General features: G+C 64.0%; 98 protein-coding genes, 1 tRNA gene, 1 rRNA gene, 2 pseudogenes and 1 riboswitch (2 of these 103 only partly in view). Of the genes and pseudogenes, 50 read left to right on the forward strand and 52 right to left on the reverse strand.

The window, feature by feature from the left end; all coding sequences use genetic code 11:
* A protein-coding gene (locus DESUT3_RS04230) for a serine protein kinase PrkA (protein WP_221251213.1) crosses the window boundary here: on the forward strand, nt 1-901 show its end. The gene continues 1,385 nt to the left of window position 1, outside the view; only the last 901 of its 2,286 coding nucleotides appear in the window; its start codon lies beyond the left edge, outside the window; it ends in the stop codon at nt 899-901.
* 72 nt (nt 902-973) lie between these two features.
* Entirely contained in the window at nt 974-1,153 is a 180-nt protein-coding gene (locus DESUT3_RS04235; protein WP_221251214.1) for a hypothetical protein, read from the forward strand.
* Nucleotides 1,154-1,228: 75 nt separating this feature from the next.
* Here the strand turns inward: DESUT3_RS04235 and DESUT3_RS04240 are convergent, their stop codons facing one another.
* Nucleotides 1,229-1,951, reverse strand: a complete 723-nt coding sequence (locus DESUT3_RS04240; protein ID WP_221251215.1) for a C40 family peptidase — start codon at nt 1,949-1,951, stop codon at nt 1,229-1,231.
* A 198-nt stretch (nt 1,952-2,149) separates the two neighbouring features.
* Here DESUT3_RS04240 and DESUT3_RS04245 point away from each other — a divergent pair, with 198 nt between their 5' ends.
* The 5 genes from DESUT3_RS04245 (at nt 2,150) to DESUT3_RS04265 (ending at nt 5,511) form a co-directional block, all read left to right on the forward strand.
* Nucleotides 2,150-3,844 (forward strand): mechanosensitive ion channel family protein, encoded by a 1,695-nt coding sequence (locus DESUT3_RS04245; RefSeq protein ID WP_221251216.1) that lies wholly within the window; start codon nt 2,150-2,152, stop codon nt 3,842-3,844.
* Nucleotides 3,844-4,221: a DUF423 domain-containing protein gene (locus tag DESUT3_RS04250; RefSeq protein WP_221251217.1), complete on the forward strand. Its 378-nt coding sequence runs from the start codon at nt 3,844-3,846 to the stop codon at nt 4,219-4,221. The genes DESUT3_RS04245 and DESUT3_RS04250 overlap by 1 nt, the downstream gene beginning before the upstream one ends.
* A gap of 23 nt (nt 4,222-4,244) precedes the next feature.
* Nucleotides 4,245-4,688 (forward strand): hotdog fold thioesterase, encoded by a 444-nt coding sequence (locus DESUT3_RS04255; RefSeq protein WP_221251218.1) that lies wholly within the window; start codon nt 4,245-4,247, stop codon nt 4,686-4,688.
* 271 nt (nt 4,689-4,959) lie between these two features.
* The gene (locus DESUT3_RS04260) at nt 4,960-5,205 is read left to right on the forward strand and encodes a DNA-binding protein (protein ID WP_221251219.1); all 246 of its coding nucleotides are present in this window, start codon (nt 4,960-4,962) and stop codon (nt 5,203-5,205) included.
* Between the two features lie 15 nt (nt 5,206-5,220).
* Nucleotides 5,221-5,511, forward strand: a complete 291-nt coding sequence (locus DESUT3_RS04265) for a hypothetical protein (protein WP_221251220.1) — start codon at nt 5,221-5,223, stop codon at nt 5,509-5,511.
* Between the two features lie 26 nt (nt 5,512-5,537).
* On the opposite strand, the gene DESUT3_RS04270 is transcribed toward DESUT3_RS04265, so the two are convergent.
* The 6 genes from DESUT3_RS04270 to DESUT3_RS04295 all read right to left on the reverse strand — a co-directional run bounded on the left by DESUT3_RS04270 (nt 5,538) and on the right by DESUT3_RS04295 (nt 9,455).
* A complete protein-coding gene (locus DESUT3_RS04270; RefSeq protein WP_221251221.1) occupies nt 5,538-5,861 on the reverse strand; it encodes an AzlD domain-containing protein in 324 nt (107 codons plus the stop codon).
* Entirely contained in the window at nt 5,858-6,577 is a 720-nt protein-coding gene (locus DESUT3_RS04275) for an AzlC family ABC transporter permease (RefSeq protein ID WP_221251222.1), read from the reverse strand. Before DESUT3_RS04275 ends, DESUT3_RS04270 begins: the two co-directional genes overlap by 4 nt.
* 145 nt (nt 6,578-6,722) lie before the next feature.
* The gene (locus tag DESUT3_RS04280; protein WP_221251223.1) at nt 6,723-7,457 is read right to left on the reverse strand and encodes an amino acid ABC transporter ATP-binding protein; all 735 of its coding nucleotides are present in this window, start codon (nt 7,455-7,457) and stop codon (nt 6,723-6,725) included.
* A complete protein-coding gene (locus DESUT3_RS04285) occupies nt 7,450-8,409 on the reverse strand; it encodes an amino acid ABC transporter permease (protein WP_225911622.1) in 960 nt (319 codons plus the stop codon). The genes DESUT3_RS04280 and DESUT3_RS04285 overlap by 8 nt, the downstream gene beginning before the upstream one ends.
* Before the next feature lie 23 nt (nt 8,410-8,432).
* Complete coding sequence (locus DESUT3_RS04290; RefSeq protein ID WP_221251224.1) at nt 8,433-9,227, reverse strand: transporter substrate-binding domain-containing protein; 795 nt, start codon at nt 9,225-9,227, stop codon at nt 8,433-8,435.
* 72 nt (nt 9,228-9,299) lie between these two features.
* Nucleotides 9,300-9,455, reverse strand: coding sequence for a hypothetical protein (locus DESUT3_RS04295; RefSeq protein WP_221251225.1), 156 nt, complete (start codon nt 9,453-9,455; stop codon nt 9,300-9,302).
* Between the two features lie 483 nt (nt 9,456-9,938).
* Between DESUT3_RS04295 and DESUT3_RS04300 the strand changes: the two genes are divergently transcribed.
* From DESUT3_RS04300 to DESUT3_RS21100, 6 genes are all read left to right on the forward strand, one after another.
* Nucleotides 9,939-11,060: a branched-chain amino acid ABC transporter substrate-binding protein gene (locus DESUT3_RS04300; RefSeq protein WP_221251226.1), complete on the forward strand. Its 1,122-nt coding sequence runs from the start codon at nt 9,939-9,941 to the stop codon at nt 11,058-11,060.
* Between the two features lie 163 nt (nt 11,061-11,223).
* Nucleotides 11,224-12,126 carry a branched-chain amino acid ABC transporter permease gene (locus DESUT3_RS04305; protein WP_221251227.1) on the forward strand — a complete coding sequence of 301 codons (903 nt, stop codon included), beginning with the start codon at nt 11,224-11,226 and terminating at the stop codon, nt 12,124-12,126.
* 45 nt (nt 12,127-12,171) lie between these two features.
* Nucleotides 12,172-13,395, forward strand: a complete 1,224-nt coding sequence (locus DESUT3_RS04310; RefSeq protein WP_221252469.1) for an ABC transporter permease subunit — start codon at nt 12,172-12,174, stop codon at nt 13,393-13,395.
* 3 nt (nt 13,396-13,398) lie between these two features.
* Entirely contained in the window at nt 13,399-14,187 is a 789-nt protein-coding gene (locus DESUT3_RS04315) for an ABC transporter ATP-binding protein (RefSeq protein ID WP_221251228.1), read from the forward strand.
* Nucleotides 14,180-14,887 carry an ABC transporter ATP-binding protein gene (locus tag DESUT3_RS04320; protein ID WP_221251229.1) on the forward strand — a complete coding sequence of 236 codons (708 nt, stop codon included), beginning with the start codon at nt 14,180-14,182 and terminating at the stop codon, nt 14,885-14,887. The genes DESUT3_RS04315 and DESUT3_RS04320 overlap by 8 nt, the downstream gene beginning before the upstream one ends.
* Before the next feature lie 167 nt (nt 14,888-15,054).
* Nucleotides 15,055-17,301 carry a HAMP domain-containing sensor histidine kinase gene (locus DESUT3_RS21100; RefSeq protein ID WP_221251230.1) on the forward strand — a complete coding sequence of 749 codons (2,247 nt, stop codon included), beginning with the start codon at nt 15,055-15,057 and terminating at the stop codon, nt 17,299-17,301.
* 61 nt (nt 17,302-17,362) lie between these two features.
* On the opposite strand, the gene nikR is transcribed toward DESUT3_RS21100, so the two are convergent.
* Nucleotides 17,363-17,782: a nickel-responsive transcriptional regulator NikR gene (gene nikR / locus DESUT3_RS04330; protein WP_221251231.1), complete on the reverse strand. Its 420-nt coding sequence runs from the start codon at nt 17,780-17,782 to the stop codon at nt 17,363-17,365.
* 286 nt (nt 17,783-18,068) lie between these two features.
* Between nikR and DESUT3_RS04335 the strand changes: the two genes are divergently transcribed.
* The 3 genes and pseudogenes from DESUT3_RS04335 (at nt 18,069) to DESUT3_RS04345 (ending at nt 20,999) form a co-directional block, all read left to right on the forward strand.
* A complete protein-coding gene (locus DESUT3_RS04335) occupies nt 18,069-20,057 on the forward strand; it encodes a ribonucleoside triphosphate reductase (RefSeq protein ID WP_221251232.1) in 1,989 nt (662 codons plus the stop codon).
* 105 nt (nt 20,058-20,162) lie between these two features.
* Nucleotides 20,163-20,294: pseudogene (gene nrdD / locus DESUT3_RS04340) on the forward strand (anaerobic ribonucleoside-triphosphate reductase); the annotation flags it as partial.
* Between the two features lie 3 nt (nt 20,295-20,297).
* The gene (locus DESUT3_RS04345; RefSeq protein WP_221251234.1) at nt 20,298-20,999 is read left to right on the forward strand and encodes an anaerobic ribonucleoside-triphosphate reductase activating protein; all 702 of its coding nucleotides are present in this window, start codon (nt 20,298-20,300) and stop codon (nt 20,997-20,999) included.
* 168 nt (nt 21,000-21,167) lie between these two features.
* Here DESUT3_RS04345 and DESUT3_RS04350 read toward each other — a convergent pair whose 3' ends face one another.
* The 6 genes from DESUT3_RS04350 to DESUT3_RS04375 form a co-directional block, all read right to left on the reverse strand.
* Nucleotides 21,168-22,667 (reverse strand): S8 family peptidase, encoded by a 1,500-nt coding sequence (locus DESUT3_RS04350; protein WP_221251235.1) that lies wholly within the window; start codon nt 22,665-22,667, stop codon nt 21,168-21,170.
* Nucleotides 22,668-22,863: 196 nt separating this feature from the next.
* Nucleotides 22,864-24,765, reverse strand: coding sequence for an IPT/TIG domain-containing protein (locus DESUT3_RS04355; protein ID WP_221251236.1), 1,902 nt, complete (start codon nt 24,763-24,765; stop codon nt 22,864-22,866).
* A gap of 277 nt (nt 24,766-25,042) precedes the next feature.
* A riboswitch (cyclic di-GMP riboswitch) is annotated at nt 25,043-25,117 on the reverse strand.
* Between the two features lie 250 nt (nt 25,118-25,367).
* A complete protein-coding gene (locus tag DESUT3_RS04360; protein ID WP_221251237.1) occupies nt 25,368-26,393 on the reverse strand; it encodes a peptidylprolyl isomerase in 1,026 nt (341 codons plus the stop codon).
* Between the two features lie 377 nt (nt 26,394-26,770).
* Nucleotides 26,771-27,391 carry a putative metallopeptidase gene (locus DESUT3_RS04365; protein WP_221251238.1) on the reverse strand — a complete coding sequence of 207 codons (621 nt, stop codon included), beginning with the start codon at nt 27,389-27,391 and terminating at the stop codon, nt 26,771-26,773.
* 26 nt (nt 27,392-27,417) lie between these two features.
* The gene (locus DESUT3_RS04370) at nt 27,418-27,675 is read right to left on the reverse strand and encodes a cytochrome c (protein WP_225911624.1); all 258 of its coding nucleotides are present in this window, start codon (nt 27,673-27,675) and stop codon (nt 27,418-27,420) included.
* A gap of 63 nt (nt 27,676-27,738) precedes the next feature.
* Complete coding sequence (locus DESUT3_RS04375) at nt 27,739-28,071, reverse strand: hypothetical protein (protein ID WP_221251239.1); 333 nt, start codon at nt 28,069-28,071, stop codon at nt 27,739-27,741.
* A gap of 188 nt (nt 28,072-28,259) precedes the next feature.
* Between DESUT3_RS04375 and murI the strand changes: the two genes are divergently transcribed.
* The 9 genes from murI (at nt 28,260) to DESUT3_RS04420 (ending at nt 38,677) form a co-directional block, all read left to right on the forward strand.
* The gene (murI, locus tag DESUT3_RS04380) at nt 28,260-29,057 is read left to right on the forward strand and encodes a glutamate racemase (protein WP_221251240.1); all 798 of its coding nucleotides are present in this window, start codon (nt 28,260-28,262) and stop codon (nt 29,055-29,057) included.
* A 7-nt stretch (nt 29,058-29,064) separates the two neighbouring features.
* On the forward strand, nt 29,065-29,715 hold the full coding sequence (locus tag DESUT3_RS04385; protein WP_221251241.1) for a GerMN domain-containing protein: 651 nt from the start codon (nt 29,065-29,067) through the stop codon (nt 29,713-29,715).
* Nucleotides 29,715-32,123, forward strand: coding sequence for a homocysteine S-methyltransferase family protein (locus DESUT3_RS04390; RefSeq protein ID WP_221251242.1), 2,409 nt, complete (start codon nt 29,715-29,717; stop codon nt 32,121-32,123). The genes DESUT3_RS04385 and DESUT3_RS04390 overlap by 1 nt, the downstream gene beginning before the upstream one ends.
* A gap of 140 nt (nt 32,124-32,263) precedes the next feature.
* Entirely contained in the window at nt 32,264-32,800 is a 537-nt protein-coding gene (locus DESUT3_RS04395; RefSeq protein ID WP_221251243.1) for a hypothetical protein, read from the forward strand.
* A gap of 94 nt (nt 32,801-32,894) precedes the next feature.
* Nucleotides 32,895-33,722: a transketolase gene (locus tag DESUT3_RS04400; RefSeq protein WP_221251244.1), complete on the forward strand. Its 828-nt coding sequence runs from the start codon at nt 32,895-32,897 to the stop codon at nt 33,720-33,722.
* A gap of 128 nt (nt 33,723-33,850) precedes the next feature.
* A complete protein-coding gene (locus DESUT3_RS04405; protein WP_221251245.1) occupies nt 33,851-34,792 on the forward strand; it encodes a transketolase family protein in 942 nt (313 codons plus the stop codon).
* Nucleotides 34,793-34,828: 36 nt separating this feature from the next.
* Nucleotides 34,829-36,331, forward strand: a complete 1,503-nt coding sequence (locus tag DESUT3_RS04410) for a sensor histidine kinase (protein WP_221251246.1) — start codon at nt 34,829-34,831, stop codon at nt 36,329-36,331.
* Nucleotides 36,318-37,688 (forward strand): sigma-54-dependent transcriptional regulator, encoded by a 1,371-nt coding sequence (locus DESUT3_RS04415; protein WP_221251247.1) that lies wholly within the window; start codon nt 36,318-36,320, stop codon nt 37,686-37,688. Before DESUT3_RS04410 ends, DESUT3_RS04415 begins: the two co-directional genes overlap by 14 nt.
* A 191-nt stretch (nt 37,689-37,879) precedes the next feature.
* Entirely contained in the window at nt 37,880-38,677 is a 798-nt protein-coding gene (locus tag DESUT3_RS04420; protein ID WP_221251248.1) for an alpha/beta fold hydrolase, read from the forward strand.
* A gap of 86 nt (nt 38,678-38,763) precedes the next feature.
* Here the strand turns inward: DESUT3_RS04420 and DESUT3_RS04425 are convergent, their stop codons facing one another.
* Together DESUT3_RS04425 and DESUT3_RS04430 are read right to left on the reverse strand one after the other, a co-directional pair.
* Nucleotides 38,764-39,282: a type 1 glutamine amidotransferase domain-containing protein gene (locus tag DESUT3_RS04425; RefSeq protein WP_221251249.1), complete on the reverse strand. Its 519-nt coding sequence runs from the start codon at nt 39,280-39,282 to the stop codon at nt 38,764-38,766.
* A gap of 28 nt (nt 39,283-39,310) precedes the next feature.
* Nucleotides 39,311-40,030 carry an MBL fold metallo-hydrolase gene (locus tag DESUT3_RS04430; RefSeq protein ID WP_221251250.1) on the reverse strand — a complete coding sequence of 240 codons (720 nt, stop codon included), beginning with the start codon at nt 40,028-40,030 and terminating at the stop codon, nt 39,311-39,313.
* On the opposite strand from DESUT3_RS04430, the gene DESUT3_RS04435 reads away from it, so the two are divergent.
* From DESUT3_RS04435 to DESUT3_RS04445, 3 genes are all read left to right on the forward strand, one after another.
* Nucleotides 39,935-40,159, forward strand: coding sequence for a hypothetical protein (locus tag DESUT3_RS04435; protein ID WP_221252614.1), 225 nt, complete (start codon nt 39,935-39,937; stop codon nt 40,157-40,159). The two genes, DESUT3_RS04430 and DESUT3_RS04435, sit on opposite strands and share 96 nt — an antisense overlap.
* Before the next feature lie 440 nt (nt 40,160-40,599).
* Entirely contained in the window at nt 40,600-42,579 is a 1,980-nt protein-coding gene (locus tag DESUT3_RS04440; protein WP_221251251.1) for a cytochrome-c peroxidase, read from the forward strand.
* Nucleotides 42,580-42,859: 280 nt separating this feature from the next.
* Nucleotides 42,860-44,414, forward strand: a 16S ribosomal RNA gene (locus DESUT3_RS04445).
* 179 nt (nt 44,415-44,593) lie between these two features.
* On the opposite strand, the gene DESUT3_RS04450 is transcribed toward DESUT3_RS04445, so the two are convergent.
* The 9 genes from DESUT3_RS04450 to corA form a co-directional block, all read right to left on the reverse strand.
* Nucleotides 44,594-44,956, reverse strand: a complete 363-nt coding sequence (locus DESUT3_RS04450; protein ID WP_221251252.1) for a response regulator transcription factor — start codon at nt 44,954-44,956, stop codon at nt 44,594-44,596.
* Between the two features lie 32 nt (nt 44,957-44,988).
* A complete protein-coding gene (locus DESUT3_RS04455) occupies nt 44,989-46,428 on the reverse strand; it encodes a PAS domain-containing sensor histidine kinase (protein ID WP_221251253.1) in 1,440 nt (479 codons plus the stop codon).
* Between the two features lie 40 nt (nt 46,429-46,468).
* Nucleotides 46,469-47,980 (reverse strand): circadian clock protein KaiC, encoded by a 1,512-nt coding sequence (gene kaiC, locus DESUT3_RS04460; RefSeq protein WP_221251254.1) that lies wholly within the window; start codon nt 47,978-47,980, stop codon nt 46,469-46,471.
* A gap of 23 nt (nt 47,981-48,003) precedes the next feature.
* Entirely contained in the window at nt 48,004-48,282 is a 279-nt protein-coding gene (locus DESUT3_RS04465) for a circadian clock KaiB family protein (protein WP_225911625.1), read from the reverse strand.
* A 13-nt stretch (nt 48,283-48,295) separates the two neighbouring features.
* A complete protein-coding gene (locus DESUT3_RS04470; RefSeq protein ID WP_221251256.1) occupies nt 48,296-49,174 on the reverse strand; it encodes a PAS domain S-box protein in 879 nt (292 codons plus the stop codon).
* A gap of 117 nt (nt 49,175-49,291) precedes the next feature.
* Entirely contained in the window at nt 49,292-50,758 is a 1,467-nt protein-coding gene (locus tag DESUT3_RS04475) for a deoxyribodipyrimidine photolyase (RefSeq protein ID WP_221251257.1), read from the reverse strand.
* A gap of 259 nt (nt 50,759-51,017) precedes the next feature.
* A complete protein-coding gene (locus tag DESUT3_RS04480; RefSeq protein WP_221251258.1) occupies nt 51,018-51,839 on the reverse strand; it encodes a mechanosensitive ion channel family protein in 822 nt (273 codons plus the stop codon).
* A gap of 11 nt (nt 51,840-51,850) precedes the next feature.
* Nucleotides 51,851-54,094 carry an ATP-binding protein gene (locus DESUT3_RS04485; RefSeq protein WP_221251259.1) on the reverse strand — a complete coding sequence of 748 codons (2,244 nt, stop codon included), beginning with the start codon at nt 54,092-54,094 and terminating at the stop codon, nt 51,851-51,853.
* Nucleotides 54,095-54,117: 23 nt separating this feature from the next.
* Nucleotides 54,118-55,191: a magnesium/cobalt transporter CorA gene (gene corA / locus DESUT3_RS04490; RefSeq protein ID WP_221251260.1), complete on the reverse strand. Its 1,074-nt coding sequence runs from the start codon at nt 55,189-55,191 to the stop codon at nt 54,118-54,120.
* A 128-nt stretch (nt 55,192-55,319) separates the two neighbouring features.
* On the opposite strand from corA, the gene DESUT3_RS04495 reads away from it, so the two are divergent.
* On the forward strand, nt 55,320-56,270 hold the full coding sequence (locus DESUT3_RS04495; protein WP_221251261.1) for a YbgA family protein: 951 nt from the start codon (nt 55,320-55,322) through the stop codon (nt 56,268-56,270).
* A 54-nt stretch (nt 56,271-56,324) separates the two neighbouring features.
* Nucleotides 56,325-57,557 carry a M48 family metallopeptidase gene (locus DESUT3_RS04500; RefSeq protein WP_221251262.1) on the forward strand — a complete coding sequence of 411 codons (1,233 nt, stop codon included), beginning with the start codon at nt 56,325-56,327 and terminating at the stop codon, nt 57,555-57,557.
* 52 nt (nt 57,558-57,609) lie between these two features.
* Here DESUT3_RS04500 and DESUT3_RS04505 read toward each other — a convergent pair whose 3' ends face one another.
* Nucleotides 57,610-58,455 (reverse strand): hypothetical protein, encoded by an 846-nt coding sequence (locus tag DESUT3_RS04505; RefSeq protein WP_221251263.1) that lies wholly within the window; start codon nt 58,453-58,455, stop codon nt 57,610-57,612.
* Between the two features lie 308 nt (nt 58,456-58,763).
* On the opposite strand from DESUT3_RS04505, the gene DESUT3_RS04510 reads away from it, so the two are divergent.
* The 4 genes from DESUT3_RS04510 (at nt 58,764) to DESUT3_RS04525 (ending at nt 61,554) form a co-directional block, all read left to right on the forward strand.
* Complete coding sequence (locus DESUT3_RS04510) at nt 58,764-59,510, forward strand: FKBP-type peptidyl-prolyl cis-trans isomerase (RefSeq protein WP_221251264.1); 747 nt, start codon at nt 58,764-58,766, stop codon at nt 59,508-59,510.
* Between the two features lie 123 nt (nt 59,511-59,633).
* Complete coding sequence (locus tag DESUT3_RS04515; protein WP_221251265.1) at nt 59,634-60,062, forward strand: FKBP-type peptidyl-prolyl cis-trans isomerase; 429 nt, start codon at nt 59,634-59,636, stop codon at nt 60,060-60,062.
* A 158-nt stretch (nt 60,063-60,220) separates the two neighbouring features.
* On the forward strand, nt 60,221-60,955 hold the full coding sequence (locus tag DESUT3_RS04520; protein ID WP_221251266.1) for a response regulator: 735 nt from the start codon (nt 60,221-60,223) through the stop codon (nt 60,953-60,955).
* A 2-nt stretch (nt 60,956-60,957) separates the two neighbouring features.
* Nucleotides 60,958-61,554: a DUF924 family protein gene (locus DESUT3_RS04525; RefSeq protein ID WP_221251267.1), complete on the forward strand. Its 597-nt coding sequence runs from the start codon at nt 60,958-60,960 to the stop codon at nt 61,552-61,554.
* On the opposite strand, the gene DESUT3_RS04530 is transcribed toward DESUT3_RS04525, so the two are convergent.
* Complete coding sequence (locus DESUT3_RS04530) at nt 61,543-61,986, reverse strand: gamma-glutamylcyclotransferase family protein (RefSeq protein WP_221251268.1); 444 nt, start codon at nt 61,984-61,986, stop codon at nt 61,543-61,545. The genes DESUT3_RS04525 and DESUT3_RS04530 overlap by 12 nt on opposite strands.
* A 120-nt stretch (nt 61,987-62,106) precedes the next feature.
* Here DESUT3_RS04530 and ercA point away from each other — a divergent pair, with 120 nt between their 5' ends.
* The 3 genes from ercA to DESUT3_RS04545 are packed head-to-tail and all read left to right on the forward strand — an operon-like array spanning nt 62,107 to nt 66,339.
* Nucleotides 62,107-63,267: an alcohol dehydrogenase-like regulatory protein ErcA gene (gene ercA, locus DESUT3_RS04535; protein ID WP_221251269.1), complete on the forward strand. Its 1,161-nt coding sequence runs from the start codon at nt 62,107-62,109 to the stop codon at nt 63,265-63,267.
* A complete protein-coding gene (locus DESUT3_RS04540; protein WP_221251270.1) occupies nt 63,251-65,971 on the forward strand; it encodes a PAS domain S-box protein in 2,721 nt (906 codons plus the stop codon). Before ercA ends, DESUT3_RS04540 begins: the two co-directional genes overlap by 17 nt.
* Nucleotides 65,968-66,339: a response regulator gene (locus DESUT3_RS04545; protein ID WP_221251271.1), complete on the forward strand. Its 372-nt coding sequence runs from the start codon at nt 65,968-65,970 to the stop codon at nt 66,337-66,339. Before DESUT3_RS04540 ends, DESUT3_RS04545 begins: the two co-directional genes overlap by 4 nt.
* Before the next feature lie 75 nt (nt 66,340-66,414).
* Here the strand turns inward: DESUT3_RS04545 and DESUT3_RS04550 are convergent, their stop codons facing one another.
* The 3 genes from DESUT3_RS04550 to DESUT3_RS04560 all read right to left on the reverse strand — a co-directional run bounded on the left by DESUT3_RS04550 (nt 66,415) and on the right by DESUT3_RS04560 (nt 69,011).
* A complete protein-coding gene (locus DESUT3_RS04550; protein WP_221251272.1) occupies nt 66,415-66,795 on the reverse strand; it encodes a desulfoferrodoxin in 381 nt (126 codons plus the stop codon).
* Nucleotides 66,796-67,115: 320 nt separating this feature from the next.
* Nucleotides 67,116-67,388, reverse strand: coding sequence for a cytochrome c3 family protein (locus tag DESUT3_RS04555; protein WP_221251273.1), 273 nt, complete (start codon nt 67,386-67,388; stop codon nt 67,116-67,118).
* Between the two features lie 168 nt (nt 67,389-67,556).
* Complete coding sequence (locus DESUT3_RS04560; RefSeq protein ID WP_221251274.1) at nt 67,557-69,011, reverse strand: putative nucleotidyltransferase substrate binding domain-containing protein; 1,455 nt, start codon at nt 69,009-69,011, stop codon at nt 67,557-67,559.
* 574 nt (nt 69,012-69,585) lie between these two features.
* Between DESUT3_RS04560 and DESUT3_RS04565 the strand changes: the two genes are divergently transcribed.
* From DESUT3_RS04565 to DESUT3_RS04595, 7 genes are all read left to right on the forward strand, one after another.
* Nucleotides 69,586-69,846 carry a DUF4212 domain-containing protein gene (locus DESUT3_RS04565; RefSeq protein WP_221251275.1) on the forward strand — a complete coding sequence of 87 codons (261 nt, stop codon included), beginning with the start codon at nt 69,586-69,588 and terminating at the stop codon, nt 69,844-69,846.
* A 31-nt stretch (nt 69,847-69,877) separates the two neighbouring features.
* On the forward strand, nt 69,878-71,626 hold the full coding sequence (locus DESUT3_RS04570; protein ID WP_221251276.1) for a sodium:solute symporter family protein: 1,749 nt from the start codon (nt 69,878-69,880) through the stop codon (nt 71,624-71,626).
* A 199-nt stretch (nt 71,627-71,825) separates the two neighbouring features.
* Entirely contained in the window at nt 71,826-72,245 is a 420-nt protein-coding gene (locus DESUT3_RS04575; RefSeq protein WP_221251277.1) for a hypothetical protein, read from the forward strand.
* A 215-nt stretch (nt 72,246-72,460) separates the two neighbouring features.
* Nucleotides 72,461-74,014 carry an acyl-CoA carboxylase subunit beta gene (locus DESUT3_RS04580; RefSeq protein WP_221251278.1) on the forward strand — a complete coding sequence of 518 codons (1,554 nt, stop codon included), beginning with the start codon at nt 72,461-72,463 and terminating at the stop codon, nt 74,012-74,014.
* Between the two features lie 71 nt (nt 74,015-74,085).
* Nucleotides 74,086-74,265, forward strand: a complete 180-nt coding sequence (locus DESUT3_RS04585; protein ID WP_221251279.1) for a hypothetical protein — start codon at nt 74,086-74,088, stop codon at nt 74,263-74,265.
* 23 nt (nt 74,266-74,288) lie between these two features.
* Nucleotides 74,289-76,247: a pyruvate carboxylase subunit B gene (locus tag DESUT3_RS04590; protein ID WP_221251280.1), complete on the forward strand. Its 1,959-nt coding sequence runs from the start codon at nt 74,289-74,291 to the stop codon at nt 76,245-76,247.
* Nucleotides 76,248-76,301: 54 nt separating this feature from the next.
* Nucleotides 76,302-77,603 carry an L-lactate MFS transporter gene (locus DESUT3_RS04595; RefSeq protein ID WP_221251281.1) on the forward strand — a complete coding sequence of 434 codons (1,302 nt, stop codon included), beginning with the start codon at nt 76,302-76,304 and terminating at the stop codon, nt 77,601-77,603.
* A 165-nt stretch (nt 77,604-77,768) separates the two neighbouring features.
* On the opposite strand, the gene DESUT3_RS04600 is transcribed toward DESUT3_RS04595, so the two are convergent.
* Nucleotides 77,769-77,844 (reverse strand) — tRNA-Thr (locus tag DESUT3_RS04600).
* A 226-nt stretch (nt 77,845-78,070) separates the two neighbouring features.
* On the opposite strand from DESUT3_RS04600, the gene DESUT3_RS04605 reads away from it, so the two are divergent.
* Nucleotides 78,071-78,757 carry a PKD domain-containing protein gene (locus tag DESUT3_RS04605; RefSeq protein WP_221251282.1) on the forward strand — a complete coding sequence of 229 codons (687 nt, stop codon included), beginning with the start codon at nt 78,071-78,073 and terminating at the stop codon, nt 78,755-78,757.
* Nucleotides 78,758-78,861: 104 nt separating this feature from the next.
* On the opposite strand, the gene queF is transcribed toward DESUT3_RS04605, so the two are convergent.
* The 8 genes from queF to DESUT3_RS04645 all read right to left on the reverse strand — a co-directional run bounded on the left by queF (nt 78,862) and on the right by DESUT3_RS04645 (nt 88,421).
* Nucleotides 78,862-79,701: an NADPH-dependent 7-cyano-7-deazaguanine reductase QueF gene (gene queF, locus DESUT3_RS04610; protein ID WP_225911626.1), complete on the reverse strand. Its 840-nt coding sequence runs from the start codon at nt 79,699-79,701 to the stop codon at nt 78,862-78,864.
* A 41-nt stretch (nt 79,702-79,742) separates the two neighbouring features.
* Nucleotides 79,743-80,711, reverse strand: a complete 969-nt coding sequence (locus DESUT3_RS04615; RefSeq protein ID WP_221251283.1) for a tetratricopeptide repeat protein — start codon at nt 80,709-80,711, stop codon at nt 79,743-79,745.
* Nucleotides 80,708-81,760: an MlaD family protein gene (locus tag DESUT3_RS04620; protein WP_221251284.1), complete on the reverse strand. Its 1,053-nt coding sequence runs from the start codon at nt 81,758-81,760 to the stop codon at nt 80,708-80,710. The genes DESUT3_RS04615 and DESUT3_RS04620 overlap by 4 nt, the downstream gene beginning before the upstream one ends.
* Nucleotides 81,757-82,476 (reverse strand): ATP-binding cassette domain-containing protein, encoded by a 720-nt coding sequence (locus DESUT3_RS04625; protein ID WP_221251285.1) that lies wholly within the window; start codon nt 82,474-82,476, stop codon nt 81,757-81,759. Before DESUT3_RS04625 ends, DESUT3_RS04620 begins: the two co-directional genes overlap by 4 nt.
* Nucleotides 82,477-82,539: 63 nt before the next feature.
* A complete protein-coding gene (locus DESUT3_RS04630) occupies nt 82,540-83,328 on the reverse strand; it encodes an MlaE family ABC transporter permease (protein ID WP_221251286.1) in 789 nt (262 codons plus the stop codon).
* Nucleotides 83,325-84,389 (reverse strand): adenylate/guanylate cyclase domain-containing protein, encoded by a 1,065-nt coding sequence (locus DESUT3_RS04635; protein WP_221251287.1) that lies wholly within the window; start codon nt 84,387-84,389, stop codon nt 83,325-83,327. Before DESUT3_RS04635 ends, DESUT3_RS04630 begins: the two co-directional genes overlap by 4 nt.
* Nucleotides 84,390-84,396: 7 nt before the next feature.
* Nucleotides 84,397-84,735, reverse strand: a complete 339-nt coding sequence (locus tag DESUT3_RS04640) for an Hpt domain-containing protein (protein WP_221251288.1) — start codon at nt 84,733-84,735, stop codon at nt 84,397-84,399.
* A complete protein-coding gene (locus DESUT3_RS04645) occupies nt 84,732-88,421 on the reverse strand; it encodes a CHASE domain-containing protein (protein WP_221251289.1) in 3,690 nt (1,229 codons plus the stop codon). The genes DESUT3_RS04640 and DESUT3_RS04645 overlap by 4 nt, the downstream gene beginning before the upstream one ends.
* A gap of 189 nt (nt 88,422-88,610) precedes the next feature.
* On the opposite strand from DESUT3_RS04645, the gene DESUT3_RS04650 reads away from it, so the two are divergent.
* On the forward strand, nt 88,611-89,210 hold the full coding sequence (locus DESUT3_RS04650) for a DNA-3-methyladenine glycosylase I (protein ID WP_221251290.1): 600 nt from the start codon (nt 88,611-88,613) through the stop codon (nt 89,208-89,210).
* A gap of 207 nt (nt 89,211-89,417) precedes the next feature.
* Here DESUT3_RS04650 and DESUT3_RS04655 read toward each other — a convergent pair whose 3' ends face one another.
* Nucleotides 89,418-90,815 (reverse strand): GTPase/DUF3482 domain-containing protein, encoded by a 1,398-nt coding sequence (locus DESUT3_RS04655; RefSeq protein WP_221251291.1) that lies wholly within the window; start codon nt 90,813-90,815, stop codon nt 89,418-89,420.
* Nucleotides 90,815-92,341, reverse strand: a complete 1,527-nt coding sequence (locus DESUT3_RS04660) for a DUF2868 domain-containing protein (protein ID WP_221251292.1) — start codon at nt 92,339-92,341, stop codon at nt 90,815-90,817. The genes DESUT3_RS04655 and DESUT3_RS04660 overlap by 1 nt, the downstream gene beginning before the upstream one ends.
* Before the next feature lie 180 nt (nt 92,342-92,521).
* Here DESUT3_RS04660 and DESUT3_RS04665 point away from each other — a divergent pair, with 180 nt between their 5' ends.
* Complete coding sequence (locus DESUT3_RS04665; RefSeq protein WP_221251293.1) at nt 92,522-93,415, forward strand: ATP-binding protein; 894 nt, start codon at nt 92,522-92,524, stop codon at nt 93,413-93,415.
* A 91-nt stretch (nt 93,416-93,506) separates the two neighbouring features.
* Here DESUT3_RS04665 and DESUT3_RS04670 read toward each other — a convergent pair whose 3' ends face one another.
* The 5 genes from DESUT3_RS04670 to DESUT3_RS04690 form a co-directional block, all read right to left on the reverse strand.
* Entirely contained in the window at nt 93,507-94,400 is an 894-nt protein-coding gene (locus DESUT3_RS04670; protein WP_221251294.1) for a phosphate/phosphite/phosphonate ABC transporter substrate-binding protein, read from the reverse strand.
* Nucleotides 94,397-96,907 carry a putative bifunctional diguanylate cyclase/phosphodiesterase gene (locus DESUT3_RS04675; protein WP_221251295.1) on the reverse strand — a complete coding sequence of 837 codons (2,511 nt, stop codon included), beginning with the start codon at nt 96,905-96,907 and terminating at the stop codon, nt 94,397-94,399. The genes DESUT3_RS04670 and DESUT3_RS04675 overlap by 4 nt, the downstream gene beginning before the upstream one ends.
* A gap of 315 nt (nt 96,908-97,222) precedes the next feature.
* Nucleotides 97,223-98,275, reverse strand: coding sequence for an ABC transporter ATP-binding protein (locus tag DESUT3_RS04680; RefSeq protein WP_221251296.1), 1,053 nt, complete (start codon nt 98,273-98,275; stop codon nt 97,223-97,225).
* A gap of 117 nt (nt 98,276-98,392) precedes the next feature.
* The gene (locus DESUT3_RS04685) at nt 98,393-100,075 is read right to left on the reverse strand and encodes an ABC transporter permease (RefSeq protein ID WP_221251297.1); all 1,683 of its coding nucleotides are present in this window, start codon (nt 100,073-100,075) and stop codon (nt 98,393-98,395) included.
* Nucleotides 100,076-100,225: 150 nt separating this feature from the next.
* Entirely contained in the window at nt 100,226-101,239 is a 1,014-nt protein-coding gene (locus DESUT3_RS04690) for an extracellular solute-binding protein (RefSeq protein ID WP_225911627.1), read from the reverse strand.
* A 209-nt stretch (nt 101,240-101,448) separates the two neighbouring features.
* On the opposite strand from DESUT3_RS04690, the gene DESUT3_RS04695 reads away from it, so the two are divergent.
* On the forward strand, nt 101,449-102,387 hold the full coding sequence (locus DESUT3_RS04695; protein WP_221251298.1) for a nucleoside recognition domain-containing protein: 939 nt from the start codon (nt 101,449-101,451) through the stop codon (nt 102,385-102,387).
* A 66-nt stretch (nt 102,388-102,453) separates the two neighbouring features.
* Here DESUT3_RS04695 and DESUT3_RS04700 read toward each other — a convergent pair whose 3' ends face one another.
* Entirely contained in the window at nt 102,454-102,792 is a 339-nt protein-coding gene (locus tag DESUT3_RS04700) for a 4a-hydroxytetrahydrobiopterin dehydratase (protein ID WP_221251299.1), read from the reverse strand.
* A gap of 271 nt (nt 102,793-103,063) precedes the next feature.
* On the opposite strand from DESUT3_RS04700, the gene DESUT3_RS04705 reads away from it, so the two are divergent.
* On the forward strand, nt 103,064-105,154 hold the full coding sequence (locus DESUT3_RS04705; protein WP_221251300.1) for a sensor domain-containing protein: 2,091 nt from the start codon (nt 103,064-103,066) through the stop codon (nt 105,152-105,154).
* Nucleotides 105,155-105,387: 233 nt separating this feature from the next.
* Here DESUT3_RS04705 and DESUT3_RS04715 read toward each other — a convergent pair.
* From DESUT3_RS04715 to pgi, 3 genes and pseudogenes are all read right to left on the reverse strand, one after another.
* Nucleotides 105,388-106,568 (reverse strand): annotated as a pseudogene (locus tag DESUT3_RS04715) (aminotransferase class V-fold PLP-dependent enzyme).
* Nucleotides 106,568-108,676, reverse strand: coding sequence for a 5-histidylcysteine sulfoxide synthase (ovoA, locus tag DESUT3_RS04720; RefSeq protein ID WP_221251303.1), 2,109 nt, complete (start codon nt 108,674-108,676; stop codon nt 106,568-106,570). The pseudogene DESUT3_RS04715 and the gene ovoA overlap by 1 nt, the downstream one beginning before the upstream one ends.
* 60 nt (nt 108,677-108,736) lie before the next feature.
* Nucleotides 108,737-110,377, reverse strand: a complete 1,641-nt coding sequence (gene pgi / locus DESUT3_RS04725; protein WP_221251304.1) for a glucose-6-phosphate isomerase — start codon at nt 110,375-110,377, stop codon at nt 108,737-108,739.
* Nucleotides 110,378-110,592: 215 nt separating this feature from the next.
* On the opposite strand from pgi, the gene DESUT3_RS04730 reads away from it, so the two are divergent.
* Nucleotides 110,593-111,834 (forward strand): hypothetical protein, encoded by a 1,242-nt coding sequence (locus DESUT3_RS04730; RefSeq protein WP_221251305.1) that lies wholly within the window; start codon nt 110,593-110,595, stop codon nt 111,832-111,834.
* Between the two features lie 28 nt (nt 111,835-111,862).
* On the opposite strand, the gene DESUT3_RS04735 is transcribed toward DESUT3_RS04730, so the two are convergent.
* Both DESUT3_RS04735 and DESUT3_RS04740 read right to left on the reverse strand, forming a co-directional pair.
* A complete protein-coding gene (locus DESUT3_RS04735; RefSeq protein WP_221251306.1) occupies nt 111,863-112,684 on the reverse strand; it encodes a DUF3014 domain-containing protein in 822 nt (273 codons plus the stop codon).
* Between the two features lie 174 nt (nt 112,685-112,858).
* Nucleotides 112,859-113,196 carry the 3' end of a spermidine synthase gene (locus tag DESUT3_RS04740; RefSeq protein ID WP_221251307.1) on the reverse strand. Its footprint extends 376 nt past the window's final position, so only the last 338 of its 714 coding nucleotides appear in the window; its start codon lies off the right edge, out of view — the gene reads right to left on this strand; its stop codon occupies nt 112,859-112,861.

Below are 113,196 nucleotides of genomic sequence, written 5' to 3' on the forward strand. Positions count from 1 at the left end.
CCCCGAGAAGTACCGGCTTTACTGCGACGAGAACCTGCAGCTGCTGAAGATGGAGATCTACACCGGCTTCATCCCCCGCTGGCTCAGCGAGGAGGACGTCAAGCGGCTGACCGCCAAGCGCCGCCGGCGCATCATCGGCGAATCGGAGAAGGAAGGGGGGCACGGGCTCACCGGCCGTGACTCGATCAAGCTGTTCAACGATTTCTTCTCCACCTACGCGCGCCCCGGCGAACTGATCAACATGTCGATCCTCGGCAGCTTTTTCACCAAGCGCCACCCCGAGGTGGCGGAGATGCTTCCCAGGGGGTTTCTCGACTCGCTGCTGCGCATGTACAACTATTCGGTGCTGCAGGAGGTCAAGGAGTCGCTCTACTACTACAACGAGGACCAGATCGCCCGGGACATCTCCAATTACCTCTTCGCCATCAATTTCGAAGCGGGTTCGGTGGAGACCTGCCGCTACACCGGAGAGCGGCTGGAGATCAGCGAGGAGTTCTTCGGCTCCATCGAGCGGCGCATTCTCGGACCCGACACCGATGCCGCGCGCCGCCTGAGTTTTCGCAAGGCCACCCAGAAGGAGTACACCTCGCAGACCCTGACCCAGGAGATCATGGCGGCCGGTCGGCCCATCACCGAAACCGGCCTGTTCGGTGCGCTTCGGGAGCGCTACGTGCACAACCTCAAGGAAAAAGTCCTCGACCCCTTCCTGGAAAACGAAAACTTCCGACGGGCGATCAAGGATTATGGCCGCGAGGATTTCAAAACCTACGACAAACGCATCCGGGCCGATGTCAGCTTCCTGATCCGCAACCTCTGCAGCCGGTACCGCTACACCGAGAACGGCGCCCGGGATGTGTGCATGTACGTGATCGACAACGACCTGGCCCGCCAGTTTTCGTGAAAACCGGCCCCGGGTTGACATCCATCGGAAATCATTTATCTTTTTAGGAAAATAAGACCGGGAGGTTTTCTTATGAGCAAGCAGAACGAATGCCCCGAGCCCGAAGCACATCACCTGCACATGTGCCAGCTCAAGGCCAAGGAGATGCACAAGGACATTGAAAAACTGGTGGACAAGCCCACGGTGGTCTGCGCCAATTGCGGTTTCCGGGCCAACAAGCCGGAAAATCTCTGCCGGCCCAAACCGATCTGAGCGAACCCGGCGCCGAAACGAAACAGGCGGCCCTCCAGCAGGGCCGCCTGTTCTGCATGTGTGCCGCAGAGTCGATCAGCGCAGGCGTCCCGCCCCGACCAGGTGTCGGCTCCAGTAAGGCTCCTCGAGGCTGGAGATGCTCACCCGCTTGCCCCGCGAGGGGGCGTGGACGAAACGATCCTCGCCGACGAAGATGCCGACGTGGGAGATCCTGCGCCGATAGATGCGGAAAAACACCAGGTCGCCGGGCTGCAGTTCGGTCATGTCCACCTTGTCGGCAATCTTGTAGAGCTCCTGGCTGGAACGGGGTACATCCAGACCGATCTGGCTGTAGGCGTAATGAACCAGCCCGCTGCAGTCGAAGCCTTTCGGGCTGGAGCCGCCGGATGCGTAGGGGGCACCCATCTGTTCCAGGGCGGCCTGCATCACCTGCAGGCCGGTGTCGTCGAGGATCTTGCCGATGAGCTCTTCCGGCGAAGGCTCGAGGGAAAATTCGGGATACAGCGGCGGCGGCTCGATCTGCAGGGGATCGCCGGAATCTTCCTGGTTTGCAACGGATGGTTCCAGCAGGCGGACGGTGCGGCGGGGAGGGGTGGCAGGGATCTGCAGGGGGGGCTTCCAGGCCTCGGGCGCCAGCCCCGGCAAGGCCCAGTCCGGCATTGTCCATGCGGGCAGGTTTCGGGCCTCCGGCGGGGGGCTCTGCAGCACGGGCGCGGCGCAGCCCGAGGCCAGCAGGCTTGCCGCCAGCAGCAGAGCCAGAAAATGCAGAAACGCAGACTGAGACGATGCTGCTGTCATGATCCCACCGGGAAATAATAGTGTCGCTGCGGCCTGCGGGGCGGCAGGGGGGGATTATACTCCGGTTCCCTTATGCCGGGGAACCAAAATCGTCAAGCCCCGGCGGAGGGCGTCTCTCCCCGGGGCGAGGGTGAGGATTTCCGCTATACTTTTGCGGTAGGCAGGTACGTTGGGCGCCTCGCCCGAGGAGGAATTCCCATGGAGCTACTGGCCGGATTGCAGGGCATCTACCGGGACCTTGCGGTAATCGGCGGGGAAATCCTGCTGCTGCTGGGCGGCTTTGTCGCGACCATGCTGCTGGCGCGGCTGGTGTTTCGCTGGCTGGGGTCCGTGCCGGCCCTGGAAAACCACCGGCCGCGGCTGGTCCGGCTGCAGCGCCTGGTGCGCGCCGTGTTGCTGCTGATGTTGCTGATTCTGTGCCTTGCGGTCGGCGGCTTCAACGGCTACCTGATCAGCCAGAAGGTCGACGTCTTCGCCTATACCCGCGGCTGGATCGCCAAAATCCCCCCCGATTTCTGGCCTCAGCTGGGGCTGGGGTTGGCGAAGATCTTCGCCCTGGTGGTCTCGGCCTGTTTCGTGCTGCACTGGCTGCGCCGCCTGATGGGAATGCTCGAGGCGCGGGCCAAGGGTTACGAGCAGGTTCAAGCCAACGACGAGAGCATCACGGCTTTTTTTGCCAGCCTGACCCGCATCCTGGGCAACGTGACCTGGCTTGGGGTCTTTATCCTTTCGGCGGGGTTTCTGGACCTTCCCGGGCCCGTGGTCGGGGTTCTGTGGATCATCCTGCGGATCTACCTGATCGTCGCCATCGGCCTGCTGGTGGTGAAAACGGTGGCGGCAGTGGTCGAGAGCCTCGACGCGCTGAGCAAAAAGTACTGGTACCGGGAGAACTACCTGGGGTGGTACGAGCGGCTGAGCACGCTGGTCCCCCTGCTGCGGCGCTGTCTGGAATACGTCATCTACGTGTTCGTCGCCACCGGGGTGCTGCTGCAGGTCGAGTTCATCGCCCACCTGGCCACCATCGGACCAAGGGTCGTCAAGGCCATCGGCATCGTGTTTCTCAGCAAGGTGGTGGTGGCCATCTGCAACCTGCTGGTGGACAGGGCCCTCGGCCCCCGGGAAGACCTGGAAGAGGCGGAGCGCAAACGGCGCCTGACGGTCAACCCGATCTTCAAGAGCCTGCTGGAATACGGGGTCTATTTCATCGCCTTCGTGCTGATACTGAAGGCCTTCGATCTCAATCCGCTGCCGATCCTGGCCGGGGCGGGGATTGTCGGGGTGGTGGTGGGCCTGGGGGCCCAGCCGCTGATCAACGACATCGTCTCGGGGTTCTTCGTGCTTTTCGAAAACCTGTTCCTGGTAGGGGATTATGTCGAAACCGGAGAGGCGCGGGGGACGGTGGAGGCGATCCACATGCGCACCACCAGGATACGGGATCCCGACGGCCAGGTGCACATCCTGCGCAACGGCCAGCTCGGCTCGGTCATCAACTACTCCAAGGATTACACCCATGCGGTGGTCGAGGTGGGTGTCGCCTACGAATCGGATCTCGACCGGGTCTACCGGGTGCTCGCGGAAACCGGCCAGCGGCTCATGGCGGAGAATGAATTTGTGCTTTCCCCCACCGAGGTGAAGGGGCTCAAGGAGTTCGGGGAGTCCGAGCTGCTGATCCGCACCGTCACCCGGGTCAAGCCGGGTCATCATCGCGATGTGGCTTTCCAGCTGCGCAAGATGATCAAGGAGGATTTCGACCGCGCCGGGATTGAAATCCCCTTTGCCCGCCGGGTATTGATTTTCCGTAACGAGGCGTCCCAGGATACAGCTGCGGCGGATTCGGCGCAGCCCCTCCCGGGTCTGGGCGTGCAGGCCGGTTCCGCGAAAGGGAAGGACTGATGATCAAGCTGTTCGTCGCCATCGGCGCCGGCAATGCCTTTCTGGCCGTGGCCCTCGGCGCCTTCGGCGCCCATATTCTCAAGGCCAGGCTGGCTGCGGACATGTTCGCCATCTGGCAGACCGCGGTGCAGTACCACCTGCCCCATGCCGTCGGCCTGGTCGTGGTAGGCATTCTGATCCACCTGCTGCCGGGAAACGCCATGCTGAACTGGGCCGGTTGGCTGCTGGTGGTCGGTATGCTGCTGTTTTCCGGCAGCCTCTATCTGCTGGCGCTGAGCGGGCTGCGCTGGCTCGGCGCGATAACCCCCCTGGGCGGGGTTGCCCTGCTGGGGGCCTGGGCTGCGCTGGTCGGCGCCGTCCTGGGGGCAAAGTATTGAAATTATTGCAGGAGGTATGAACTATGGCCATCTGGTTCCACGAAGTCACCCTCGACGAGGTCAATCGCCTGGGCCGGGGGAACATGATCGAACACCTGGGGATGGAGTTCTACGAGATCGGCCCGGATTTCCTCAAGGCGAAGATGCCGGTCGATCATCGCACCCGCCAGCCCGAGGGGCTTCTGCACGGTGGCGCCTCGGTGGCCCTCGCCGAGACCCTCGGCAGCTATGCGGCAAATCTGGTGGTCGACCCCGAAAAGTACTATTGCGTCGGCCAGGAGATCAACGCCAACCATGTTCGGGGTTTGCGCCAGGGGTGGGTCTTCGGCGCGACCAGGCCGCTGCACCTGGGGCGCCGCTCGCAGATCTGGGAGATCCAGATCGAGGACGAGCAGGAGCGACTGGTGTGCGTGTCGCGGCTGACCATGGCGGTGGTAGAGCTCAAATCCCTGCGCACCGGCGCCTGAGCGGCTGCCCGGTTCCTGGGCAACCCTGCCCAAATCGGTGCCATCAACCAGCTTCCGGCAGCGGTTTTTTCTTTTTAATGATTTATAAAAACTTGAAATTCCAGGTGGTTGAGTGCAGGGGGCCGGGCTGGCATACTCTCTGCTATTCCTAGACAGGCAAAGGGCACAAGGGTGTGCCCCCACGAGCGACGAAGCCCGCAGAAACCAGCGTCTGCGGGCTTTTTATGTTCCGGACAGGACGCCGGGCCCCGGCGGAAAGGATCGGCTACCGATGAGTGAACCCAAAGAGGATGTAGAGGTAAGTCTGGAAGAGGCTGCGGCGGTGCTGCAGACCACCAAGTTGAATGTTCTGATGCATCTGAAACGCAAGCTGCTCGAGGGGACCGAACTTGACGGCAACTGGCGCATCTCCCGCTCCAGCCTCGAGGCGCTCAAGCTCAAGACCGCCAGCGAAGGCAAGGCGGTGGTCTGTCGCTCGCACTGCTCCTCGGCCGGGGGGTGCGGCGGCTGCAAATAAGCAAGGAGAAACAGCATGGACGTGGTCATCAAACCATCGGATCTGTATTTCAAGTACCCAAAAAACAAGGAGAACCTGGATATTCCCAAGTTCGCCGGGAAGCCGGACAAGGCCCCCTTCGACCGGGACGATCTCTACGAGGTGATCCCCATGTTCGAGGCGGTGCTCAGCGAAGTCGGCACCAACGACGGCAGGCACCTGCAGTTTCTGGAGGAATTCCTGACCTACAACGTGCCGAGCTTCGTCAAGACTCGCGAGGAGATCTTCGACTGCCTGGTGGAGAGCCTGCGCGAAATTCTCGATTGACGGCGGCTGGGCAGGGGGGGGCGCCCCTACAGGTACTTCCCCGCCAGCCAGTAGAGCAGCATCCCGACCAGGGCGGTGCCGCCCAGGGAGCGGGTCTTGAGGGCAAACAGAAAGGTGGGGACGGCGACCAGCAGTTCGGGTCTGGCGAAACTCAGCGAGCGTGGCTCGCCGGCGGCGAACAGGGTCGGGGCGACCAGGGCGCTGAGCAGCGCCACGGGGATCAAGCCGAGCCAGTCGATCAGCCACTGCGGGAGCTTGCGCTGGGACAGGGCGAACAGCGGCAGCCAGCGGGGGATGTAGGTGACCGCCCCCATGGCCAGAAGCAACAGCAGGTATTCCCGGAAGTTCATGCCTTGCTCCCCCTGCGGCGTCGGCGCAGCAGGTAGCCGACCGTGGCTGCGGCCACCGAAGCGACCACCACGTAGGAATCCCCCGGTACCCACAGGTACCAGGTCACCGAGAACACCCCAGCGATCAGCGCGGTAAGAATATAGATGCGCCCCTGCAGCTGGAAGACCAGCAGGCACAGGAACATGGCCACCAGGGCGTAGTCGATGCCGAAGGCTCCCGGGGGGATGAAGGCCCCGACCAGGGCGCCGGTCACCGTGGCGAAAACCCAGGTGAGGTTGGCCGCGTGGTTGACCACCAGGGCCCGCCAGCGGTCCCAGTCGCCCTGGCGGAAGCGGGTCATGTTGACGGCGAAACTCTCGTCGGTGATGCCGTAGGCGAACAGGGAGAGAAAGCCGCGGTGGACCCGGGCCAGGTAGACCGCCATCGCCGAACTCATCAGGAAATGCCGGAAGTTGACCACGAAGGTGGTGGTGACGATGGCGCCGAAGGAGGATCCGGCGGCGATCATCGCTACGGCGATGAACTGGGCGCTGCCGGCGAAGACCAGCACCGACATCAGCCCGATCTGCAGCGGCCCCAGCCCCGCCTTCTGGCCGAGCACCCCCAGGGCCAGGCCGATGGGAAAGTATCCCAGGCAGATCGGCCAGGCGGCGCACAAGCCCTCGCGGAGTTTTTGGCCTTTGCTGTGGTTGGTTTTTTCCGGGTGGGCGTTCAAGGTAGTCCTCGGGCGCAGTCGCTTTTGATCCGACGGATCGGTCCGATCAGTCGGATCTCAGGCAGGAAAAGCCTAATCTTAGCAGGCTAGAAACAAAAAAGGGACGCCCGTTTTGGGCGTCCCGATTTTTTTTCGAGGGTTCGGCTCAGAGCACCTGGTTGAGAAACGCCTTGGTGCGCTCCTCCCTGGGCGAGGAGAAGATCTGCTCGGGAGTCCCCTCCTCGACGATCTTGCCCTGGTCCATGAAAATGACCCGGTCGGCCACTTCGCGGGCAAAGCCCATCTCGTGGGTCACCACCACCATGGTCATCCCTTCCTTGGCCAGCTGCTTCATGACGTCGAGCACCTCGCCGACCATCTCCGGGTCAAGGGCGCTGGTCGGTTCGTCGAAAAGCATGATCTTGGGGTCCATGGCCAGCGCCCGGGCGATGGCCACGCGCTGTTGCTGGCCGCCGGAGAGCCGCGAGGGGTATTCGCTCTCCTTCTCGGCGATGCCGACCTTCTTCAGCAGGGCCCGGGCCTTGGTCTGCGCTTCGGCGTTCTTGCGCCCGCGCACCACCTGCTGGGCCAGGGTGATGTTCTGCAGTACTGTCTTGTGCGGGAAGAGGTTGAACTGCTGGAACACCATGCCGACCTCGCGGCGCACCTTGTTGAGATCGGTCTTGCGGTCGGCGAGATCAACCCCGTCGATGACGATATGCCCCGAATCGAAGGTTTCGAGGCCGTTGAGGCAGCGCAGGTAGGTCGATTTGCCCGAGCCCGACGGGCCGATGATGACTACCACCTCGCCCTTCTTCACGTGGGTGCTGACCCCGTCCACGGCCCGCACCACCTGGCCGCGTCCGGTAAAGATTTTGACGACGTCCTGAGTCTTAATCACTGATCGCGAGCCTCCGTTCCATCCAGCCGATCAGCTGGGAAAGCGCAAACGTCATCACCAGGTAGAGCCCCGCCACGGTGAACCAGATTTCGAAGGTGGCGAAGGTGGAGGTGATGACCTCCCGGCCGCTCTTGGTCAGGTCGGTGATGGCGATGACCGAAACCAGCGAGGAGTCCTTGATCAGGCTGATGAACTGGCCGGCCAGCGGCGGCAGGGTGCGCTTGAAGGCCTGGGGCAGGATGATGTGGATCATCGCCTGGGGTACGGTCATCCCCAGGGAGCGGGCCGCTTCGGTCTGGCCGCGGGGGATCGACTGGATGCCGGCGCGGATGATCTCGGCGACGTAGGCCCCGGAGAAAATCGCCAGGGCCCCGATTCCGGCGACCATCCGGCTCAGGTCGAGCACGGTGCCGAGAAAGAAGTAGAAAATGAAGATCTGCACCAGCAGCGGCGTACCGCGGATCAGCTCGATGTAGGTGATGGCCAGCCCCTTGAGGGCCTCGTTCTTCGAGATCCGGCAAAGGCCGGTCACCAGGCCGAGAATCATCCCGAGGATCCCGGAAACGAAGGAGATCCAGAGGGTGGTCCACAAACCTGTGGTCAGCGGGCCGGCCTTCCAGGTGAAGGACGCGCCGAGGTTGTCTCCCTCGAAGAGCAGGTCACCCTCGTCGACCCGCAGGCTCTCGGCGGCGACGGTGACCTTGCGCGATTCGCCGTTGTCGCCGGTGATGGCGATGACGGCGTCTCCGCCCTTGGTGGTAATGCCGGCTACCTGGCCGTCGAAGGGGACCTTGTGCAGCTGTTCGGCGTGGTAGAGGAAGTACTGCGGCACCCGGTTCCAGCGCCAGGTATAGTCGATTTTTTTGGTCGCCCCCCAAAGAGCGGCGACCATCCCCAGGAGGATGGCCGCCAGCAGAAGCTTGGAGGTCAGGGACCTGCTTTTCGGCTTCACTTGGTCGTTCCTTTGTCCTTGCCTTACTGAAGTTCCTTCAACCAGGCGGTGTCCTTGAACCACTTTTCGTAGATCTTGTCGTAGGTGCCGTCGTTCTTGGACTGGTTGAGGAAGTTGTTCAGCCAGTTGATGAAATCGTAGTCGCCCTTGCGCACGGCCCAGGCCAGGGGCTCATAGGTGAAGGGCTGATCGAGAAATACCAGTTTGCCTTCACCACGCTGGGCCATGGCGGTGGCGCAGTAGGGCAGGTCGTAGACGAAGGCGTCGGCCTTGCCGTTGACCAGTTCCATGACCCCTTCCTGCTCGGTCTCGAAGGAGATGTAAGTGGCCTTGGGAATCATCCGCTTGACCGCCTGTTCGCCGGTGGTGCCGAGCTTGGAGACAACCTTGTACTTGGCGTCATTGAGGTCTTTGTAGGATTTGATCTGACCGGCCAGGTCCTTGCGCACCAGGATGGTCTGGCCGACGACGATGTACGGGTCGGCGAAATTCACCTTGAGGTTGCGCTCCTGGGTGACGGTCATGCCGCTCATGATGATATCGAACTTCTTGGTGAGCAAGGCGGGGATGATGCCGTCCCAGGCGGTGCTGACCAGCTCAAGCTCGACGCCCATGGCCTTGGCCATGCGCTTGGCCATGTCCACGTCGAAGCCGATGATTTCGCCTTTCTGGTTGGTCAACTCGAAGGGCATGTAGGCCGGCTCCAGGCCGACCCGGAGCTTGCCGCGCTCGAGGATCTCGTCGAGGCTGCCGGCCAGGGCCGCGCCTGGCAGGACCAGGGCCAGGATCAGGGCAAACGCTGTGGTAAGTCGTTTCATGATTTCCTCCCTTTCAACAAAGTGCAGGTTAGGTCGGCCGGCTGCCCCGGCCGCGGATAAGGACGGGAGTCCTCAATAGGATTTTCCCTCGTCGAGAAGTTCCTGAATCATCATGGGGATCGAGCAGTCGGGGCATTTGGGCAGATCTTCCCGGGGGAGGTAGACGATCTCGGTGTACTTGCAGCGAGGGCAGACGACTTGGATTGGCTCTTTTTTGCCGCGTTCCATGCGGGCCTCCGGAAAGATTGGATCCTCGGGGTATGAAGCTTTCAAACGGATTTTAATCCCGAGCAAACCTTATACCACAGTCAATCTCCCTTGGACAACAGGTAAAAAGGTTAAACCAAACAGGGAAACCGGGCAAGCCAGAAATGCAAAAAGTCCCAGGGCTTTCGCCGTTTCGCGGCGAGGGCTTTCCGCTGGCGGCGGGGCATCGTTTTCAGCCTGTGGGCCCTGCGGGGTAAATCAGCGAAGCCTGCTGCGGCGGCCGCTGGAACTCCGGCGGGGACTGTGGCCTGAGGCGGCCGAATCGGGCCGAAAATGGCCGCTCCGGGCGGATCGCGCAGGGCCGCCCGGAGGATTTTCCAGGGCCGGCATAAAAAATCTTTTGGGCTTGACGCCAGCAGGCTCGTAAACTATATATTACAGAATGATTTTCAGGTAGATGTCAGACTTTGTACGGTTTTTTAATCCTTTTGTTGGAGGAGATCGATGAAGCACTTTCGTTTCCGCAAACTGATGCTGGCAGCGGTCCTGGCCGCCGCCGTTCCCTCCCTCGGACTGGCCGCCGATACGCTCAAGATCGGCGTTGCCGGCCCGCATACCGGCGACCTGGCTCCCTACGGGATCCCGACCAAGGAAGCCGCCGAGATGGTGGCCGCCGATTTCAACGCCAAGGGCGGGGTGCTCGGCAAGCAGGTCGAGCTCGTTTCCCTTGACGATCAATGCAAACCGGAAATCGCCACCAACGTCGCCACCAAGCTGGTTTCCGAAGGGGTGAAAGTGGTCATCGGCCACGTCTGCTCCGGCGCGACCAAGGCGGCCCTGGGCATTTACCAGGAAGCCGGCGTCATCACCGTGTCGCCCTCGGCGACCAACCCGCCCCTGACCCAGAGCGGCGAATACAAGAACTTCTACCGCACCATCGCCCCCGACGATATGCAGGGCAAGCTGGCGGCCACCTTCGCCACCGACAAGCTCGGCGCGAAAAAGATCGCCATCATCCATGACAAAGGTGACTACGGCAAGGGCTTCGCCGACTTCGCCCAGCAGTTCGTCGAGCAGGGCGGCAAGGCCAAGATCGTGATGTACGAGGGGATCACCCCCGGCGCCATGGACTACTCGGCCGTGGTGCAGAAGCTGCGCAAGGAAGGGGCCGACGCGGTCATCTTCGGTGGCTACCACCCCGAAGCCTCCAAGCTGGTGGGCCAGATGAAGAAGAAGCGGGTCGATGTCCCCTTCATCGGCCCCGACGGTGTCAAGGGCGAAGGGTTCCTGGAGATCGCCGGCAAGAACGCCGAGGGCGTCTACGCCACCGGCCCGATGGACGTCTCCAAGTACGAACAGAACAAGATGGCCCGCGAGGCCTACTCCAAGAAGTTCGGCAAGGAGCCCGGTACCTTCTTCGACCAGGGCTACGCCGCCATGCAGGCCGTGCTGACCGCCATCGAGGCCGCCGGTGGAACCGACTACGCCGCGCTCGGCAAGGCTCTCAAGAGCAACTTCGTCGAGACCACCGTCGGCAAGATCAAGTTTGACGAGCAGGGCGATGCCGAAGGTGTCGGCTTCTCCGTGTACCAGGTCAAGGACGGCAAGTTCGCCGAGGTCCAGTAAACCCGGTCCACACCACTCCTAAATCTTCAGGGGACAGGTTCGCGCCTGTCCCCTGAAGATTTTTTGTTTCGACAGAGCAAAATTTCGTTTGGGCAAAGTTTTTGCATTTGTCCCCGGCCTCGACCCAGGGTCGAAATCCATCCAAAGGTTCGGACATCGGTTTATGGAATACTTTCTCGAACTCTTCTTAGGCGGCCTGACCCGCGGCAGCATCTACGCCTTGATCGCGCTGGGCTACACCATGGTCTATGGCATCATTCAGCTGATCAACTTTGCCCATGGCGAAATTTACATGATCGGTGCCTTCGTAGCCCTGATCGTCTCGGGGGTGCTGACCATCTACGGGTTCTCCGGGGTGTCGATCCTGGTGCTTGCGGCCCTGATCGCCATGGTCTATGCCGCGGCCTACGGCTATACCCTGGAGCGAATCGCCTACCGGCCGCTGCGCAACGCGCCGCGGCTCTCCCCGCTGATCAGCGCCATCGGCATGTCGCTGTTCCTGCAGAACTATGTCCTGCTGGCCCAGACCCCCGATTTTCTCCCGTTTCCCCAGCTGATTCCCGAATTCGACTTCATGGAGCCGGTGGCCCATATCATCGGCTCGGCGGAACTGGTCATCCTGATCACCAGCACCCTCACCATGGTAGGGCTTACGGTGCTGATCAAGTACACCCGCATCGGCAAGGCGATGCGCGCCACCCAGCAGGACATGACCATGTCGCGCCTGGTGGGGGTCAACGTCGACCGGGTCATTTCCATCACCTTTATCATCGGCTCGGTGCTGGCTGCCATCGGCGGGGTGCTGGTCGGCTCCTATATCGGCCAGATCAATTTCTATATCGGCTTCATGGCCGGCGTCAAAGCCTTCACCGCGGCGGTGCTCGGCGGCATCGGCAACATCCCCGGCGCCGCCCTGGGGGGCCTGGTGCTGGGCATTACCGAATCCCTTGCGGCCGGTTACATCTCCAGCGCCTACGAAGACGTGTTCGCCTTTGGAGTGCTGGTGCTGATTCTTATCCTGCGGCCCGCCGGCCTGCTCGGCAAGGCGCTCAAGCAAAAAGTTTGAGCCGGCAGTTTTCTCTGATTCCTTTGCAGACGTGGTACGACGATGATCAATAACATTAAACGATCCCTGGGCATCGCCCTTTGGTTCATGTTTTTGACCCTGCCGCTGATGGTGGTGCGGGTCAATACCCTGAAAAACGAAGTCGAGTGGCGCTGGCTGAACATGTTCTGGGTCGGCTTGGGGGCGTTTGTGCTCTCCCTGCTCTGGCGCTACGCCCTGCACCGCCGCAACCGCCGTTCACAAAAGGCCGAACTGGGCGAAGATGAGCAGGCGGGCCCGGGGCTGGGGCAACGGCTGCTGGAAGATCCCAAGGTGTTCCGTCCGGTGCTGATTGCCCTGGGGGTGGTGGCTGTGGTATTCCCGCTGCTGTTTGACACCTACCAGGTCAATATCATGGTGCTGGCGCTGATCTTCGTGGTGCTGGGGCTCGGTCTCAACATCACCGTCGGCCTGGCCGGCCTGCTCGACCTGGGCTATGTCGCCTTTTTCGCCGCCGGCGCCTACACCTACGGCCTGCTCAATTCCAACTTCGGCCTGGGGTTCTGGACCTGTCTGCCCCTGGGGGGCATCATCGGCGCGCTGCTCGGGGTGGTCCTCGGCTTTCCCATCCTGCGGCTGCGCGGTGACTACCTGGCCATCGTGACTCTCGGCTTCGGCTCCATCGCCAAGATCATCATCGAGAACTGGGAAGAGGTCTTCAACGGAGCCAAGGGGATTGCCAACATCGACCGGCCCGGGTTGTTCGGGGCCGATTTCGGCATCAGCGAGGTCACCATCTATATCTACTACCTGATGGTGCTGCTGGTGCTCTTTACCATCTTCGTCACCAACCGGCTCAAGGATTCGCGCATCGGCCGCGCCTGGATGGCCCTGCGCGAGGACGAAATCGCCTGCGTCGCCATGGGCATCGACATGGCTCGCACCAAGCTCTCCGCCTATGCCTTCGGCGCCTTCTGGGCCGGGCTGGTCGGGGTCATTTTCGCCGCCCGCAACACCTACATCAACCCCAACAGCTTCACCTTCATGGAATCGGCCATCGTGCTTTCCATCGTCGTGCTGGGCGGGATGGGCTCGATCATCGGGGTGATCATCGCCGCCCTGGTGCTGATTCTCATGCCCGAGTACCTGCGTGCCTTCGCCGACTACCGGATGCTGGTGTTCGGTGCGGTGATGGTGCTGATGATGATCTTCCGACCCCAGGGGCTGATCACCAACGTGCGGCGCAAATACGAGTTCAAGGGCCTCAAAACCGACGAGGCGAACGGATAGACTATGAAGAAGCTTCTCGAAGTCAAGCAACTGACCATGGATTTCGGCGGGCTGCGGGCCGTCGACCGGGTGTCCATGGAGATCTGCGAAGGGGAGATCGTTGCCCTTATCGGCCCCAACGGGGCCGGCAAGACCACCTTCTTCAATTGCGTCACAGGGATCTATAAACCGAGCTTCGGGGAAGTGCTGCTGCACCCGCCCCAGGGCAAGGCGGTGAAGATCAACGGCTTCAAGCCCAACCGGGTGACCGGCATTGGCATGGCGCGCACCTTCCAGAACATCCGCCTGTTCCCGGCCATGACCGTGCTGGAGAACGTGATGATCGGCCGCCATTGCCGCACCACCACCAATATCCTCGGCGCGGTGCTGCGCGGTGCCGGCTCCCGGCGCCAGGAGCGGGAAACGGTGGAGATGAGCTATCACCTGCTCGAGAAGGTGGGGCTGCAGGGCTTCGCCAACGAGTTTGCCCGCAATCTCCCCTACGGGGCGCAGCGGCGCCTGGAGATCGCCAGGGCGATGGCCACCGAGCCGTTCCTGCTGCTGCTCGACGAGCCGGCGGCCGGGATGAACCCCCAGGAGACGCACGACCTGGACGAGCTCATCGTGCGCATCCGCGACGAGGAGAAGATCGCCATCCTGCTCATCGAGCACGATATGAAGCTGGTCATGAACATCTCGGACCGCATCTACGTGATGGAATACGGCAAGGAAATCGCCAAGGGGACTCCCCAGGAAATCCGCACCAATCCCAAGGTCATCGAAGCCTACCTCGGCGAGGAAGCCCATGCTTAAGCTCAAGAATATCAATACATTCTACGGGAACATCCAGGCCCTCAAGGGGGTCACCATCGAGATCGCCCAGGGCGAGATCGTCACCCTGATCGGCGCCAACGGTGCCGGCAAGTCGACCACCCTGATGTCGATCTGCGGGGTGGTGCCGCCGCGTACCGGGGAGATCTGGTTCAAGGGGAGCCCGATCCAGGGGATGAGTCCCGACAAGATCGTCACCCTGGGGATCAACCAGGTCCCCGAAGGGCGTCGCATCTTCCCCAACATGTCGGTGCTGGAGAACCTGGAGATGGGCACATTTTTGCGGCGGGACAAAGAGGGGATCAAGAAGGACCTCGAATACGTCCTGGACCTCTTTCCGATCCTCGCCCAGCGCCGAAACCAGGCTGGCGGCACCCTCTCGGGGGGCGAGCAGCAGATGCTCGCCATCTCCCGGGCGCTGATGGGGCGGCCGCGCCTGCTGCTGCTCGACGAGCCGTCGCTGGGGCTGGCGCCGCTGATCATCAAGCAAATCTTCGAGATCATCAAGAAGATCAACGAGGAGAGCGGCACCACCATTTTCCTGGTCGAGCAGAATGCCAACCAGGCCCTCAAGCTGGCCCACCGCGGCTACGTCATGGAGAACGGCCGCATCACCCTGAGCGACACCGCCGAGACGCTGCTCTCCAACGAGGACGTCAAAAAAGCCTACCTGGGGATCTGAGAAAGAATACCCCCGCATGATCCAGACAAAAGCCAGCCGCATTAGCGGCTGGCTTTTGTCGTTTTTATTTGGTTATACTTATTCCCATGTGCGCAGTTTCACCAAATACCCCGGGCGCGCCAGGAGGGCCGAAGCTGGGCCTGCGCGGGCGGATGGTGCTGGCCTTCATGGCGCTCGCCCTGCTGCCGCTGTTGGCTCTCGATCTGCTGGTGGCCTACCGCAGCGAAGAGATCCTCGGACGCCGGGTCGCCCAGGAGCTCCAGGTCGAAGTGGAGACCGGAGCCGAGGCCCTCGAGGTCTATCTCGCCGGCATCCGGCGCGATCTGCTCGCCCTGGCCCGGTTTCTTGAACGGCGCCTGGAGCCGCGGGCCGAAGCTCCGGGATGGGAGGAGGTGCAGGAGGAGTTCTATCGGGTACTGCAGGCCGAGAACGCCTATTACCAGGTGCGCTACCTGGACAGCCGGGGCATGGAGCGGATCCGGGTGAACAATCTGGCCGGCCGCCTGGTGCAGGTGCCGGAAAGCGAACTGCAGGACAAGGCCGATCGCTATTACTGGCGCGAAGCCATGCAGACCGCCCCCGGAGAGGTGTACCTTTCTCACCTCGACGCCAACATCGAGTACGGCGTCCCGGAGGACCCGCTGCGCCTGGTGGTGCGGCTAGCTACGGTGGTGGCCGATGGCGCCGGGCGGAAGCGCGGGGTGGTGATCATCAACGTCTTTGGCGACCAGCTGCTGCGCGCGCTGACCCCCCTGCGCGCCGGATCTGGCACCCGGGTGATTCTGCTCGGGGACAACCGCCGCTTCGTCGAGATGAGCCGCAGCGCTACAAACCTGCAGTTTGTCTCCGGGCGCCAGGAAATCCTCGAAGCGGAATTGGGGGCAGCGCTGGCCGAAGGGTCGAGCCTCGGGGGGAACGGGGCCAGCATCGGCCGGGAGCGTCTGGTGGCCGAAGCCGCGGTCCACCCAGGGATGGACCGGCAGTGGCGGCTGTTGAAGATCGTCCCGGGTGAACAGCTGTTTTCGGAGATCACCGGGCTGCGCCGAACCCTGGCCTTTTTCGGTCTGCTGATCGGCCTGGGCGCCGCCCTGCTGGCACTTGCTGCCGCCCGGCAATTCAGCCGGCCGATCCGGCGACTCTCCCGCTACGCCCTGCGGGTGGCCGAGGGCGATTTCAGCTCACCGCCGGCCATAGGCTCCCGGGACGAACTCGGCAGGCTGGCGGGGTCACTCGCGGAAATGGGCCGCTCGCTCGCCGAATCTCGGGACCGGCTGGTTGACTGGAACCTCAGCCTGCAGCAGGAGGTGGATCGAAAGGTCGCCGCGCTGCGCGAATCCGAGGAGCGCTACCGGCTGATTTTCTCCTCCGAGTCAGACGCGATCCTGATTTTCGAAGCCGAGACCCGTGCGCTGGTCGAGGCCAACCGGGCCGCCGCCGAACTCTATGGGTACGCGCTGGATGAATTTGCCGGGCTTTGCCTGGAGGACCTGCTTTGCGATGTGGAACAGGGCCGGGCGCGGCTGGCCAGGGTCCTGGCCGGAACGCTCAGCCGAATCGAGCTGACCTATCACCGGAAAAAGGATGGCTCGGTGTTTCCCGCCGAAGTCTCGGCGGGGACCTTCCGTTGGGGAGGGAAACTGATGCTCGTCGGCATCGTGCGCGACATCAGCGAGCGGCTCGAGATCGACAGGATGAAGGATGAGATGCTCGCCGCGGTGAGCCACGAGATGCGCACCCCGCTGACGGCGATGATGGGCTTTGCCGAATTCATGTTGGATAATCCGGTGGCTGAGGCCGAGGCCCGTGAATACCTGGGGATTATCCTCAAGGAGACCGACCGTCTCCATGGGCTGATCGACAACCTGCTCAGCTTTCAGCGTCTGCGGGCGGGCTATGGGGGAGATGGTTTCGCCGGGGTGTCCCTGGAACAGCTCCTCGAGGAGGTTGCCGAGCTGTTCGGGGGGCCCTCCAGCCGGCGCAAGCTGGTGCTGGACTGCCAGGAGGGGCTGCCCGCGGTTCATGGTGACGCCGAACTGCTTCGGCAGGCGGTGGGAAACCTGGTGTCCAACGCGGTCAAGTACTCCCCACCGGGAACCCGGGTCACCCTGGGGGCGCGCGCCGCCGAGGGCTGGGTTACCCTGCGGGTCGAGGATCAGGGGCAGGGGATCCCCCCGGCGGTGCGCGAGCAGATCTTTGACCGGTTCTTCCGTATCGATCGCGGGGGGAGCAAGCGCGTCGGCGGCACCGGCCTCGGCCTGCCCCTGGTCAAGGAGATCGCCCGCCTGCACGGCGGAAGGGTGCGGGTCGAGAGCAGCGAGGGGGAAGGGAGTACCTTTTTTCTTGAACTGCCGGTGGCCGGACCCGGGCGGCCGCAGCCGCAGCGCGAATCGTCCAGCGAGGCCGAATTCGCTTAGCCTCTCCCTGGATTGTGGCGAGTGCCTGCGGAGGTGGGACTGGGGGGCCGTGCCTGGCGGCTCAGGTGAGATCGGTGCCGGTGGTGGAGGTGACCAGTTTGCCGTGCTTGACCCCCTTGGTGCCGATCAGTTCATCGGCCAGCTTGCGCACTTCGCGAGCCTTGCCCTTGACTACCACCACCTCGAGGCAGTGGTGGGCATCGAGGTGGACATGCAGCGCAGAAATGATCGCCTCGTGGTGGGAATGCTGGTGCTCGGTCAGCTTGTCGGCAAGGTCGCGGGTGTGGTGGTCGTAGACCAGGGTAACGGTCCCCACCGTCTGCTCATCCTCGCGGGCCCATTGGTCCTCGACCAGGGCCCCGCGGATCAGGTCGCGAATCGCCTCGGAGCGGTTGCCGTACCCCTTGCGGGCAATCAGCTCGTCAAAGCGCTTGAGCAGCCGATCGTCAATGGAAATTCCGAAACGAGAAAGTTCGGACATGGTTGCCGCCTCCGAGCCTGGGTGGGATGCCCACGTGTTTAGCACGCCCCTCCCCAAGGGTCAAGAATATTGCGGGGCTAGCCTCGGCTGTCCACTTCCTATCCACAGCATCTCCACCGGTGGTTCACAAGATGTAGTGTTTTTTCGGAAAAAAACCGGCTATATCTTGTGTCTTTTGCCTTGACACCCCAACTCACTGTGCTAAATTCGCCCTAATTGTGCCGGCGTTCCGCCCCCCTCGGGCGGTCCCGGAAATGCTGAACAGTTGAGAGGGAGGGTGGGAAAGATGCTCGAGTTCATTCGCAAGAGGGACGGGAGGCTGGTTTCCTTCGAAGAGTCAAAGGTCACCGAGGCCATCCGCAAGGCGGTCCGGGCCGTCGGCGGCAGCGACATGGAAAAGGCCGCCTCCATCACCCGGCAGGTGGTGGGCATTCTTCAGGTCATCTACAAGGACGAGCGGGTTCCCACGGTGGAAAACGTTCAGGACCTGGTCGAGAAGATCCTCATCGAAAATGGTCACGCCAAGGTGGCCAAAGCCTACATCCTCTACCGCAAGCAGCACGAGTCCTTGCGCAGGACTCAGGAGTTCATGAAGGAGTCGATCGAGGCGATCGATTCCTACCTCACCCAGGAGGACTGGCGGGTCAACGAAAACGCCAACATGGGCTACTCCCTGCAGGGGCTCAACAACCATATCGCCGCCAATATCACCAGCAATTACTGGCTCAACAAAATCTATCCGAGCTACATCGCTGACGCGCACCGCAACGCCGACTTTCATATCCACGATCTGGGCATGCTCTCGGTCTACTGCTGCGGCTGGGACCTGAAGGACCTGCTGCTCAAGGGGTTCACCGGCGCCTACGGCAAGGTGCAGAGTGCCCCGGCCAGTCACTTTCGCACCGCGCTCGGCCAGGTGGTCAACTTCTTCTACACCCTGCAGGGCGAGGCGGCCGGGGCCCAGGCCTTCGCCAACTTCGACACCCTGCTGGCGCCTTTCATCCGCTACGACCGGCTCGGCTTCAAGGAAGTCAAGCAGGCGATGCAGGAGTTCATCTTTAACATGAACGTGCCGACCCGCGTCGGCTTCCAGACCCCCTTCACCAATATCACCATGGACGTGACCCCGCCGCGCAACATGGCCGGGGAAGCCGTTATCTGCGGCGGGCGGATGATGGAGCAGACCTACGGAGAGTTCCAGGCCGAGATGGACCTCTTCAACCGGGCCTTCTGCGAGGTGATGATGGCCGGCGATGCCTCCGGGCGGATCTTCTCCTTCCCCATCCCGACCTACAACATCACCGCCGACACCGATTGGGAAGGCGAGCGCATGCAGCCGATCTGGGAGATGACCGCCAAGTACGGCATCCCCTATTTCAGCAACTTTATCAACTCGGATATGGACCCCGAGGATGCGCGCTCCATGTGCTGTCGGCTGCGCCTGGACAACCGCGAACTGCGCCGCCGCGGCGGCGGGCTGTTTGGCAGCAACCCGCTCACCGGGTCGATCGGCGTGGTCACTCTCAACCTGCCTCGGGCCGCCTTCCTGGCCGAAAGCGAAGAGGCTTTCTATGCCCGCATCTCGGAGCTGATGCGGCTCGCCTTCGAATCGCTGGAGATCAAGCGCAAGCAGCTCGAGCGTTTTACCGACGAAGGGCTCTATCCTTACAGCCGCTACTACCTTGCGGGTATCCGCGAGCGCAGCGGCAACTATTGGGACAACCACTTTTCCACCATCGGCCTGCTCGGCATGAACGAGGCCTGCCTCAACCTGCTCGGCCAGGGGATCGATACGGCGGCGGGCAAGGCCTTCGCCGTCAAGGCCCTGCAGTTCATGCGCGGCCAGCTCGAGGCCTTCCAGGAGCAGACCGGGCATCTCTACAACCTGGAGGCGACGCCCGCCGAGGGGACCAGCTTCCGGTTGGCCCGGGCCGACCGCAAGCGCTTTCCGGATATCCGCACCGCCGGTGGCGAAGAGCCCTACTACACCAATTCCACCCAGCTGCCGGTGGGGACCACTGAAGACATCTTCCAGGCCCTCACCCATCAGGACGCTCTGCAGACCCAGTACACCGGCGGCACCGTGTTCCACGGTTTTCTCGGCGAGCGCCTCGACGACTGGCGCAGCGCCCGGCTGCTGGTGAAGCGGATCGCCGAAAACTTCCATCTTCCCTATTTCACCATCAGCCCCACTTTCACCATCTGTCCGGTGCACGGCTACATCCCCGGAGAACACTTCGCCTGCCCCCATCATCACGAGGGGAAGGCGGCCTGACGGTAGGGGCAGACCTGCGTGTCTGCCCTGATGGTACGGCCTGCAATGAATAAGGGCGCACACGCAGGTGCGCCCCTACCTGAAGGAGGCAACATGGCAACCAAATGCGATGCGAAAACCGAGGTTTACTCCCGGGTCTGCGGATTTTTCCGTCCGGTGCAGCAGTGGAACAAGGGGAAGAAGGAAGAGTTCAAGGACCGCACCGAATACGTGGTGGGCGGCAAGAGCGAAGACTGAGCGATGGGGGTGAAGGGGTTCCAGGGGACCAGTCTGCTCGACTACCCGGGCAAGATCGCCTCGCTGGTCTTTTTCGGCGGCTGCAACCTGACCTGTCCGTTCTGCCATAACCCTTCGCTGGTGCTGGCACCCGGCGAACTGCCCGATTACCCGCTGACGGCGCTTCTGGAAGACCTCCGGGAGCGCCGCCGGTTTATCGACGGGGTGGTGGTGACCGGGGGCGAGCCGACCCTCGACCCCGATCTGCTGCCCCTGCTGCGGGAAATCCGGAAGCTCGACCTGCGGATCAAGATTGACACCAACGGCCTGGCTCCGCAGGTGCTGCGCCGAGCGCTTGCGGAAGGCCTGGTCGACTACCTGGCCATGGACCTGAAAACCTCCCCCGGGCGTTATGGTGAATTGCACCGGGCCCCGGTGGCGGTGGCAGATCTGCAGGCCAGCGCAGCGATCCTGCGGGAGAGCGGGATTCAGTACGAATTTCGCACCACCTGCGTTCCCGGTTATGTCGAGGCAGAGGATATCCAGGCAATGGGCGCGTTGATCCAGGGGGCAGAGCTGTGGGTGCTGCAGCAGTTCGAGCAGGCCCACAGCCTGGACGAGGGGCTTCGCGGGGTGGAGCAGCACCCCGTTGCCAAGCTGGGGGCCCTCGCCGAGTTGGCTGGAAGCTACGTCCGGAGTCTCAAGGTTCGCGGCATCGAGCCGTAGCGGCGGGAACCGCTGGTCGCCAAAACGCAAAAAGGGGAAGGCATGACGCCTTCCCCTTTTTGCGTTTTGGCTGGATTCTGTCGATCAGCGTCTGCCCTTAGCTCCGCGCGACGGACAGACCGGATTCTGGATCGTCCCCTGAACGGCCAGGGTGGGAAGCGCCGACAGCTAGAAGCTGTCGATGCGCAACTCGGCCCCGGAGCCGGGGCGGCCGTCGGGGGTAAGCCAGATATCATAGGGGCCGGCGGGGGCATTCAGCACCACCCGGCTGGCTTTGGAGCGCTTGCCGCGGAAGCGCACCACGCTGGAGAGTTCGGCCACCCGCTGGCCGTTTTCATAAACCTCGACAAACAGCCGTTTAAGGGTGCTGTGCTTGATGGTGACCAGGTAGTTGCCGCCGGGCAGGATCACCTGCTGGGCGTCGTTCTCCCGCGGCGCGGTGGTCCGGGTCAGGTCGATGACCATCGGCTCGAAAGGTCCGGGGTCAGTGTCGGGGATCTGTGTAAAGTTGACGGCATTGGCCGCGTTGACCAGGCCGAAGCCGAACCAATCGTCTCTCCCTACCGTGCCGAGGTCGGTGGCGGTTTGCTGCAGGCGGAAACGCACTTCGTCGTTGATTCGGCCGTCGTTGTTGAGATCTTCGATCCCCTTGGCTATGACCAGGGCGGCTACCCCGCTGACGTGGGGGGCGGCTTCCGAGGTGCCGGAGAACCCCATGTACCCGCCGCCGAGGTAGGTCGAGGTGATGTCCGTGCCCGGCGCGGCCAGTTCTACCTCAGGGCCGAGGCTGGAGAAGGTGGCGAACTGGTCGTCTATCTGGGTTGCGCTGACGGCGATCACCGAATCGTAGGCCGCCGGGTAGGTGACTGGCCCGCCGCCGAAGTTGCCCGCTGCGGCAACCACCAGGATGCCCGCCTGCCAGGCCTGGTCGCAGGCCTGCTGCAGGGCAGGGTCATTCACCGTGACGGCAAGGCTCAAATTGATGATGTCGACCTGGTTGTCGATGGCCCAGTCGATCCCCTGGATGACCCAGCTGACAAACCCTTGTCCGCCCCCGTCCATGACCCTGACGGCGTAAATTTCCGCGGATGGGGCGACACCCACCACCCCCTGGTCGTTGAGGGCGGCGGCGATGATCCCGGCCACGTGGGTGCCGTGACCGTTTTCGTCGTCGGGGACCGCATCGCCGAAGACGAAGTCGGTGCCGCCGGCATAAACGCCCGCCAGTTCCGGGTGGCTGGCGTCGATGCCCGAGTCGACGACGGCTATTTTGACCCTGGCGCCACCCGTGGTGGTGCCGGTGATGCCCTGCAGGTGCACAGCGCGGCTGCCGATGCGCTCCACGCCCCAGGAATTCTGGTATTCGATGGAAGCGGCCAGGGGGGCGATCATCTGCACCAGGGCATCCTCCTGGACGTAGGCGACCAGGGGGTTGTCTTTAAGTTTGGCGATTTCCTCCTCGGGCAGGCTCGCGGCGATGACCGGAAGGCGTTTGAACTTGCGCTTGATTTTGCCCCTGCGGGCGGAAACGGCTGATTCCTCCTGGGCGCCGGGCGCCGAGCGGAAGCCGATGATGACCCTTTTCTCGGCCGCCATGGCTTCGGCGGGAATGGACATCCCCGTGCAGACCAGGGCGATGAGGGCGAGGAACAACGGGATACTTCTCATAGCGTGCTACTCCAGAACCGACAGGAAGCCGGGCGCTCCCGGGGCCAAGCCCGGGTGGTCCATAGATTGCTGCCGGAGGTGAAGAGGGAAGATCGGAAAAGAACAAGGGGGGCCTGCCTCGGCAGGCCCCCCTGCCCGTGTTGCTGCGGAGGAATGCGTTCCGGTCAGTGACCGGAACGCCTCCGGTTGGGGTGAATTATCTCACGCGGAAGGATACCGCGTTGCTCTTTACGCCGTTGACGACCACGACGATGTCGTAGTTGCCGCGGCGGACGCTGGGCACGCGGAAGGCAATTTCATCGGCCTTCCAGCGACGGATGTCGGCCTTTTCATCGCCGAACAGCACGTAGGAGCTGCCCTGGTTACTGCCGAAGTTGGCGCCTTCGATCTTCCGGGTGTCGCGGGAGCGGCCCGAGTCGCGGTTCAGGTCGTCGATGACCGGAGCGATGACTGCCGGGGGCTCTTCCACCACGGGAGGCTCTTCCACCACCGGGGGCTCTTCCACCACCGGGGGGGCGGTGACGCTGGCGGTGGCGGCAGCGGTGAAGGTCGATTTCACCACCAGGTTCTCGCCGCAGGCGCCGCTGGCGACGATCCGGTCGTCAGCCCAGGAAATCACCTGGGCCTGGGTGCCGTTCATGAAGGCGCCGAGGTCGCTGGCCGCTGCCGGGGGAGCGCTGCCGAAGCCGCTGCCCAGGACGGTCAGGGTGCCGTTATCGCAGGTCGCCGAGGTGATCCCGGTATTGGGCATCACGGTGATGGCGATGGGGTTGGAGGTCTTGTCGTTCTTCAGCGCGGTGACCTTGTAGGTCCCGGCGGTGAGGTCGGCCGGCATGGTGAATTCCATGCGGTCGGCAGTGCGGGTGGTCGGCTGCAGGGTGCGAGCGTAGCCGTTGGCGTCGGTTACGACGACGTTGGCAGCGTAGCTCAGGGTCATGCCGTACATGCTGACGGAGTTTTCGAAGTTGGTGCCCCAGGCGACGATGTCCTTGGCTTCACCGGCGGTAAAGACCAGGCTGCTCAGGCCGCCCAGGTTCATGGCCAGGGGCCCGCTCATCGGAGCCAGGCTTGCTGCGGTGGCGGTGAAGCCATGGCAGCCCTGGCAGTCGCTGTTGGCGCCGATGTGGCCCCACCAGGGATCCTCAGCACCCGGAACTACAGTGCCGACGTTGGCAGTGGCGGGGGAGTCGACCTGGATGTTGTGCAGGGTCGGGATGCTGTGGCACTCCTCGCACTTGCGGATGGCCAGGGGGCTGCTCAGGTTGGGCACGCCCGGAGCGCTGGTCTGGTGACACCAGAAACAGCGCGGGTTGCCGTTGGCGTCGTTCAGGGCCAGGCCAGTGCTGTGGTGGGTTTCGGCGTTGCGGTACACCAGGCGACCGGTAACGGTGTCGACGGCCGGGACCAGCGGATCGGGATCGGTGTTGCTGTGGCAGTAGTTGCAGTTACCCTCGCGAACGTTGAAGGCGTTGAGTTCGCCGCCGTTGGGCTTGTTGCTCGGGAAGGGGGTCACCAGGCTCGGGGTGTAGGTCGGGATGGTGTGAGTCCCGGGATTCAGCGCCGCCTGCGGGGAGTTGTCGACCACCGAACCGTGGCAGGACTTGCAGTCGCGGCCGCGGGCATTAGCGGTGGCGTGATGGACAGTCTCCTGGTTGGGCAGCACCTCGTGGCACAGGGTGCAGTTGCGGAACGCCTGGATGACGAACACGCCGTTGACCACCTGCAGCGCGTGGCAGTTCATACAGTCGTAGGTGGTGTCGTTAATCCCGTCCTGGTTGGCGTCGGGATTGGTCGGGTTGGTGGCGGTCGTGGAGAACAGGGCGCTGGTCGCCGGGATCGCGGTGCCTACCAACAGGTGGTGACGGTTGACGTTCCCCTGGGAGATCTGGACCGGGTCGATGGGAACGCCTGCCGGGGGGGTGCCGCCCTGGGCGACGTGGCACTCACGGCACTGAGCCTCGGTCAGGCCGGAGAAGACGCCGTCGGGGATCCCGAGCTGCTGGTTGACAGGAGGTGGTGGTACGTTCGCGGAGGCAACGAAAGCCGCGCCGAAAACCAGCAGGGCGGCACAAGCCAATACCTTGAAACCGTTTTTCATTTTTTTGCTCCCTTTGTTGTTCAATTGATCAGGCCTCTTTGGTCATTTTCCGATCCCACTCGGATCGGCAGTCAAGCTGGCAGGAATTCTGCGGGGGAGTTCACCTCCTTCCGGGAAAAGTCTTTATGCGGTCTGCGACCGCCGTTACTGGCAGGGTACACCGCCCGGCGCGGGCCTTTTGGACGCCAAGGCGGTCCTGGGATTGAATTGTTGCGGGCGGCCGGTTTCAGGTGGCAGTGGGCCGCATCGCCCGAAAAAAAAAGGGTTGCCCTTGAATTCAGGCAACCCGGCTGTCTGCGTGAGACCCGCGGCTTTCCGTCCCCACCTCGCGGTGGGTTTGGCTTTTACTGCTTACGCCAAGTGATGGGGGCTTGCCACTGGCTGAAGGCAAGGCCATTTCGTCAGTTGGCTTTTTTTTTAAGGGGAGGCTTTGCGGGTAATCGGCACGATGTGCCCCAGGAAAACCTAGATGCCCCCGTGGTCGCCCCCTCCCACCAAGCCTGGGTTTTCAGGTGAATTGCTCCTAAAGATACTACGCCCCACCCAGGTCATGTCAAGGCCTAAATGATTTTTCAGCCCCGCCCAACAGCCCGAAATACCGTTCAATTCAACAGAATTTCAACCTTGGCCTGTTCGCGGAGTTTTTTCAGATGGGCCGCAAGGTTCTGCTCCCGCAATTGGCCACTTAAGAATTTGCCAATAAAGTCGCGAACTTCCTCGTAGGGCCGGACACCGCTCTGGCGGTGCTCCAGGACCTCGAGAACATGGTAGCCGTACTGGGTTTCAACCGGCTGGCTCAGCACCGCTGGTTCCGCTGCGAAGGCGACTTCGTCGAATTCCTTCGGCATGAAGCCCCGCTCCTGGTACCCCAGTTGTCCCCCTCCCGGCGCCGAGTTGCAGTCGGAGACCTCCTTGGCAACTTCCTCGAAGGGCCTGCCGTCAACAATCTCCTGGCGCGCCTTGAGTGCCTTTTCCAGGGCATTGTTGCGGGTTTCCGGGGCGTCCTCACGGGAGGCTGCGATCAGGATGTGTCGAACGTTGACTGCCTCGTTGGCTGTGAAGGCGACTTTGTTCTTTTCGAAATACTCGCGGATCTGCTCCTCGGGGACCTGCGGGTCCAGCAGTTCGTTGCGGTTCATGTATTCGCCGATCACTATCTGGCGCCGGGCGATATCTGCCAGTTCGTCGTCGGATTTGCTCCTGAGGTCCTGGCGGTGGCTCCCTTTGAGGGCCTCGATCTGCTTGCTGACCCTCTCCTTCAGGTCGGCAATGGGCAGCTTCTGGGCTGCCTGGTAAAGCAGTTCGGCGGCGATGAATTCCTCCAAGACCTTGGCCTTGATGGAATTGACGTACTGTTCCGAAGGGTTCTGGACCCCGAAGTTGCGGTATTTCCCCAGGCTCTTTTCCACCGCGGGGGCGATCTGCGCGGAATAGATGGGCTGATCGTTGACCTTTGCCACCACGACCTGGGCGTCCGGACCAGGGGCCGCGGTTTCGTCGGCCGCAGCGCAAACGGGGGCCTGGGCCAGGCCGGCAAGCAGCACAAGGGCTGCGGCAGCCACGAGTTTGCCTCGCAAAAACATTCGGGTCGGGGTGGAGCCTTGGCGGCTCCCTGGGTGAAAAGTCATCTGCATCAGGATCCTTTGCTCGGTCGGGCGGCATTCGTTGGGAATGGCCTCCCGGGGCTGGCCAAAGCTCTGGCGGACCCCTTCCGTGGTCTGCCAGGGCGAATACACTTTTCGCATTATAACCGAGCGCGGAAGAAAAGAGCAAGAGGGCCAGGGTACTGCTTCTCCGGATCGGTTACATAGAGAAGCAATTAATGTACCAAGTGAAATAAATGGAATATTTCGATGGGTTGTGTTTCATGGGCAGGCCGGTTGGCCTGCCGGGGGAGATGATTTGTTGGTGTTTGGCGACAGCTGTTTGGGTCGAAACCCGGAGTGGCGCGAAATGAGGGGATTTGTCTTTTGTCGCAAATGAGAGACGGTGAGGCGGCGGTGATTCACTTTGGCCTGCGGCGATCGACCAGCGTGGCCCTCGGCAGGGAAACTTTGAGGCCGGTTATTCTCAGCTGGCCATTCGCCCACTGTTGCTCGGAAAGCTGGAGCACCTGCAGCAGTTCGGGGCTCGGGTCCGTGGCGAGATAGCGCTCCATCAGCCCGGCAACCGTTTCGTTGAATCCCTTGCGTGAGGAGCCGTGGGCGTAATTGCGCCCGGCAAAGCGCCGGATGTCGCCGTCGAAGTTTTCGGAAATGTGATAGAGCTCGTGGATGATGGTGCTGAGGCGCTGTTCGTAGGACAGGCGCAAAAAGCGGGGGAACAGGATATAGACCAGATACAGGATCTCCTGTCCGCGATGCCTGAGGTCAGGCAGGCGGAAGGTCTCCAGGTAGCGGCCCCGCCGGCGGGTCTCTTCGCGCCGGCCGCCGCTGAAACGCAAAGGGGCGATGCGGGCGTAGACTCCGTGGGTTCCCTCGGCCCTGGAGCGGGAAATGCAGAACAGAACCCGCCGCGGGTCGATATGGCCAAGTGCGGGGAGTCGGTGCGCCAGGTCGGCGCAGAGCCGCTCGAAGTGCGCCGAGACATCGACGGCACCCTGGAGGGGGAGGCCCTTAGGGGGCATGAGCAGGCCCTCGTTCGGTGGCGATGTTAATCCTTCATCTTGTGGCAGAACAGGCAGCGATACTTGGGCGGATGGTCCTTGGGGAAGGGGACCCCGTCTTCGTTGTGACACTGTTCACAGACCTTTTCGGCGGCCTTTTTCCCCTCGGCGTGATAAATGTCGTAAATTTGCTGGTGCGACTCGTCCATCGGCACCCGGGTGGTCGATTCTTCGGGAGCGGCCCAAAGAAAAAGCACAATCGCGATGCCGACGGCGATCAGGATCAGGTCTCGTTTTTTCAGCATTGGTCAACTCGGGGTAGGTGGCCTTGCTCGAAGCGCCGTGCCGCGGGGCAGGCTCGGGCCGGGTTATTCGGTCTTGATAAACAGCAGGTAGATGATCACCATGATCAGCGCAACCCCGCCGCCGACAAAGACCAGCAGGGTCTGGCTCGCCGGGCCGTCGATGGCTGTTCCCTGCTGCAGGGTGTAGGAGAGCAGCCAGCTGAAGCCGGTGATGCCGAGGATCGTCGCCAGCAGCAGCCGCCAATGCATCAGCAGGGCAATCAAGGCCGCGGCTCCCATGCTGCCGAGAAACCAGGGGTTGTGGATCAGCGTGCCGACGTTCATCTCCTGCAAAAAGGCGATGACTCGTTCGGTTTCGAGATGCTTGAGAAAATCGGCGGCCTTGGAGAGGTCCATAGCGAAGATCCTGTCAGGCGAACTCGGTGTCATCCGGGCCCGGCATTTCACGGCGTGGGTCGGGAAGAGTCAACAATAACAATTGTCTTAAGCAAAAGTAAAGCCAAAACCGGTGAATCCTTGACTTTTCAGGGGGGCTTTTCTAGTATGACGTGCTTTGTTCTTATCGCAGGATGAAAGAAGACAACGTGCCTGAACGCGCTATCGGAGTATTCGATTCAGGGGTGGGTGGCCTGACGGTTTTCAAGGAACTGATGCACCGCCTGCCCGGTGAGGAATTGATCTACCTTGGGGATACCGCCAGGGTCCCCTATGGCACCAAGAGCCCGGCCACGGTCTTGCGCTACGCGCTGGAGGCCGCCGCCTTTCTGGTGGAGAAAAAGGTCAAGATGCTCGTGGTGGCCTGCAACACCGCTTCCTCGGTGGCCCTTGCCGCCCTCGAGGAACGCTTCAACCTGCCGGTGATCGGCGTCATCGAGCCCGGGGCCCGCAAGGCCGTGGCCATTACCCGCTCGCGCCGGGTCGGGGTGATCGGCACCGAGGGGACCGTGAAGAGCGGGGCCTACACCCGGGCCATCCAGAACCTCGACGCGGCTGTGGAGATTCATTCGACGCCCTGCCCCCTGTTCGTGCCGCTGGCCGAGGAAGGCTGGGCCGAGCACCCCGTCGCGCTGCTGACCGCCCAGGAATACCTCGGCCCCCTGGCCGGCGCCGGGATCGATACGCTGGTGCTGGGCTGTACCCACTACCCGCTGCTGAAAAACACCCTGCATCAGGTGCTCGGCCCCGCCGTGGAGCTGGTCGACTCCGCCGAGGAGACCGCCCTGAACGTGGCCAGAGTGCTGGCCGACAGGGGTCTGACCCGTCGCGATCCCCCCGGCCCCCCCAGGTTTTTCGTTTCCGACATTCCGACCCGCTTCGAACGGGTCGGCGGAGCATTTCTCGGCACCCCGCTGCAGGGTGTGGAACAGGTGACCCTGGACTAGGAACCCCATGAGAGGCCATCCCTTCAGCGATCGAATTCTGCTGGTCTGCTTTCTGCTCGTCCTGGTGGCGTTCAGCATCCTCGCCGGGCTCAAGTACTTCGGGCGCCCACCCGCGGCGCCGGGCGCCGTCCCTCCCCCGACCGCCGAGGCGCCGCGCCAGCTGCGCGAGGTCATCCTCTATTTCGGGGACCAGGGCGGCAATCTGCTGGTGGCCGAGGCCAGGGAGATCGAGGGGTGCACTGCCGAGCCGGAGTGCCTGCAGGGCATTGTCCAGGCCCTTGTGGCCGGCCCCTCCGGGGACCTGGTGCCGCTGTTTCCCCGGCGGGCCGTGGTCCGTGGGGTGCAGGTCGATGAGGCTACCGCCACCGTCGACTTCAGCAGCGACCTGGTGAGCGGGCATCCCGGCGGGAGCGTTTCGGAGCTGCTGACGGTCTATGGTCTGGCCGATACGCTGGCCGTCAATTTTCCCCACATCCGCCAGGTGCGTGTGCTGGTGGAGGGGCAGGGAGCCGACACGCTCAAGGGGCATGTCGACCTGCGCGAGCCGATTCCTGCCGATTTCAGCTTCGTGCGTCCCACCCCGAAGGCCGAACCCACCGACGCCACCCGGGAACTGCTCGAGAATCAACCTGCCGAACCTCTGGAGAAAGCTCAGTAATGGCCGATTTCATCAAAGCGATCCAAGAACGTGTACTGGTGCTCGATGGCGCCATGGGGACCCTGCTGCAGGAGCGGGGGTTGAAACCGGGTGGCTGCCCCGAGGAGATGAATCTGGCGGCCGCCGGGGTGGTGGAGGGCATCCACCGCGAATACGTTGAGGCCGGCGCCGACATCATCGTCACCAACACCTTCGGGGGCAACCGATTGAAGCTGGCCCATTACGGCCTGGAGGGCCGGACCGCGGAGGTCAACCGCCTGGGGGTGGAGATCGCCCGGCGCGCCGCCGGCAGCGAACGGCTGGTCGGGGCCTCCATCGGCCCTACCGGCCGCTTTCTGGAGCCGATCGGCGACGCCGGTTTCGACGAAATGGTCGAGGTCTTTGGCGAGCAGGTGGCGGCTTTTGCCGAAGCCGGCGCGGACCTGATCACCTGCGAAACCTTCCTCGATATCCGCGAACTTCGGGCCGCGGTGGTGGCCTGCCGCGAATTCTCCAAGCTGCCGGTCATCGCCCAGATGACCTTCGACGACGGCGGCCGCTCGGTGCTCGGCACCCCGCCGGAAGCCGCGGCGGTGACCCTCGAGGCCCTCGGCGCCGACCTGGTCGGGTCCAACTGCGGCCTTGGCCCCGAAGGCATTTTCGCCCTGCTGGAGAAGATGCGCGCGGTGACCTCGCTGCCGCTGATCTCCCAGGCCAACGCCGGGCTGCCGGTGCTGCGCGACGGCAAGACCGTCTTTCCCGCTTCGCCGGAGGAGATGACCGCTTTTCACGAGCGGATGATCGCCCTGGGGGTGCGGGTGATCGGCGGCTGCTGCGGCACCACCCCGGCCCACATCCGGGCGATCCGCGACGCCCTGCAGGGGCGCGACCACTCCTGGTCCCCGCCGCCGCGGCGCGGCTATCTCTCCTCGCGCAGCGCCGTGGTGCCGCTGGGGGGCGGGGCGCCCTGCGCGGTCATCGGCGAGCGCATCAACCCCACCGGCAAAAAGCTCTACAGCCAGGAGCTGCGCGAAGGCAAGACCGCCTACATCCGCCGCGAGGCCCAGGAGCAGATGGCCGCCGGCGCGACCCTGCTGGATGTGAACTGCGGCGCCCCCGGCGTCGACGAACCGGCAGCCCTGGAGCGGGCGGTGTTCGCCGTCACCGGCATCGCCTCGGCGCCGCTGGTGATCGACTCTTCCGATCCCGAAGCTCTCGAGCGCGCCCTCAAGGCCGCCGACGGCAAGGTCCTGATCAACTCGGTTTCCGGCGAACAGAAGAGCCTGCGGGCCATTTTGCCGCTGGCCCGCAAATACGGCGCGGCGGTCATCGGCCTGGCCCTCGACGAGCAGGGGATTCCCCAGAGCGCCGAGGGCCGCACGGCGGTGGCGCGGCGCATCCTGGAGGCGGCCCTTGCCGCAGGACTGCCCCGGGAGGACGTGGTCATCGACTGCCTGAGCCTGACCGTATCCGCGGAGCAGAAGCAGGCCCGGGAAACCCTGGCGGCGCTGCGCGGCGTCAAGACCGAGTTGGGGCTCGCCACGGTGCTGGGGGTCAGCAACATCTCCTTCGGCCTGCCCTGTCGGCCGATCCTCTCCTCGACCTTCTTCGCCATGGCTCTCGAGGCCGGGCTCGATGCGGCCATCATCAACCCCAAGGAAGAGCGGATGATGGACGCATTTCGCGCTGCCCTGGTCCTGCTCGGGCAGGACCAGCGCGCCGAGGAGTACATCGCCAGCTACGGCGGGGTGAGCGCCGCCCCGGCGGCTCCGGCGGCGGCCGGCACCTCCCTGGGCTTTCGCGAGCAGCTGGCCGCGGCGGTCATCGAGGGGGACGTGGAAAACGTCGCCGGGCTGGTCGAGCAGGCCCTGGGTCAGGGGCTCTCGCCCATGGAGGTCAGCAACGAGGGGCTGCTTCCCGGGCTCGAGGAGGTCGGCCGACGTTTCGGTAAAAAGCAGATTTTCCTCCCCCAGGTCATGCTCTCGGCCGAGACCATGCAGGCCGCTTTCCGGCGACTCAAGCAGGAAATGAAGGCCGGGGAGGGGGCCAGCCTGGGGCGGATCCTCATGGCCACCGTCGAGGGGGACATCCACGACATCGGCAAAAACATCGTCTGCACCCTGTTGGAAAATCACGGTTTCGAGGTCTTCGACCTGGGCAAGAACGTTCCCGCCGAGCGCATCCTCGAACAGTCCCTCGCCCGCAAGGTCGACGCCGTGGGGCTTTCGGCACTGATGACCACCACCCTGAACCAGATGGAGGTGACCATCGGCCGGCTGCGCGAGGCCGGGGTCGAGGTGTTCACCATGGTCGGCGGCGCGGTGGTCACCCAGGACTACGCCGACAGCATCGGCGCCGACCTCTATGCCGCCGACGCCCTGGAGGCGGTGGCCAAGGTCAAGGCGTTGCTGGCAGGGAAGAGGGGCTGAAGGTTTGGGAGCAGGGGGTGGAAACCTCGAACCTCGAACCTCGAACTTTTCCCCCTGTTCATCCCCCAGTTTGCGTCTTGCGCCATTTCGCGTACTGTGCTAACAATAGACCAATTTTTCACCGTTTTTAAGGGCTTGGCATGGTCGTAGGGTTCAATCACAATTTCCGCTACAGGGGGGAGGTCTTCCACGTACAGACCGAAGACGGCGGGCGGAAAAACCCGCAGATTGTCACCCTTCTCTATCGGGGCGGGACCATACTGGCCTCGAAAAAGACCTCCTATGCCGATCTCGACAAGGTGAACAATCTCGACCGGGTGGTCGAGGAGCTGATGAAGGAGCAGCACAAAGACATGCTCCGACGGCTCAAAAACGGGGAGTTCGACAGCAGGATCGAAGCCAGCCTCGCCAAGGTACCGGCCCCTGCCAGGGAAAAGACCCCCCCGCCCCCGGTCGACCAGCCGGCTCCGGCCGAGGCCGATGCTGCCGGCCCCGCTGCCGGCCCCCGGCCTTCGGCGGAACCCCCGCCGGCTCGCCAAACGCCTTCCCGGCCGGTTGCGGCAGGTCCCGCTCCCGCCAAGGCGGAGCCGGCCAAGGAAAAAGCCGCTGAAAAGGCCCCGGAAATGAGCCTCGACGATATCATTCTCTCCTACCTCGTGGGCGAAGACCACAAGTAGGCCGATTCGGGCAGAATTCGCCCATCAGCCGCAACCGCGGCCAACCACCGGCCCTTTATCCGGGGCCAGAGAACAACAAGGGAGTAGCTGTTTCATGCTGAATGAAGACGCCGTCCTCGACCTGGAAGCGACCGCCCGCCAGTTGCGGGTTGAGATCCTTAAGATGCTCAATTCGGCCAGGTCCGGGCATACCGGCGGAAGTCTCTCCGCCATCGATGTCATGACCGTTCTGTATTTTCACCAGATGCGCCACGACCCGAGCAATCCGCGCTGGGAGGACCGGGACCGCTTCGTCCTTTCCAAGGGACACGCCGCTCCCGCCCTTTATGCCTGCCTCGCCGAGGCCGGCTACTTCTCCCGGGACGATCTGAAGACCCTGCGCCGGCTCGGCAGCCATCTCCAGGGGCACCCGGACATGAACAAGACCCCCGGCGTCGACGTCTGCACCGGCTCGCTCGGCCAGGGGCTGTCCCAGGCGGTGGGGCTGGCCATGGCGCTGCGCCTCTCGGGCAAGTCCTCGCGGGTCTATACCCTGCTCGGCGACGGCGAGGTGCAGGAAGGACAGGTCTGGGAAGCGGCCATGGCCGCGGCCCATTTCAAGCTCGACAACCTCTGCGCGATCCTCGACATGAACGGGCTGCAGATCGACGGCGAGGTCGCCAAGGTCATGAACGTCGGCCCGCTGGGACCGAAGTTTCTCGGCTTCAACTGGCACGTGCTCGAGGTGGATGGCCACGACATCCAGGCCATCGCCCGTGCCCTGGACGATGCCGAGCGCACCGAAGGTCAGCCGACCATGATCATCGCCCGGACCATAAAGGGCAAGGGGGTGCCGTTCTTCGAGCACAAGGCGAGCTACCATGGCGTGCCGCCCAGCGACGAGGAACTCAGCCAGGCCCTCGAGCATCTGGGACATTCCTGATATCGGTAACTGGTTGCCGGTGACTGGTGGTTGGCTGAAAAACCTTCCCATTCACCATGACCATGTGCTGCTTCAGGGGTTTTGCGTTTACCAATTACGAGTCACGAATCACCAATTACGGATTTTTTATGTCTGAAATGATCGCAACGCGCGATGCGTACGGCAAGGCCCTGGTTGAGCTGGGGCGTGAGAACTCCCGGGTGGTGGCGCTCGACGCCGACCTCTCCGGTTCGACCAAAACCGCCATGTTCGGCAAGGAATTCCCCGAACGCTTTTTCAACGCCGGCATCGCCGAAGCCAACATGGTAGGCATGGCCGCCGGGCTGGCCGCCGGAGGGATGATCCCCTTCGCCTCCACCTTCGCGGTGTTCGCCGCCGGGAGGGCCTTCGAACAGATCCGCCAGTCGCTGGCCTATCCCAAACTCAACGTCAAGGTGGTGGCCACCCATGGCGGCATCACCGTTGGCGAGGACGGCGGCAGCCACCAGTCGGTGGAGGACCTGGCGATCATGCGCGCCCTGCCCAACATGACCGTGCTCTGCCCGGCCGACGGCCCGGAAACCGCGGCCGCCATCCGTGCCGCTGCGGCCTACCATGGGCCGGTCTACATCCGCCTGGGGCGTTCGAAGGTCCCCGTGGTTTTCGAGGGGGGATGTGATTTCGCCATCGGCCGGGGCGCCACCCTGCGCGATGGCAGCGACCTGACTTTCATCACCACTGGGCTGATGACCGCCCAGGCGCTGGACGCCGCGAAAATCCTTGAGGAAGGGAATGTCTCCGCCCGCGTGGTGCACCTGGGCAGCATCAAACCCCTCGATGTCGACCTGGTGCTCAAGGCCGCCCGGGAAACCGGCGCCGTGGTCACCGCCGAGGAGCATTCGGTGGTCGGTGGTCTGGGCGGGGCGGTTTGCGAGGTGCTCTCCGAGGGTTACCCGGTGCCGGTGGAACGGGTCGGGCTGCGGGATGTGTTCGGTCAGTCGGGAACCGCCGAAGAACTGCTCGCCCACTACGGGTTGACCGCCGGGCACCTCGTCGAGGCGGCCGAGCGGGTATTGCAGAAAAAGAAATAACCTCCGGCCCCGGCCGATGGGTACCAGGGAGCGGCGTTGATTTTCAAAAGTCTCATCAGCCGGGTCATTCTGCTGAACATTCTCCTGCTGACCGTGGGGATCGGGACGTTTACGCTGTTTCACATCAACCGCGAGCAGCGCCACCTGATCAGTTCGACCCGCCAGAGCGCCGAGCTGCTGCTGTCCACGGTGGAAAAGTCGATCTTCAATTCCATGCAGGTCGGCAACAGCGCCGAGGTGCAGACCATTCTCGAAATGGTGGGGCGCAACCATAACCTCTCCGACGTCAGGATTTTCCACCCCGATGGGAGGATCCTGCGCTCGGCCCGCCCGGAGGAGATCGGCACGCGGGTGGGTCGGGATGACCTGGAATTGTTCCGGGGAAAAAACCTGGTCGGCATCTTCCGCAGCAGCGGCCAGGAAGTCCTGGGGATCGTCAAGCCGATCCTGGCGGAGCAGCGCTGCGCTTTCTGCCATCGCTCCGGCAACCAGGTGCTCGGGGTTTTGCAGGTCAACTACTCGCTCGCCGACACGGCATCCAAACTGCGAGACTCTTCGCAGTTTTTCATGTTGTCGACCATTGTCATCATCATCCTGCTGTCGGCCAGCGGCTCGTTCATCCTTTTGCGGCTGGTCAAGCGCCCCATGCAGATCCTGGCCAACCGCATGGCCCAGGTGGAGGCTGGAGACCTGACCGTGCGCACCTTCCCGCGCTCCTCGGACGAAATGGGGAGCCTGATGCGCAGTTTCAACTCGATGGTCAACAAGCTGCAGAGGGCCCGCAAGGAGCTCGAGCATTACCATTACCAGCAGATGGAGCGAGCCGACCGGCTGGCCTCGGTGGGGGAGATGGCCACGGGCATCGCCCATGAAATCAAAAACCCTCTGGCGGGGATCAGCAGCGCGATCTCGGTTTTGGCCGATGATTTCGACCCCGCCGACCCACGCCGGGAGATCGTCAGCCAGGTTCTGGAACAGATCGCCCGGCTCAACAAAACGGCCACCGACCTGTTGTATTTCGGCCGACCGGGCAAACCCGAGTTCGGTTACGTCGATCTCAACGCGCTGGTGAAGAACACCCTGTTTTTCGTCGCCCAGCACCCCGAGGCGCGCAACATCCATCGGGTTAAGGAACTGACCCGGGACATGCCGCTCGTCTGGGCCGACCAGAAGCAGATCCAGCAGGTGCTGTTCAACATCATCATCAACGCCATCCAGGCTATGAGTGACGGCGGGACCCTGCTGGTGCAGACCGACGGGATTCGCCACGATGGAAAGTCTTTCGGCAGGGTGCAGGTGACCGATTCGGGCAAAGGCATCCCTGCCGAGGAACTGGAAAAGATCTTCGTACCCTTTTTCACGACGAAGACGCAGGGGACCGGCCTGGGTCTGCCCATCTGCCGGCAGCTGCTCGAGCAGCACGGCGGGTCGATCCGGGTGGAAAGCAAGGTTGGCGAGGGGACGACCTTCACCATAGAGCTGCCCGCAGCCGAAGGGCAATTAAATGCCATGAAAGGGGACAACGGTGCGCCATCATAGGATTCTGGTTGTCGACGACGAGCATCTGATTCGCTGGTCCCTTGAGCAGAACCTGAAGAAGCAGGGGTACGAGGTCGTCACCGCCGGCAGCGGCGAGGATGCCCTGAAACTGGTCCGGGAAGACGCCCCGGACCTGGTGCTGCTCGACATTCAGCTCCCAGGCATCAACGGGCTGGATGTGCTCGAGCGGATCAAGGAGATGGACGAGGAGGTGATCGTCATCATGGTCACCGCGCTCGGCGTGCTGGAGACCGCGGTCAAGGCGATGCGCATGGGGGCCTACGATTACATCAACAAGCCCTTCAACCTGGACGAACTGGCCATCGTCATCAAGAAGGCCCTGGAGACCGGGGAGCTCAAGCGCGAAGTGGCGCACCTGCGATCCCAGCAGACCCGCAAGTACGGCGTTGCCAACATCATCGGCGAGAGCCGGCACATGAAGAACGTGCTGACCATGGTCGAGAAAGTTGCCCGCAGCGACGCCAGCACCATCCTGATCCAGGGCGAAAGCGGCACCGGCAAGGAGCTGATCGCCAAGGCCATCCACTATGAGAGTGCCCGCGCCGATCAGCCCTTCATGGCCATCAACTGCGCGGCCGTGCCCGAGACCCTGCTCGAGAGCGAGTTGATGGGGCATGAAAAGGGCGCCTTCACCGACGCCAAGGCCCAGAAGAAGGGCCTCTTTGAAATGGCCGACGGCGGGACCCTGTTCCTCGACGAGATCGGTGACATGGAAATGGGGATGCAGGCCAAGCTGCTGCGGGTGCTCGAGGAGCGCAGCTTCCGGCGCATCGGCGGCACCAAGGATGTCCACGTCGATGTGCGCATCATCTCCGCCACCAACAAGGACCTGGTCAAGGCGATGGAGGAGGGGACCTTCCGCACCGACCTCTATTACCGCATCCAGGTCATTCCCATCTACCTGCCGGCGCTGCGCGAGCGGCGCGAGGACATCATCCCCCTGGCCCAGCATTTCATCAATCATTTCAACCGGGAATTCGCCAAGGGGGTGAAAAGCATCTCCAAAATGGCCGAGAAGTTCCTGGTCGATTACAGCTGGCCGGGCAATATCCGCGAACTGAAGAACATCATCGAACGGGCGATCATTCTCGAGAACGAGGAGACCCTGCTGCTCGAGCACCTGCCCCAGGAAATCGTCGCCAAAACCAGGGGCACCGGGGCTGGGCCCATCAGCTTCAATCTCCCCCCCGAAGGGATCGACATCGAGGATGTGGAGCGTGAGCTGATCCGCCAGTCGCTGGAGGTTTCCGACGGCAACCAGTCCAAGGCGGCGAAAAAGCTCAACCTCGGGATCGATGCCTTCCGCTACCGGATGAAGAAGTTCGGCTTCCTGTAATTCCTTTATCTTTCACATAGGTTCGTTGCAGCGGCAAAAAGGGGCTTCGGCCCCTTTTTGCGTTTGCCGGGTGCGACGGCGAGCCGTTTCTGGGATAAACTTGGACATGATCGCCGGCCGGTTGGGTTGACGGAATTTCGCAGGAGTTCCATCGAGCCGGTTTCGGGGGCGGTTTCGGAAAGGAGGTATGCATGCGCTACTCTATTGACGGTGTCAGTCTGGCCTATGAGGAGGCCGGCTCTGGGCCGGCCGTTCTGCTGGTTCACGGCTATCCCTTGAACCGAAACATGTGGTCTCCGCAACGCGCCGCCCTGGCAGGGGCCGGGTTTCGGGTCATTACCCCGGATTTGCGGGGGTTTGGTGAGAGCGAAGCGCCTGCAGAGGGGTATTCGATGGCCAGGTTCGCCGACGACCTGATCGCCCTTCTGGACCGGCTGGGGATCCGGCGGGCGGCGGTTGGCGGCATGTCCATGGGGGGATATGTCCTACTGAACCTTCTGGAGCGCCACCCCGAGCGACTGGTCGCAGCCATGTTCCTTGTTACCCGGGCCGGCGCGGATGACGACGCGGGACGCTCCAAGCGCACAATCATGGCCGAGCAGGCCCTGGCCGGGCAGCGGGGCGTGGTGGAAGAGACCTTTGCCGACCTGCTGTTTGCCGAGCAGACCCTGGAGGAGAACCCGCAACTGGTGGATCGGGTGACAAGCTGGATGCGGCAGACCGACCCCCAGGGGCTGGCGGGCGGGATGCTGGCCATGCGGGACCGTCCTGATTATACCGAGCGGCTGCCAGGTTTCCGGATACCGGCCCTGGTCATCGGCGCCGAAAAGGATCGCGCGGTGCCGGTGGAACAGAGCCGGGTCCTCGCTGCAGGGATACCGGGGGCGCGCCGCTGTCTGATCACCGGGGCGGGGCACATGGTCAACCTGGAGCGCCCCGACGCCTTCAACGAGTGTCTGCTCGAGTTCCTGCAGGGGCTGAGGCTCTGAGGACGGCGGTCCCGAATCGGCTGGCGGATGAAAAAAGCGCATCCGCAGCGGATGCGCGAAAATTCTGGTGGCCGCGGAGTTGCGGTTCAGCCGGCGAGGGCCTCGAGGATGGTTCGGCAGAAGGCGGGCAGATCCTTGGGGATGCGCGAGGTGATCAGGTTGCCGTCGCGGACCACTTCACGGTCGAAGAATTCGGCCCCGGCATGCACCATGTCGTCGCGGATGGCGAAAAAGCCCGTCATCTGCCGCCCCTTGACGATCCCGGCAGAGGAGAGCATCCAGCCGCCGTGACAGATGGCGGCGACCACCTTGCCCTGCTCGGCGGCCTCCCGCACCAGGTCGACCATCACCCGGTGGCGGCGCATCCGGTCCGGGGCATACCCGCCGGGGACGATCACCGCGTCGAAGTCGGCCGCCCGCACCTGGTCGGCGGCCACGTCGGCCTTGACCGGGTAACCGTTCTTGGAGGTGTACTCCTTTTTCTCGGGACCGACGATGGTGACCTCCGCTCCCGCTTCGCGAAACCTCAGCACCGGGTACCAGAGTTCCAGGTCCTCGTAGAGATCTTCGGCCAGCACTGCAATCTTTTTCCCATCCAGTTCCATCGCCTGCTCCTCTGAAATAAATCGGGGACTACCAGTCCAGTTCCAGACCGTGAAAGGCCAGGCGGGCCCGCACCCCGAACTTGCGACCCCAGGTTTCGAGTTCGCTGATCGCCTGCGCTTCGTCTCCTGCGACGATTTCTTCGCCGCAGTGGGTGAAAATGGCCTCGGCGACCCCCTGTTCGGCGCACCAGCGCAGCTGGTCGGGAATCGGGGCGTGGCCGTAGCGTTGGCCATTTTCCTCCCTGGTCAGCGCACCGGTAAAGCTCGAACCGTCACCGATGTACAGGCTTACACCCTGCAGGGCCCTGCGGGGACCGGGGATGCCGATCAGGTCGGGGGCGTAGAAAAAGTCGCCCTTGTCTCCGCGGATGCGCAGGCCGATGGTCGATACCCTGGGGGAGTGGCGCACCGGCCGGGGGGCCAGCCAAACCCCTTGAATTAGTATCGGCCTGCCGGGATGGAGCAGTTCCCGGTTTGCCACGGGATAATCGGCCAGCGCCTCCCAGGTTTCGGCGGTGGCATAGACCGGGCAGGGGGCGCCTTCGCTCAGTCCGTCGGCATGGTCGGGATGGGCGTGGGTGAGCACGATCGCCTGTGGCATTAGACTCCTGAAGTCTTCGCGCCAGTCGGCTCCACAGTCGACCAGCAGCCGATGCTGCCCATTGTGAATCAGCAGCGAACTGTGCCGGGGATGTCGGTGGCTGGCGACTTCCAGCAGTCCTCTGGTGCCGAGAAAGCGAAGTTTCATAGCCCCGGTGAGTTCAATGAAAACCTGGGCTTAGCCCTATATGACCATAGCTTGAAGACGGGAATTGTCAAGAGCGAAACGGCCGCAGCGCTCGTGCCCGAAACCCATCTGCCGGTCATCAGAGGATGACTTGATTGCGACCCGTCTCCAATGTTTTTTGAGCCTTCCAGGTGTTGTGAAAAGTGTAAATCCTTCGCCAGGGATAGCGTAAGGAAATTTTACAAAAAATACGGGATAGGATTCCCAGGCTCAACCAGTGGTTTGAGCTAAGTCATGGAAAAATTAACAAAAATATTAAATGGCATTTTTGGTGCATTAGTTGTCGCCAACGGGAGACAGCATAAGAAAATGCCAAACTTCCTGCTTTTCTTTCAAGTATTTTCGCACGGTTGTCCTGATGTTAGAAGTAAAAACGTCCGGCTGAGGTGTGGCCTGATCATTTAAGGGACCCGGGTGGCCATTTGATTGCTAATTCCTAAGGGTGAGAATTTATCACCGTGTCTTGATGCCAGGAGGGGGCAGAGCTGGACATGTGATTGGATGCCCTCTTTTAACCAAAGGAGGAGACCGTGAAAAAGCAGCTTGCACGAGTAGTTGGAATGTTGCTGGCGGTGACGATGTGCCTGCCGCCAACGGCCTTCGCGGGCCGCACCCTCTCGGATGGGGACCTGCGGATGCTGGCCCCGGGGCCCTTGGCGAACGTCGTGGTGCCGGAGCCACCGGATCTCAATGACTACGTGACGGACCGCCAGGCCGCCATCCAACTGGGCAAGGCCTTTTTCTGGGACATGCAGGCGGGCAGCGACGAAGTCCAAGCTTGCGCCAGTTGTCATTTCCATGCGGGGGTCGACAATCGGGCCAAAAACCAGCTGACCCCGGGGCTTCTTGACCCCGAGGAACCTGATCCGCCCCTGTTCGACGTCACCCGCACCGGCGGTGGCGGCCCCAACTACACCCTGAACAAGCAGGACTTTTTCTTCCCCCGGGAATTCAACGACGTCGCCTCCTCGCAGGGGGTGTTCCATCGCCAGTTCGATGGCCTCAAGTGCACCACCAAGCGCTTCCTCTGGAAAGCTCCCGAAGAGGATTGCGTCGAGCTTTGCACCCCTCTGGATGACATTTTTCAGGTCCGGGGTGTCAAGACCCGGCGGGTCGAGCCCCGGCATACCCCCTCGGTCATCAACGCCGTGTTCAATCACCGCAATTTCTGGGACGGCCGCGCCAACAACCTGTTCAACGGCGTGAACCCCCTGGGCCTGCGGGGGATCGTCGATCCCAACGTGGGGATCTACGTCGCCAACTCCGGCGGCGGCGTAAACCTGGTACAGGTCACCCTGAAAAACGCCAGCCTCGCCTCTCAGGCGGTGGGACCGCCGGAAAGTCCCTTCGAGATGTCCTGCGACGGGAGGAAATTCCCCTTTATCGGTCGTAAATTGCTGGCCAAACAGCCGCTGGCCAAACAGCAGGTAAGTTTTCAGGACAGCGTCCTGAGCGGGTTGCGGCACTGGTCGGGCAAGGGGCTCAATACCAGCTACAAGGCCCTGATCCAGAAGGCCTTCCACCCCAAATACTGGTCTTCCAACGCCCAGATCAATATCCCGGACGTCGGCGCCTTCACCCAGATGGAGGCCAACTTCTCCCTGTTCTGGGGCCTGGCCATCCAGCTCTATGAAGCGACGCTGGTCTCCGATCAGACCCCCTTCGATCACTTCGCGGCGGGCAATGACCATGCCCTGAACGAGCAGGAGAAGCACGGCCTGGAGGTCTTTCTGACCAAGGGCAGATGCATCAATTGCCACGACGGTGCCGAGTTCACCGGCGCCTCGGTCCGGCTGCGCGCCAACCAGCCCGACGGCAACGAAGAGGCCATCGAGCGCATGGTCATGGGGAATAACCAGGTGGCGGTCTATGACGGCGGTTTCTACAACATCGGTGTGCGCAAGACCACCGAAGACCTGGGTGTCGGTGCAGATCTGGCCGGGTTCCCCCTCTCCTTCGCCCGCCAGGAAGTCGATGGTCCGAAAATCGACCAGTTCAATTTCGATCCGAACAATTTTGAAGTCCCTGGCCCTATCGTTCCCGGCGAGCGGGTAGCAGTGGACGGCGCCTTCAAAGTGCCCTCGGTGCGCAACGCCGAACTGACCGGGCCCTACTTCCACAGCGGCGGCTTCCTGAACCTGGAGCAGGTGGTGGAATTCTATGACAAGGGCGCCTTTGCGCCCTTCGGGTTCCACCAGGAAAACATCGAGAATCTCGATCCGGACATCGTCCCCCTCGGTCTGACGGATGCGGAAGAAAAGGCCCTGGTGGCATTTATGAAGGCGCTCACCGACGAGCGGGTCCGCTGGGAGAAGGCCCCCTTCGACCATCCGGAACTGTTTGTCCCCAACGGCCACCTGCTTAATGAAAACTTCGTGTTTGATTTCAACCGGGACGGCGAGGCCGAGGACAACCTGATGCGAATCCCTCCCGTCGGCAAATTCGGGCGGCAGCTGCAGGGCCTGCCTCCTCTGGGGCCGTTTTTAGAGTCGCCCTTCCAAATTTTCTAAGTTCTTGTCGATGATCATGCAGTGAAGGGGCAGGCGGGACTTGGAGGGGGCCCGCCTGCCCCTCTTTTTTGGGGGCGAACCTACCCTGATCCTTACCTGTCCGGGCATCTCTAATTAGCTTAAATATGCGAAAAATTGACAAAATTCCTGTTCGGGGGGATAATGAAACAGTAGATGTAGAGGGAGAAGTCTGCTCTTTGAAAACTGAACAGTCGACGCTTGAGACAGATGGCGGGAAAGACGTCAATCTGACAAAACAGAATCAATCTATACAGTTCATCAACTGGAGAGTTTGATCCTGGCTCAGAACGAACGCTGGCGGCGTGCTTAACACATGCAAGTCGAACGTGAATCACCCTTCGGGGTGAGGAAAGTGGCGCACGGGTGAGTAACACGTGGATAATCTACCCGGTGATCTGGGATAACATTCCGAAAGGAGTGCTAATACCGGATAAGCCCACGGGCTCTTCGGAGCCTGCGGGAAAAGGTGGGGACCTTCGGGCCTACTGTCATCGGATGAGTCCGCGTCCCATTAGCTAGTTGGTGGGGTAATGGCCTACCAAGGCTTCGATGGGTAGCTGGTCTGAGAGGATGATCAGCCACACTGGAACTGAGACACGGTCCAGACTCCTACGGGAGGCAGCAGTGGGGAATTTTGCGCAATGGGCGAAAGCCTGACGCAGCAACGCCGCGTGAGTGATGAAGGCCCTCGGGTCGTAAAGCTCTGTCAGAGGGGAAGAACCCCCTGTCGGTTAATATCCGGCAGGGCTGACGGTACCCTCAAAGGAAGCACCGGCTAACTCCGTGCCAGCAGCCGCGGTAATACGGAGGGTGCAAGCGTTGTTCGGAATTATTGGGCGTAAAGCGCGTGCAGGCGGTCATTTAAGTCTGATGTGAAAGCCCCGGGCTCAACCTGGGAAGTGCATTGGAAACTGGATGACTTGAGTACGGGAGAGGGTAGTGGAATTCCGAGTGTAGGGGTGAAATCCGTAGATATTCGGAGGAACACCGGTGGCGAAGGCGGCTACCTGGACCGATACTGACGCTGAGACGCGAAAGCGTGGGGAGCAAACAGGATTAGATACCCTGGTAGTCCACGCCGTAAACGATGGGTACTAGGTGTCGCGGGTATTGACCCCTGCGGTGCCGAAGCTAACGCATTAAGTACCCCGCCTGGGGAGTACGGCCGCAAGGCTAAAACTCAAAGGAATTGACGGGGGCCCGCACAAGCGGTGGAGCATGTGGTTTAATTCGACGCAACGCGAAGAACCTTACCTGGGTTTGACATCCCGATCGTACTCTATGGAAACATAGGGGTCAGTTCGGCTGGATCGGTGACAGGTGCTGCATGGCTGTCGTCAGCTCGTGTCGTGAGATGTTGGGTTAAGTCCCGCAACGAGCGCAACCCTTGTCCTTAGTTGCCATCATTAAGTTGGGCACTCTAAGGAGACTGCCGGTGTTAAACCGGAGGAAGGTGGGGATGACGTCAAGTCCTCATGGCCCTTATGTCCAGGGCTACACACGTGCTACAATGGCCGGTACAAAGGGAAGCAAGACCGCGAGGTGGAGCCAATCCCAAAAAGCCGGTCTCAGTTCGGATTGGAGTCTGCAACTCGACTCCATGAAGTTGGAATCGCTAGTAATCGCGCATCAGCATGGCGCGGTGAATACGTTCCCGGGCCTTGTACACACCGCCCGTCACACCACGGGAGTCGATTGTACCTGAAATCGGTGGGCTAACCTTCGGGAGGCAGCCGCTTATGGTATGGTCGGTAACTGGGGTGAAGTCGTAACAAGGTAGCCGTAGGGGAACCTGCGGCTGGATCACCTCCTTTCTAAGGAGCCTTTGAAGCCAGCAATGGCCGAGGCACCGACGTTACGCTGCCGAACAGGCAGCGGGTCCCGTCCACCTGTCGAAGCGCGGCTGTTCAGTTCTGAAATGACAGGCGAGTCCCGACCCGGCCCATTCGGCCGGGTTTTTCTTTGGCGCAGCGTCGGGCGGGGCCTCTGTTCCTCAAACCAGGCGTTCGGCTTTCTCCTGAAGTTCCTTGAGGACAAAGGGCTTGGCGATGAAATCGTCCACCCAGCCAACCAGCGAGTCGGGGATTTCATCGCCGGAGATTTTTGCGCTCATGGCCAGTATCGGGCAACCCATGGTTTCGGCGGACTGCTTCAGGGTGCGGGCGGCCGCGAGGCCGTCCAGGCTTCCGGGCAACATGAGATCGAGAATGATGAGGTCGGGTTTCTCCCGCTTCGCCATTTCCACCCCCTGAGTGGCATTGTCCGAGCGCAGGAAAACCTGCCCGAATCTGGCCAGGGCCGTTTCCACCAGCAGGCAGATTTCGGGCCGGTCCTCGATTATCAGGATTTTCTTCACCTGGCTTCACTCCTGAACGCAAGGGTTCGTCGTTACCTGGGCGCGCCGGGAACCGCGAACCATACGGTAGTCCCGCGGCCCAGGGCGCTTTCCACGCCGAGGCTGCCCCCGTGGGCCTCGACGATGTACTTGACGATGCTCATGCCAAGGCCCATCCCGCTGACCGCGGTGTCCGAGGTGTCGGCGCGGTAGAATTTGTCGAAAATCTTCTCTCGCTGCTCCTCGGACATGCCGATCCCCTGGTCCCTGACCTCGATGCGGTAGCCGCTCCCCTCCGGGCGACCGACAATCCGGATGGTGGTTCCCGGGTCCGAATATTTGACGGCGTTGCTGAGCAGGTTGACCAGCACCTGCCGCATGCGTTTGCGGTCCACGATCAGGTAGGTGTCGCTTGCGACCAGATCCACTTCAAACTGGTAGTTCCCCTGGTGGAGCCGAAGGAACGGTTCGGCCTTTTTCATCAGGTCCGAGGGGGTATACAGCCCTTTGCTGAGGGGGAGCGGTTGGCCCGCCTCGATGCGGGAGATGTCCAGAAAACTGCCGATGATCTCACCCATGGCGAAGCCCTGGTCCCTGATGATTTCGATGTAGCGGCGCTGTTCTTTCGGGGAGATGTCGGGCTTGGCGAGCAGGACCTCGGAAAAGCCGACGATGGAGGTCAGTGGAGAGCCGAGCTCATGGGCGGCCAGGGAGACGAATTCACTTTTCATGTGTTCGATTTCCCGCTCCTGGGTAACATCCTGCAAGATGGTGATCAGCCCGAGTTTTTGCCCTTCCCGATCCGAAATGGGTGACGCCTTGGCTTGGATGTAGACCGGATGCTTCGGGTCCCTGCCGGGGAGCCTGAAGTCGAAACGCCTGCCGGGGCGTTTGCCCAGGTGAACGAGAAACTTGATTTTGACCTCCTGGTCCTGGAACAGATCTTCGATCGGGCTGTTCTTGACTTCTCGGCAGGCGACGCCGAGCATCAGCTCTGCGGCTTGGTTCATCAGCAGGACCCGGTTGGCATCATCGGTCACTATCAACCCTTCGGCCACCGAGCGGAGGATGGTGTCGATGCGGTTGCGGGCCTGTTCCGACTCCTCCAGGGCCTCCTTCAGCTCCCTTTCCAGGTTTTTCCGCCGGGTGATGTCCCGCAGGGTCGCCAGCAGCGCCTTTTCGCCTTCCCATTCGGTCTCCACCACCATCATTTCCACGATCCCCGGCGGCTGGTTTTTGCCGATGACCTCGATCTCAATGGCTTCTCCCCCGGAAATCGGATAGCCGAAAGCCTCTCCCAGAAGCTCCTGGGGGGGGCGGCCGAACAATGTCCAGCAGGCCGGGTTGGCGAAGCGGATCAGCCCCTGTTCGTCGATGATCAGTATGGCGTCGGCGGATTTGTCGATGATGCTGCAAAAGCGATTCTCGCTGGCCTGCAGCATCTGCTCAAGTTCGGCCAGCGGGTATTGATCATTGGGCATCTGGTATTTCATAAGCCCTCCACCCGATTCCTGGAACCGTTACGCGCCGCGTTTACGAGTCCTTGAACAGCTCGCCGAGCCGTTCCAGTTCGCCGGCGGCCATCTGGGTCGGGTTGCCTCCCAGAATCCCGGTGACTCCCCGGAAGGGGGTGCCGATGTGCATCCCCTGTCCGTCGATGGTGAACTCGCGGATCTCCTTGTCGTGCATCGACCCCCGCATCTTGAGCACCGTCAGCCCCCGGCGGATGTCCCCGTACATCTCCACGTAGCGCAGCAGGATGATCGAATCGGTGATGGTCGAGATGTGGGCGTCGGTCACCGAGGTGCCCCCCAGCAGGGTCGGCGCCGTGGAGGTGAACAGCCCGGCGATCTCCTGGTGTTTGATGAAGGAGGTGACGCCGATGATGAATTCGCGGAAGCTCTTCAGCGTGGCCACCCGCTCCAGGGCGGAGAGGCTGTCGATGGCCACCCGGTTGGGCTGGAACTCCTCGATGATCTTTTTCATGTCGATCAGGTGCTCCTCGAGGCTGGCCACCTCCGGGTAGACGCAGATGACCTTGAGTTTGCCCTCGTTTTCCATGCGCTCGAAGTCCACCCCCCAGCCGGTGGCGTTGCGGAAGATCTGCTCCCGGCTCTCCTCGAAGGCCAGCAGCAGGCAGCGCTCGCCGTTGGCGGTGCCTCCGGCGAGAAACTCGGTCACCAGCAGGGTCTTGCCGGTTCCGGTGGCCCCGGAGACCAAAATGACCGAGTCGCGGTAGAAACCGCCGCCGCACATCCGGTCCAGTTCGTGGTTGCCCGAGGTAATGCGGATGTTGGAGGAGCGCTGACTCAATTCGATGGCCGACAGGGGCAGCACCACCATCCCCTCGCCCGGAACGATGGTGAAGGGCCACTCCCCTTTCTGGTGCGGGGTGCCGCGGAACTTGAGGATTTCGATGGTGCGACGCCGTTTCTCGCCCTCCAGGGCGTTGCGCAGGATGACCACGTTGTCGGCGACGAACTCCTCCACCCCGAAGCGGGCGATCTCGCCGTACTCTTCGGTGCGCTCGGCGGTCAGCAGGGCGGTGACCTCCAACTGCTTCAGAACCGTTGCGGTGCGGAACAGCTCGCGGCGAACCATGGCCCGGTCGGTGAATTTGGTGAAAATGGCGCCTATGGAATCCATCACCACCCGCTTGGCGCCGACTTTGCGCACCGCGTGCTCCACCCGGGCCAGCAGCGCGCCGAAATCATAGCTGCCGGCTTCGATCAGCTCCTCCGCGGGGTCCGGGGAAGCGTCGACGAACGCCCACTTCTCCTGTGCTTCCCAATCCTTCAAGGCCCAGCCCAGGCTGTGCATGTTGCGGCGGATGTCCTCGGGGGGCTCCTCGAAAGTGACAAACACCCCGGGCTCGTCGGCATGAACCAGCCCCGCGGCCAGAAACTGGCAGGCCAGAACTGTCTTGGCGCTGCCGGCGGTTCCCGAAACCAGCGTGGTGCGGCCTTTGGGCAGCCCTCCTTCGGCAATCAGATCGAACCCGGGGATGTGGGTGACCAGCTTTTCGATCCCAGTGGAGTTCGTCATAACCTTCCATCCTTTCAAAACCTTCAAGGTCTATGCAGATCCAGTCCGGCAAGAACTTTCTCGGTGTCGGACAAATCCCCAATGATGCGGCGTCTGGGGGGCGGAAGCTCCTTGATCAGGGTCGGCGTGGCGAGGATTTTTTCCTCCTCGGCCAGTTGGGGGCGCTCCAGAACATCGATGATCACCAGGTGGTAGCGGTCATCCAGATTGTGGTCGCAAATCCTTTTCAGGTTGGCGATGGAGAGCTCCGACCTGGGCGTCTTGCCGGTGACGAAGAGTTTCAGCAGGTACTTGTTCGGCATGTGCTCCCCCTTGTCATGTCCTCCCGGCATCCTTGGCGGGCCGCAGGGTGCCGATGGCGTAGTGCCGGTAGCTGGATGCCAGATAGCCCATCAATTCCACAAGCAACAGATGCCCCTCCTCGACATAGCCCTGAATTTTCGGCGGCTGGGCCTGCCTGCTGACATGCTGCAGGGCGGCCCGATGGATGTCGACCACATCGCGGGGCGTTCCCTTTAAAAATGCAATCCTTTCCGCCAGTTCACGCAGCACCTCACTCAGAGGCGGGTCCTTTTTATAGATCCGCATCTCCAGCGCCATCTCCATCCCCCGGGAATAATCACGAACCAGCTCCTCGAAAACGGTGGGGGCATACCGCGCCAGGGGAGCCACCTCCAGCAACTGGGCGGTAACGCTGACCTCCGGTCCTTTGCTCAGGCGCTCCAGGGTGCGGATCTGCTCCTCCTTGGCCGCCAATTGCTGCTTGCTGAACTGCTCCCTGGCGGTTTCCGCCTGCTTCAACCGGGTGATGTCGGTGACGATGGCCATCACCTGCAGCCCCTCCTCGCCGCGGGAATGGCTGAGGGAGATCTCCACGGGGAATTCGCTGCCGTCGCTGCGCCGTGCGGCAAGCTCCAGCCCCTTGCCCATCGGCCGGTTGCGGGGTTCGGCCATATAGCTTGCGCGATGTTCCAGGTGCGCCTGGCGATGGCGTTCGGGCAGGAGCATTTCCACACGCTGGCCGAGCATCTCCTCGCAGCGGTAGCCGAACAGCTCGCTGGTGCGCTGGTTGGTCCAGACGATCCGGCCGAGCCGATCCACCACCAGGACGCTTTCCGCAGCGTTCTCCAGCAGGCAGCGGAAGCTGACCTCGGAGGCTCGCTGAGCGATTTTTTGCGGGTCGACAGAATCCATGTTCCCCTGGCAGGTTGGTGGCGGCTGAGGTGTTGTCGAAATTATAACAATTCTGGTAATTAATTCAGTCGATAGGATGAATTTTCTTGGGGCCGGCGGAAGGGCGGAGGGATGGGGTCAGGGGGTGTATCGGCGCAGGTAGCGGCCCAGCGGGAACTTGCGGGCCGTGTTCTCCGAGCTCATGTAGCGGATCTTGCCGAAGATCGGGCGCTCCGGGCCCCAGGGGCGGTCGTAGCGCCCCAGGCACCAGAAGATGCCGCTGTAGCTGTTGGGGTCGCGGCCGTCGAGGGCGTACTTGTTATTGAGCTCGGTCATCACCTCGAGCGCCGCCCGGGGCGTGCGGGTCCATTCCAGGATCTTCTTTCCCCAGAGCATGCGCAGGTAGTTGTGCATTTTCCCCTCCCGCACCAGCTGCAATTGGGCGGCGTTCCACAGCGGGTCGTGGGTTGCGCTTCGCTCGAATTCCTCCAGGGTGTAGAGGTAGGGGCGCGGGTCGGACTCGTGCTCTTCGAGGGTCTGCCTGGCCCAGTCGGGGAGGGAAGCGAAATGCTGGTAATCGGTGCGAAAAGCGCAGCAGTTGTAGCCGAGCTCGCGCCAGGTGACCAGCTGGTCGAGAAAGGCCTCGGCCGGCCGGCTCATCCCCCACCAGCCTTCGCGCTTGCCCTTGGCGTCGGGCGAGAGATCGCCGATGGACCAGTTCTCCCGTTCGCTCAGGCGGTCGAAGATCTCGTGCACCGAAAGGTGCCCGAAATGCAGGTGGGCGGAGAGTTCGCTGGTCACCTCGCGCTCCGGCTCGTTGCGGTGCTCGGCGTAATCGGCCAGGCGCTCGTCCAGAAAACGGGTCAGCTGGCGGCGGGCGGCCAGAGTGCCGCCAGTGACGGGAGCGACGGCTACCCCGTGATCGAGGGGGAGCTTTGCCAGAGCCTCGGGCTTGGCGGCCAGCAGGTCTGGAGAGGCCGCCGGCCAGCACCTGGCGATGGCAGCGGGCAGCTGCTTCAGCATCGGCAGCCCTGCCCCCTGCAGGGGGTCTTTTCCCGGGAGCTCGTTCAGATGGCCGCGCAGCTCTTTTTGCAGAAAGCGGCGAAAGGCGTAGGCGCTGGGGTAGTCGCGCTCGGCGGCGCGCAGCGGCAGCAGGCCGTTGCTGTCCACCGCCTCGAGGAGAACCGGCAGCTTTCCGGCGGCGGCTTTGATCATGTGGGGCAGGAAAAAGGCCGGGAAATCGTCGGTCACCACCAGGCACGCCGGTTCGGCCAGGGCCAGCAGCAGCCCCTTGCCGGCGCCTTTTTCCGGCTCCACGTAGGGGTGGTAGAGGGCCGGGCGGCTGGCCAGGCGCCGGGCGTTGTCGGCCATCCCCTGCAGGATGAAGGCGTGCAGGCGGTCACTGGCCCAGGGGTAGTCGCAGCGCAGCGCTTCGAGGATGAGCAGCGGGCGGTTGAGTTCCCTGGCCTGTTCGACGGCGCGCTGCAGGGCGAAGTTCCAGCCGGTGCGGCGGAAGGCGATCATCCAGTAGAGGACGTATTCGCCTTTTTCGTTGACTGGTTGGTCGTTGGTTTTTCGTATGCGGATGCTGGGTACCTCTTGCATGCCTTATCCGTATTCGAAAGGGTGTCATTCAGGGGACTCGCCCCCTGACGGCGACCAAACTTTTGCTTGCCCAAAAGTTTGGATCAAAAGGGCACCCCCGTTGCCCCCGCCCGCCTGCGGCGGGTTCCCTGCGCTGCGCAGATGCTTGGGGACCGCTCACATTCGCTTTGCTCAACCTCGCGGCTGATCCCAAAACATCCCCTTCGCTCCGGCGGGGGCAAAGGGGGAGGGGGTACAATATTCTCGAACCTCCTCATACTCAGCGGGACTGGGCCGGCAGCAGGCCGAGCACGGTCTTTTCGGAGATCATCCCCTGTTCGACCAGGGCCGTTTTGAACCGCTCGCTGATGTCGCTGGCCAGCAGGCGCTCATAGCGGACATCCAGCACGTAGGTCTTGATCTTGAGCCGGGTGAGGAAGGTGCGGTCAAAGCTGTCCTCGATCATGACCTTGACCGGTTTTTTCAGAAAAGCGTAGGGGGAACAGGCCGCCGCCTCCCAGGCCAACGCCTTGGCCAGCTGCACATCGACGTGGGCCGGGAGGCTGAATTCCACCTCGACCATTTCGTCGAGGGCTCCCGAGTTGGAGTTGGAGACTGCCTGGCCAAGGACCATGGCATTGGGCAGGGTCACGGCACTGTCGCCGAAGGTGCGGATGCAGATGGAGCGCAGGCCGATATTGGTGACTTCGCCGTAATGGTCGCCGACCTCGATCATGTCGCCGACCTGGAAGGGGCGGTCGAAGAGGATCAGCACCCCGGCGATCAGGTTCTTGATCAGATCCTGCGCACCCAGGCCGATGGCCAGGCCCGCCGAGGCGCTGATGGCGATGATGGTGTTGAGCGGCGGGCTGAAGACCGCGAAGACCACAAAGGCGAAGGCGCCGATCCAGATGCCGAGCCGTAGTACCGGGAAGAGGCTGGCGATGAACAGCCGGTAACGGGGAAATTTTTCCGCCAGGCCGTCGGCAGCGTGGGCGAGCAGCCGCAGAAAAAGCCAGGTGAGCAGGAAAAAGGCCGCCGCGAGCGCCAGGCGCCAGAGGGAAAACTGCTCGATGATCGTGCGCAGGGTATCGTCTTTCACGGGCTCTCTCCTCAGTAGAGGATATGCTTGGCTTCCAGGGTGGCGGTCACCGCGCCGTGGAAGATGGGGTTGACCGACCAGGGGCCGGGCAGGCCGTCTTCCTCGAGCCCGCCGGAAACCAGCAGGTTGAGGCTCGCCAGGTAGTCGAGCTGCAGTCGGCTCTCCAGGGGGTCGAGGCGGAAAATCCGGGCATGCTCGGCGGCGGAGAGCACACCGTGGCCGAGGATTTCGGCCAGCGAGAAGTGGTACTTGGCCTCGAGATTGCGCAGAAAACCATGGTCGATGTCGCCGAGGTGGCAGGCGCGGATGGCGCCGGAGGCCTCGTCGTACTCCAGGCACAGCAGCCAGTAGTAAATGGCCGCTTCAATGTCGCCGCGGCTGGCGGCGTAGAGTTCCTTGAAAAAGCGCTCGGCCAGGACGTCCTGGCCCGTCGGTTTTTCGTCTTTGTCCTGCTCGGCGGAATCGCCAAGAAAGATAAGTGGATAGCCCGAGGTGCGCTGGCGGATCATCAGCACCTCGCGCAGCTGGTGTCGGTCCGAGAGCAGGGTGGTGACCTGGTGGGTGAAGTAGCGGGACACCTCAAGCTGATGGTTCATCCGCTCCCAGGGGGTCTTGCGGAAACTGACCATCCAGAGAAAATGCTGGCGGGTGGCCATCAGCACGTAGAAAAACGCCTTGGCGGCCCGGCTGCCGCCGATGACCCGCAGCGCGAGGTTGTGCCCCTCCTCGATCAGGACCATGCCGCGGGGCAGGGTCAGCAGCTGCTCGATCAGGGCCGCGAGGGACTCGAAATGCTGCTCGAGCCCGAACCACTGTTGGAACAGCCCCAGGATCTGCTCCTCGCTGGTCAGCCGCTGGTCGATGGAGGCGCGGATGAGATGGCCTCGGCTGCCGAACTCGCTGGCGAAACAGTTGGCCAGGGAGGTCTTGCCGCTGCCTTCGGGGCCAATCAGGGCGACGCTGCAGGGGCGGCCGGCCTCCCAGCGGCGGAAGATCTCCTCGAGGCACTTCAGCTCAGTCTCCCGGGCCACCAGGAATTCGCGGTTCTTCAGCGGCCCCAGGGTGAACAGGCGGCGATAGAGGGGCGGCAGCTGCTCGGCCCGCTGCAGGACCTCCGCACGGGTCGGCAGGTCGGTAAACTTGAGAAGGTCCGCGGAGCGGGGCAGGTCTTTGCCGATGGCCTTGCGAATCCCCTTGAGGTAGGCCGTGGCCCTGCTGAGCAGGTCGGCCTGGGCGCCGCCGGCGGCCTGGCGGCTTTCCTCGATCAGCTCGCCGACCCGCCGGCGGTACCCCGCCAGCCTTGCATCGATGCGCCGCCAGGCCCGGTGGAGCCAGGTGCCGGCCGCCGCCGGATGCTCCAGGGCCTGGTGCAGCTCCCGGACAACCTGCTGATGCTCCTCCCGCAGCTTTGTCGGCAGCCCCGACCAGAACTCCCGCAGCGGGGCGCAGGCCTCACGAAGCTTGGCGGGGAAGCCTTCGAGCAGGTCGAGGACCATCTTTTCGACGGCGGCCAGACCCAGGTGCAGATCCAGGGCGGCGTCCTGGGCCTCGGGGATGGCGGCCTTGGCCAACCCGGCGAGTTCCTCGGTGGCCATGTCCAGGTGGAAGCGGAGCCCGCGCCAGAGGTCGGCCAGCCGGCCCGAGGTCGATTCGCAGGCCTCGGCGTAGTCCCGCCCCAGGCGGTGCTCCTTGAGCTCACCGCCTGCGAGCAGCACACTGCGGGCCAGGCCCCGGGCTGCCAGCGGCCTGGGGGTGCCGTGCTCGAGAAGGTTCTGCAGGCGGGCACTCCAGCCGCCGGGTCTGGGGGCCAGGCCGGCCGGCCCCGGCGGCTCGGGGGGGGCCTCCTCGGGAAGCCGTCCCGCCGTTTCGCAATAGGCGGTATTGATTTTCTCCAGGATCGAGAGCACCGGCTTGCGAGGGGGCAACAGGGGGCGCAGTTGCTGTTCCAGGGCCGGGCGGATGCGGCGAAACAGCAAGGCCTCCCGGGCATCGATGACCTCGATCAACTGCCTGAAGTGTTCCGGCGCAAGGGTTTTTTTGCCGCGGCAGCCGGCAAGTGCCTCGGCGAGCGCCTCGCGGCTGGCACCGACACCTTCGGCGGCCGCGGCGCAGGCCGATTCCAAAACCCCGGTGGTCTGCTCCACCTGTTGGGATGCCGCGGCGAGGGTTTGTTCGAAGGTCCGGTCGAAATCGACGAAAAAACGCTCGCGCCAGTTTTCCTCAAAGGTGTCGACGGGCCTTTCCTGATCGTTCATTGGCGGGTCTCCGGAGCCCATGCTCACAGCCATTTTTTCTTCTTGAAGAAAACAACCATCGCCCCGCCCATGAGGCAGATCACCAGCCAGAAGACGGGGTAGCTCCATTTCCACTTGAGTTCGGGCATGAACTCGAAATTCATGCCGTAGATGCCGGCGACGAAGGTCAGGGGGATGAAGATGGTGGCCATGATGGTCAGCACCTTCATCACCTCGTTCATGCGGTTGCTGATGCTCGAGAGGTAGAGGTCGAGCTGGCCGCCGATGATGTCGCGCAGGGTCTCCACGGTATCGACCACCTGGATGGTGTGGTCGTAGACATCGCGCAGAAAGACCCCGGTGGCTTCCCTGATCAGGGCCGACTCTTCCCGGTGCAGGCTGCTGAGCACCTCGCGCAACGGCCAGATCGACTTGCGCAGCAGGATCATCTCGCGTTTGAACTCGTGGATCTTCTGCAGGGTGGCGGGGGTGGGATCGGTGACCAGCTCGTTCTCGAGCAGTTCGACCTGGTCGCCGATCTTCTCCAGGATGTGGAAGTAGCTGTCGACTACCGCGTCGAGCAGGGCGTAGGCGAGGTAGTCGGGCCCGCTGGCACGGATGCGCTTGCGGCCGCTGCGGATGCGCTCGCGCACCCCGTCGAACACGTCCCCCTCGCGCTCCTGGAAGGAGATGACGTAGGTTGGGCCGAGGATCAGGCTGACCTGCTCGCTCTTGATCTCGTTTTTATCTGCATCGAAGTGCAGCATGCGCATGACGATGAACAGGTAGTCTTCGTAGGCTTCGACCTTGGGCCGCTGTTCGGTGCTGAGGATGTCCTCCATGACCAGCGGGTGCAGTCCGTAGCAGCCGCCCAGGGTTTCGATAACGTTCACCTCGTGCAGGCCATCGACGTTGACCCAGGAGACGCTGTCGGTCTGCCTGAGCGGGCAGCATTTTCCCACCTCGGCGATAGGGATTTCAACCTCGCTCAGCTTCTCGGCGCTGTAGTCGATGACCCGGATGCGGGCCTGTTCGGTTTTCTTGGCCCCGGTATGCACCAGGGTGCCGGGCGAGGCGCCGATCTTCTTGGCCGGTTTGCGGATCAGTTTTCTGGGCACTAGCTCAATCCTCCCAGGTGCCGGGACAGAATTGCCAACGGGCGGTTGGCCTCTATAATTGATCAGCGTAAATAGTATCAAACATTCGGCTTTAGGGAAATTTCCGAAATCCGGAAAAGGGGGTTTTTATGACAGAAAAAATCCGCGTCGGCATCAGCTCCTGTCTGTTGGGGGAAAAGGTACGCTACGACGGCGGCCATAAGCTCGACCGGCTGATCCGCGATACCCTGGGCCACTTCCTCGAGTTCGTTCCCGTCTGCCCCGAGGTGGAGCTCGGCCTGCCGACCCCCCGCGAGACGCTGCGCCTGGTGGGCGACCCGGAGCACCCTCGTCTGGTGTTCTCCCGCAGCGGCAAGGACATCACCGGACCCATGGAGGCTTGGGCGCGGAAAAGGGTCGGCGAACTGGAGGCCGAGCAGCTGTGCGGGTTCATCTTCAAGAGCCGCTCCCCCTCCAGCGGCATGGAGCGGGTCAAGCTCTACGATCGCAACGGGGTGCCCAACAAGCAGGGTGTCGGGGTGTTCGCCCGGGTGTTCATGGAGCATTTCCCCCTGCTGCCGGTGGAGGAGGACGGGCGGCTGCACGACAACCGGTTGCGGGAAAATTTCATCGAGTGCCTGTTTACCTTCAAGCGCTGGCGTGAGGCCCTGGCGCGGGGGCTGAGCCGGGGGAACCTGGTCGATTTCCACACCCGCCACAAACTGCTGCTGCTCGCCCACAGTCCCGAGACCTACCGGCAGATGGGCAAACTGGTGGCGGCTGCCGGAACGCTGCAGCCGGAGACGCTCTACACGCAGTACGAGGCGCTGCTGATGAAGGGGATGCGCCTCAAGCCGACGGTGAAAAAACACATCAACGTGCTCCAGCACCTGCTGGGGTACTTCAAGAACCAACTGAGCGCCGACGAGAAGCAGGAGGTGCTGGAGCTCATCGAGCATTACCGCCTGGGGCATGTCCCGCTGATCGTGCCGATCACCCTGATCAATCATTACGTGCGCAAGTACGCCCAGCCCTATCTCAAACAGCAGCTCTACCTCAACCCCCACCCGCTGGAGCTGCAGCTGCGCAACCATGTCTGAGACAGAGCCCAGGGGGGCCTCGACCTGCGGCTTTCAATCAGCTATCATGGCCCCATGAAAATCGCCCTGCTGATTGCCTACCTGCTGGTGCTGGCCGCCGGCCACGCCCTGCGCACCCTCAACCTCAACCACCTCAAGCGCCACGGCGCGGAGGTGCCGGAGGGCTTCGAGGGGGCCATCGACCCTTGCCAACTGCGGCGCACCAGCGCCTACACCCTGGAGTGCAGCCGGCTGGGGCAGTTCGAGCCGCTGCTGGACAGCGCCCTGCTGCTGCTGTTTCTCTTCGGCGGGCTGCTGCCGGTCTACGACCGCTGGATTGCCGGGGCGACCGGTTCCTTCGTGCTGCAGGGGGTGCTCTTCTTCTTCGGCCTGCAGTTGGCCAAGGGGGTGTGCGACATCCCCTTCAGCCTCTACCGGAATTTTTGCATCGAAGCCCGTTACGGCTTCAACACCATGAGCCTCCGGCTTTGGCTGAGCGATCTGGGCAAGGGACTCGCGCTGGGGATGGTCCTGGGGGGAGCGCTGCTCGGTGGGGCCTTCTGGCTGGTCTCGGCCAGCCCCGAGGGCTGGTGGCTGTGGGTCTGGGGCTTTTTCGCCCTGTTCACCCTGCTGCTGATGTACGTCTCGCCCTACCTGATCGAGCCGCTGTTCTTCAAGTTCGAGCCGGTGCGCGAGCAGGGGCTCGAAGAGCGGATCCGTTCGCTGATGGAACGGGCCGGACTCAGGGTCAGTCGGGTGTTCCAGGTCGACGCCTCACGGCGCAGCCGCCACTCCAACGCCTATTTCACCGGCATCGGCCGGGTCAAGCGGATCGTGCTGTTCGACACCCTGCTCGAGCAGATGAGCCAGGATGAGGTCCTGGCGGTCTTGGCCCACGAGGTCGGCCACTGGAAAAAACGCCATATCCTCAAGCGGCTGCTGGTCACCGAGCTGCTCGCCCTGGGTGGGCTGTACCTGGCCTGGCGCCTCGTCGAGTGGGGCGGGCTGCCGGGGCTGCTGGGGCTGGAACAGGCTTCCTTCGCCGCTCAGCTGGTGATCCTCTCGTTTCTGGGCAGCATCGCGGGCTTCCCCTTCACCCCCCTGTCCAGTTGGCTGTCGCGGCGCGACGAATGGCAGGCCGACCGCTTTGCCCGCGAGCTGACCGGGGAGCCTGAAGCGCTGGCTTCGGGGCTGGTCAAGCTGTCCCGCGAGAACCTGGCCAACCTGCACCCGCATCCCCTGTATGCGGCGGTTTTCTACTCCCACCCTCCGGTGGTTGAGCGGGTGCGGCGGCTGCGGCAGCCCTGAGCGGCGCTATGAAGTGTTTCTCCCCCCTGCCGGGACGGCGCAGGAGCAGCGGTTAGCGGCAGTCCCCGGCGAACCAGATCCAGGGGCCCTTTTCCGGGCTGTTCCAGCGAATCCACCCCTCGGCGCTGGCGGCTTTGACTGCACTCGGGTCCGCTGCGCAGAGGCGCGAGGGCTGGGTGACTTTGACCCGCATCCAGTCCCCCGAGGTCTCCAGGGGTTCGATTTCATGGCTGGCGCCGATCCAGGCCACCAGCTCCGCCTTGGCGTCGGGCCCGCCCCGCAGGGCGTGACGCACTTCGGCCTTGCGGTATTCCAGGGCCGCTCCCTCCGCCGAAAACCACTCGTTCCAAAGTTTTACTTCCAGAGGGCGGCCGCCCAGCCGCAGGTGGTCGACGTGGGCCCAGCCCAGGCTCGCGTCGTCGGAGCCGGGCGGGGCGTAGCGAAGGCGGAACCAGCCGTCCTCCCGGACCTCCACCACCTGCAGGGCGAGAGCCTGGGTGCGGGTGGGGACCAGGGCGCGGGTGAGCAACGGGCGTTTGCTCACCGGTGGCACGCTGTCGACGATCCAGCCGTTGATCAGCCAGCCAAGGTGCTCTCCGGGAGAGCTGTACATGGGCAGCGCCATGTCGCTGATCCAGTCGGCGCCCGCCTGGTTGAGCTCCGTCGGAGCCAGGGTCCCTACGCCGAGATGATCGTCCTTCAGGTCGAGAACGCTCAGCAGGTCGACGGAGGAGCGGGGCGGGCGGGGGGCGGGCAGGGGGGCGGGCAGCGGCGGGGCGGCGAGAAGGCCGGGTTGGGCCGGGAAATCCAATCGGGGGACGGCGGGGGCCGCCGACTGACAGCCGGCAACCAGGAAGGCCAGCAGGCCGAGGCCCGCAAGAAGGTTTCCTCTCATCATTCCTCTCCTTGGTTTCAGGGGCATGGCAACGCGATATCCGCTCCCGCCAGCTGCGGGAGCCGGGGCGCCGGCGAGGCGCCGGGCTACCGCACTGGTATAACCCAAAACCTTCGGGGGAACAACCGCTAAACGCCCCTTAAGCTTTGGGGCGGGAGCAGGCCCTGCAGGTGGGTCACTGGAATTGACGGGGCCAGGGAGGAGCTGCCGCCTCGATGAGATCCCTTGACAGCCCGGGGCCCGGCAATGTATTTAAGGAGAGTTTTATTTTTGCGTTTACCTCATTTTTTTCCATGCAGAAAGGAAACCAGATGAAAAGGGCTTTTCTCATCACGATCGCAATTCTTTCCGTCGCGCTGATGGCCGGTGGCGCCCTGGCCGCCGACACCCCCGCACCCAAGGCCTGGAAACAGTACGGCCGGCCCGGGGGGCAGAAGCTGGTGCTCAAGGACATGAAAGACAAGATCAGCTACAGCATCGGCCTCAATATCGGCAAGGACTTCAAGGAAAACGGCATGGATATCGATGCCGACATCCTCGCCCAGGGGATCCGCGACGTCATGGCCGGCGGCGAACTGCTGATGAACGACCAGGAGATCCAGGAAACCCTGATGGCCTTCCAGCAGGAGGCCGTCGCCAAGCAGCAGGAGAAAATGAACGCCCTGGCCACCGAGAACCTCAAGGCGGGAGAGGCCTTCCTCGCAGAAAACAGCAAGAAGGAAGGGGTGGTCACCCTGCCCAGCGGCCTGCAGTACAAGATCGTCACCGAAGGCGCCGGCAAGTCTCCGGCCGCCGAGGATACCGTGACCGTTAACTACCGCGGCACCCTGGTCGACGGCACCGAGTTCGACAGCTCCTACAAGCGCGGCGAGCCCGCCACTTTCCCGGTCAACGGCGTGATCGCCGGCTGGACCGAAGCCCTGCAGCTGATGAAGGAAGGCGCCAAGTGGGAACTGTTCATCCCCAGCTCGCTGGCCTACGGGGAGCGGGGCGCCGGGCGGGTCATCGGGCCCAACTCGGCACTGGTCTTCGAAGTCGAACTGCTCAAGGTCCAGTAAGTCGGCCCCCTGGGGTCTTTTCAACACTGGCCGCCCGGGTCGGCACCTGCCGAACCGGGCGGCTTTTTTTTCACCACCTCCGGCCGCGCCGAGGGCGGCTTGTCGCCGGGAGAGGAGAGGTCGATGATTGTAGCAAAGACGGGTGATCGGGTCAGGGTGCATTACACCGGAAGGCTCGAGGACGGCACGGTTTTCGACTCCTCGCGGGAGCTCGATCCGCTGGAGTTTGTCCTGGGGCGCGGGGACGTCATCCCTGGTTTCGACCAGGCGGTTTCCGGTATGGCCCCCGGTGAGTGCAAGACGGTGACCATCCTCCCGGAGCAGGCCTACGGCCCCCATCAGGAGGAGATGGTGGCCTGCGTGCCGATCAAGGACTTGGGGATTTCCGGCGAGCTGACCGTCGGTCAGCAGCTCGAAGTGACCCAGGAAGAGGGCCCGGCCTTTCTGGTCATGGTGGCGGCCCTCGACGAGGAGACCGTGACCCTCGATGCCAACCATCCGCTTGCCGGTCGGAATCTGGTGTTCGACCTGGAGCTGCTCGCAATCGGCTGAGGCGGTCGGCGGTGGCGGCCGTCACTTAAGCTCCCGGCACTTGTTAAACAGGGAAAAAACAGGTATTTTTTTACTGAACCCGGGCAGCAGGAGGGTCCAGCCTGCGGCTGGGGTCCGGGCGAGATGAATTCAGGGAAATGCTCCTGGGGAGGGTGGCCGTGCTCAGAAACAAAATTCTGCTGGCAGACGATCCCGAACTGCAGCAGTGCATGGAACGCTCGATTTTCAGCCGGGGCAGCTTTGCCCTGCAGGTGATCGGAAACGGGCGGCAGGCTTTCGAATTCATCGAGGAGCACGACCCGGTGCTGGTCATCCTCACCCTCGATATGGAGGAGTGGGGGGGAGACGAATGCTGCCGGCGGGTGAAGGACGACCCCTTTTTACGTTCGACACCGATTCTGCTGGTGGCCCGGTCCGACCGGGAACAGGACCTCTCCCGCTGCCGGCAGGCCGGTTGCAACGACATTGTGCCCCGTCCCATCGACGGCCAGCACCTGCTGGTGACCGCCTGCAACCAGCTCAACATCGTGGACCGGGCACCGCTGCGTTGGGAGGCCGCGCTGGAGGCCCGGGTGCTGGGACGGGCGCGCAAGCCCTGGCGGGGCAGGATCCTGAATCTCAACACCGGAGGAGCCTTCATTCAGGCCGGACAGCTGGAGCCGGTCGACAATCTGGTCGAAATCGAATTCGCCCTTCCCGAGCTGCCCGCTGCAATCCTCTGCCAGGGTCGGGTCGCCTGGGTGAATCACCCCGAGTGGATAAAAAACCCGCGTCTGCCCAGCGGCATGGGGGTGGAGTTTCTCGACCTCAAGCCCCAGGACCGGGAGGCCATCCAGGCCTTTGTCGATCCGGCCGGCAAGGCCCGCTCAACCGGAACCGGCGGCGAGCGCTAGCCATGGCATCCGTTGAAGAGGTGCTTCAGTACTGGTTCGGGAACGCTCCCGGGGCCGCCGCATCCCGGGAGCGAACCCGTTTCTGGTTTGCCGGTGGCGAGGCGGTCGACCGCGAGATTCGCCAACGGTTCGGGGACCTTGTGGAAGACGCCGCGGCGGGGGATCTCGACCCGTGGCGGCAATCCGACCGCGGCACCCTCGCCCTGATCATCCTGCTCGATCAGTTCCCCCGCAACATTCACCGCGGCAGCGCTCTGGCCTATGCCTGCGACGCGCGGGCCCTGCAGCTGGCTCTCGATGGCATGGCCGCCGGCCAGGACCGTTCTCTTACCACCGTGGAACGGGCATTTTTCTACCTGCCGCTGGAGCACGCCGAAGACCTGGAGATCCAGCGAAAGTCGGTGCGGGCCTTCGAAGAGCTGCTGGCCGAAGCTCCTGCCGCCCTGCGACCCCTGTGCGAGGGCTTTCTCGATTACGCCTGGAAGCACCTGCGGGTCATCGAACGCTTCGCCCGCTTCCCCCATCGCAACGCCGCGCTTGGGCGACCCTCCAGCGCCGAGGAGGAAGAGTTCCTGCGCCAGCCCGGATCATCCTTCTGAGCGATCCTTGAAGTCCCCGCTGGGGATCAGGCGTCCCTCGACATCAGGACAGTTCCAGTAATAAACCCAGGCTCTTACCCGCTCTTCCCCCTCGATGGTTACCAGGGTTTGCCGACGCAGGTAAACGCTGTCCGGCTCGTTGCGCGGGTCGTACTCCTCGAGGCCATCCAGCGCCGCCAGGGTTTCGGCATAGCTGCCGGCGGCAAGCTCCAGCAGTTCCCCCCACACCCGGCCCGGTTCGGGCAGCAGGTAGGGGTAGCCCCCCTCGGCGACATAGTACAGTCGCCCCTCCACGCTCCCCCGACGCTCGGCGATGGTTCGCCCTTTCAGGAACCGGGGATAGTTTTTCTCCCCGGGGCGCAGGGTTCCGTAAACGAAAATCGGCAGTCTCTGCTGCCGGGCTTCGGTTTTCTCATCCGTTTCAGGCGGCATTTGGCCTTGCCCCTTCCGTCTGCTTGAAAAAATTCCAATGTTTTATAATCTTAAAGGATTCCGCCAGTCCGAATGGATGCCTTGGCATCCTGGTCTTGCTTCACCGGAGGTCTCGGTTTGATGCCCGATGAACTCGCTATGCGCAAATTTGTCGCCCCCGAATTCGTCTTCGGCCCGGGAGCCCGACTTCTGGCCGGGCGTTATGCGCGCAATCTCGGGGGCAGGCGCGTGCTGGTGGTCAGCGACCCCGGGGTGGTCGGGGCCGGTTGGGCCGGCCAGGTTGTCGAGAGCCTGGCCGCCGAAGGGTTGGCCACTACCCTGTTCAGCAAGGTGACGCCCAACCCGCGCACCGAAGAGGTCATGGCGGGGGTTGCGGCCTACCGGGAGGCCGGCTGCAACGCCATCGTCGCCGTGGGCGGAGGCAGTCCCATGGACTGCGCCAAGGGGATCGGCATTGTCTGTTCCAACCATCGACCCATCCTGGAATTCGAGGGGATCGACCGTATCGGCGCGCCGATGCCTCCGTTGATCTGTATTCCCACCACCGCGGGAACCTCCGCCGACGTATCCCAGTTCGCCATTTTCACCGACTCGCAGCGGCGGGTCAAGGTGGCGATCGTCAGCAAGGCGGTGGTCCCCGACGTCGCCCTGATCGATCCGCAGACCCTGCCCAGCATGGGGCCTTACTTGGGGGCCTGCACCGGCCTCGATGCCCTGACCCATGCCATCGAGGCCCATGTCTCAAGCGCCCACTCCCCCATGACCGACCTGCACGCCCTGGAGGCCATCCGTCTGCTGGTGAAATACCTCCCGGCTTCCCTCAAGGAGCCGGAGAACCTGGACCTGCGCGGGAAGGTCATGCTTGGCAGCCTGCAGGCCGGCCTGGCCTTTTCCAATGCCATCCTCGGTGCCGCCCACGCCATGGCCCACAGCCTGGGCGGCTACCTCGATCTGCCCCACGGCGAGTGCAATGCCATCCTGCTCGACGAGGTCATCGCCTTCAATTACCCGGCCGCCCCAGAACGGTTCGACGCCATCGCTAGGGCAATGGGCCTCGAGCTGCCGGACGCCCCCCCCGAAGAGCGCTGCTCCATTCTGGTGGAGGGGGTGCGGAGCCTGAAGCGGGCCGTCGGTCTCACCCGTCACCTGGGCGATCTCGGCGTGACCCGGAAGGATTTGCCCGGGCTCAGCAGGCACGCCCTGACCGACCCATGCATGGTCACCAACCCGCGCTTCCCGGACCAGCGCGACATCGAGGTTCTGTATGAAAAAAGCCTTTGATGTCCGCGCCGATTACGAAAGGATGCGCCGGCAGCTGATCGGTCTCGGCGAGGGCTCCTTTCGCAAGAGCCACTATCCCCAGCTGCAGCAGCGGTTGGCGGAGCTGGAGCGGTTCCGCTCCCTGCTGGATCACTCCAACGACGCGATATTTCTGCTGGAGGCCGCTTCCGGGAAGATCGTCGACTTCAACCTGACCGCCTGCAGGTTGTGCGCTTGCGAGCGGGAGCTGTTGAGTTCCAGCAAACTCGTCGATTTCGCCCATCTCAGTGGCGTGGGCAGCAGACAGACGGCCCCGGGGCGGGAACTGGTGACCACCACCCTGGCCACCCGGGACGGTGGCGAGATACCGGTGGAAATCACCCTCAGCGAAGTGACCTTCGACGGGGTCGCCTACCAGGTTGCGGTGGTGCGCGACATCGCCCGGCGGGTGCAGGCCAGGCAGGAACTCGAAAGCCACCAGGTCCTGCTCAATTCGGTGCTCAACAACTCGGACAACGCCTTTCTGGCTCTTGATGAGAAACGCCGGGTGATCTACTACAACGAGCACTACCTCAGGCTCTACCCTTTCGGCCGCGAATTCATGGACGCCAGTCCTAGCATCGAACAGCTCATCCGCCAAGCCTGCCGGATCGGAATCTATCCCTGTGAGCAGGTCGAAGAGCTGATCGCCCGGCGGATCCAGCAAATGGAATCCTCGAGTCCGGTCAACCGGGTGGAAACCCCCCGCCTGGACGGGGTCGATATCGAAGCCATCGTGACCAAACTCCCCGGCGGTGGATTTCTGGTCACCTTTCGCGATGTCACCGAGCGGCGGCTGAGCGAGGCGGCGGTCCGGGAGAGCGAGGAGCGCTTTCGCTCGGTCTTCGAAATCAGTGCCGCCGGGATCCTGATCCTGTCCCCCGAGGGGCGTATTGTGCAGGCCAATCCAGCCTTCTGCAGGTTCGTCGGGTACTCGCGCCAGGACCTGCTCGACCACCCGCTGACCGAGCTTAGCAGCTTCGACGATCGCTCCAGTTTCGAGCGCGATTACCAGGCGGTGGTCCGGGGGCGCAGCCCGGTAGCCACCCTGGAGAAAAGATTTGTCTGCAAGGACGGCAGCATCGTCTGGGGGCATACCACGGTGGCCTGCGTGGTCGATACCGTACCCCGGCCCCTGTACTGCATCGCCGTCATCCAGGATGTCACCGATCGCAAAAAGGCCGAAGAGGCGCTTCGCGAAAGCGAGGAGCGGTTCCGCTCCATCTTTGAAAACGCCGCGGCCGGCATGGGGGTCATCGCCGTCGACGGGCGCTTCCTCCAGGTCAACCAGGCGCTGTGCAGGTTTCTCGGCTACAGCCGGGAGGAGTTGCTCGGCCGCGGGATGCTCGACGTGACCAGCGCCGAAGACCGGGAGCTGATTTTGCGGCTGTTCGAGGAGGTGCGTGGCGGCCGCCAGCAGGTATTCAACTTCGAGCGGCGGTTTCTGCGCAAGGACGGGAGCATCGTCTGGGGGCAGACCACCAGTGCCTGGCTGCTTGACGAATCCTTTGTCCCAAGTTATGCCGTGGTCCTGGTGCAGGACATCACCGATCGCAAACAGGCGGTTCTCGGCCTGCAGAAGGCGCTGCGCGAAACCGAGGCGGCCCGCAAGGAAATCGACGCCATCCTGCGCTCGGTCGCCGATCCCCTGGTGGTCACCGATGATGCCGGACGCATCACCATGATGAACCGGGCCGCCGAGGAGGCCTTCGGCGCCAGGCTCTCCGAGGCGATCACCCGGCCCCTGGACAATTTCATCCGTGACCGGTTTGCCGAAAGCGGATCTTCCGTTTCACTGGTGAAGGGCGGCGGCAAAGGGCCGCGGCTGCTCGAGCTTCCGGGGGCGGATCCCCGGCATCCACGCTTTTTCCAGGCCCGGCGCTCGCTGTTCCACGACCCCGCGGGCCGCCAGGCCGGGCTCATCGTACTGTTTCGGGACATCACCCGCGAGCGCGAGATCGACCGGATGAAGACCGATTTCATTTCCACGGCGGCTCACGAACTGCGCACCCCGCTGACCTCGATTCTCGGCTTTTCCCAGGTGCTGCTCGATCCCGAAGGGCTGCGCAGCGAGGAGCAGAGGGAGTTTCTGCAGTACATCCATGACCGGGGGCTGGCCCTGGCTGGGATCGTCAGCGAGCTGCTGGATATCGCCCGCATCGAATCGGGCCAGGGGCTGGTCCTGCAGCGTTTCCCCTGCACTCCGGCGGAAATCCTCAACCTGATGGATCCGCTGATGAAGACCGCGGGCCAGGGGCACCTGTTTGAGGTCGCCCTGGAAAACCAAGGGGTGCGGTTGCTGGTCGACAAGGCAAAAACCGGGCAGGTGCTGGAGAACCTGCTCAGCAATGCGATAAAATACTCTTCAAAGGGGGGGCGGATCAGCATCTCCGGGCAGCCCACCGGGGGGGTGTACCGGTTCGTCGTCTCCGACCAGGGAATGGGCATGAGCCCCGATCAGGTGGCCAGGGTATTTGACAAGTTTTACCGGGCCGATGCCTCCAATACGGCTATTGGCGGGGTCGGCCTGGGGATGAGCATTGTGCGCTATATCGTCGAGGCTCATGGTGGCAAGATCTGGGTCGAAAGCGAACTGGGCAGGGGGACCGCGGTATTCTTCACCCTGCCGCTGGCTTCGCCGGAACTCCAGTCGGAAAACCAGGCCAGCCGGAGTGGGGAGGAATGAAGAGGATTCTGATCGTCGACGACCAGCCCGAGGTAAAAAAACTTCTCGAAGTCGTGCTGCGCCAGCCGGACCGGGAATTCCTCAGCGCTTCAAGCGGGGTGGAAGCCCTCCAGCTGGCCCGTCAGCAGTGCCCCGATCTCATTCTGCTCGATGTCATGATGCCCGGGGGGATGGACGGTTACCAGGTGTCGCGGATTCTTAAGGGCGACCCGAGCACCGCAGGCTGTGCCATCATCGCCATGACCGCCAGGGTCCAGGAGCAGGACCGCATCGACGCCATGGCCGCCGGAGCCGATGATTACGTCGGCAAGCCCTTCGATATGGGGACTTTGAAGGAGAAGGTCGCCCGCTACCTGGAAGCCTGCTGAGGATTGCAGGACGCTGGAAACAACAACGGCATCCGCGAGGATGCCGTTGTTGTTTGCGAGTCGGGTCCGAAGGTATTACCCCTCGCTTTTCCAGTGACCGTGAAGGTTGCAGTATTCGCGCGCGGTGACCTTGTCGGCGGTGAGGTTGAAGGTCGCCTCCGGTTTGCCGCCGGGCTTGAGGAACTGGCGGTAGGATTTGCCGTCCGCCAGCAGTTCGATCCACTCGATGTAGTGCTTTTCCTCCATCGGGTGGGCAACGCTTCCCACTTTGACGGTGATGGTGCCATTGCCTTTTTCGATGACCGGGACATGCTTTTCCTGGGCCGCGTCCACGGTGTTCTCGGCCATCAGTTTCATCTGCTCTCCGCAGCAGATCAGGGCACCGGCGCCGCCGTGCAGCCCCTGAACGATGTTTCCGCAAAGATCACATTTGTACACTGCGAGTTTTTCAGCCATAAAACTTCCTCCTTTGGGTGATCGGTGAGATTCGCGACAAGGCTCGATGGGTTCATGGGGCGGCTTTGCGGGGCAGGGGCAGGTTCAGCTACCCTGCACCGGTGATCGAAACCTCCAATGGCGGCGTTCGCCAGGACCTCCCGCGGCTTCTCCTCTTGAGAGCCCGTCATTTAGGTGACGGATTTTATCATAATTAATTCATTGCGCAAGAATACGCCGAAAAAAAACTTCCCGGATTGATTTCAGAAGAAAACCGTCAGGCCGGAAAAAATAAAAAAGGCCCCGCGAACGGGGCCTTCAGGTACCTCAGAGTGCTCGACTCAGCTCTTGTGGCAGTCGTTGCACTTGGTGGGCGCGCCCTGGTCCTTCATGGCCTTGTGGCAGTCCAGGCAGGTGGCGTGGCCGGTGTCTTTGTCCTTGATTTCGATCTTCTTGGGCTCGCCTTCATGGCACTTCTCGCAGCCGAGTTTCTCGCCGTGAGCCTTGTGGTTGAAGGTAACGGTGCCCTTGCCGGTGTAGGTGTAGGTGTCCGCGGCGATGGCAGGAGCAGCGGCAAACATGGTCAGCATGGCGATCACGAGCAACTTCTTCATCTCTTCTGGCCTCCTTGAAAAGGGAACTGCAATGGGTTGAACAACGCAGAAAATTTAAAAGCAATGTGGGGAAATGTCAAGGCGAATTTAGTCTGAGTTAATAAGCTTTGGCCGGATTTTCGCGGCCCCCGCGAGCCGAAAACCGCTGGCTCTGGAAGGGGGGAGGTTTCAGCGGGAGATGAAATCGAGATGGTAGCGGTCCTTGATGATCCGCAGAAAGGTGCCGACCCCTTTTAGCGCCTGGCGCAGGTCTTCCCGTTCCTTTTCCGGGATCGCCAGGGGGTTGAGGTGGTTGGAGGGTGAATTCCCCACGGCCAGGGCGCGCAGCTGCCGGTTCAGTCGCAGCCGGACCAGGGCGTTGAAGGCGTCTCTGACGATGCTCAGATCGGCTTCGGAGAGAACCCCCTGCTGCCCCAGGCGATCGAGCTTGTCCCAGGTGTTGCCACCGACGATCCCGGCCTCCAGGGCCAGCAGGCTCACCCCCTCGGTGATGGCGAAAATTCCGGCTTTCTTCAGGTTGACTTCACCGCGGTGCTGCCCGCGACGCTCGACGCGGATGCGCCCGAACATGCCCAGGGGGGGCGGGAAGCGGACGATGTTGCGGGCCACGTAGGGGAAGAAAAGGGCGTGCCGTCTGACGCTGGCTTCGATGTATTCGTGCAGTTGGTCCTCCAGGGCTTTGTCGCCGTGGATGCAGCGAAAGTCCTGGAACATGCCGAAATTGACCATGTGCTGTCCCTTGGGGACCGTGATCCAAAGCTCGAGGAGCTGTTTCCATTCGGAGAGCGAGTGGCGCCATTGCGGGTTGCTGGCCATGGTGTTGCCCGGGCAGCGCGGAACCCCTATGGTCTCCAGGGCTTCGACCAGCCGAGCGGCGAAACGTTCGATTTCGACCTGCCGGTCGGGGGGAAGTTCGTCGCGGTAGATCATGGCGCTGTCCTGATCGGTGCGCAGCGTCTGCTCGCCGCGCCCCTCGCTGCCCAGGGCCAGGTAGGCGGCACCTTCCGGGAGGCGGATCCCCTCCTCGCTCTCCATCAGGGCGATAATCCGCTCGGTAAAGGCGTCGTTGAAATGGGAGATGAGCTGCACGAGGCTGCGGGTGTCGGCCCCGGCGCGGCTGGCAAACCCGACCATGTCGAGCATCCGGGTGTTGATGTCCCGCAGCTGCTCAAGGGTCTCGGCGGTTTCCAGTTCCTGATTGAGATAGAGCGGGGAGCGGGTCTGGATGCTCAGCAGGTCCGTGTCGGTGATTATGCCGAACAGGCGGTTGTGGTCCATGACCACCAGCCTGTGAATATTGTGCTTGGCCATTTTGAAGATGGCCTGGAATACGTAATCCTGGCGCCTGATGGTGCACAGGTTGGTTTTCATGATGTCCCGCACCTGGTGCCCGGCGACCATCCCCTCGCTGCAGGCGATGAGATTGCGCAGGTCGCGCAGGGTGAAGATTCCCACCGGCCTTTCCTGCTCCACGACCACGATACCCGAGATGTCATGGTCCTGCATCAGCCGGGCGGCCTCCACCACGCTCAACCCGGGGGGGCAGGTGATCGCCGGCCCTTTGCAGATGGCCTCGACCCGGATGAAGAAATAGCTCTCCTCGCTGAGGGCGCTGCGGTCCATGGCAACTCCGACAAAATGGTATTTGCGGAACGTCCTATTCTTCCTTGTTTTCCGAATCATTGCAACCGTTCTTTAGGCAATTGCGCCGGGCCTCACCCCGATTCGAATCGCTGTTATAAAAAAATCCGCTGCGCTACCCATCTCGAGATTTTCGGTTATACTCCTGCGATATAGGGGACAGTCGACTGGGATCCCCCCGTTTTTTCTCCGGGTTCGCACCGGTTTGCAAAAAAGCAAAACACAGTTATATTTTTTATTGACTGTTTGCGGTAGTCGATATATCTTTTCCGTATACGCCTGGTTTGTGGCGAAAAATGGCTGGAATAAATCAAAAACAAAGTTTTTTGAGGTGGCCTTTTGACTTGTTTGGTAGCTTGTGTTTAGGGGTAGTTTTTCCCCTGTCAATTATTTATACAAACAGCGTAATAAAAACCATGGATCGCATTTTCGGGTAGCTTTGAGCTCTTGAGATGCAGAAACGCCGGGGGGCGGGAAAAAAAGGAGGTGGGACGGAGAAACTTGTTTTTATTGAGGGAAACCACGGTCTGCTCACTACAACCTGGAGGAGGTGTTTATGGCTAGAAAAGAACAGCTGCAAGCGTACTGGAAAGAGAATCTGCGCTATATCATCATCTTGTTGTCCGTCTGGTTCGGTGTTTCCTACCTGGCCGGCATCCTGCTGGTGGACCAGCTCGACGCCGTCCGCATCGGCGGTTTCCCGCTCGGCTTCTGGTTCGCCAACCAGGGATCCGAGGTCATCTTCTGTCTCCTGATCGTCGTCTACGTCCAGTTGATGAACAAACTGGACCGCAAGTACGACGTTCACGAGGATTGATTCCGACCCTACCCAAAAGGAGGCACAAGATATGAGTATTACGCTTTGGACCTGGATCATTGTTGGTATCACTTTTGCGGTTTATATCGGGATCGCCATCTACGCCCGCGCCGCTTCCACCGGTGATTTCTATGTCGCCGAAAAATCGGTGCACCCCATCGCCAACGGTATGGCCACCGGCGCCGACTGGATGTCGGCGGCCTCGTTCATCTCCATGGCCGGCCTGATCTCCTTCATGGGCCGCGACGGCTCCATGTACCTGATGGGCTGGACGGGCGGTTACGTGCTCCTGGCGATGCTGCTCGCCCCCTACCTGCGCAAATACGGAAAATTCACGGTGCCCCAGTTCATCGGTGACCGTTATTATTCCCAGAGCGCCCGCGTCATTTCCCTGCTCTGCGCGATCTTCGTCAGCTTCACCTACGTCGCCGGCCAGATGCGCGGCGTCGGCGTGGTGTTCTCCCGCTTCCTCAACGTCCCCATCAACACCGGGGTCGTCATCGGTATGTGCATCGTCTTCTTCTATGCCGTGCTCGGCGGGATGAAGGGGATCACCTACACCCAGGTCGCCCAGTATTGCGTTCTGATCTGCGCCTACATGGTCCCGGCCATCTTCATCTCCGTGCAGTTGACCGGCAACCCCATTCCGATGCTCGGTTTCGGCGGTTCGATCAGCGCCGGCGGCGCCGAAATCCTCGGCGACCCGGCGGCCCAGGGCAAGTACCTGCTCGACGTGCTCGACGGCCTGCACAAGGATCTTGGCTTCGCCGCCTATACCGATGGCGTGCGTCCGAAGATCGACGTCTTCTTCATCGTTGTCGCCCTGATGGTTGGTACCGCGGGGCTGCCCCACGTTATCATCCGCTTCTTCACCGTTCCCAAGATCCGCGACGCACGCTCCTCGGCCGGTTGGGCCCTGTTCTTCATCGCCATCCTTTACACCACTGCTCCGGCAGTGGCGGTGTTCGCCCGCACCAACTTCATCAAGACCGTGCATAACGTCGAGTACGCCAAGGCGCCTTCCTGGGTCAAGAACTGGGAGAAGACCGGTCTGATCAAGTTCGAGGACAAGAACGGCGACGGCATCATGCAGTACACCAAGGACAAGGCCACCAACGAACTGGACGTCGACCGCGACATCATGGTTCTGGCCAACCCCGAGATCGCCAAACTGCCCAACTGGGTCATCGCGCTGGTCGCCGCCGGTGGCCTGGCCGCCGCGCTCTCCACCGCGGCCGGTCTGCTGCTGGTCATCTCCGCGGCGGTCTCCCACGACCTGATGAAGGGCGTCATCATGCCCAACCTCTCAGAAAAAGCTGAGCTGATGTGGGCCCGCGGCGGCGCAGCCGGCGCGGTCGTCATCGCCGGTCTGTTCGGCATCTATCCGCCCGGCTTCGTGGCCCAGGTGGTGGCCTTTGCCTTCGGTCTGGCCGCGGCGTCCTTCTTCCCGGCGATCATCATGGGGGTCTTCAACAAACGGGCCAATGTGTACGGCGCCATGACCGGGATGATTGTCGGCATCGTCTTCACCGCCGCCTACATCATCTACTTCAAGTTCGTCAACCCGAGCATCAACAACCCGCAGCACTGGTGGTTCGGGATCTCCCCCGAGGGGATCGGCACCCTCGGCATGATCCTCAACTTCGTCTGCATGTACGTGATCTCCAAGTTCACCAAGGAGCCTCCGCAGGAGATCCAGGAGCTGGTGGAAAGCCTGCGCTACCCCGTCGAAAGAACCACCGGGGAGACCAAGGCTGCAGGTCCCTCGGCAGCTCACTAGGCGCTGGGTTTTGTCAGCTAGGATGCCGAAAGGCGGCTGCCCGCTGGGGCAGCCGCCTTTTTTCCATGATCGAGTTGTCTTTCTGCCATCTATCTGCTAAGAAGGGCAGGGAATCAAACGGTGACCGGCATTTTCTCCGCAGTATGCTTCGATTCTGCGCGCCGCTGCGGATAACAGCATTTTTTCTTCAGGGAGACCCATGATCAAGCAAAAGTGGCTTCGCTTCACCCTCGGTATCCTTCTTGGCGGGTTTGCCGGTCTGAGTCTGACCAGCAGCATTCTGCCCGCCGCCATGACGACTTTTTATGCCGATGTCGACGCGATGTTCGTCAGGTTCTCCCTGGCGGATTACGCCGCCCATGCGGTTCTGCTCTGGGCCGCCGGCGGTTGGGCGGTCGCCAAGGTCGGGCATTCTCTGCCCGGGGCGATCGTCTTGGGGATCGTCGGCCTGGTGAGCGGCGTTTTCCTGGGGTATGCCGCCCTGGGGACGGATGGGGCGACCCTGATCATTGCCGGCGCGGCCTCCCTGCTCTACGGAGTGGTGGGTGGGTTGATGCTCGGCGGCGTTCTGCGCAGCCCGGACGAGACGGGCGGGCAGGGCCTCCGCGACGGGGGGTAGCCGGTTTACCGGAAACCCATATTGAGGCAAAGGCCAGCGAGTCTCTCGCTGGCCTTTGCTTTTTGAAGGGACAGCAAAGCCCCCTGGCAGGAAGTCAGCGTCGAAAAAATTTACCAGATCTAAGAAAATTTCCCTTTCCAATTCTTCGCCGCCTGCTCTATACTCTGGTCAGTCGATAAATTGGTCTTACCATTTTTGCGGGAATGGAGACTGGCATGGGAAGAACGCAGGAAAGCCTCAGGCTGCTGGAGGAAAAAGAGCGGAAGATTCTGCAGATGGGCGGGGAGCAGGCCGTGGCCAGGCACAAGGCCAAGGGCAAGCTGACCGCCCGCGAACGCATGGATCTTTTGTTCGACCCGGGCACTTTCCGCGAACTGGACATGTTCGCCAGCCACCGCTGCAGCAACTTCGGCATGGACCAGGTCGAGATCCCCGCCGACGGGGTGATCACGGGGCACGGCTATGTCAACGGTCGGCCCCTGTTCGCCTTCGCCCAGGACTTCACCGCCATGGCCGGCAGCCTCGGCGAGATGCACGCCGCCAAGATCTGCAAGGTGATGGACCTGGCGGAAAAGGCCGGCTGCCCCGTGGTGGGTCTGAACGATTCGGGCGGCGCCCGCATCCAGGAGGGGGTCGACTCCCTCTCCGGCTACGGCCAGGTGTTTCGCCGCAACGCTCTGCTGTCGGGGGTGATCCCGCAGATTTCGGCGATCATGGGCTCGGCGGCCGGCGGCGCGGTCTACTCTCCGGCCATGACCGACTTCATCTTCATGGTCAAGAACACCAGCCACATGTTCATTACCGGGCCCGCCGTCATCAAGGCGGTGCTGGGTGAAGAGGTGAGCATGGAGGAGCTGGGCGGGGCCATGACGCACAACACCAAGAGCGGGGTGGCCCACTTCGCCTGCGAAAACGATGCGGACTGCATCGAGCAGATTCGCCAGATGCTGGCATTTCTCCCCTCCAACAACCTGGAAGAACCTCCCGTGGTGGCATCGGGCGATGACCGCGACCGGCTGATCCCGGATCTCAACACCCTGATCCCCGACAGCCCCAACGCGGCCTACGACATGAAGGAGCTCATCGGCCATATCGTCGATGACGGCTACTTCTTCGAGCCTCACGAGCACTTCGCCCCCAACATCATCGTCGCCTTCGCCCGCCTCAACGGCCGGCCCGTGGGCATCGTCGCCAACCAGCCCCAGGTGCTCGCCGGCTGCCTCGACATCAACGCCTCCAGCAAGGCTTCCCGGTTCATCCGTTTCTGCGACGCCTTCAACATCCCCCTGCTGACCATCGCCGATGTCCCCGGTTACCTGCCGGGGACCGAGCAGGAGTGGGCCGGCATCATCACCCACGGGTCCAAGCTGCTCTGGGCATACTCCGAGGCCACCGTACCCAAGCTGCTGCTGGCCGTGCGCAAAGATTACGGCGGTGCCTACGTGGCCATGAACGCCAAGGATCTCGGCAACGACATGGCCTTTGCCTGGCCCACCGCCGAGATTGCCGTCATGGGCGCCGACGGGGCGGCCAACATCATTTACCGCCGGCAGATCGAAACCGCCGCCGACCCGGCGGCCGAGCGGCAGCGCTGCAAGCAGCAATACGAGGAGCTTTTCGCCAACCCCTACTGTGCTGCGGCCCGCGGCCAGGTGGATGCGGTCATCGAGCCGGCCCAGACCCGCAGACGGCTCATCGATGCCCTGGAAATCCTTTGCACCAAGCGCGAGCTGAGGCCCGCCAAGAAGCACGGCAACATCCCGCTCTAGCCCGAAGGAAAAGGTCGCGGAATCTGCCGATGACGTCAAACTCCTCGATCACCCGCAGCAAGGAGGCTCCAATGGACCGAAAGAAAAAACTCGCCGTCGCCATGGCCGCAGTCCGCGCCTGCCTCGAGGCGGAGCAGCAGGGCACCCATCCCCTTCACGCCGACCGGCGTCGGCCGGCAGTGTGGAGCATGTCGGGGCGCCTGGCGCAGGCACAGCTGTCCAGTCTGATGCAGGTCAAGGCAACCCGGTAACCCCCATCGATCGAGGGAGCAGGATGAGCGAGCACAGCCAGCTGAACATCACCGCAATGGACTATCGCAAGGACCGCCCCGCGGCCGCCAACCCCCTGAAGATCATGGACGTGACCCTGCGCGACGGGCACCAGTCCCTGTTCGCCACCCGGGGCCGGACCGAGGACATGCTGCCGGTTGCCGAGTTGCTGGACGAGGTCGGCTTCTGGGCCATCGAGACCTGGGGCGGGGCCACCTTCGACACCATGCACCGCTACCTCAACGAGGATCCCTGGGAGCGGCTGCGCACCCTGAAAAAACATATCCGCAAGACCCCCTTCTCCATGCTGCTGCGGGGCCAGAACCTGGTCGGCTACCGCAACTACGCCGACGACGTGGCCGAGGCCTTCGTGGCTCGGGCGGCGGAAAACGGCATGGATATCTTCCGCACCTTCGACGCCCTCAACGACTACCGCAACTTCGAGACCGTGGTGCCGGCCATCAAGAAGGCCGGCAAGCATTTCCAGGGGTGCATCTGCTACACCATGACCGAACCGCGGCTGGGCGGCGAGGTCTACACTCTCGATTATTATGTCGAACGGGCCAGGGCCCTCGAGGCGATCGGCGCCGATTCCATCTGTATCAAGGACATGGCCGGCCTGATCGCCCCCTACGACGCCTACGCCCTGATCCGGGCCATCAAGCAGGCGGTCCCCTCCGTGCCGCTGCACCTGCACAGCCACTTCACCTCGGGGATGGCCTCGATGACCCAGCTCAAGGCGGTGGAGGCCGGGGTGGACATCCTCGATACCTGCATGTCCCCCTACGCCTATCGCACCTCCCATCCGGCGCTGGAGCCGCTGGTGATGAGCCTGCTCGGCACCGACCGCGACACCGGCTTCGACATCCGCGCCCTGGCGGCGATCAACGAGGTGCTGGAGAAGGACGTCGTCCCCAAGTACCGCCACCTGCTCGACGAGAACCGCCTTTCGGTCATCGACATCAACGTCCTGCTGCACCAGACCCCGGGGGGCATGCTCTCCAACCTGGTCAACCAGCTGCGCGAGATGGACGCGCTGGACAAGCTCGACGAGGTGTTCCGCGAGCTGCCCCGGGTGCGCCGCGAACTGGGGCAGATCCCCCTGGTCACCCCCACCAGCCAGATCGTCGGCATCCAGACCGTCAACAACGTGCTCTTCGACACCCCCGAGGAGCGCTACAAGATGATCACCGCCCAGGTCAAGGATCTCTGCTTCGGCCTCTACGGCAAGACCGCCACCCCCATCGACCCCGAGGTGCAGGCCAAGGCCCTGCAGGGCTATCCCCGTGGCGAGGAGCCGATCAGCTGCCGCGCCGCCGAAGTTCTCGAGCCCGAGCTGGAAAAAGCCGCCGCGGAGATCGGCGACCTGGCCAGGGACCAGGACGATCTGCTGCTCTACGCCCTCTACCCGGTGACCGGGCGCAAATTCCTCCGCTGGAAATACGGCCTGGAAAACCCCCCCGCGGAGGTTCTCGCGAGGAGCCTCGAAGAGGGGCGCAAGGTGGTCTCGGACATCGAGAAGGCCAAGTCCGGCCTGCTGGTGGAAAAGCCCCAGACGCCGGAAAAAGGGGAAAACTTCCGCTCCTTCAACGTCTTTGTCGACAATGAGTATTTCCGCATCGAAGTCGAGGAGGAGGGCGGGGTGCCCCAGCTGCGCAGCGTCCCCCATGCCGCCCCGCTGAACGCAATGCCGGCGCGCAAACCCTCGGCCCCGGCGCGCAAGGCGGCGCCCCCTGCGGACTCCGCCGAGGGCGCCGCCATCACCGCCCCCATGCCCGGGCTGATCGTGCGCACCGAGAAGCGGGTGGGCGAGGCCGTGGCCGCCGGCGACACGGTGGTGATCCTGGAAGCCATGAAAATGGAGAACGCCTTGAAGGCCCAGGTCTCGGGCACCATCAAGGCCATCAACTGCCAAAGCGGCGACAACGTCCGCAAAGGCGAAGTGCTGGTCCTTGTCGAGTAATCCCAGGCAAACGCCTGTAATCTTCTGAACCGCTAAACAAGGGAAGCATCCTCCATGCAACAGACAGCATCGACAAACAAGGGCTGGTCCGTCGTTTTGGCCGGCACCGGCATCAACCTCGCACTGGGGATCCTCTACGCCTGGAGCATCTTCAAGGGCGCCATCGCCGATTCCATTGCCCGGGGCGGCGAAGGGGCCTTCACCTGGGATGCCGCCAGCGTCAACGATCCCTACGCCGTGGCCTGCCTGGCCTTCGCCGCGGCCATGGTCCTAGCCGGCAAGTGCCAGGACAAGCTCGGCCCCAGGGTCACCTGCCTGCTCGGCGGTCTGCTGGTCGGAGCGGGTTTTGTCTGGATTTCCCAGACCACCAGCTACTGGGCCTGGGTGGCGGGTTTCGGGGTGCTGGCCGGCACCGGGATCGGCTTCGGCTACTCAGCCGCGACCCCGCCGGCGCTCAAGTGGTTCCCGCCGGCCAAGACCGGGCTCATCGCCGGGATCGTGGTTTCGGGCTTTGGCCTGGCCCCGGTGTATATCGCGCCGCTGGCCAAGTACCTGCTGGCGGTACGGGGCCTGCAGGAGGCCATGCTCATTTTCGGGGTCGCCTTCGCGGTGGTGGTCTGCTCGCTGTCCCTGTTCGTGGTCAACCCGCCCGAGGGTTTCGTCTCCGGGCGCAAGACGGCCGCCAAGCTCTCGGCGGCCAGTGAGCTGGGACCGTCCCAGCTGTTCTCCAAGGGAACCTTCTATACCCTGTGGCTCTGCTACTTCATCGGCGCCGGTTCCGGCCTGATGGTGATCGGCAGCGCCAAGGGGCTGGCCCATGCCTCCATGGGCGAATGGGCGTTTCTGGTGGTGGTGATCATGTCGGTGGGCAACGCCGGCGGGCGCCTGCTGGCCGGGGTCGTCTCCGACAAGCTCGGGCGCGCCACCACCCTGACCATCATGTTGGCGTTCCAGGCGGTGCTTATGTTCCTGGCCATTCCGGTGCTGGGGGGGCAGGCCTCCCACCCCCTGCTGGTCGCCCTGCTGGTGACTTTCATCGTCTTCAACTATGGGACCAATCTCTCGCTGTTCCCCGCCTTCGCCAAGGACCTGTGGGGGATGAAGCACTTCGGCATGAACTACGGCATCCTCTTTTCTGCCTGGGGAGTCGGCGCCTTCGTGCTGGTGCGTGCCTCGCAGATGCTCCAGGTCAAGACCGGGAATTTCACCTCGTCCTTCATTCTCGCCGGCGTCTTGCTGATGATCGGGACGGTGATGTCCCTGTCGCTGCGCGCGCCGAAGGCTGCGGCCAGCGAAGCCGCCGGCGCAGTCGGCGAAACGGACCTGGAGCCGGAACTGGTCAAGGCAGCCAAGTAAGGCGGTCTCCAGACTCGCGCCGAAAAAATCAAGCCCCCCTTTTACGGGGCGCCACAGACAAACCCCGCCGTTACCGGCGGGGTTTTGTTTTTGGTGCGCTCGAAGAAGAAGTTAGAGGCAGCCGGCAAGAAAACAGGGCCGGCGCATGCGCACCGGCCCTGTGTCTGGAGCCGCCCATCGGACTTGAACCGACGACCTACTGATTACGAATCAGTTGCTCTACCAGCTGAGCTAGGGCGGCAATGGGTGAGTCAGGTTTTCCGGCCCCGAAGAGGGGCAAAAAGAGATGTAGAGGATAATGGGAAAACGGGCCGCCGTCAATAAAAAGTCTCCATCGCCGTGGCCGCGAAAGGAAGTCTCCGCACCCGCGGCCCCCTTTGAATTTTTCCGTTGCTCCCCCTTGGCTCCCTCTGATAATACTGGGCTAATTTTCTTTGCAGATTATCCAATCACGGAAGGGGACAACGATGAATCTGAAGTTGCTGGTCTGCCTTTTGCTCTTTGGCCTCACCCTGGCCGGTTGCGGGGCCATGTCGCCCGACGCCGACCCGGGTGAAAACCAGGCGGTTACCCTGGGCGACACGGTCACCCTCAGCGCGGCGGGGAGCGACAAGCGAAACGGCGACGATCTCAGCTACCGATGGACCAGCGTATCGGCTCCCGCCGGCAGCAGCGCTCGGCTCTCCGACGCAACCGCCATGGAGCCGACCTTCACCCCCGATATGGTGGGGGAATATGTCTTCGAGCTGGTGGTGGACAACGATTTTCACAAAAGCGCCCCGGTCCGGGTCACCGTGCGCTGCCGGGCTCCCGGGGAGGGCGATCCGGTGGTGTTCGCGACCGATTCCACCGGGAAGATCACGCTCCTGGACCTGCTCTCCGTGGAGGATTCCCGAACCGCCGAGCGGGTCAATTTCTCGTTGAACTACACCCTGACCAACCAGGATACCGTGCGCGCGGATATCAGTGTCCTCGTCTTTGCCCTCGATGCCGCCGGAAGCCAGGTATTTTCCCACGAAATAAAGCAGGTCCTGGAGCCCGGGGTGAAAGTGTTGGGCACCATCACCTTGAGCGGGGCGCTGACCATTGCGGAGTTTGAAAGCATCGTCGAGTGGAAGGCGGACCCGATCACCGTTCTTCCGGCAACCGAATAAAAGCACCTGAAACATCCGGACAAAACAGCGAACGCCGCAGGGGACCTCACCTGCGGCGTTCGTTTTTGCGGATTTTCCCCCCCGACAAGGCCCCTTGTTCAGACCTACTGCCGCGCCAGGCGCAGGTTCTCCACCTTGGCTTCGAAGTTGCTGCGGAAGGGGTTGATGTCGAGCCCGCCGCGGCGGGTGTAGCGGGCGTAGACCGTCAGCCGCTCGGGCCGGCAGAAGCGCATCAGGTCGACGAAGATCCGCTCGACGCACTGCTCGTGGAACTCGTTGTGCTGGCGGAAGCTGATCAGGTAGCGCAGCAGCGCCTCGGGGTCGATGCGCCCGCCCCGGTAGCGGATCAGCACGCTTCCCCAGTCGGGCTGGCTGGTGACCAGGCAGTTGCTTTTGAGCAGGTGGCTGTGCAGGGTCTCCTCCACCGGGTCGGAAGGGTCGGCGGAGCCGGCGAGCAGCTGCGGATCGAGCTGGTAGCCCTCGACCTCGATGTCCAGATCGTCGATGCAGCGCCCGGGCAGGGTGACGATGCGCTCTTCGGCGAAGCGGGCGCTGTCGAGCAGCCGTACGCCGACCGGCGCGCCGGCGGCGGCGTGGAGGTCGGCGGCGAGGACCTGCTCGACTTGGCCCGGGCTTTGGTAGCGGGTCTGGTTCAGCGAGTTGAGGTAGAGCTTGAAGGACTTGGACTCGATCAGGTTGGCCGACTCGCAGGGGACGCGGAACTCGCCCATGGCCACCACCGGCTTGCCCTTGGGGGAGAGCCAGGAGAGCTCGTAGGCGTTCCAGATGTCCACCCCCGAGAAGGGGAGCGCGCCGGTCAAGGCCAGTTCATCGCGCTTGAGGCGGCGCGGCACCGGGCAGAGCAGGCCGGGGTCGTACTCGGATTTGTACAGGGTCGCCTTGCCCAGGGGCAGGCTTTTTTCGAATTCGTTCATCGTGGTCATGGCGCCCATTGTCGGCCAGCACGGCGGGGGTTGTCAATGGATTAGAATGCCTCCCCCCGGGGACTTTCGCCCCCCGTGCCGCCTGGCGGCAGCTCGGCCAGCAGGGCGCGGATGGCGGCGGCCAGCTGCGGCTCGCCGCCACTGGATGCCAGCCCAAGAGCCCGCTCGGCCAGCGGCCTGGCCGCCTGGGGATTCCCCTGGCCGAGCCGGGCCCGGGCCGCGCGGTAGAGCCGCTCGGCGGCCAGATCCAGGGCCCCGGCCCGCTGGTGGGCCCCGGCGGCCTCGAGCAGCGCCCCGACCATGGCCTGCGGCTGCCGCGCCTCGCGCAGCAGGCCGGCCTGGGCGTCGAAGTGCGCCGCCGCCCGGGCGAACTCCCCGCGCAGCAGGCAAAGGCGCCCGGCCAGCTCGCAGAGGCCGGCGCGCAGGGCCGGGTCGCCGGTCTGCGCCTCCAGCGCCGCGGCCCGGGCCAGTTCCACCTCGGCCTGCGCCGGTTCGCCCCGCTCGCTGGCGAGCGTCCCCAGCAGCAGGTGGGCAAGCAGCCGCAGTTCGGCGGCGGCAGGTGGGTGTCGGGCGAGAAGCTGCCTGGCGAGCTGCGTAGCCTCCTGCGGGTGGTTCAGCAGCAGCGCCACCCGGGCCTCGAGCAGCAGCACGTCGGCCGGGTCGCCGGCGCTGCGCTCGAGCTCCGCCCGGGCTTCGCCCAGCAGCGGGCGGGCCTGCTCCGCCTGGCCCAGGGCGACCCGGCAGGCCGCCAGGTTGTAGGCGGCATCGGCGATGTTCCCCGGCTGGTCGAGGCTCCTGGCGCGGTCCAGGGCGCGCTGGTAGAGCCGCTGGGCGCTCTCCAGGCGCCCCCGCTCGAAGGCGCTCCTGGCGGCTTTCATCTGTTGGGTCCAGAGCGGATCGATGGCGGCCGGCGCGGGCCCAACGGGCTTTGCCGGAGCGGCGCAGCCGGCCAGGGACAGGCTGGCGACCAGGGCGGCGCCGGCCAGCGGAAGCTTCCATCCCCTTCTCATGGCGCACCTTCCGCTGCCGGAATGCGCTGCGGGGGGATGCGGCCGGGGGGCGCGGCGGGCTCGACGTAGCCGCGTACCAGCCAGTGTTTCTGCAGGGCGAGGACCAGGGTTTCGATCTCCTCAAGGGTCAGCGTCGCCTGCAGCAGCAGGCCGGGCAGGGCGTCCACCTCCCGGCCGATGCCGCGGCTGATCTCGGGGAGCCGATCCGTGGCCTGGCGCAGCCCCTCCATGACCTGCCGGGTATCGCGGAGCACCTCGCCGGTCAGGGCCAACAGCTGGGGCAGGGATTCGAGCTGCCGGTTGACGTTGTCGGTCATCATGGCCAGTTTGCCGCTGGTCGCCTCGGCGCTGCGCAGCGTCCGCCGCAGATCGCCCAGGGTGGCGTTGGCCCCGACCAGGGTCCCCTCCAGCTCCCCGGCCAGGGCGGGGTCCCGCAGCAGCCGGGGCAGGGCGCCCTCGCCCGACTCCAGGTCGGCAGCGATGCGGGTCAGGCGCTGCAGCAGCTGCTGCAGCGGCCCCTGCGGATCGCGTAGCTCGGCGGCCAGTTGGGCGTATTCGCGGAAGGTGGGGAGGGTGGCCTGTTCCACCTGGGTGAGGATCTCCGTGGCCACGGTTTTCAGGTCCTTCTCGGCCTCGGCCTGCAGCCGGGGGTGCTTTGCCGGCAACGGCGGGCCGGAGCCCCGGGTCAGCTCGAGGTAGACCGCCGGCACCAGGGCGAGCTTACGGCGGATGATGGCCCGGGAATCGCTGCGGACGAAGGGGAGAAAATCCGGGTCGAGATGGACCCGGGCCTTCATGCGGCCGTCCGTCCCGATGGATATGCGCCGCACCTTGCCGGCCACCGCGCCGAGGATCTGCACCTCGGCGTCCTCGCGCAGGCCGTGGGAGCCGTCCGCGGGGAGCATGACGGTGATCTTTTCCACCGGGGCGAACCAGCGCTGGGCTCCGGCCATCAGGAACAATCCGAGCAGAGCGATCAGCGCCGCGAGCACGACGAAGGTGCCGGTGATCTCCTTCACGTAGCGCAGATGAAAGGGTTGACCGCTCATGGCGTCCTCCCGGGCTGCAGCTGCATGCGCGAACCGTACATGGTCCCTTTCCAGGTCGGATCCAGGGCCTGCTCGTTCCAGAGCCGCGGCTCGCTGGTGGTCCAGAGCACCGCCGCGCCGCGCCGGCGAGCCGCCCGCAGGGCATTGAGCAGCGGCGGGAGGATCTCGGGATAGAGGTGGCGGGTCGGCTCCTCCAGCAGCAACAGGGCGGGGCGGCCGAGAAACGCGCGGGCCAGCGCCGCCCGGCCCAGGTCGCCGGGGCGGGTGCGCCCCGGCTCCCGCAGCGGCAGCCCCGGCAGGCCGAAATAGCGGGCCAGGTTGGTCGCTTCGGCCTCGATCTGCTCCACCGAACGCAGGGTATGGTGGCGCTGGGCCAGGGTGATGTTGTCGTTCACCGCCAGCGCGGCGCACCAGCCCTGGGTGGCGAAGACCCTGCCGCACCGGCCGCGCCGCGCCGCGCCGCGCGTCGGGCCGAGGCGGCGCCAGTCTTCGCCGAGAAACAGCACCCGGCCCTGGGCCGGCTCGGTGATGCCGAGGGCGACATCGGCCAGGGGGATCCGGTATTGGCCCCGCTCCAGCATCACCAGCAGCAGTTCGCCTTCGCCCAGGCTGAAGCTCAGCTCCCAGAGCGGCACATCGTAAGCGGGGTCGGGCTCGGTGGTCACCCCCTCGAAGGCGAGCGGCGGCGGTGGCGATTCGCTTTGCAGGGCGTTCATGGCCAAGTGTGCGCTCCTTGGGCGGACGAAGGTTTCGTTCTTTGTCCGACGGAAGTCCACGGCTCAGAGGTAGGTCAGCAGCGAGACCAGCGCGGAGCTCAGAAACAGCGCCCGCACCGAGCGGCCCAGGGCCCGCCGGGTCGCCGCCGGCACCTGGCCGGCGGCGCTGCCCACCGCCAGCCCCTCGGTGCAGCAGATGATCCCGGTGAACAGGGCCGGCAGCAGGCTCTTTGCCGCGAAATTGATCAAGTCCAGAGCATCCACCGAGATCAGCACGCTGTGGGCGAAGCTGAGCACTCCCTCGCTCGTGGGGCTCAGCAGGGCGGCGAACAGATAGCCGCTGGCCAGGGCGCCGAGCAGAAACTGCAGGCTGAGGCAGCAGACCGCCACGCACAGCCCGATCACCCGGGGCATGACCAGGTAGAGAAAGGGGTCGAGCCCCTGGGCATCGAGCATCCGCACCTCGCCCGCCACCATCCGAGAGCCCAGGTCCGTGGTCAGCGCCGAGCCGCTGCGGGCGATGAGCAGCAGGTTGGTCAGCACCGGCACCGCCTCGCGGACCAGCACCGTGACCAGCAGCGGCGCGAGCAGGTCGGGCTCGCCGATCTTGCGCACCCAGACCAGGGCCTGGGCCACCACGGAAACGCCGAGCAGTATGGCGACCATGGTGACGAAGCCACAGGCGCCCACCCCAGAAGCAAAAACCTGGCGGACCAGTTCCTCGCGCACGGTGCGCGGCCAGCTGCGGCGCCGCAGGGCCACCGTCAACACCGCCCAGAGCACCGCCGCCAGGTGGCGCAGGCCGCGCCAGCTCTCCAGCGTATGGTCGCCGAGCCGGGCCAGGGGGTTCATGGGACGGCGGCCCGGCGCCCGGTCAGCAGGTAGGTGGTGACGGCCCCTTTGCCCTGGACGAAGAACTCGCCGCGCTCCTCGAGAATGTACTTATCCCGCAACCGCTGCCAGGCCGCCTCGGTGACCTGGATGAAGCCGGGCAGGCCGTAGGTCTTGACCTGCTCGGCGGCGACCACGGTTTCCCCCCACAGGTCGTAGGCCAGCCGGGCGGTGCCGATCACCCCGGCGATCACCGGTCCGCTGTCGATGCCGATGCGCAGCCGCAGCGGCACCCTGGTCCCGGCGTCGAAGCCCATCATTTCGCGCTGCATGGCCAGGGCCAGGTCGGCCGCGGCCTCGGCGTGGTCGGGGCGCGGCTGAGGGACGCCGCTGGCGGCCATGTAGGTATCGCCGATGGTCTTGATCTTCTCCAGGCCGAAGCGTTCGGCCAGGCGGTCGAACCGGGAGAAGACCTCCTTGAGCAGCCCGACCACCTGGAGGGGGCTGCGGTCGGCGGCCAGCCCGGCGAAGTTGTGGATGTCGGCAAAAAGCACCGTGGCCTCCTCGACGCAGTCGGCGATGGGGCTGGCGTCCTGTTTGAGCCGCTCGGCGACGGCGCTGGGAAAGATGCTCAAAAGCAGCCGCTGGCTTTTTTCCTGTTCCTGGGAAAGCAGGCGGTTCTTTTCGCTGAGCTGCTGCTCGAGCTCGACGATGCGCGTCCCGGAGCGGACCCGGGCGAGCAGTTCGCCCCGGTCGTAGGGCTTGGTGACGTAGTCGTTGGCCCCGGCGTCCATCGCCTGCACCAAATCCTCCTTGGCCTCCCTGGCGGTCACCAGGATGATGTAGACGTAGCCGGAGGTCTTAGCCGCGCGGATCTTGCGGCAGAGTTCGAGGCCCCCCATCTGCGGCATAAGCCAGTCGGTGATCACCAGGGGGCAGGGGGCGGCCTGAAACGCCTCCCAGGCCGCGCGGCCGTTGTCGGCGGCGGTCACCCGGTAGCGCTCTTTTTCCAGGATGCGCTGCAGCAGGGCCCGGGAATCGGGGTCGTCTTCGGCGATGAGCACGCGCATGGCGGCGTCCATTGCGGCCTCAGTCCTGCGGGGCCGGGTCGAACACCACCTCGACCCGCTCCAGGTAGTCGGCCAGCGCCGCCAGGCCCCGCTCGATCCCCGCGGCGTCCCGCTTTTCGGCGGCCTGCTGAAGCTGCAGCCCGATGCTGCTGAATGGGGCGAAACCGTAGCCGCCGCCCACCCCTTTCATGGTGTGGGCGAGCCGGCGGATGGCGGCGTAGTCCCCCCGCTCCAGGGCCGCGCGCAGGGTGCCGAGATCCTCGCGGCGATGGGCGAGAAACCCGGGGACCAGGTCCTCCAGGTCGGGGTGGACGTGGACGATGATTTTTTCGGGCCGCTCCGGTATCTCGGTATTCATGTTGGCTCTCCCTGCGCCGCCGGGGCTGCGCCGTGGGCGCGGATCGCCTCCAGCAGCGTCTCTTTCTTGATCGGCTTGGTCAGGTGGGCGCTGCAGCCGGCGGCCAGGCTGCGGCCCGCATCCTCCGCCAGGGCGTAGGCGGTCAGGGCGATCACCGGGGTGGGCGGGCGCCCCTGCGCCTGTTCCCAGGCGCGGATCTGCCGGGTCGCCTCATAACCGTCCATGACCGGCATCTGCATGTCCATCAGCACCAGGTCGTACTCGCCCTGCCGGTACTTTTCCAGGGCCTGCCCGCCGTCCTCGGCCAGCTCGAGGCTGTGGGGGGAACTTTTCAGGTAGGCGGCGACCAGCAGGCGGTTGTCCTGCGAGTCGTCGGCCAGCAGGATGCGCAGGGGGCGATCGGCGGCACCTGCCGGCGGCGCCTCCTGCGGCGGCGGGCGGCGGGTGTCGGCCAGGGCGCCGGCGATGGCCCGGCGCAGGTCCTCGCGCTTGACCGGCTTGACCATGTAGCCGGTGATCCCCAGGCTGCGGGCCCGGGCGATATCCCCCGCGCGGTTATCGGAGGTGACCATCATCACCGTCATGCCGGCAAAGGCCGAGTTCTGCCGGATGCGCCCCGCCACGTCGAAACCGTCCATGCCCGGCATCCGGCAATCGAGCAGCACCAGCTCGAAGGGGCGCTTCGCCTGCTTCGCCCGCTCCAGCGCCGCCAGGGCCTCGGGGCCCTCCGCGGCCTCGCCCACCTCGGCCCCCCAGGCCGCCAGCAGCTCGCGCAGCACCAGGCGGTTGGTGGCGCAGTCATCCACGACCAGCGTTTTCAGGCCGGCGATGGCCGGCGGCGCGGGCGGCTCGGCCGGGGCCGGCGCGAGCGGCAGGGCGAGGCTGAAGCGGAAGATGCTGCCCCGCCCCGGTTCGCTGTCCACCCGGATCTCGCCGCCCATCGCCTCCACGATGCGCCGGGAGATGTTCAGCCCCAGCCCGGAGCCGCCGTAGCGGCGGGTGGTGGAGGCGTCGACCTGGGTGAAGCGCTCGAAGATCTCGCCCTGCTTCTCCGCGGGGATGCCTATGCCGGTGTCGGCCACGCAGAACTCCAGCTCCTGGCTTTGCCCGGCACCGGGCGCTGCGGCGGCCTTGACTTCCACCCGGATCTCACCCCGTTCGGTGAACTTGATGGCGTTGCCGATGAGGTTGACCAGGACCTGGCGCAGCCGCAGCGGGTCGCCCAGCAGTCCCGGGGGGACCTCGGGAGCCAGGCGGCAGGTCAGCTCGAGCCCTTTGTGGTGAGCGCGCAAGGCGAGGATTTCGCAGGTTTTTTCCAGGATCTCCCGCAGGCTGAAGGGGATGCTCTCCAGTTCCAGGTGGCCCGCCTCGAACTTGCTCAGGTCGAGGATGTCGTTGATCAGGCTCAGCAGGTTCTCCCCGGCGGCCTGAAAAATGCGCACGTACTCGCGCTGCTCGGGCTGCAGTGGGGTGTCGGCCAGCAGCTCGGCCATGCCGATGATGGCGTTCATCGGCGTTCGGATCTCATGGCTCATGCTGGCCAGAAACTCGCTCTTGGCGCGGTTGGCCACCTCGGCCTGCTCCTTGGCGGCCTGCAGCTCGGCCTCGGCCCGCTTGCGCTCGGTGATGTCGCGGATGATGCCGGTGAACAGCCGCTTCTCGCCCAGAAGCACCTCGCTGACCGCCAGGTCCAGGGGGAACTCGGTTCCGTCGCGGCGCAGCCCGACCACCTCGCGGCCGACGCCGATGATTTTCCTGCGGCCGGTGCGCAGGTAGTTGCGGATGTACTGGTCATGGTGACTGTGGTAGGGCTCGGGCTGCAGCAGCTTGACGTTGCGGCCGATGACCTCCTCGGCCCGGTAGGCGAAGATGCGCTCGGCCGCCGGGTTGAAGGACTGGACGATGGCCTGCTCGTCGATGGTGACGATGCCGTCCACCGCCGTTTCGACGATGGCCCGGTGGCGCGCCTCGCTTTCGGTCAGCGCCGCATGGAGTTGTCGGCGCTCCTCGATTTGCCGGGCCAGCTCGGCGTTGCTTTGCGAGAGTTCGGCGGTGCGCTCCTCGACGATGCGCTCGGTGAGGGCCGAGCGCTCGGCCATGAACAGCAAAAAGCTGCCGAGCAACGCGGAAAACAGCAGCCCGGCGATGAGAATCCGTCTGCTCTCGCGCAGCTCGAGCTCGGCCAGGTTGGCCGGGCTCGGGAGAAAGCGCAGCACCCAGCTGCGCCCGGCGAACTCGAGGTGCGCCTCGGCGCCCAGGCGCAGCTTTCGGCCCGGCGGGCCGCCCGCCGCTTCGACCACCCGGGGATCGCTGCGGAAAAGCAGCCGCTCGCCCGGCGCCGCGCCAGCGTCGAAGAGCCCGAAGTCGATGCCCGCCAAGTCAAATGGTGCCAGGGCCGTGTGCACCATGTCGCTGATGCGGAATACTCCCAGGGCGTAGCCGGCGAGCCGGGCCCGGCGCTCCTCCAGGGTGGCGGGGGGCGGTCCCGGGGCATAGATCGGCTTAAAGACCAGCACCCCGAACTGCCGGCCGGCGTCCTGGATCAGGCCGATGCGGGCGCTGGCCACCACCTTGGCCTGGTCGCGGGCCAGCTCCAGCGCCGCGCGGCGCACCGGGTTGGAGGCGAGGTCGAAACCGAGCACCGACTCGTTCCCCTGGCGCGGCTCGATGAAAAAGACCGGAAAATACTCCGGCCGCGCCCCGGCGGTCACCAACTGTCCCCCGGGATCCTGCTCGGTGATGGCGAAGCGGGAAAGCCCCTCGGCCTGCGCCCGCCCTTCGAATTCGCCTCGCTGCCCGGCCGCGACCCGCGGCGCCCATTCGAGGGCCAGTATTCCGCGGCGGCGCTCCAACATCCCCCGGACGAAGGCGTTGAACTCGCCCCGCTCCACCTTGCGGCTGGCCATGAACAGTCCCTCGATGGCGTGCAACTCGTCCAGGTAGGTAAGCTGGGCTTCCCGAAGGGCCTGGGCGAGGTGTCCGGTGCGCTGCTCGAAAAGCAGCTGGGCGCGGTTCCATTCGCCGGATCTCACCTGGAAAAACAGGACCAGGGTGAAGGCCAGGGCGCCGCCGAACAGGACCAGGATCGCGAGCCGGCGGCGGGGGGGCCGGCGCAGCAGCTCCAGGCGCCAGGCGCACACCAGGGGCAGAACGATCAGCACTCCGAGCGTATCGCCCAGCCACCAGCTCCACCAGAGGTTCGCCCCTTGTCCGGGCGCCAGGGCCCCAGTCGCCCACAGCCAGGCCCAGGCGAGCGTGGCCCCGCCCAGGCAGGCCAGCGGCCCGCCGAGCAGCATCGCCTTGAATGTCTCCTGCGCCTGGGCGAAGGGCGGGGTTGGGCCGGCCCAGCGGCGCACCAGCCATACCCCCAGCAGGGCCTGGAGGGTGGCGGCGCCGGCCATTGCGGCGGTGGCCAGGGGCGATTTGAGCAGCGCCGCCGCACCGACGGCCTCGGCGGAGCTTCCCAGGTAGGCCAGAAACGCCCCCAGGAACACCCCCGGCCAGGTATCCCGCCCCAGCAGCAGCAACCCGGCCAGGGCCACTCCGGCGGCCGGCCAGAAGCAGCTCTGGAAGCCGGGAGGGGCGGCCAGCAGCAGCGCCAGTTTGCCGGCCAGAAAGCAGGCGGCTGCCAGCCCGGCGATGCGGACCGGCCGGGAAGGCGAGAGGCTGCCGGATCGGTTGGACATGAGAATCCCCTGGCCGCGACGGCCTTCTGGAGGGTTTCGGGATGATTAGAATAACTATAGAAAAGCGCTGGGGATATGCAAGCGGGTCCGCTGAGGCGTCGTGAGGGTGGAATGTTGACGACGAATGGCGCAGGGGTCTGCTAGACTGGTGGCGAGCCGCCGACACCCTTCCAGCCGATGAGGATCGCCATGACCGATCTCTGCCGATGTCCCTGGGTCGACCCGAGCAAGCCCGATTACCTCGCCTACCACGACCAGGAGTGGGGCGTTCCGGTCCACGACGACCGCCTGCAGTTCGAGTTTTTGCTCCTCGAGGGCGCCCAGGCGGGGTTGAGCTGGTACACGGTGCTGCGCAAGCGCCAGAACTACCGCGAAGCCTTCGACGGCTTCGATGCGGAAAAGATCGCCCGCTACGACCAGGCGAAGATCGAGGCGCTGCTGCAGAACCCGGGGATCATCCGCAACCGCGCCAAGATCCAGGCGGCGGTCCTCAACGCCCGGGGCTATCTCGCCATCCGCGAGCAGTTCGGCAGCTTCGACGCCTATCTCTGGGGGTTTGTCGACGGCCGGCCGATCGTCAACGAACTGCGCACCCTGGCCGACTATGCCGCCACATCGAGGCAGTCCGACCTGATGAGCCGCGACCTCAAGCAGCGCGGCTTCAAATTCGTCGGCTCGACCATCGTCTATGCCCACATGCAGGCCGTCGGCATGGTCAACGACCACACCCTGGGCTGCTTCCGGCGCCGAGAAATCATTGATGGGTACGGTGAGGCGGCTGGAGGGTGAAGCCGGAATCAGGAGGGCAGCTATGGCTGTGGCCTCTGATCAGCCTATGCCAGACTGCAGGAGAGAAGTTACCACGAAGGACACGAAGGACACGAAGGACACGAAGGACACGAAGGACACGAAGGACACGAAGTTAAGACCCATTTCTTTTGGTTCTTCTTCGTGATCTTCGTGTCCTTCGTGGTGAAAAGTTTCCCCAAAAGAAACCTACTCCTCAACCAGATCGTCTTCGGCGAAGATATCGGCCACCACCTCGAAGAGTCGCTCCCGGGCCTCGCCGTTGTCCTGGGCGGAGCGCAACTGGGCGAAGATCTTCTCCAGGCGGCGGCGCTCCTCCTCGCGCAGAGGGCGCACCCGGTTCGCCAGGTGTTCGTCGATGGTCAGGGTGCCGCGCTCGGCGTGGGTGCGGCGCGAAACCAGGCTGTGGTGGAGCCGGGCGCGGCCGAAGACGATGTGCGGGACGTTGATGCTGCGGGTCGGCCCGGCCACCAGCAGCTTGTGCCCCAGGGGCATGTTGAGGATGCGCACGTCGATGAGCTGGTCGGCGGCCAGCAGGGTCGAGGCGGCACCCACCCCGCCGCCGATCAGGGTGCCCAGCAACAGCGAGGCGCCGCCCACCGCCGCGTCGAGCAGTCCGCCGACCGCAGCGCCGCTGAGCGTACCGAGCCCCAGCAGCTGCAGCCGCGAGAGGCCGAACAGGCGCAGGGACTCGGCGGAGAACAGGCCGTGCTCCTCGAGCAGTTCCAGGCCTGCTTCGATCCGCTCCAGGCGCCGGTGGTCGTAGATTTCCTCCACGGCTTTGCGGCAGCGCCGCTCCATCTCCTGCAGGCGTTTGCGCCAGGCGGCTTCCAGGGGGGGCTTCTCGGTTTCGGTGGGGGCGTTGGGCGCGAGCTTTTTCTCGATCTTCAGGGTCAGCATGCCGGAGAGGGTGTCGGCGACCAGGCGGGCGGCGTGCAGCCTGCGCTGGATGCGGTCCTGCTCGAGGCTTTCCACCGCTCTTTGCAGCGGAGCGCGCCAGGCCCCCTGCAGCTGGCCGAAGGCGCGCAGCAGCTCGGTGCGTTTGTGGAAATCGGCCTTGAGCGCGTTGAACACCCGGACCACGCTGAAATACTGGCCCAGCGCCGCCTGCCAGGCGTCGATATGATCGGCGGGGCCGATGGGGTTGATCAGGGCCATACGCGGCTGGCCGGTCCAGCGCAGGATCTCCATCTCCGCCTCGTACTCGGGGCCGTAGGGGAGCGAGCCGTCCACCACGTAGAGGATGCCGGCGCCTTCCATCACCGGGGTGAGCAGTTCGCACTCATCGAAAAAATGTTCGCCGTCGCGGTGGGCGGCGAGAAACGCCTGAACCACCGCGGGGTGCTTGTCGGCGGTGGTTTCGTGCTGCTTCATCCAGGCGAGCGCCGCCCGAGCGCGCTGGAAACCGGGGGTGTCCACCAGGGTGTAGAGGACCTCGCCGTCGACTTTCATGGGGTAGGTCCGGCAGCGGGTGGTGGTCCCCGGAATGCGGCCGATGGCCACCGAATCGTCGTGGGCCAGGGTGGAAACGATGCTCGATTTGCCCTTGTTGGGGTGGCCGACCACCGCGAATTTCGGCTCGGACATTATCCGCCTCCTGCCCCGCGCACCGGGGTGACGGAGGTGCGCGGATCACCCAGGCGGGCGATCACCGTAGCCCAGACCTCGGCCATTTCGGACTCGCAGGGGCGCATCTGCGTGACGCTGCCCATCCCCAGGGGGACGACCCCCACGGCCAGCTCCCTGCCGAGCGTGCGGCGCAGCTCCGCTAAAAAGTCCTTGAAATCCGCCATGGGCGGTTCCCACCCCTTGACCAGGATCAGCACGGGGTTCGCCTGGCCTGCGGCCAGCGACTCCAGCACCCCCCGGTCGTGGTCCAGGGACTGGGCGCCGCCGGCTTCCTGCAGTGTATCCAGGGTGCCGTCCATGCGCTGCGCCAGCCAGCCGGCCAGGGCCTCCCGGTGCAGACCGGTGCCGGCCCAGTCGATGACCGCGAAGGTTTTTCCCCGCAGGTCGCCGAGCAGGCGGCTGTGCAGTACGCCCGAGGGGACGGTCGCCGGCCCCGGTTCGGGTTCGCTGGCCTGGGTCTCGACCAGCTGGCTGTTGAGGCGGTCAAGGGCCGCCTGCACCCCGGGCAGGTGCAGGGCGGCATGCCGCAGGGCCGCAGCAAGCCGGGCCTGGGCGAGCAGCAGCAGCGCCAGGCGCGGCAGCAGCCCGTAAATCAGCAGGCAGAAAATCAGAAACGGCCACCAGCCCCCGAGCCGGGCCGGGTCTGCCGCCGCGGCGCCGGGCAGGGTGCCAGGCTGCAGGCGGAAAAACCGGGTCGCCTCGATCAGTTCCGGCGAGGGACGCCCCTGGGGCGCCAGGTGCGCCCAGGGCCAGGCGAGCAGGTCGGTGAGGCGCTGCAGGTCGTGCGCCTCGGCCTGCAGGGTGGTGCTCCAGCCGAAGGCCAGGTCGGTGAACACCACCAGGTAGAGGCAGCCGGCCAGGGCGCCCAGGTTGAAGGCCAGGCCGAAGGCCTGCCCCGAGCGCAGGAAAATCCATTTCTGCACGCGGCCGAACAGGCTCTGGTGGGCGGTGCTGCGCCCGATCAGCGCGGCGGCGGCCTCCCGGTAGCGGGAGGGGAGATAGCGGGCAATGAGACGTTGCAGACGCCCGGGGCTGAGGCGGGGGAGGGCTTCCTGCAGCGCAGCGAGGCCGGGGACCAGCCCCTGGAGTTTTTCCGGCAGCACGCTCAGGGCGAGCAGCGCCAGCAGCAGGGCCTGGGCGCCGACGAACACGGCCAGCACGTGAATGATGTTGACCGGTCGGGTGCCGTCGTAATGGAAAACCGCGGCCGCGCTCAGCCAGCCGAGGACCAGGCCGGCGAGGACCAGCAGGGTGGTGCCGATCCCCAGGGCCGCCGAGGCGCTGCGCCCGGGAGAGGTTTCCCCGGGGGCGCGTAGCTTATCCAGCCAGTCGCCGAGCTGGGCGAGAGGTTTCGCCCGCAGCGGGCCCTGGCCGCGGCCGATCCGACGGTCGCGGCGGCGCAGTTCGCCCTCGCTCAGCGTTTCGTCCTGCTGCAGTCGATCGTTGAGGTCGGCCAGCAGGGTCAGGGTCGCGGTCGATTTCATAGGTCCAGAGCTTGGGGGGGGCGCAGTGTTTCCTGGTATATACGACAGCCCCTGGAGGCTGTCAAATCCTAACTGGTTTTGGATTTGACAGGAGCCGCCGTCTGTCGTATACAGAACGGCCGGTATTAAACCTTCTATGCCCTTGTCCCATAACCAGAATCGACAGCGAAAGAGAATTCCATGATGAACCTGAAACCCGAAGTCGTGGCCCGGCTCGAGCGCGTGCTCAGCTCCGTCGAAATGCTGCTGCCCAAGGCGGTAAAGCCGGTCGACTGGGCCAGCTGCCACGCCGCCAACTGGCGCCGCCACTCCTTTTCCGGCTATCTCGAGCCGGTCAAGGTGACCGACACCACCTCCCTCGAAGAGCTGCTCGGGGTCGAGGAACAGAAAGCCATCATGACCAGCAACACCCGTCAGTTCCTGGCCGGCCTGCCGGCCAACAACGCCCTGCTCTGGGGCTCGCGCGGCACCGGCAAGTCGTCGCTGGTCAAGGCCCTGCTCAACAAGTACGCCGACAAGGGGTTGCGGGTGATCCAGGTGGAGAAGGAGGACCTGATCTACCTCTCGGAGATTTTCTCCGCGGTGGAGAACGAGCCGTACCGGTTCATCCTGCTGTGCGACGATCTGACCTTCGAAGTCGGCGAGCTGAGCTACAAGATGCTCAAGAGCGCCCTGGACGGCTCGGTCTACTCGGCGCCGGAGAACGTGCTCATCTACGTCACCTCCAACCGCCGCCACCTGCTTCCCGAATACGAGTCGGACCACCTGGGCGGCAAGTTCGTCAAGGGCGAGCTGCAGCAGAGCGAGGCGATGGAGGAGAAGGTCTCCCTCTCCGACCGCTTCGGGCTCTGGGTACCTTTCCACGTCTTCACCCAGGACCGGTACGTCGACGCGGTGCGCCTGTGCATCGAGCGCGAATCGCGCCAGCGCAAGGTGGAGATCCCCTGGAGCCGGGAGCTGGAGCAGGAGGCGATCAAATGGTCCCACGACAAGAGCAAGCGCTGCGGCCGCACCGCCTTCCAGTTCTCGAAAAATTATGTCGGGCGCTACCTGCTGGGCAAGCAGGTCGCCTGAGCGGGGGCTGCTCGGCTCCTTCTGCAATGACCCAGCAGGAAAAAAGCCCCGCGGATGGCCGCGGGGCTTTTTCTGTCTGAACCGGACCGGTTTATTCGTTGTAGTACTGGTAGTTCTGCAGATCGATCCCGGCCTCTCCGGAGAGGTCGATGACCGGTTGGTAATCCGCGGCGGTGGTTTCGATGAACTTGAGTGCCTTGAACTTTTCCAGAACGGCCTGCCCCTGCGATGTTTGGTCCAGGGTCAGCAACGCCGCTTTCAGCCGGGATTTCAGGGATGGGTCCAGATCAGGCCTGACACAGAGGCCGTTGGAGGGGACATCGGTGGATTCGGCGAGGATGAGGATTTCGCTGTCGACCCGCGGGTCCGTTTTGCGCACCCAGTCGAAGACGGTGTTCTTGGAGGCGCCGATATCCGCGCTGCCGCTCAGCACCGCATACAGTGAGGCATCGTGGCTGCCGGCGAAAAAACTCTCGCCGAAGAAGGTTTCGATGTCGCCCGCCCCATGCTTCTTCAGGTAGGCCAGGGGGAAGACATACCCTGCCGTGGTGGCCTTTTCCACGAAGGCGAACTTTTTCCCCCGCATGTCCGCAACGCTGCGGATGCCGCTGTCCTTTCTCACGTAGATGTACCCGCGGTAGGTCGATTCGCCGTTGAGGTTCACCGGCCTGGCCAGGGGGGTCACTCCCAGTTTGCGGATCGCCATGGCGCCGGTGAAGGAGCCGAAGAAGGCGCCATCCAGGTTCTCCTCGGAAAACCGGGTGATGATGTTGCCATAGCGGCTGAGGATGGAGAACTCCACCTTGACTCCAGTCTTTTCGCCCAGGTAGTCGGCCAGGGGCTTGAAGCGCTCCATCTGCTTGAAAACATTCATCTCCGGGATGAGTCCAATGACGATAGACTTCGTCGGGGACTGCGCCGCCGCGTCCAGCGGAAGCAGCAGGCACGCTAAAATCAGGAGGATCGGCGTGGAAATACGTCTCATCTAAGGCTCCCTGCATGCAGATGGTTATCCGGGTCGGCTTCCCGGCCGATTAAGGTGGCCACTGAATCGGCCTCGATGGGCCTGGAAATCAGAAACCCCTGGGCGTATTCGCACCCCAGCTGTTTCAGGATCCGCAACTCCTCGGGTTTTTCCACTCCCTCGGCGATGACATCCATGCCCAGGTTGTGCGCCAGGTTGACGATCGTTTTGATGATTTCGAGGTTCTCCCGGTCGATACTCATCATGCTGACAAACGAGCGGTCGATCTTCAGGGCATCGATGGGGAACTGGTGAAGGTAGCTCAGGGAGGAATAGCCGGTGCCGAAATCATCGATCTGCAGGCCGATCCCCATGGCTTTGAGTTGGTGGAGCAGGAAGGCCGAGGATTCGGGCTCTCCCATGATGGTGCTTTCGGTGATCTCCAACCGCAGGGTGCCGGGGGCGATGTCCATTTCCTGCAGCAACTCCTTGATCTGTTGCAGAAGGGCAGGGGTGAACTCTTTTCCCGAGAGGTTCAGGTTGACCGTCAGCGGCACGCTTCCGAGGCCGTGGCGCTGCCATTGGCTGAGCTTGCTGCATGCCTCGCGCAGGGCCCATTGGCCCATCGGGGTGATCAGCCCGGTCTCCTCGGCGATGGAGATGAATTCGGCCGGGGCCATCAGCCCGCGCTCCGGGTGCTGCCAGCGGATGAGCGCCTCGAAACCGGTGATCCGGTTGCTGGCCAGGGACAGGATCGGCTGGTAGTAGAGCTGGAATTCCTTGCGCTCGATGGCTCGGCGCAGGTCGTTCTCCACGCGCATGTGGGTGACCGTGTCGGCATGCATCCTGGCGTCGTAGATTTCGTAGCGGGCCTTGCCGTTGGCCTTGGCATGGTACATGGCCAGGTCGGCGTCCCGCAGCATCTGCTCCGGCCGTTCGTGCCCTGCCGAGTGTAGCGAAATCCCGATGCTGGCGGTGCTGAACACCTCGTGCCCGCCGATGGTGAAGGGTTTGGGCAGCTCTTTCTGAATCCTTTCGGCGATATGGATGGCGTCATCGAGCCCCCTGATGTCCTGCAGCAGGATGGCGAATTCGTCCCCGCCGAGCCGGGCGACAGTATCGTTGGGGCGCACAACTCCCAGCATCCGCTTGCCGACTGCGATCAGCAGCTGGTCGCCGGCCAGGTGGCCGAGGCTGTCGTTGATCAGCTTGAACCGATCCAGATCGAGAAACAGCACGGCGAAGGCGAAATCCCCGTTGCGCTGCGCCGCCCCGAACACCTGCTGCAGGCGGTTTTTGAATAGGGCGCGGTTGGGCAGATCGGTCAGGGCGTCGTGGAAAGCGTCGTGCAGCAGCTGTTCCTCGGCCTTTTTGCGTTCGGTGATTTCCGTCTGGGAGCCGGCCATGCGGTAGGCCCGGCCGGTGACCTCGCGCACGGCGAGGCCCCGGGTCAGCATCCAGCGATAGCTGCCGTCCTGGTGCAGGATGCGGAATTCGCTTTCGAAATGGGTCGTCTGTCCGTCGATATGGGCATTGATCTTCGCCTCCAGATGGCGGCGGTCATCCGGGTGGACCCGCTCCAGCCAGACCGCAGGGGCGGCCCCCTGCTCATCCTGCAGGCCGAGCATCGCTTTCCAGCGGGGAGAATAGTGAATGCGGTTGGCCCGCAGGTCCCAGTCCCACAGGCCGTCGTTGGCCCCTTGGGCGGCCAGGGCGTAACGCTCCTGGCTCTCGAGCAGGGCTGCTTCGGTCAGCCTGCGTTCGGCGATCTCCTGCTGCAGCTTGGTGTAGCCGCTCTTCAGCGAGGCGCTCATGCTGTTGAGGTTGCTGGCCAGCTCCCCGAATTCGTCGTCGAATTGCGTCTCGATGGCGTAGCCCAGCTCCCCGGCGGCAATGCATCGCGTCGCGTGGACCAGTTCCGCTGTCGGCCGGGTGATGGAGCGGCTCAGGTGGCGGGCGACCAGCACCCCGACCAGCCCCGACAGCAGGAGGGTGGCGAATAGTATCCAGCGGGCTCTCTCCACCTCGATCAGGGCGGTGGTGGTCAGCCGCTCGATGTTGGCCCCGGCCTCGAAGGACATTTGCTCGGTATTGTAGAGCAGTCGGTTGCCGAGCAGCGCCGCTTCCTTTTTCAGCAGGTCGATCCGCTCCCGGTTGGCCGAGGCGGTGATGTAGAAGCTCAGGGCGCCTTTGAACTCTTCGACCAGCCTCTGGAGCTCCTCGAGCTCCGCGGCGACCGCAGGGCGATGATGGCAGGAGAGGCATTCCTCAGCCGCCGTTTCCAGATGGGAAACATTTACGATGATGGAGTCCAGGTTGTGCCCCAGGGAGGTGTGGACGGTGTAGAGATCGGATTGGACCTTGAGGATCCGTTCCATCAGCCCGTGGCGCAGCCCTTCGATCTGGTGCAGTTTGAGGAGATTGTTGAATACCTGGGTGGTGGTTTTGATGTTCAGGGTCGCGACACCGGCGCCGAAGGCGAAGAGGGAGAACAGGACGATCAGCGAAAAGTTGATCTTGCGTTTCATGGTGGGGGCCCTGTTGCGGAATGCGGCGGTGGAGGTTTGGCCGGCTTGGCGGTCGCTGACTTCCGAATCTGCTGAATGCCGGGTCGTGAAATGCAGGAGCCTGGCTCCGCTCAGGGGAACCAAGCGGGAAGATGGACACTGCCCCCGCAACGGTGATTTTCAGCAGTCTAATACCATACTGAAAAAATTCGAATAAAAAAACTGCCATGTGACGGCCCCGGAACATTTTTTACAGGCAATTGCTCCCCGGCACACCGGCCGCTGCGACAGGAGGGATTTCTGCTGCCGTTGGGGCAGGGGCAGCAGGGGAGGGGGTCAGCCGCCTTTGGGAAACAGCACGATATGCCGCACATCCTGGCGGATGCCGATCTTTTCGCCGGGGGCGTGGTCGCAGTGGCTGGGGACCAGGGCCTGGACCAGGTCGCCGCTGGCCAGGCGCAGGCTGTAAAGCACGTTGGCGCCCCGGAAATAGCGACGCACCACCTCGGCCTTGACCGGGCTGGCGTCGTCGTGGACCACGTCCTCGGGGCGCACCAGCACGTCCACCGCGCAGCCGCCGCTGCAGGGGGCGCTGAAACTGCCGTTGAGCATGCCGAGGCCGGTCTCCACCTGCCGCTCGCTGCGCACCACCCCGGGCAGCAGCACCCCCTCGCCGACGAAGCGGGCCACGCCGGGGTCGGCGGGGTGATGGTAGAGCTGGTGGCCGTTGCTCCACTGCAGCAGGGTGCCGTCGCGCATGACGCCGATCTGGTCGGCGACGGCGAAGGCCTCCTGCTGGTTGTGGGTGACGAACAGGGCGGTGGCGCCGTAGGCCTTGAGGATGTCGCGCACCTCCATGGAGAGCCGCTCGCGCAGGGTCACGTCGAGGTTGGAGAAGGGCTCGTCCATCAGCAGCAGGTTCGGCCGCGGGGCCAGGGCCCGGGCCAGGGCCACGCGCTGCTGCTGGCCGCCGGAGATCTCATGGGGGTACTTGGCCTGGGAGCCGCCGAGGCCGACCAGCTCGAGCATCTCGTTGACCCGGATGACCTTGGCCGCCCGGTCCAGGCCCTTGAGACCGAAGGCGACGTTATCGAAGATGGTCAGGTGGGGGAACAGCGCATAATCCTGGAACACCATGCCGATGGCTCGCTTGGCGGGGGGAAGCGACCAGCCGGGGCGGCTGACCTCCTGCCCGGCCAGGCGGATCTGCCCGGCCAGCAGCGGCTCGAAACCGGCGATGGTGCGCAGCACCGTGGTCTTGCCGCAGCCGCTTTCGCCGAGCAGGCAGCCGATCTGCCCCTTGACCAGGCGCAGGGAGAGATTCTTCACCACCAGGTGCTGGCCGTAGGCCTGGGAGATGCCGTCGAGTTCGAGGATGTTGTCGGTCATGGTCGGGTCCTTTGGAAATTCATTGAAGGCGTAATAAGTGATGAGTAATAAGTAAAAGGTAAAAACCTAAAAATCTCATCACTTATCACTCATTACTCATCACGCCCTTGTTGATTTTTACTTCTCCGTATGCCGCATCAGCAGGATGATCGGCACCAGCCCGCTCAGCAGCAGGGTCAGCGCCGGCAGGGCGGCCCGCTCCCATTCGCCCTCGGAGGTCAGCTCGAAGATCTTCACCGCAAAGGTGTCCCAGCCGAAGGGGCGGGTCATCAGGGTGATGGGCATCTCCTTCATGACGTCGACGAACACCAGGGTGGCGGCGGTCAGCACGCCGCCGCGCAGCATCGGCAGGTGGATGCGCGCCAACAGTTTCAACCCGCGCAGGCCGAGCAGGCGGGCCGCTTCGTCGATGCTCGGGGTGACCCGGTGCATGGCGCCGTCGATGGGCTTGAAACCCGCGGCCATGAAACGCACCAGGTAGGCGAGCAGCATGATGAAAATCGTCCCCTGGAGCAGCATGCCGATCTCCAGGCCGAACAGCTTGTGCGCCAGGGAGATCAAGGTGTTGTCGAGAGCGGCCACGGGGATGAAGATGCCGACCGCCAGCACCGTGCCCGGCAGGGCGTAGCCGAGGTTGGCGGTGCGCACCAGGCCGCGGGTGAGGCGGTCGCCGTGGCGGCGGTTGGCGTAGGCCAGCACCAGCGCGGTGATGCTGACCAGCAGCGCCGCGCTCAGGCCGAGGGTCAGTGAATGGGTCAGCAACTGCAGGTAGCGGCTGTCGAACTCGCGGTGAAAGACCTTGAGGGTCCAGACCAGCAGCTGCAGCAGCGGAACGATGAAGGCGACCGAGAGAACCGCCAGCGCGTAGGCGCAGGCCAGCCAGCGGGCGGTCCGGCCGAGCTGGACCCGCTCGCCGGTGGGGCTGAGGCGGGCCGCGGTGAAGCGCATCCGCGAGCGCAGCCACTGCTCGAAGGCGATGATGGCGAAGACGATCAACACCAGCAGGGATGAGAGCTGGGCCGCGGCGGGCAGGGAGAAGAAGCCGAACCAGGCCTTGTAGATGGCGGTGGTGAAGGTGTCGTAGTTGAAGATGGAGACGGCGCCGAAGTCGGCCAGCGCCTCCATGATCACCAGCAGGGCGCCGCCGGCGATCCAGGGCCGGGCCATGGGCAGGACCACCTTGAAAAACGCCCGCCACGGCGAGCAGCCGAGGGACTCGGCCGCCTCGAGCATCCGCTTGCCCTGGGTCAGAAAGGCGTTGCGGGTCAGCAGGTAGACATAGGGGTAGAGGGCCAGGGTCATCACCGCCACCACCCCGGCGGTCGAACGCATATCGGGAAACCAGGCCGAGCTGCCGAACCAGGCGCGCAGCCGGGTCTGTACCGGGCCGGCGAAATCGAACAGGCCGAGGCTGACGAAGGCCAGCACGTAGGTCGGCACCGCCAGGGGCAGCAGCAGGGCCCAGGAGAAAACCTTGCGGCCGGGAAAATCGCACACCGCCGTCAGCCAGGCCAGGCTCACCCCGAGCAGCACCGTCCCGGTGGTCACGCCGATGACCAGCCAGAAGGTGTTGACCAGCAGCTCGGCGAGCAGGGTTTCGGCCAGGTGCTTCCAGATCTCGGTGGCGGGGTCGAGCCAGGAGAAGAAGACCACCGACATGGGGGCGATGACCAGCACCGCCACCAGCAGGATGACCAGGCGCCAGCCGCTGTAGAAGTCGCGGCGCAAAAACGCCGAAAAGGCACCGGCTTGCGGTGCCCTTTCGGGTGCAGTGTTTCGATCGATCAGAGGATCGGACATGGGAGGTCCTCGGGAATCCAGGAGTCAGAATTCAGGATCCAGAATAGAGCTCTAAAAGCGGAGGGGTTGCCCTTGACTACCTCCTGGCTTCTGAATTCTGGATTCTGCATTCAAGCAGCCCCGCTGCTCGCAGCGGGGCTCTGATTTTATTTAACGATATTCCGAGCGGTCCATCAGCTTGATGGCGTCGCCCTGCAGTGCCCCGGCCTGGGTCAGGTTGAAGGGGCTTTTCTGGAACTCGCCCCAGGCAGCCACGTCGGCGTGGGCCTGGACCGCGGGGTTGACGGGGTATTCCATGTTGGCGTCGGCGAAGATGTTCTGGGCCTTTTCCGAGGAGAGCCACTCGAGGAACTTGACGGCGGCTTCCTTGTGCTTGGCGTGCTTGGTCACGCCGGCGCCGGAGACGTTGACGTGCACGCCGCTTTTCTCCTGCTTCTGGTTGGGCCAGAACAGGGCCAGCTTGATGTCGGGGTTCTCTTTCTGCAGGCGGCCGAAATAGTAGGTGTTGACGATGCCCACGTCACCCTGGCCGGCGAGGATCGCCTCCATCAGCTGGGTATCGTTGGAGGTCGGCGGGGCAGCCAGGTTGGCGACCCAGGAGCGGACGATCTGCTCGGTCTTCTGCTCGCCGTGCTCGGCGATCATCATCGCCACCAGCGACTGGTTGTAAACCTTTTTCGAGGTGCGCAGCAGCAGCCGTCCTTTCCACTGGGGCTCGCCCAGGGCCTCGTAGGTGCTGAGCTCTTCGGGCTTGACCCGCTCGGTGCTGTAGACGATGGTGCGGGCGCGCAGCGAGAGGCCGAACCACTGGTTGTCGGCGTCGCGCAGGAAGGGGGGGACGTTTTTCGCCAGCACTGCCGAGTTCACCGGCTGCAGCAGCCCTTCGTTGGCCGCGTGCCAGAGGTTGCCGGCGTCGACGGTGATCAGCAGGTCGGCGGGAGTGTTCTTCCCCTCGGCCTTGAGCCGCTCCATCAGCGGGCCTTCCTTGTCGGTGATGTACTTGAACTCCACGCCGGTCTCGGCGGTGTAGGCGTCGAACAGCGGCTTGATCAGCTGCTCGTTGCGGGCCGAGTAGACCACCAGTTCCTCTGCCAGAACCGGCCCGGCTGCCAGCATGGCCAGCATCCCTGCGAACAGTATCCTCTTGAAATTGAACTTTTTCATCGTTCCTCCAATGAATGTGATTTTGAAAACCGCTTTCAAAAATAGAGAAGAGTCCGGCAACTGTCAAGCAGAATTTTCCACCCCTGCCGGAAGCCGGCCCCGGATCCCCCTGGCAGCGGGGTTATTGCCAGGGCCCGGGCGATCTGTTAATCTCGCTGACCCGATGGTTTGATGTCGCTGCAAGACAACCCGTGCCCAGGGGGCAAGCCGTGCAGGAACTCGTGAATCTCATCCTGGCCGCCGGACGCTCCGCGGTCGATCTGGCCCTTTACATCCTGTTGCCGGTGATGATCGTCATGATGGCTTTCATGAAGTTGCTGGAGGCCAAGGGGGGCCTGGCCCTTATCGCCCGGTTCCTGAGCCCGGGGCTGCGCATCTTCGGCCTGCCCGGCAACGGCGCTTTCGCCATGGTCCAGCTGATGCTGGTGAGCTTCGCCGCCCCCGTCGCCACTCTCTCCATCATGGAGGGCGACGGCACTTCCCGGCGGGGGATCGCCGCCACCCTGGCCATGGTGTTCACCATGGCCCAGGCCAACGTGGTTTTTCCCATGGTGGCGGTGGGGCTGAATCTCGGAGCGATCATCGCCACCTCCATAGTCGGCGGCCTTGCCGCCGCGGCGCTGACCTACTACGTGTTCGCCCGCGGTTTCGGGGGCGAACAGGCCCCGCCGCCGCGCTGTGAAGAGGGCAGGCCGAAGCCGCACCGGACCACCGCGCTGAACATCATGATCACCGGCGGCCAGGAGGCGGTGCAGATCGTGCTCGGCGCCCTGCCGATCCTGGTGCTGGCCATTTTTCTGGTCGGCGTGCTCAAGGCGACCGGCGCCATCTCGTTGCTCGAATGGGCCCTTGGCCCCCTGTTCAACCTGGTCGGCCTGCCGGGGATCGCCGTGCTGCCGGTCGCCACCAAGTTTCTCGCGGGAGGGACCGCGATGATGGGGGTGGCCCTCGACCTGCTCAAGCAGGGGTCGCTGAGCGTCGCGGAACTCAATCGCATCGCCGGCTTCATCATCCATCCCTTCGACATCGTCGGGGTCGCCGTGCTCGGTTCCGCCGGCTCGCGCTGCGCTTCGGTGGTGCGGCCCGCGGTCGCCGGCGCCCTCGGCGGAGTGCTTATCCGCGGGGTGCTGCACCTGCTGATCTTCTGAGGGGGAGGATGGTTCGCTTACTGCCGTTCGGTGAAATCCCCGCCCCAGGTTTCGCCGGAAGGCGGTTCAGTCCTGCAGCTGCTGGACCTTGGCGGCGCAGATGAAATCGTTCTCCGAAAGACCGCCGATGGCGTGGGTGGTGTAGCTGACCCGGCAGGTGTTGTAACCCACCTGCAGGTCGGGATGATGGTTTTCCCGGTGGGCGATCCAGGCTACCGCGTTGACGAAAGCCATGGTCTGGCAGTAGTTTTTGAAGCGGAAGGTGCGATAAATCATCCCCTCCTGACTTTCCCACCCCTCCAGCCCCTGCAGTAGGCGCTCGGCTTGCTTTGCGCTCAGCGGTGGGGTGCCCCCCTCGCAGGGGGTGCAGCGCCGGTTTGCCAGCTCATTCTTTTCATTTCCCATGGTAACGCTCCCACGCTCCAGGTTCCCGCTGGACGGAAAAACTGCCGTTCCTGTTTCATCATTATACCGCGAAGCAGCCACCTGGCTCGGCCCCCCCCGAAGGCCTGTCCGTCAGGCACGGAATTTGCTTTGGTTTTGCCCGCAATTCCTTGCCTGGAACAAGGGTCGCCCAATTTCAGGACGGAACTGTGCGGCGAAGGCTTGGGCTGTTCGACCCGCATTTTCCGCTCCATTCTGTCACTTTTCCCAACAATCTGCAGGTGTCTTACCGATGGTTTCACAAGAGTATCAAGAGCGTTTCCAATTTGTTTTCAATCTGCCCGCCATCAGCGCCCTCATCGTCAATGCCCGGGGCGAATTCCTCGAGGCAAACCCCTTCGCCTGTCAATTTCTTGGCTACGCCAAGGAGGAGATGGCAGGGCTTTCGGTAAGGGAAGTGACCCATCCCGAAGACCTGGAAAAGAGCCTCGCCTTCTATTCTGCGGAGGGGCTCCAAAAACACCGCGCCTTCCACTATCGGAAGCGATTTCTCCGCAAGGACGGCCAGACCGTGTGGGGCCAGGTCTCGGCCGCCTGGATTCCCGGCGAGCTCGGGGAGGCCGAGCACGGACTGGTTCTGCTGCAGGACATCACGGAGCACCAGACGGCCCAGGAATCGGTGGCCGCCGAGCGAAGCTTTTTTCAGTCGGTCGTCGACAGCCTGGGCGACCCGGTCAAGGTCGTCGACTTGAACCAGCACATCCTCACCCTCAACCGGGCGGCCAAAAAAATGCTGCCGGAGAACGCGCCGGCCCCGCAAACCCAGCGCTGCGACCATGCCTCGCGGGCCTGTCAGCTGCCCTGCAGCGCCCTTGACGGCGCCTGCAACCTGGCGGTCATTCAGAAGACCGGCCAGCCGCTGGTGAGCCTGCAGCGCCTGGAGCTCGATTCGGGGGAGGTGCATGTCTACGAGATCACTGCCACACCCCTTTGGAATGAGCAGGGGGAGCTGAGGGGGATTGTTGAAACCTCGCGAAACATTACCGAGCGGCTGAAGGCCGCGGCAAAAATCGAGGAGAGCGAAAAGCGCCTGGAGTATCTCACCCATTACGACCCCCTCACCCGGCTGCCCAATCAGGCCTTGCTGCTCGACCGGCTGCAGCAGACCCTGGCCCGGGCTCAGCGCTCCTCCGGCAAAGTGGCGGTGTTGCTGCTGGATCTGGACCGGTTCAAGGCGATCATCCAGTCCCTCGGGGGGCGTTCGGGCAACCTGCTGCTGGCCGAAGTCGCCCGGCGGCTGGAGCTGCACGTGCGCAAGGCCGACACCCTGGCCCGCTACGGGGAGGACGAGTTCGTCGTGGTCCTGGAGCAGTTCGGCGATATCAACCAGGTGGTCGAAGTCGCCCAGCGGCTGCTGGATGAGTTGGCCCGGGAGGCGGACCTGGACGGAGTGCCGGTGTTCGTGACGGCCAGCATCGGCATCAGCCTGTTCCCGGAAGACGCCGGGGACGGGGACGGGCTGCTGCGCCGGGCCGAAGCTGCGATGCAGCGGGCGCAGGAGGAAGGGGGCAACGCCTACCAGTTCTACACCTCCGGCATGACCACCCAGACCCGGGAGCGGCTGGAACTGGAGGCACAGCTGCGTGAGGCCATCCGCAGCGACCAGCTGCAGTTGTACTATCAACCCCAGGTGAACCTGGTCTCGGGGCGCTGCATCGGCAGCGAGGCCCTGGTGCGCTGGATGCATCCCCACAAGGGGATGATCTCCCCGGGCGCCTTCATCCCTCTGGCGGAAGAGACGGGGCTGATCGAGCCCCTCGGGCTGTGGGGATTGAGGACCGCCTGCGCCTGGAACAGATCGCTCCAGGAGCGGGGCCTGACCCCGGTTCCGGTTTCGGTGAACATTTCGGCGCGGCAATTCTTCCGCCCGAACTTTTCCGCCCTGGTGGCCCGCATTCTCGAGGAGACCGGCCTGGAGGCGCGTTACCTGGAGCTGGAGATCACCGAGAGCATGCTGATGAAGGACGTCAAAACGGCCATCGCGGTGATGCAGCAACTCAAGGAGCAGGGGATTTCCCTGGCCTTGGACGATTTTGGCACCGGCTATTCCTCCCTGAGTTACCTGCGCCAGTTCCCCATCAAGAAACTGAAAATCGACCAGTCGTTCATCCGCGACCTGGTGCGCGACGCCAACGCCGCCGCCATTACCCGCGCGGTCATCGCCCTGGCGCAGAGCCTGAACCTGAGGGTCATCGCCGAGGGGGTGGAAACCAGGGAGCAGGCCGAGCTGCTCAAGACCATGGGCTGCTACGAAATCCAGGGTTATCTGTTCAGCAGGCCGCTGCCGGCCAAGGAGGCCGAGGCCTATCTGGCCCGCGGTTGAGGGGCGCTTAGCCCAAGGGGCACCGACAAGACGCGCATGGCCCACCCGGACTACCGGGTGGGCCATGCGCGTCTTGGGGATTTGGGGTTTGCGCCGGTTGTCGCAGTTGTTGATTTGCCCGTTGGTCGAGCCCGGTGCCCCGCTGTCCCCCTTGAGGTTAGGCAGGATGGTTCAGGCGCGCAGCTTGCCGGCCTCGCTCGGGAATTGGGTTCCCCCCCTGCGGAAGGCTCGCCTCACAACAGCGAGCGCAGCTCGGCGGTGAACCGCTCGATCTCCTCGAGGGTGTTGTAGTAGTGCAGCGAAGCCCGCAGCAGCGGCGGATGGGGATGGCGCCGGGAACTGACCGGGTTGGCGGAGGAGGGGACGCACGAGAGGTTGATGCGCCGGGCGGCGAGCTGGCGCTGCAGCCGCTCGGCGGGAGCCTGGGCGGCGTGAAAGGTGACGATGCCGCACTGACGCAGGCCCCGGTCGGCGACGGTCAGGCCGTCGAGGGCGGCGAGCTGCCGGCGCAGTTCAGCCGCCAGACCCCCGATGCGCTCGGCGATGACCTCGAGGCCCCACCCCAGGGCATAGTCGATGGCCACCCCCAGGGCGAGCTGGCCGGCGCAGCTGCGCTCCCAGCATTCGAAGCGCCGGGCGTCGGGGCGCAGCCGGTAGTCTCGGTGCTGAGAAGATCTGCGGCGTGATGGTTGAGCTCCGCCGGTTCGAGCCGCTCGAGCAGGGCTCGGCGCACGTAGAGCAGGCCGCTGCCGCGCGGGCCGCGCAGGAATTTGCGCCCGGTGCCGCAGAGCAGGTCGCAGCCGATCTGCTGCACATCCACGGGCAGCTGGCCGAGGGCCTGGCAGGCGTCGAGGAGCAGGGGGATGCCCGCACCCCGGGCGATGCGGCCGACCGCTGCCGCCGGGTTGACCAGCCCGTTCCCCGAAGGGACCTGGGTCAGGCAGATCAGCTTGACCCGCGGGTCGATGAGCTTTTCCAGTGCGGCCACGTCGATCTGGCCGTGTTCGTCGTCCGGCACCCAGACGATCTCCACCCCCCGACATTTGGCCCGGTGCAGCAGGGCGACCAGGTTGCTGCCGTACTCGGCGCTGCCGGCGAGAATCCGCTCGCCGGGCCGCAGGTCCAGGGCGTAAAAGGCGGCGTTCCAAGCGCGGGTGGCGCTGTCGGCGAAGGCGATCTCGCCGGGCGTGCAGTTCAGCAGCCGGGCGCCGGCGGTGTAGAAGTGCTCCAGCTCGGCGCTGCGCCGATCCATCACCTCGTAGCCCCCCTGCAGCTCCTCCTCGCGCAGGTAGCCGTAGAGGGCGTCGGCCACCGGCGCCGGCGGCAGCGCGGCGCCGGCGTTGTTGAAATGGATCAGCTCGTTGCAGCCGCGGGTCTCAAGGCGGGCCCGGGCCAGGTCGAAGGGGGCCACCATCAGCCGCTGCGCTCCCAGATCGTCACTTGGGAAATGCTGTGCTGGAACTTGCGCGCGGTCTCGCGGATGACGAACTCGACATCGCGCGGCTCGCCGAGCTGGCGGAAATGGGGGGCGAGCAGCTCCTGCAGCCCCTCCTGGGTGGTGAAGGGTTCCCCGGCGCGGCGGATGCCGCCGACCCATTTCTCCTTCTTGGTGAACTCCTCCAGCCAGGTGTAGGGGGAGGCGAGCACCAGCAGCCCGCCGGGATTGAGCCGCTGGTGAATGCTGCCGAGGAAGCGCGCCGGGTCGTAGAGCCGGTCGAGCAGGTTGCCGGCGAGCACCAGGTCGTAGCCGGTGAACTGGGGCTTGAGGTTGTGGGCGTCGCCCTGGAAGAACTCGATCCGCGTGCCGAGCCCCTCGAGGCCGAAGTCGCTCAGGCGCTGCTCGTGGAAGGAGACGATTTCCCCCTCCTCGGGGAGCTGGTAGTGGATGATCCCCTTCTCCTGCAGCTGGTAGGCGATGCGGATGAAGCGGGCGGAGAAGTCGATCCCCGAGACGAACTCGAACTGCCTGGCCAACTCGAAGCTGGCTCGGCCCACGGCGCAGCCCAGATCCAAGGCGCGCCGCTTCGGCCGCCCGTCCATGGCCTCGAGGCAGATCTGCGCCAGCCGCGCCGGGAAGTTCTCCACGGCGAATTTTCCCGGGCCGAAATGGGCGTCGCAGTACTGGGCGACGGCCGCGTCGGTCTCGTACATGGCTTCGGGGCTGGGCAGCTCCTGCTCGGCGGCCACGTAGCGCAGCCCGGCGTGCTGGAAGAAGTGGCGGCGAAAGGCGTAGCGGCAATCGCGGGTCGCCTCGTTGCCGGTGGAGATCCACGAGCCGCCCTTGATCAGGTTGTGCTGGGTGTCGAAGGTCGGGGTGGAGAAGTCGTCGTAGTAGGGGTGAACCTCGAAGCCGTCGAAGCCGGTGATCGGCGTCTCGGTCCACTGCCAGACGTTGCCGACCAGGTCGTAGAACTCGCCGAAGGCGAAGCGGGTCACCGGGCAGGAGGAGGCCCAGTGTTCGAGGTTGATGTTGCCCGGCGCCTTGTCCCAGTCGGGCTGATCGGGAATCTGCTGCCGGTCGCGCAGGCAGTACCACTCGTCCTCGGTCGGCAGGCGGATCGGCAGGCCGGTGTTCTTTGCTTTCCAGTTGCAGAAGGCCTTGGCCTCCAGGTAGTTGACCTCCACCGGCCAGTCCCAGGGCATGGGGATCTCCCGGGCCATGGTGCGCAGGCGCTCGCCCGCGCCGTCCCTGATCCAGAACAGCGGGTGCTGCGCCCGGCTGTAGCCCAGCCAGCGCTGGCCCTCCTCGGTCCAGAAGGCGGGGGTGCGGTGGCCGCCGGCCTCGACGAACTCCAGATACTCGCGATTGGAGACCAGGTACTTGCCGGCCTGAAAATCCTCCACCTCGAAGCTGTGGCGGCCGAATTCGTTGTCCCAGCCGTAGAGCCGGTGATCCTTCGCTTTGCCGAGGCGGACCTTGCCGCCGGCCACCGGCAGCAGGATGTTGCGCGGGGCTTCGCCGGTTTCCGTGCAGATCTCCCAGAGCGGAAGTTGGCGGACCTGCTCGAGGGGCAGGCGGCGGATGATCACCGAGGAGGTTTCCAGGTGGATGCGCGAGTGCTCGATCCCCATCAGGATCGCCCACCAGGGGTTGTCCCAGTCGATGGGCAGGCTCAGCGGCAGGCTCTCGATCAGCCCGTCGACCAGCTCCCGCACCTGCTGCCGGTAGGCCTTGACCTCGGCCACCGTTGGCCAGTCGTAGTTCGCCTCGTTAAGATCGTCCCAGGACATCTCGTCGACGCCCACGGCGAACATCGCCTCGTAGCGCGGGTTGATCCGCTCGTTGATGAGCTTGGCGATGATCAGCTTGTTGATGTAGAAGGCGGCGGTATGGCCGAGGTAGAAGATCAGCGGATGGCGCAGGGGCTCGGGCCGCAGGTAGAAAGCCTCGTCGCTGGCCAGGGTGTCGTAGAGCTGCTCGTCGAGGCTGTAGGAGGCATGAAAGTAGTCGCGGATTTCGGCGCGCTTTTGCTCCGGCGTGCCGCTGTTGAGGATGGTGGTGCGGGTGTTGCGCAGGTCCATGCTGCCCTCCCGGGTGGTTGGCGGTTCGGTGCAGGGGGAAAAAACGGCGACTCGAGCCAACTACCGGGTGGCTTTGTAGTAGTTGATCAGCCCGTTGGTCGAGCAGTCGTGGCCGCTGATCTCGGTCTGCCCCTCGAGCTCGGGCAGGATGGTCTTGGCCAGCTGCTTGCCGAGCTCTACCCCCCACTGGTCGAAGGAGTTGACGTTCCAGATTGCCCCCTGGACGAAGATTTTGTGCTCGTAGAGGGCGATCAGCGTGCCCAGGGTTTTCGGCGTCAGTTTCTTGAAGAGGATGCTGTTGCTCGGCCGGTTGCCGGGGAACACCTTGTGGGGCAGCAGGGCGGCGACCTCGCGGGCGTCGAGGCCGGCGGCCTCCAGCTCCCGGCGGGCCTCGGCCTCGGTCTTGCCCTTCATCAGCGCCTCGGGCTGGGCGAAGAAGTTCGAGAGCAGCAGCCGGTGGTGTTCGCCGATGGGGTTGTGGCTCTCGACGGGGGCCAGAAAATCCGCCGGCACCAGCTTGGTCCCCTGGTGCATCAGCTGGTAGAAGGCGTGTTGGCCGTTGGTCCCTGGTTCGCCCCAGAGGATCGGCCCGGTGGAGTAGTCGACCGGGGTGCCCTCCAGGGTGACCCGCTTGCCGTTGCTCTCCATGTCCCCCTGCTGGAAGTAGGCGGGGAAGCGGTGCAGATACTGGTCGTAGGGGAGGATGGCGTGGCTCTGGGCGCCGAAGAAGTTGTTGTACCAGATCCCCAGCAGGGCCATGACCACCGGGATATTGCCCTCCAGCGGCGCGCTGCGGAAATGCTCGTCGGCCGCGTGGGCCCCGGCCAGCAGTTCTTCGAAGTTGTCCATGCCGATGTATAGGGCGATGGACAGGCCGATGGCCGACCACAGCGAATAGCGCCCTCCCACCCAGTCCCAGAACTCGAACATGTTCTGCCCATCGATACCGAAGGCGATGACCTTTTCGGCGTTGGTGGAGATGGCGACGAAGTGTTTGGCCACCTGCTGCGGCGCCCCGGCCGCCTCGAGCAGCCAGCGCTTGGCCGACTCGGCGTTGGCCATGGTCTCCTGAGTGGTGAAGGTCTTCGAGGCGATCAGAAACAGGGTGGTTTCGGGATTGAGCGGCCGCAGGGTTTCGGCGATGTGGGTGCCGTCGACGTTGGAGACGAAATGCACCCGCAGCCCACCCCGGCCGTAGGGCTTGAGGGCTTCGGTGACCATCAGCGGGCCGAGGTCCGAGCCGCCGATGCCGATGTTGACCACGTCACTGATCGGCTTGCCGGTAAAGCCGAGCCAGGCGCCGCTGCGCACCCGCTCGGAAAAGGTCCGCATCTTCGCCAGCACCGCGTTGACCCCGGGCATGACATCCTCGCCCTCGACCCGGATCGGCCGGTTGGAGCGGTTGCGCAGCGCCACGTGGAGCACCGCCCGCTGCTCGCTGGCGTTGATCTTCTCGCCGGCGAACATCCCTTGGCGTTTTCGCTCCACCCCGCTCTGCCTGGCCAGCTCGAGCAGTAGCCCCATGGTGTCCGCGGTGATGCGATTCTTGGAATAGTCGAAGAGAATATCGTTCAACCGCAGGGAAAAACACTCGAACCGCTCGGGGTCGGCCTGAAAAAGCTCGCGCATGTGCAGCTCGACGACCTGCTGGTAGTGGGTCTGCAGGGCCTGCCAGGCCGGCAACCGGGTCAGTGGGGTCATGGAATGCTCCTCCATTGCGGGTGTTGGCAATAAGATCCAAAAGTATACTGCCCAGACCGGGATGGGCAAGTTTCTTGACCCGCCAAGCGCAAGGTCGCAAAACAGCTCTTCGGTGAAAAAGACCCGGAAGAAACCGCTATCTTCTGGTACTCTATAGGATGTTTGCCATATGGGACGGCAGGGTTTGCCGTTTCTTGTCGGGAGGGGGTGGGTCGATGCGACATCCTGAAAAGACAACGTCGCCGGGTTCCCTGGACCGCCAGCGGCTCAAATCGATCTACGAATCCCTGCGCCCCGCCTACGAAGCGGCTCTGCAGGCGGTACTCCGGGAGATTCGCGCCTGCCTGGAGCGGCACGGTCACAGCCCGAACATCAAATACAGGGTCAAGCGGTTTGAGAATTACTTTGAAAAACTCGGGCGGTTCGACCAGGGGGGCAAACCCCAGGCGCTGAGCGACCTGCTCGGCCTGCGCATCATCTGCCCGTTTCTGGAAGACCTGGAGACCGTCGAGGGGTTGCTGGTCAAGAATTTCGAGGTGGTGGAACTGGAGCGCAAGGGGGCCCGCCACTCCTTCCGCGAGTTCGGCTACGACTCGGTGCACCTGCTGATCCGTCTCGACCGGGAACTGCTCGGCGAAACCCTGCCCCATTCGGCGGCGGTGGCCGAGGTCCAGCTGCGCACTATTCTGCAGGACGCCTGGGCCGAGGTGGAGCACGAACTCATCTACAAATCGGACATTTCCCTGCCCAACGAGTCGGTCAAGCGCAAGCTGGCTTCCCTGAACGCCACCCTCACCCTGTCGGATCTGATTTTCCAGGAAATCCGCGACTACCAGAGAGAGATCCGCGACCGCGACCGCAAGCGCCGCCAGAGCCTGGAGGCCAAGCTCGGCGCCCCGTTCTGCATCTCCATGCCCGGAGCGGAACCGGCGGGCGACCAGGGCCAGGCAGCGGTGTCTCTGGAACTGGGCTCCAGGCTCGGGCAGCACAAGCTGGAGCGGGCCATGCTCGCCGCCCTCGATGCCCACAGCCGCGGCGAGTTGGGGCAGGCGGTGCAGCTGTACACGCAGATTCTGCGCCTGAAGCTGGCCGACCCGATCCGCGCCCTGGTCTACAACCACCGGGGGATGGCGCATTTCGCCCGTTCCGATTATCGCCGGGCGATCCGGGATTTTTCCCGGGCCATCGATTTCGACGCCAAAAACACCCGCTGCTACAACAACCGCGCTCTGACCTTTCGGGTCCTGAAGCGTTTCGACCGCTCCCTGGCCGACTACGACCGTTCGCTGGCCATCAAATCCTCCCAGCTCGATGCGCTCTGGGGCAGAGCGCAGACCTGCTACGAAATGAAACTCTTCACCCAGGCCCTGGCCGACTGCGAAAAGGCGCTCGCTCTGCAGGCCGATTTCGCCCCGGCGCAGGCCCTGGTCCGCCGCATCGGCAGTCAGGTTTTCTGAATGCCAAGAAGCGGCCCCGGCCGTCTTCTCAACGGCTGCTGATCCGGGTGACCAGCACCCGGCGGATTTCCCGGAGCTTGGCTTTGATGCGTTCGGCGTTGTCGGCTCCGCTGCGCAGCAGCAGCTTCTGCCCGGCCGAGAGGCTCTCCAGGGCCGGGTCGGCGAAGTGGTAGAGGATCTTGGGCCGCACCAGGCGGATCGGCCCCTCGACCCGCGGGGTCTCGAGCAGGTGGTCGATCACCTCGATCAGGCGGTCGTTGAAATACCCCTTCGGGTAGCCGAGCTCCCGGTAGGCCTCCTGGAACAGGGGGTAGTAGTGGACGTAGGTCGCCACCAGGGCCTGGCTGTCGAGGGACTCGGCGAATTTCACGTAGGGGGCGTAGCGCCGGTGGTTGTCGGGGCCGATTACCTCGCCGCCGGCTTCCGTGGCGGTGATGAAACTCCCCGCCGGGGGCCTGGTCGGCAGTTGCTTGACGGGCAGGGTCGGGCGCGGAAGGTTGTCGATGGTGACTACCACGCGCTGGATGAAGTTCTTCAGGACGAACAACTCCTCCAGGCCCTTCGCGTCAGACATTCCGGCGAGGGTCTCCTGGATCGTCTCGTCGCTCTGCTGCAGCGCCGGAAGCGGTGCCGGCTTCTGCTCCGCTTGCTCCTGCTCCTGGCCCGGCGCCGGAGCCTGGGGTTCGGGTACCGGATAGCGGATCGCCGGCTCGGTCGGTTCGACCGGCTGCTGCTGTTCGGCAACACCGACAGCCTGGGTCGGCTCCTGGGCGGGCGGCTGGTAGAAGACCAGGTAGAGGGCCGCGGCGGCCGCCAGCAGCAAGACAATCCCCAACAGTGATTTTTTCATGGCATCGCTACCCTTCGGGTTTCGGGAGGGAAGAGGGGCGCGGCGCGTCTTCCCCTATCAGGGGATGAGGACGCGCCTCCTGGTGAAAAGGGTAACGGGCTTTTGCCGGGTGTCAACCGCCGCAAACCCACCCCGGGTCGGGGTTAATTCCAAGGATATCGGGCCCTTGCCCGATCAGCGACGCCGCGGCGGTTTTCTGCCCGGCTGCCCGGCGCCGAGCTTGGCGACGAACACCACGTGGCGCAAACCGCCGCGGCCCGGGCGCTCGTTGCTGGTGGCGAAGCCGGCCAGGCGCAGCCGCTTGTCGAAGCGCTCGTCATAGTTTTCGCCCCACACGGCAAACACCCCGCCGGGCCTGAGCGCGGCCTTGACGGCGGCGATCGCCCTGCTGCCGTAGAGCGGATCGTTGCGCTGGTCGGTGTGGTAGTGGGGGCCCTTGTAGAGGTCGAAGACGATGGCGTCGAAGCCCGGCTCGTCCGGCCCGACGGCCGAACGGCGCACCCGCTCGGCGA

The organism is Desulfuromonas versatilis, assembly GCF_019704135.1.
Taxonomy (GTDB): Bacteria; Desulfobacterota; Desulfuromonadia; order Desulfuromonadales; family NIT-T3; genus Desulfuromonas_A; species Desulfuromonas_A versatilis.

Excerpts from the sequence above, each read along its gene's own strand:
- DESUT3_RS04235 (WP_221251214.1), top strand. The coding sequence starts at position 974 with ATGAGCAAGCAGAACGAATGCCCCGAGCCCGAAGCACATCACCTGCAC.
- DESUT3_RS04240 (WP_221251215.1), bottom strand. The coding sequence starts at position 1,951 with ATGACAGCAGCATCGTCTCAGTCTGCGTTTCTGCATTTTCTGGCTCTG.
- DESUT3_RS04245 (WP_221251216.1), top strand. The coding sequence starts at position 2,150 with ATGGAGCTACTGGCCGGATTGCAGGGCATCTACCGGGACCTTGCGGTA.
- DESUT3_RS04250 (WP_221251217.1), top strand. The coding sequence starts at position 3,844 with ATGATCAAGCTGTTCGTCGCCATCGGCGCCGGCAATGCCTTTCTGGCC.
- DESUT3_RS04255 (WP_221251218.1), top strand. The coding sequence starts at position 4,245 with ATGGCCATCTGGTTCCACGAAGTCACCCTCGACGAGGTCAATCGCCTG.
- DESUT3_RS04260 (WP_221251219.1), top strand. The coding sequence starts at position 4,960 with ATGAGTGAACCCAAAGAGGATGTAGAGGTAAGTCTGGAAGAGGCTGCG.
- DESUT3_RS04265 (WP_221251220.1), top strand. The coding sequence starts at position 5,221 with ATGGACGTGGTCATCAAACCATCGGATCTGTATTTCAAGTACCCAAAA.
- DESUT3_RS04270 (WP_221251221.1), bottom strand. The coding sequence starts at position 5,861 with ATGAACTTCCGGGAATACCTGCTGTTGCTTCTGGCCATGGGGGCGGTC.
- DESUT3_RS04290 (WP_221251224.1), bottom strand. The coding sequence starts at position 9,227 with ATGAAACGACTTACCACAGCGTTTGCCCTGATCCTGGCCCTGGTCCTG.
- DESUT3_RS04295 (WP_221251225.1), bottom strand. The coding sequence starts at position 9,455 with ATGGAACGCGGCAAAAAAGAGCCAATCCAAGTCGTCTGCCCTCGCTGC.
- DESUT3_RS04300 (WP_221251226.1), top strand. The coding sequence starts at position 9,939 with ATGAAGCACTTTCGTTTCCGCAAACTGATGCTGGCAGCGGTCCTGGCC.
- DESUT3_RS04305 (WP_221251227.1), top strand. The coding sequence starts at position 11,224 with ATGGAATACTTTCTCGAACTCTTCTTAGGCGGCCTGACCCGCGGCAGC.
- DESUT3_RS04315 (WP_221251228.1), top strand. The coding sequence starts at position 13,399 with ATGAAGAAGCTTCTCGAAGTCAAGCAACTGACCATGGATTTCGGCGGG.
- DESUT3_RS04320 (WP_221251229.1), top strand. The coding sequence starts at position 14,180 with ATGCTTAAGCTCAAGAATATCAATACATTCTACGGGAACATCCAGGCC.
- DESUT3_RS21100 (WP_221251230.1), top strand. The coding sequence starts at position 15,055 with ATGGCGCTCGCCCTGCTGCCGCTGTTGGCTCTCGATCTGCTGGTGGCC.
- nikR (WP_221251231.1), bottom strand. The coding sequence starts at position 17,782 with ATGTCCGAACTTTCTCGTTTCGGAATTTCCATTGACGATCGGCTGCTC.
- DESUT3_RS04335 (WP_221251232.1), top strand. The coding sequence starts at position 18,069 with ATGCTCGAGTTCATTCGCAAGAGGGACGGGAGGCTGGTTTCCTTCGAA.
- DESUT3_RS04345 (WP_221251234.1), top strand. The coding sequence starts at position 20,298 with ATGGGGGTGAAGGGGTTCCAGGGGACCAGTCTGCTCGACTACCCGGGC.
- DESUT3_RS04350 (WP_221251235.1), bottom strand. The coding sequence starts at position 22,667 with ATGAGAAGTATCCCGTTGTTCCTCGCCCTCATCGCCCTGGTCTGCACG.
- DESUT3_RS04355 (WP_221251236.1), bottom strand. The coding sequence starts at position 24,765 with ATGAAAAACGGTTTCAAGGTATTGGCTTGTGCCGCCCTGCTGGTTTTC.
- DESUT3_RS04360 (WP_221251237.1), bottom strand. The coding sequence starts at position 26,393 with ATGACTTTTCACCCAGGGAGCCGCCAAGGCTCCACCCCGACCCGAATG.
- DESUT3_RS04365 (WP_221251238.1), bottom strand. The coding sequence starts at position 27,391 with ATGCCCCCTAAGGGCCTCCCCCTCCAGGGTGCCGTCGATGTCTCGGCG.
- DESUT3_RS04370 (WP_225911624.1), bottom strand. The coding sequence starts at position 27,675 with ATGCTGAAAAAACGAGACCTGATCCTGATCGCCGTCGGCATCGCGATT.
- DESUT3_RS04375 (WP_221251239.1), bottom strand. The coding sequence starts at position 28,071 with ATGGACCTCTCCAAGGCCGCCGATTTTCTCAAGCATCTCGAAACCGAA.
- DESUT3_RS04385 (WP_221251241.1), top strand. The coding sequence starts at position 29,065 with ATGAGAGGCCATCCCTTCAGCGATCGAATTCTGCTGGTCTGCTTTCTG.
- DESUT3_RS04390 (WP_221251242.1), top strand. The coding sequence starts at position 29,715 with ATGGCCGATTTCATCAAAGCGATCCAAGAACGTGTACTGGTGCTCGAT.
- DESUT3_RS04395 (WP_221251243.1), top strand. The coding sequence starts at position 32,264 with ATGGTCGTAGGGTTCAATCACAATTTCCGCTACAGGGGGGAGGTCTTC.
- DESUT3_RS04400 (WP_221251244.1), top strand. The coding sequence starts at position 32,895 with ATGCTGAATGAAGACGCCGTCCTCGACCTGGAAGCGACCGCCCGCCAG.
- DESUT3_RS04405 (WP_221251245.1), top strand. The coding sequence starts at position 33,851 with ATGTCTGAAATGATCGCAACGCGCGATGCGTACGGCAAGGCCCTGGTT.
- DESUT3_RS04420 (WP_221251248.1), top strand. The coding sequence starts at position 37,880 with ATGCGCTACTCTATTGACGGTGTCAGTCTGGCCTATGAGGAGGCCGGC.
- DESUT3_RS04425 (WP_221251249.1), bottom strand. The coding sequence starts at position 39,282 with ATGGAACTGGATGGGAAAAAGATTGCAGTGCTGGCCGAAGATCTCTAC.
- DESUT3_RS04435 (WP_221252614.1), top strand. The coding sequence starts at position 39,935 with ATGCTGCCCATTGTGAATCAGCAGCGAACTGTGCCGGGGATGTCGGTG.
- DESUT3_RS04430 (WP_221251250.1), bottom strand. The coding sequence starts at position 40,030 with ATGAAACTTCGCTTTCTCGGCACCAGAGGACTGCTGGAAGTCGCCAGC.
- DESUT3_RS04455 (WP_221251253.1), bottom strand. The coding sequence starts at position 46,428 with ATGAAATACCAGATGCCCAATGATCAATACCCGCTGGCCGAACTTGAG.
- kaiC (WP_221251254.1), bottom strand. The coding sequence starts at position 47,980 with ATGACGAACTCCACTGGGATCGAAAAGCTGGTCACCCACATCCCCGGG.
- DESUT3_RS04465 (WP_225911625.1), bottom strand. The coding sequence starts at position 48,282 with ATGCCGAACAAGTACCTGCTGAAACTCTTCGTCACCGGCAAGACGCCC.
- DESUT3_RS04470 (WP_221251256.1), bottom strand. The coding sequence starts at position 49,174 with ATGGATTCTGTCGACCCGCAAAAAATCGCTCAGCGAGCCTCCGAGGTC.
- DESUT3_RS04475 (WP_221251257.1), bottom strand. The coding sequence starts at position 50,758 with ATGCAAGAGGTACCCAGCATCCGCATACGAAAAACCAACGACCAACCA.
- DESUT3_RS04485 (WP_221251259.1), bottom strand. The coding sequence starts at position 54,094 with ATGAACGATCAGGAAAGGCCCGTCGACACCTTTGAGGAAAACTGGCGC.
- DESUT3_RS04495 (WP_221251261.1), top strand. The coding sequence starts at position 55,320 with ATGACAGAAAAAATCCGCGTCGGCATCAGCTCCTGTCTGTTGGGGGAA.
- DESUT3_RS04500 (WP_221251262.1), top strand. The coding sequence starts at position 56,325 with ATGAAAATCGCCCTGCTGATTGCCTACCTGCTGGTGCTGGCCGCCGGC.
- DESUT3_RS04505 (WP_221251263.1), bottom strand. The coding sequence starts at position 58,455 with ATGATGAGAGGAAACCTTCTTGCGGGCCTCGGCCTGCTGGCCTTCCTG.
- DESUT3_RS04510 (WP_221251264.1), top strand. The coding sequence starts at position 58,764 with ATGAAAAGGGCTTTTCTCATCACGATCGCAATTCTTTCCGTCGCGCTG.
- DESUT3_RS04515 (WP_221251265.1), top strand. The coding sequence starts at position 59,634 with ATGATTGTAGCAAAGACGGGTGATCGGGTCAGGGTGCATTACACCGGA.
- DESUT3_RS04525 (WP_221251267.1), top strand. The coding sequence starts at position 60,958 with ATGGCATCCGTTGAAGAGGTGCTTCAGTACTGGTTCGGGAACGCTCCC.
- DESUT3_RS04530 (WP_221251268.1), bottom strand. The coding sequence starts at position 61,986 with ATGCCGCCTGAAACGGATGAGAAAACCGAAGCCCGGCAGCAGAGACTG.
- ercA (WP_221251269.1), top strand. The coding sequence starts at position 62,107 with ATGCCCGATGAACTCGCTATGCGCAAATTTGTCGCCCCCGAATTCGTC.
- DESUT3_RS04540 (WP_221251270.1), top strand. The coding sequence starts at position 63,251 with ATGAAAAAAGCCTTTGATGTCCGCGCCGATTACGAAAGGATGCGCCGG.
- DESUT3_RS04545 (WP_221251271.1), top strand. The coding sequence starts at position 65,968 with ATGAAGAGGATTCTGATCGTCGACGACCAGCCCGAGGTAAAAAAACTT.
- DESUT3_RS04550 (WP_221251272.1), bottom strand. The coding sequence starts at position 66,795 with ATGGCTGAAAAACTCGCAGTGTACAAATGTGATCTTTGCGGAAACATC.
- DESUT3_RS04555 (WP_221251273.1), bottom strand. The coding sequence starts at position 67,388 with ATGAAGAAGTTGCTCGTGATCGCCATGCTGACCATGTTTGCCGCTGCT.
- DESUT3_RS04560 (WP_221251274.1), bottom strand. The coding sequence starts at position 69,011 with ATGGACCGCAGCGCCCTCAGCGAGGAGAGCTATTTCTTCATCCGGGTC.
- DESUT3_RS04565 (WP_221251275.1), top strand. The coding sequence starts at position 69,586 with ATGGCTAGAAAAGAACAGCTGCAAGCGTACTGGAAAGAGAATCTGCGC.
- DESUT3_RS04570 (WP_221251276.1), top strand. The coding sequence starts at position 69,878 with ATGAGTATTACGCTTTGGACCTGGATCATTGTTGGTATCACTTTTGCG.
- DESUT3_RS04575 (WP_221251277.1), top strand. The coding sequence starts at position 71,826 with ATGATCAAGCAAAAGTGGCTTCGCTTCACCCTCGGTATCCTTCTTGGC.
- DESUT3_RS04580 (WP_221251278.1), top strand. The coding sequence starts at position 72,461 with ATGGGAAGAACGCAGGAAAGCCTCAGGCTGCTGGAGGAAAAAGAGCGG.
- DESUT3_RS04585 (WP_221251279.1), top strand. The coding sequence starts at position 74,086 with ATGGACCGAAAGAAAAAACTCGCCGTCGCCATGGCCGCAGTCCGCGCC.
- DESUT3_RS04590 (WP_221251280.1), top strand. The coding sequence starts at position 74,289 with ATGAGCGAGCACAGCCAGCTGAACATCACCGCAATGGACTATCGCAAG.
- DESUT3_RS04595 (WP_221251281.1), top strand. The coding sequence starts at position 76,302 with ATGCAACAGACAGCATCGACAAACAAGGGCTGGTCCGTCGTTTTGGCC.
- DESUT3_RS04605 (WP_221251282.1), top strand. The coding sequence starts at position 78,071 with ATGAATCTGAAGTTGCTGGTCTGCCTTTTGCTCTTTGGCCTCACCCTG.
- queF (WP_225911626.1), bottom strand. The coding sequence starts at position 79,701 with ATGACCACGATGAACGAATTCGAAAAAAGCCTGCCCCTGGGCAAGGCG.
- DESUT3_RS04615 (WP_221251283.1), bottom strand. The coding sequence starts at position 80,711 with ATGAGAAGGGGATGGAAGCTTCCGCTGGCCGGCGCCGCCCTGGTCGCC.
- DESUT3_RS04620 (WP_221251284.1), bottom strand. The coding sequence starts at position 81,760 with ATGAGCGGTCAACCCTTTCATCTGCGCTACGTGAAGGAGATCACCGGC.
- DESUT3_RS04625 (WP_221251285.1), bottom strand. The coding sequence starts at position 82,476 with ATGAACGCCCTGCAAAGCGAATCGCCACCGCCGCCGCTCGCCTTCGAG.
- DESUT3_RS04630 (WP_221251286.1), bottom strand. The coding sequence starts at position 83,328 with ATGAACCCCCTGGCCCGGCTCGGCGACCATACGCTGGAGAGCTGGCGC.
- DESUT3_RS04635 (WP_221251287.1), bottom strand. The coding sequence starts at position 84,389 with ATGGACGCCGCCATGCGCGTGCTCATCGCCGAAGACGACCCCGATTCC.
- DESUT3_RS04640 (WP_221251288.1), bottom strand. The coding sequence starts at position 84,735 with ATGAATACCGAGATACCGGAGCGGCCCGAAAAAATCATCGTCCACGTC.
- DESUT3_RS04645 (WP_221251289.1), bottom strand. The coding sequence starts at position 88,421 with ATGTCCAACCGATCCGGCAGCCTCTCGCCTTCCCGGCCGGTCCGCATC.
- DESUT3_RS04650 (WP_221251290.1), top strand. The coding sequence starts at position 88,611 with ATGACCGATCTCTGCCGATGTCCCTGGGTCGACCCGAGCAAGCCCGAT.
- DESUT3_RS04655 (WP_221251291.1), bottom strand. The coding sequence starts at position 90,815 with ATGTCCGAGCCGAAATTCGCGGTGGTCGGCCACCCCAACAAGGGCAAA.
- DESUT3_RS04660 (WP_221251292.1), bottom strand. The coding sequence starts at position 92,341 with ATGAAATCGACCGCGACCCTGACCCTGCTGGCCGACCTCAACGATCGA.
- DESUT3_RS04665 (WP_221251293.1), top strand. The coding sequence starts at position 92,522 with ATGATGAACCTGAAACCCGAAGTCGTGGCCCGGCTCGAGCGCGTGCTC.
- DESUT3_RS04670 (WP_221251294.1), bottom strand. The coding sequence starts at position 94,400 with ATGAGACGTATTTCCACGCCGATCCTCCTGATTTTAGCGTGCCTGCTG.
- DESUT3_RS04675 (WP_221251295.1), bottom strand. The coding sequence starts at position 96,907 with ATGAAACGCAAGATCAACTTTTCGCTGATCGTCCTGTTCTCCCTCTTC.
- DESUT3_RS04680 (WP_221251296.1), bottom strand. The coding sequence starts at position 98,275 with ATGACCGACAACATCCTCGAACTCGACGGCATCTCCCAGGCCTACGGC.
- DESUT3_RS04685 (WP_221251297.1), bottom strand. The coding sequence starts at position 100,075 with ATGTCCGATCCTCTGATCGATCGAAACACTGCACCCGAAAGGGCACCG.
- DESUT3_RS04690 (WP_225911627.1), bottom strand. The coding sequence starts at position 101,239 with ATGAAAAAGTTCAATTTCAAGAGGATACTGTTCGCAGGGATGCTGGCC.
- DESUT3_RS04700 (WP_221251299.1), bottom strand. The coding sequence starts at position 102,792 with ATGGGAAATGAAAAGAATGAGCTGGCAAACCGGCGCTGCACCCCCTGC.
- DESUT3_RS04705 (WP_221251300.1), top strand. The coding sequence starts at position 103,064 with ATGGTTTCACAAGAGTATCAAGAGCGTTTCCAATTTGTTTTCAATCTG.
- ovoA (WP_221251303.1), bottom strand. The coding sequence starts at position 108,676 with ATGGACCTGCGCAACACCCGCACCACCATCCTCAACAGCGGCACGCCG.
- pgi (WP_221251304.1), bottom strand. The coding sequence starts at position 110,377 with ATGACCCCACTGACCCGGTTGCCGGCCTGGCAGGCCCTGCAGACCCAC.
- DESUT3_RS04730 (WP_221251305.1), top strand. The coding sequence starts at position 110,593 with ATGCGACATCCTGAAAAGACAACGTCGCCGGGTTCCCTGGACCGCCAG.
- DESUT3_RS04735 (WP_221251306.1), bottom strand. The coding sequence starts at position 112,684 with ATGAAAAAATCACTGTTGGGGATTGTCTTGCTGCTGGCGGCCGCCGCG.